98 protein-coding genes, 1 tRNA gene and 1 riboswitch (1 of these 100 running past the window's edge) are annotated in these 107,703 nt (G+C 37.2%); of the genes, 19 read left to right on the top strand and 80 right to left on the bottom strand.

The window, feature by feature from the left end; translation table 11 throughout:
* The 5 genes from ACX9YW_RS08765 to murG all read right to left on the bottom strand — a co-directional run.
* On the bottom strand, positions 1-649 hold the 5' end (the start) of the coding sequence (locus ACX9YW_RS08765; protein ID WP_460344945.1) for an MMPL family transporter. 1,460 nt of this gene lie to the left of the window's left edge; only the first 649 of its 2,109 coding nucleotides appear in the window; its start codon is at positions 647-649; its stop codon lies off the left edge, out of view.
* A 108-nt stretch (positions 650-757) separates the two neighbouring features.
* Entirely contained in the window at positions 758-1,333 is a 576-nt protein-coding gene (locus tag ACX9YW_RS08770) for a TetR/AcrR family transcriptional regulator (protein ID WP_460344948.1), read from the bottom strand.
* A 121-nt stretch (positions 1,334-1,454) separates the two neighbouring features.
* Positions 1,455-2,102: a DUF2306 domain-containing protein gene (locus ACX9YW_RS08775; RefSeq protein WP_460344951.1), complete on the bottom strand. Its 648-nt coding sequence runs from the start codon at positions 2,100-2,102 to the stop codon at positions 1,455-1,457.
* A gap of 161 nt (positions 2,103-2,263) precedes the next feature.
* On the bottom strand, positions 2,264-2,902 hold the full coding sequence (locus tag ACX9YW_RS08780; RefSeq protein ID WP_460344954.1) for a DUF3108 domain-containing protein: 639 nt from the start codon (positions 2,900-2,902) through the stop codon (positions 2,264-2,266).
* 13 nt (positions 2,903-2,915) lie between these two features.
* Entirely contained in the window at positions 2,916-3,986 is a 1,071-nt protein-coding gene (gene murG / locus ACX9YW_RS08785) for an undecaprenyldiphospho-muramoylpentapeptide beta-N-acetylglucosaminyltransferase (protein WP_460344957.1), read from the bottom strand.
* Between the two features lie 147 nt (positions 3,987-4,133).
* Here murG and ACX9YW_RS08790 point away from each other — a divergent pair, with 147 nt between their 5' ends.
* On the top strand, positions 4,134-4,745 hold the full coding sequence (locus ACX9YW_RS08790; RefSeq protein ID WP_460344960.1) for a DUF2238 domain-containing protein: 612 nt from the start codon (positions 4,134-4,136) through the stop codon (positions 4,743-4,745).
* Between the two features lie 30 nt (positions 4,746-4,775).
* On the opposite strand, the gene ACX9YW_RS08795 is transcribed toward ACX9YW_RS08790, so the two are convergent.
* The 17 genes from ACX9YW_RS08795 to deoR all read right to left on the bottom strand — a co-directional run bounded on the left by ACX9YW_RS08795 (position 4,776) and on the right by deoR (position 16,371).
* On the bottom strand, positions 4,776-6,146 hold the full coding sequence (locus tag ACX9YW_RS08795; RefSeq protein ID WP_460344963.1) for an MATE family efflux transporter: 1,371 nt from the start codon (positions 6,144-6,146) through the stop codon (positions 4,776-4,778).
* A 130-nt stretch (positions 6,147-6,276) separates the two neighbouring features.
* A complete protein-coding gene (locus ACX9YW_RS08800) occupies positions 6,277-7,098 on the bottom strand; it encodes a hypothetical protein (RefSeq protein ID WP_460344966.1) in 822 nt (273 codons plus the stop codon).
* Positions 7,098-7,598 carry an RNA polymerase sigma factor gene (locus ACX9YW_RS08805; RefSeq protein WP_460344969.1) on the bottom strand — a complete coding sequence of 167 codons (501 nt, stop codon included), beginning with the start codon at positions 7,596-7,598 and terminating at the stop codon, positions 7,098-7,100. Before ACX9YW_RS08805 ends, ACX9YW_RS08800 begins: the two co-directional genes overlap by 1 nt.
* Positions 7,599-7,715: 117 nt before the next feature.
* Entirely contained in the window at positions 7,716-8,414 is a 699-nt protein-coding gene (gene pssA / locus ACX9YW_RS08810) for a CDP-diacylglycerol--serine O-phosphatidyltransferase (RefSeq protein ID WP_460344972.1), read from the bottom strand.
* A gap of 146 nt (positions 8,415-8,560) precedes the next feature.
* Positions 8,561-8,758 (bottom strand): helix-turn-helix domain-containing protein, encoded by a 198-nt coding sequence (locus ACX9YW_RS08815; RefSeq protein WP_460344975.1) that lies wholly within the window; start codon positions 8,756-8,758, stop codon positions 8,561-8,563.
* 139 nt (positions 8,759-8,897) lie between these two features.
* On the bottom strand, positions 8,898-9,698 hold the full coding sequence (gene deoC, locus ACX9YW_RS08820; protein WP_460344978.1) for a deoxyribose-phosphate aldolase: 801 nt from the start codon (positions 9,696-9,698) through the stop codon (positions 8,898-8,900).
* A gap of 48 nt (positions 9,699-9,746) precedes the next feature.
* Positions 9,747-10,010 carry a EutN/CcmL family microcompartment protein gene (locus ACX9YW_RS08825; protein WP_460344981.1) on the bottom strand — a complete coding sequence of 88 codons (264 nt, stop codon included), beginning with the start codon at positions 10,008-10,010 and terminating at the stop codon, positions 9,747-9,749.
* A 2-nt stretch (positions 10,011-10,012) separates the two neighbouring features.
* Positions 10,013-10,288 carry a BMC domain-containing protein gene (locus tag ACX9YW_RS08830; protein ID WP_460344984.1) on the bottom strand — a complete coding sequence of 92 codons (276 nt, stop codon included), beginning with the start codon at positions 10,286-10,288 and terminating at the stop codon, positions 10,013-10,015.
* Positions 10,289-10,291: 3 nt separating this feature from the next.
* Entirely contained in the window at positions 10,292-10,573 is a 282-nt protein-coding gene (locus ACX9YW_RS08835) for a EutN/CcmL family microcompartment protein (protein ID WP_460344987.1), read from the bottom strand.
* Positions 10,574-10,577: 4 nt separating this feature from the next.
* Positions 10,578-11,042: a ribose 5-phosphate isomerase B gene (rpiB, locus tag ACX9YW_RS08840; RefSeq protein WP_460344990.1), complete on the bottom strand. Its 465-nt coding sequence runs from the start codon at positions 11,040-11,042 to the stop codon at positions 10,578-10,580.
* A gap of 12 nt (positions 11,043-11,054) precedes the next feature.
* The gene (tpiA, locus tag ACX9YW_RS08845; RefSeq protein ID WP_460344993.1) at positions 11,055-11,885 is read right to left on the bottom strand and encodes a triose-phosphate isomerase; all 831 of its coding nucleotides are present in this window, start codon (positions 11,883-11,885) and stop codon (positions 11,055-11,057) included.
* Between the two features lie 14 nt (positions 11,886-11,899).
* On the bottom strand, positions 11,900-12,172 hold the full coding sequence (locus tag ACX9YW_RS08850) for a BMC domain-containing protein (RefSeq protein ID WP_460345244.1): 273 nt from the start codon (positions 12,170-12,172) through the stop codon (positions 11,900-11,902).
* Positions 12,173-12,304: 132 nt separating this feature from the next.
* Positions 12,305-13,729: an aldehyde dehydrogenase family protein gene (locus tag ACX9YW_RS08855; RefSeq protein WP_460344996.1), complete on the bottom strand. Its 1,425-nt coding sequence runs from the start codon at positions 13,727-13,729 to the stop codon at positions 12,305-12,307.
* Positions 13,730-13,745: 16 nt separating this feature from the next.
* Positions 13,746-14,039, bottom strand: a complete 294-nt coding sequence (locus ACX9YW_RS08860) for a EutN/CcmL family microcompartment protein (protein WP_460344999.1) — start codon at positions 14,037-14,039, stop codon at positions 13,746-13,748.
* 4 nt (positions 14,040-14,043) lie between these two features.
* Entirely contained in the window at positions 14,044-14,766 is a 723-nt protein-coding gene (locus tag ACX9YW_RS08865) for a hypothetical protein (protein ID WP_460345002.1), read from the bottom strand.
* A complete protein-coding gene (gene pduL / locus ACX9YW_RS08870; protein WP_460345247.1) occupies positions 14,750-15,370 on the bottom strand; it encodes a phosphate propanoyltransferase in 621 nt (206 codons plus the stop codon). The genes ACX9YW_RS08865 and pduL overlap by 17 nt, the downstream gene beginning before the upstream one ends.
* Before the next feature lie 41 nt (positions 15,371-15,411).
* On the bottom strand, positions 15,412-16,371 hold the full coding sequence (deoR, locus tag ACX9YW_RS08875; protein ID WP_460345005.1) for a DNA-binding transcriptional repressor DeoR: 960 nt from the start codon (positions 16,369-16,371) through the stop codon (positions 15,412-15,414).
* A 243-nt stretch (positions 16,372-16,614) separates the two neighbouring features.
* On the opposite strand from deoR, the gene ACX9YW_RS08880 reads away from it, so the two are divergent.
* Positions 16,615-17,037 (top strand): hypothetical protein, encoded by a 423-nt coding sequence (locus ACX9YW_RS08880; protein ID WP_460345008.1) that lies wholly within the window; start codon positions 16,615-16,617, stop codon positions 17,035-17,037.
* Between the two features lie 121 nt (positions 17,038-17,158).
* On the opposite strand, the gene ACX9YW_RS08885 is transcribed toward ACX9YW_RS08880, so the two are convergent.
* On the bottom strand, positions 17,159-17,779 hold the full coding sequence (locus ACX9YW_RS08885; RefSeq protein ID WP_460345010.1) for an NUDIX hydrolase: 621 nt from the start codon (positions 17,777-17,779) through the stop codon (positions 17,159-17,161).
* Positions 17,780-18,333: 554 nt separating this feature from the next.
* Between ACX9YW_RS08885 and ACX9YW_RS08890 the strand changes: the two genes are divergently transcribed.
* On the top strand, positions 18,334-19,059 hold the full coding sequence (locus ACX9YW_RS08890; protein ID WP_460345013.1) for a DUF3784 domain-containing protein: 726 nt from the start codon (positions 18,334-18,336) through the stop codon (positions 19,057-19,059).
* Positions 19,060-19,092: 33 nt separating this feature from the next.
* Here the strand turns inward: ACX9YW_RS08890 and ACX9YW_RS08895 are convergent, their stop codons facing one another.
* The 4 genes from ACX9YW_RS08895 to ACX9YW_RS08910 form a co-directional block, all read right to left on the bottom strand.
* On the bottom strand, positions 19,093-19,467 hold the full coding sequence (locus ACX9YW_RS08895; RefSeq protein WP_460345015.1) for a nucleotide excision repair endonuclease: 375 nt from the start codon (positions 19,465-19,467) through the stop codon (positions 19,093-19,095).
* A 62-nt stretch (positions 19,468-19,529) separates the two neighbouring features.
* Entirely contained in the window at positions 19,530-20,060 is a 531-nt protein-coding gene (locus ACX9YW_RS08900; RefSeq protein ID WP_460345018.1) for a GNAT family N-acetyltransferase, read from the bottom strand.
* A gap of 11 nt (positions 20,061-20,071) precedes the next feature.
* Positions 20,072-20,866 (bottom strand): nucleotidyltransferase domain-containing protein, encoded by a 795-nt coding sequence (locus ACX9YW_RS08905; RefSeq protein WP_460345021.1) that lies wholly within the window; start codon positions 20,864-20,866, stop codon positions 20,072-20,074.
* A gap of 112 nt (positions 20,867-20,978) precedes the next feature.
* Entirely contained in the window at positions 20,979-21,410 is a 432-nt protein-coding gene (locus ACX9YW_RS08910; RefSeq protein ID WP_460345250.1) for a CBO0543 family protein, read from the bottom strand.
* Between the two features lie 282 nt (positions 21,411-21,692).
* Between ACX9YW_RS08910 and ACX9YW_RS08915 the strand changes: the two genes are divergently transcribed.
* Positions 21,693-23,804, top strand: coding sequence for a transglycosylase domain-containing protein (locus tag ACX9YW_RS08915; protein WP_460345024.1), 2,112 nt, complete (start codon positions 21,693-21,695; stop codon positions 23,802-23,804).
* Positions 23,805-23,930: 126 nt separating this feature from the next.
* Positions 23,931-25,187: an ATP-binding protein gene (locus ACX9YW_RS08920; RefSeq protein ID WP_460345027.1), complete on the top strand. Its 1,257-nt coding sequence runs from the start codon at positions 23,931-23,933 to the stop codon at positions 25,185-25,187.
* 33 nt (positions 25,188-25,220) lie between these two features.
* Here ACX9YW_RS08920 and ACX9YW_RS08925 read toward each other — a convergent pair whose 3' ends face one another.
* Complete coding sequence (locus ACX9YW_RS08925; protein WP_460345030.1) at positions 25,221-26,936, bottom strand: ABC transporter ATP-binding protein; 1,716 nt, start codon at positions 26,934-26,936, stop codon at positions 25,221-25,223.
* A 200-nt stretch (positions 26,937-27,136) separates the two neighbouring features.
* On the opposite strand from ACX9YW_RS08925, the gene ACX9YW_RS08930 reads away from it, so the two are divergent.
* Positions 27,137-27,289, top strand: a complete 153-nt coding sequence (locus ACX9YW_RS08930; RefSeq protein WP_460345033.1) for a YpzG family protein — start codon at positions 27,137-27,139, stop codon at positions 27,287-27,289.
* 48 nt (positions 27,290-27,337) lie between these two features.
* Here ACX9YW_RS08930 and ACX9YW_RS08935 read toward each other — a convergent pair whose 3' ends face one another.
* Together ACX9YW_RS08935 and helD are read right to left on the bottom strand one after the other, a co-directional pair.
* The gene (locus tag ACX9YW_RS08935) at positions 27,338-27,604 is read right to left on the bottom strand and encodes a phage holin (RefSeq protein ID WP_460345036.1); all 267 of its coding nucleotides are present in this window, start codon (positions 27,602-27,604) and stop codon (positions 27,338-27,340) included.
* Positions 27,605-27,698: 94 nt separating this feature from the next.
* On the bottom strand, positions 27,699-30,011 hold the full coding sequence (gene helD / locus ACX9YW_RS08940) for an RNA polymerase recycling motor HelD (protein ID WP_460345039.1): 2,313 nt from the start codon (positions 30,009-30,011) through the stop codon (positions 27,699-27,701).
* Positions 30,012-30,341: 330 nt separating this feature from the next.
* Between helD and ACX9YW_RS08945 the strand changes: the two genes are divergently transcribed.
* Complete coding sequence (locus tag ACX9YW_RS08945) at positions 30,342-31,412, top strand: putative glycoside hydrolase (protein WP_460345253.1); 1,071 nt, start codon at positions 30,342-30,344, stop codon at positions 31,410-31,412.
* Between the two features lie 214 nt (positions 31,413-31,626).
* On the opposite strand, the gene ACX9YW_RS08950 is transcribed toward ACX9YW_RS08945, so the two are convergent.
* Both ACX9YW_RS08950 and ACX9YW_RS08955 read right to left on the bottom strand, forming a co-directional pair.
* On the bottom strand, positions 31,627-33,414 hold the full coding sequence (locus ACX9YW_RS08950; RefSeq protein ID WP_460345042.1) for a S9 family peptidase: 1,788 nt from the start codon (positions 33,412-33,414) through the stop codon (positions 31,627-31,629).
* 121 nt (positions 33,415-33,535) lie between these two features.
* On the bottom strand, positions 33,536-34,687 hold the full coding sequence (locus ACX9YW_RS08955; protein ID WP_460345045.1) for a diguanylate cyclase domain-containing protein: 1,152 nt from the start codon (positions 34,685-34,687) through the stop codon (positions 33,536-33,538).
* A gap of 142 nt (positions 34,688-34,829) precedes the next feature.
* On the opposite strand from ACX9YW_RS08955, the gene ACX9YW_RS08960 reads away from it, so the two are divergent.
* Complete coding sequence (locus ACX9YW_RS08960; protein WP_460345048.1) at positions 34,830-35,585, top strand: CBS domain-containing protein; 756 nt, start codon at positions 34,830-34,832, stop codon at positions 35,583-35,585.
* A gap of 21 nt (positions 35,586-35,606) precedes the next feature.
* Here the strand turns inward: ACX9YW_RS08960 and ACX9YW_RS08965 are convergent, their stop codons facing one another.
* From ACX9YW_RS08965 to selB, 12 genes are all read right to left on the bottom strand, one after another.
* Positions 35,607-36,284 carry an ECF transporter S component gene (locus ACX9YW_RS08965; protein WP_460345256.1) on the bottom strand — a complete coding sequence of 226 codons (678 nt, stop codon included), beginning with the start codon at positions 36,282-36,284 and terminating at the stop codon, positions 35,607-35,609.
* Positions 36,281-37,918 carry an ABC transporter ATP-binding protein gene (locus ACX9YW_RS08970; RefSeq protein WP_460345051.1) on the bottom strand — a complete coding sequence of 546 codons (1,638 nt, stop codon included), beginning with the start codon at positions 37,916-37,918 and terminating at the stop codon, positions 36,281-36,283. Before ACX9YW_RS08970 ends, ACX9YW_RS08965 begins: the two co-directional genes overlap by 4 nt.
* Positions 37,900-38,778, bottom strand: coding sequence for an energy-coupling factor transporter transmembrane component T (locus tag ACX9YW_RS08975; RefSeq protein WP_460345054.1), 879 nt, complete (start codon positions 38,776-38,778; stop codon positions 37,900-37,902). Before ACX9YW_RS08975 ends, ACX9YW_RS08970 begins: the two co-directional genes overlap by 19 nt.
* Positions 38,775-39,551 carry a DUF4430 domain-containing protein gene (locus ACX9YW_RS08980; protein WP_460345057.1) on the bottom strand — a complete coding sequence of 259 codons (777 nt, stop codon included), beginning with the start codon at positions 39,549-39,551 and terminating at the stop codon, positions 38,775-38,777. Before ACX9YW_RS08980 ends, ACX9YW_RS08975 begins: the two co-directional genes overlap by 4 nt.
* Positions 39,552-39,566: 15 nt before the next feature.
* Entirely contained in the window at positions 39,567-40,133 is a 567-nt protein-coding gene (gene srtD, locus ACX9YW_RS08985) for a class D sortase, LPxTATN-specific (protein WP_460345060.1), read from the bottom strand.
* Positions 40,134-40,139: 6 nt separating this feature from the next.
* Positions 40,140-41,927 carry a DUF4430 domain-containing protein gene (locus tag ACX9YW_RS08990; RefSeq protein ID WP_460345063.1) on the bottom strand — a complete coding sequence of 596 codons (1,788 nt, stop codon included), beginning with the start codon at positions 41,925-41,927 and terminating at the stop codon, positions 40,140-40,142.
* A gap of 124 nt (positions 41,928-42,051) precedes the next feature.
* A riboswitch (cobalamin riboswitch) is annotated at positions 42,052-42,242 on the bottom strand.
* A gap of 127 nt (positions 42,243-42,369) precedes the next feature.
* Positions 42,370-43,770 (bottom strand): DEAD/DEAH box helicase, encoded by a 1,401-nt coding sequence (locus ACX9YW_RS08995; protein ID WP_460345066.1) that lies wholly within the window; start codon positions 43,768-43,770, stop codon positions 42,370-42,372.
* 111 nt (positions 43,771-43,881) lie between these two features.
* Complete coding sequence (locus ACX9YW_RS09000) at positions 43,882-44,319, bottom strand: peptidylprolyl isomerase (RefSeq protein WP_460345069.1); 438 nt, start codon at positions 44,317-44,319, stop codon at positions 43,882-43,884.
* 173 nt (positions 44,320-44,492) lie between these two features.
* Complete coding sequence (locus tag ACX9YW_RS09005) at positions 44,493-45,059, bottom strand: NAD(P)/FAD-dependent oxidoreductase (RefSeq protein ID WP_460345072.1); 567 nt, start codon at positions 45,057-45,059, stop codon at positions 44,493-44,495.
* Positions 45,060-45,152: 93 nt separating this feature from the next.
* Positions 45,153-45,296 carry a hypothetical protein gene (locus tag ACX9YW_RS09010; RefSeq protein ID WP_460345259.1) on the bottom strand — a complete coding sequence of 48 codons (144 nt, stop codon included), beginning with the start codon at positions 45,294-45,296 and terminating at the stop codon, positions 45,153-45,155.
* Between the two features lie 98 nt (positions 45,297-45,394).
* The gene (locus tag ACX9YW_RS09015) at positions 45,395-46,201 is read right to left on the bottom strand and encodes a DODA-type extradiol aromatic ring-opening family dioxygenase (RefSeq protein WP_460345075.1); all 807 of its coding nucleotides are present in this window, start codon (positions 46,199-46,201) and stop codon (positions 45,395-45,397) included.
* Between the two features lie 21 nt (positions 46,202-46,222).
* The gene (gene selB / locus ACX9YW_RS09020; protein WP_460345078.1) at positions 46,223-48,115 is read right to left on the bottom strand and encodes a selenocysteine-specific translation elongation factor; all 1,893 of its coding nucleotides are present in this window, start codon (positions 48,113-48,115) and stop codon (positions 46,223-46,225) included.
* A gap of 152 nt (positions 48,116-48,267) precedes the next feature.
* On the opposite strand from selB, the gene ACX9YW_RS09025 reads away from it, so the two are divergent.
* On the top strand, positions 48,268-48,465 hold the full coding sequence (locus ACX9YW_RS09025) for a hypothetical protein (RefSeq protein WP_460345080.1): 198 nt from the start codon (positions 48,268-48,270) through the stop codon (positions 48,463-48,465).
* Positions 48,466-48,506: 41 nt separating this feature from the next.
* Here ACX9YW_RS09025 and ACX9YW_RS09030 read toward each other — a convergent pair whose 3' ends face one another.
* From ACX9YW_RS09030 to ACX9YW_RS09040, 3 genes are all read right to left on the bottom strand, one after another.
* Positions 48,507-50,030: an MDR family MFS transporter gene (locus tag ACX9YW_RS09030; protein WP_460345083.1), complete on the bottom strand. Its 1,524-nt coding sequence runs from the start codon at positions 50,028-50,030 to the stop codon at positions 48,507-48,509.
* Positions 50,031-50,242: 212 nt separating this feature from the next.
* A complete protein-coding gene (locus ACX9YW_RS09035) occupies positions 50,243-50,851 on the bottom strand; it encodes a hypothetical protein (RefSeq protein ID WP_460345086.1) in 609 nt (202 codons plus the stop codon).
* 171 nt (positions 50,852-51,022) lie between these two features.
* Entirely contained in the window at positions 51,023-51,172 is a 150-nt protein-coding gene (locus ACX9YW_RS09040) for a hypothetical protein (RefSeq protein WP_460345089.1), read from the bottom strand.
* Between the two features lie 266 nt (positions 51,173-51,438).
* Between ACX9YW_RS09040 and ACX9YW_RS09045 the strand changes: the two genes are divergently transcribed.
* The 3 genes from ACX9YW_RS09045 (at position 51,439) to ACX9YW_RS09055 (ending at position 54,430) form a co-directional block, all read left to right on the top strand.
* Positions 51,439-52,527, top strand: coding sequence for a CotH kinase family protein (locus tag ACX9YW_RS09045; RefSeq protein ID WP_460345092.1), 1,089 nt, complete (start codon positions 51,439-51,441; stop codon positions 52,525-52,527).
* 133 nt (positions 52,528-52,660) lie between these two features.
* Positions 52,661-53,662 (top strand): spore coat protein, encoded by a 1,002-nt coding sequence (locus ACX9YW_RS09050; RefSeq protein WP_460345095.1) that lies wholly within the window; start codon positions 52,661-52,663, stop codon positions 53,660-53,662.
* A gap of 102 nt (positions 53,663-53,764) precedes the next feature.
* Positions 53,765-54,430: a YwrJ family protein gene (locus tag ACX9YW_RS09055; RefSeq protein ID WP_460345098.1), complete on the top strand. Its 666-nt coding sequence runs from the start codon at positions 53,765-53,767 to the stop codon at positions 54,428-54,430.
* Between the two features lie 42 nt (positions 54,431-54,472).
* Here ACX9YW_RS09055 and ACX9YW_RS09060 read toward each other — a convergent pair whose 3' ends face one another.
* From ACX9YW_RS09060 to ACX9YW_RS09075, 4 genes are all read right to left on the bottom strand, one after another.
* Complete coding sequence (locus ACX9YW_RS09060; RefSeq protein WP_460345101.1) at positions 54,473-55,852, bottom strand: arsenic transporter; 1,380 nt, start codon at positions 55,850-55,852, stop codon at positions 54,473-54,475.
* Between the two features lie 284 nt (positions 55,853-56,136).
* Complete coding sequence (gene cspD / locus ACX9YW_RS09065) at positions 56,137-56,337, bottom strand: cold-shock protein CspD (RefSeq protein ID WP_460345104.1); 201 nt, start codon at positions 56,335-56,337, stop codon at positions 56,137-56,139.
* 208 nt (positions 56,338-56,545) lie between these two features.
* Positions 56,546-57,412 carry a DUF1002 domain-containing protein gene (locus ACX9YW_RS09070; protein ID WP_460345107.1) on the bottom strand — a complete coding sequence of 289 codons (867 nt, stop codon included), beginning with the start codon at positions 57,410-57,412 and terminating at the stop codon, positions 56,546-56,548.
* A 202-nt stretch (positions 57,413-57,614) separates the two neighbouring features.
* Complete coding sequence (locus ACX9YW_RS09075) at positions 57,615-61,025, bottom strand: hypothetical protein (protein ID WP_460345110.1); 3,411 nt, start codon at positions 61,023-61,025, stop codon at positions 57,615-57,617.
* Between the two features lie 215 nt (positions 61,026-61,240).
* Here ACX9YW_RS09075 and ACX9YW_RS09080 point away from each other — a divergent pair.
* Positions 61,241-61,337, top strand: a tRNA-Sec gene (locus ACX9YW_RS09080).
* 740 nt (positions 61,338-62,077) lie between these two features.
* Here the strand turns inward: ACX9YW_RS09080 and ACX9YW_RS09085 are convergent.
* From ACX9YW_RS09085 to ACX9YW_RS09130, 10 genes are all read right to left on the bottom strand, one after another.
* Positions 62,078-63,124, bottom strand: coding sequence for an aldose epimerase family protein (locus ACX9YW_RS09085; RefSeq protein ID WP_460345113.1), 1,047 nt, complete (start codon positions 63,122-63,124; stop codon positions 62,078-62,080).
* On the bottom strand, positions 63,099-64,634 hold the full coding sequence (gene galT / locus ACX9YW_RS09090; protein WP_460345262.1) for a UDP-glucose--hexose-1-phosphate uridylyltransferase: 1,536 nt from the start codon (positions 64,632-64,634) through the stop codon (positions 63,099-63,101). The genes ACX9YW_RS09085 and galT overlap by 26 nt, the downstream gene beginning before the upstream one ends.
* A 518-nt stretch (positions 64,635-65,152) precedes the next feature.
* The gene (locus tag ACX9YW_RS09095; protein ID WP_460345116.1) at positions 65,153-65,305 is read right to left on the bottom strand and encodes a hypothetical protein; all 153 of its coding nucleotides are present in this window, start codon (positions 65,303-65,305) and stop codon (positions 65,153-65,155) included.
* A gap of 350 nt (positions 65,306-65,655) precedes the next feature.
* A complete protein-coding gene (locus ACX9YW_RS09100) occupies positions 65,656-66,837 on the bottom strand; it encodes a galactokinase (protein WP_460345119.1) in 1,182 nt (393 codons plus the stop codon).
* A 48-nt stretch (positions 66,838-66,885) separates the two neighbouring features.
* Positions 66,886-70,257, bottom strand: a complete 3,372-nt coding sequence (locus ACX9YW_RS09105; RefSeq protein WP_460345122.1) for a right-handed parallel beta-helix repeat-containing protein — start codon at positions 70,255-70,257, stop codon at positions 66,886-66,888.
* A 294-nt stretch (positions 70,258-70,551) separates the two neighbouring features.
* On the bottom strand, positions 70,552-71,646 hold the full coding sequence (locus ACX9YW_RS09110) for an ABC transporter ATP-binding protein (RefSeq protein WP_460345125.1): 1,095 nt from the start codon (positions 71,644-71,646) through the stop codon (positions 70,552-70,554).
* A 5-nt stretch (positions 71,647-71,651) separates the two neighbouring features.
* Positions 71,652-73,556: a glycoside hydrolase family 127 protein gene (locus ACX9YW_RS09115; protein WP_460345128.1), complete on the bottom strand. Its 1,905-nt coding sequence runs from the start codon at positions 73,554-73,556 to the stop codon at positions 71,652-71,654.
* A gap of 99 nt (positions 73,557-73,655) precedes the next feature.
* On the bottom strand, positions 73,656-74,600 hold the full coding sequence (locus ACX9YW_RS09120; protein WP_460345131.1) for a carbohydrate ABC transporter permease: 945 nt from the start codon (positions 74,598-74,600) through the stop codon (positions 73,656-73,658).
* A gap of 18 nt (positions 74,601-74,618) precedes the next feature.
* Positions 74,619-75,560, bottom strand: a complete 942-nt coding sequence (locus ACX9YW_RS09125) for a carbohydrate ABC transporter permease (protein ID WP_460345134.1) — start codon at positions 75,558-75,560, stop codon at positions 74,619-74,621.
* 101 nt (positions 75,561-75,661) lie between these two features.
* Positions 75,662-77,107: an ABC transporter substrate-binding protein gene (locus ACX9YW_RS09130; RefSeq protein WP_460345137.1), complete on the bottom strand. Its 1,446-nt coding sequence runs from the start codon at positions 77,105-77,107 to the stop codon at positions 75,662-75,664.
* A 726-nt stretch (positions 77,108-77,833) separates the two neighbouring features.
* Between ACX9YW_RS09130 and ACX9YW_RS09135 the strand changes: the two genes are divergently transcribed.
* The gene (locus ACX9YW_RS09135) at positions 77,834-78,403 is read left to right on the top strand and encodes an RDD family protein (protein WP_460345140.1); all 570 of its coding nucleotides are present in this window, start codon (positions 77,834-77,836) and stop codon (positions 78,401-78,403) included.
* A gap of 336 nt (positions 78,404-78,739) precedes the next feature.
* Here the strand turns inward: ACX9YW_RS09135 and ACX9YW_RS09140 are convergent, their stop codons facing one another.
* Both ACX9YW_RS09140 and ACX9YW_RS09145 read right to left on the bottom strand, forming a co-directional pair.
* On the bottom strand, positions 78,740-79,777 hold the full coding sequence (locus tag ACX9YW_RS09140; protein WP_460345143.1) for a LacI family DNA-binding transcriptional regulator: 1,038 nt from the start codon (positions 79,775-79,777) through the stop codon (positions 78,740-78,742).
* 339 nt (positions 79,778-80,116) lie between these two features.
* The gene (locus ACX9YW_RS09145) at positions 80,117-82,000 is read right to left on the bottom strand and encodes a beta-L-arabinofuranosidase domain-containing protein (protein WP_460345146.1); all 1,884 of its coding nucleotides are present in this window, start codon (positions 81,998-82,000) and stop codon (positions 80,117-80,119) included.
* A 208-nt stretch (positions 82,001-82,208) separates the two neighbouring features.
* On the opposite strand from ACX9YW_RS09145, the gene ACX9YW_RS09150 reads away from it, so the two are divergent.
* Positions 82,209-83,069 carry an AraC family transcriptional regulator gene (locus tag ACX9YW_RS09150; RefSeq protein ID WP_460345149.1) on the top strand — a complete coding sequence of 287 codons (861 nt, stop codon included), beginning with the start codon at positions 82,209-82,211 and terminating at the stop codon, positions 83,067-83,069.
* A 358-nt stretch (positions 83,070-83,427) separates the two neighbouring features.
* Here ACX9YW_RS09150 and ACX9YW_RS09155 read toward each other — a convergent pair whose 3' ends face one another.
* The 5 genes from ACX9YW_RS09155 to ACX9YW_RS09175 form a co-directional block, all read right to left on the bottom strand.
* Positions 83,428-85,770 (bottom strand): glycoside hydrolase family 65 protein, encoded by a 2,343-nt coding sequence (locus ACX9YW_RS09155; protein ID WP_460345152.1) that lies wholly within the window; start codon positions 85,768-85,770, stop codon positions 83,428-83,430.
* Between the two features lie 349 nt (positions 85,771-86,119).
* A complete protein-coding gene (locus ACX9YW_RS09160) occupies positions 86,120-87,247 on the bottom strand; it encodes a glycoside hydrolase family 172 protein (RefSeq protein ID WP_460345155.1) in 1,128 nt (375 codons plus the stop codon).
* The gene (locus ACX9YW_RS09165) at positions 87,231-89,987 is read right to left on the bottom strand and encodes a glycoside hydrolase family 2 protein (RefSeq protein WP_460345158.1); all 2,757 of its coding nucleotides are present in this window, start codon (positions 89,985-89,987) and stop codon (positions 87,231-87,233) included. The genes ACX9YW_RS09160 and ACX9YW_RS09165 overlap by 17 nt, the downstream gene beginning before the upstream one ends.
* A gap of 1,173 nt (positions 89,988-91,160) precedes the next feature.
* A complete protein-coding gene (locus ACX9YW_RS09170; protein WP_460345161.1) occupies positions 91,161-91,544 on the bottom strand; it encodes an SET domain-containing protein in 384 nt (127 codons plus the stop codon).
* A gap of 89 nt (positions 91,545-91,633) precedes the next feature.
* The gene (locus ACX9YW_RS09175) at positions 91,634-91,900 is read right to left on the bottom strand and encodes a hypothetical protein (protein ID WP_460345164.1); all 267 of its coding nucleotides are present in this window, start codon (positions 91,898-91,900) and stop codon (positions 91,634-91,636) included.
* A gap of 654 nt (positions 91,901-92,554) precedes the next feature.
* Here ACX9YW_RS09175 and ACX9YW_RS09180 point away from each other — a divergent pair.
* A complete protein-coding gene (locus ACX9YW_RS09180; RefSeq protein ID WP_460345167.1) occupies positions 92,555-92,989 on the top strand; it encodes a DUF2621 domain-containing protein in 435 nt (144 codons plus the stop codon).
* A 33-nt stretch (positions 92,990-93,022) separates the two neighbouring features.
* Here the strand turns inward: ACX9YW_RS09180 and ACX9YW_RS09185 are convergent, their stop codons facing one another.
* On the bottom strand, positions 93,023-93,493 hold the full coding sequence (locus ACX9YW_RS09185; RefSeq protein ID WP_460345170.1) for a CcdC family protein: 471 nt from the start codon (positions 93,491-93,493) through the stop codon (positions 93,023-93,025).
* A gap of 133 nt (positions 93,494-93,626) precedes the next feature.
* The gene (locus ACX9YW_RS09190; RefSeq protein WP_460345173.1) at positions 93,627-94,334 is read right to left on the bottom strand and encodes a cytochrome c biogenesis CcdA family protein; all 708 of its coding nucleotides are present in this window, start codon (positions 94,332-94,334) and stop codon (positions 93,627-93,629) included.
* Positions 94,335-94,627: 293 nt separating this feature from the next.
* On the opposite strand from ACX9YW_RS09190, the gene ACX9YW_RS09195 reads away from it, so the two are divergent.
* The gene (locus ACX9YW_RS09195; protein WP_460345176.1) at positions 94,628-94,798 is read left to right on the top strand and encodes a Spo0E family sporulation regulatory protein-aspartic acid phosphatase; all 171 of its coding nucleotides are present in this window, start codon (positions 94,628-94,630) and stop codon (positions 94,796-94,798) included.
* 51 nt (positions 94,799-94,849) lie between these two features.
* Here ACX9YW_RS09195 and ACX9YW_RS09200 read toward each other — a convergent pair whose 3' ends face one another.
* From ACX9YW_RS09200 to yneA, 8 genes are all read right to left on the bottom strand, one after another.
* Positions 94,850-96,634: an ABC transporter ATP-binding protein gene (locus ACX9YW_RS09200; protein ID WP_460345179.1), complete on the bottom strand. Its 1,785-nt coding sequence runs from the start codon at positions 96,632-96,634 to the stop codon at positions 94,850-94,852.
* A 5-nt stretch (positions 96,635-96,639) separates the two neighbouring features.
* Positions 96,640-98,388 carry an ABC transporter transmembrane domain-containing protein gene (locus ACX9YW_RS09205; protein ID WP_460345182.1) on the bottom strand — a complete coding sequence of 583 codons (1,749 nt, stop codon included), beginning with the start codon at positions 98,386-98,388 and terminating at the stop codon, positions 96,640-96,642.
* A gap of 136 nt (positions 98,389-98,524) precedes the next feature.
* Positions 98,525-98,740, bottom strand: a complete 216-nt coding sequence (locus ACX9YW_RS09210) for a YneF family protein (protein WP_460345185.1) — start codon at positions 98,738-98,740, stop codon at positions 98,525-98,527.
* Positions 98,741-98,815: 75 nt separating this feature from the next.
* Positions 98,816-99,256 (bottom strand): sporulation inhibitor of replication protein SirA, encoded by a 441-nt coding sequence (gene sirA / locus ACX9YW_RS09215; protein ID WP_460345188.1) that lies wholly within the window; start codon positions 99,254-99,256, stop codon positions 98,816-98,818.
* A 440-nt stretch (positions 99,257-99,696) separates the two neighbouring features.
* On the bottom strand, positions 99,697-101,697 hold the full coding sequence (tkt, locus tag ACX9YW_RS09220) for a transketolase (protein WP_460345191.1): 2,001 nt from the start codon (positions 101,695-101,697) through the stop codon (positions 99,697-99,699).
* A gap of 202 nt (positions 101,698-101,899) precedes the next feature.
* Positions 101,900-102,133 carry a DUF896 domain-containing protein gene (locus tag ACX9YW_RS09225; RefSeq protein WP_460345194.1) on the bottom strand — a complete coding sequence of 78 codons (234 nt, stop codon included), beginning with the start codon at positions 102,131-102,133 and terminating at the stop codon, positions 101,900-101,902.
* Between the two features lie 107 nt (positions 102,134-102,240).
* Positions 102,241-102,888, bottom strand: coding sequence for a YneB family resolvase-like protein (locus tag ACX9YW_RS09230; RefSeq protein ID WP_460345197.1), 648 nt, complete (start codon positions 102,886-102,888; stop codon positions 102,241-102,243).
* Positions 102,889-102,890: 2 nt separating this feature from the next.
* Positions 102,891-103,214 (bottom strand): cell division suppressor protein YneA, encoded by a 324-nt coding sequence (gene yneA, locus ACX9YW_RS09235; protein WP_460345200.1) that lies wholly within the window; start codon positions 103,212-103,214, stop codon positions 102,891-102,893.
* Positions 103,215-103,367: 153 nt separating this feature from the next.
* Here yneA and lexA point away from each other — a divergent pair, with 153 nt between their 5' ends.
* Complete coding sequence (lexA, locus tag ACX9YW_RS09240; protein ID WP_460345203.1) at positions 103,368-103,988, top strand: transcriptional repressor LexA; 621 nt, start codon at positions 103,368-103,370, stop codon at positions 103,986-103,988.
* A gap of 99 nt (positions 103,989-104,087) precedes the next feature.
* On the opposite strand, the gene glnA is transcribed toward lexA, so the two are convergent.
* Both glnA and ACX9YW_RS09250 read right to left on the bottom strand, forming a co-directional pair.
* A complete protein-coding gene (glnA, locus tag ACX9YW_RS09245) occupies positions 104,088-105,422 on the bottom strand; it encodes a type I glutamate--ammonia ligase (RefSeq protein WP_460345206.1) in 1,335 nt (444 codons plus the stop codon).
* A 20-nt stretch (positions 105,423-105,442) separates the two neighbouring features.
* Complete coding sequence (locus ACX9YW_RS09250) at positions 105,443-105,847, bottom strand: MerR family transcriptional regulator (protein ID WP_460345209.1); 405 nt, start codon at positions 105,845-105,847, stop codon at positions 105,443-105,445.
* Positions 105,848-106,114: 267 nt separating this feature from the next.
* Here ACX9YW_RS09250 and ACX9YW_RS09255 point away from each other — a divergent pair, with 267 nt between their 5' ends.
* On the top strand, positions 106,115-106,534 hold the full coding sequence (locus ACX9YW_RS09255; protein ID WP_460345212.1) for a nuclease-related domain-containing protein: 420 nt from the start codon (positions 106,115-106,117) through the stop codon (positions 106,532-106,534).
* Positions 106,535-107,703 lie beyond the last annotated feature (1,169 nt).

Below are 107,703 nucleotides of genomic sequence, written 5' to 3' on the forward strand. Positions count from 1 at the left end.
CCGCTAATAATGGAATAAGTGCTAATAATGGTGAACGATAGATAACAATTAGCAATATTAAAATTAAGCCAACAGTTGATAATATAAGCACGACATCCGCTCGAGAAAATAGATTTAAGGAATCCACACCAATTCCGGCCGGACCTGTCACATATAGGGAATAATCGGTTGAGACTTTCGCTAAATCATACATATTTTCTAGTTGAGTTCTAATTTCCTTGTTTTCTAGGTTCGTTTTGAACGTTAACGGAATAATGATGGTCGATTCGTCTTCGGACAAGAAATTTTTTACAACTTGAAGAGGCATTTGCAAGATTGGAACCATTTCCTTAATGCCTTCCATTTTTCCATCTTCCATGCCCTTAAAAAATTCAGTTAACTGGGATAGATTAATTTTACCCTCTTCAGCTTGAAAGACTAAAATGGCTGGAATGCCGTCGTTTTCCTTAAAATATTGATCGACTTTGCTTTGTGCTATAACAGACTGGGTATCCTTTGATAAGGAATCAATGCTAGTTACCTCATATTCCTTTGCACTAGGAGCTAATACAGCTAATAAAACAGTAACAATCAACCAAATTGATAAGGTTATCCACATACCCTTTTTGGTTGTGACCTTGTCTGTTATTCTCCTCATCCATTTTTCCATACTATCTATCCTTTCTCCACCCCAAAGTGACACAAACGTCACTTTGGGCAAAAAATAAATTGACACTACCGTCACATTGATTATCTACGAATGTGACACAAGTGTCAATTATCTTTTTATGAACATTCCGCACGTTATGATTTCCTTGATCGCTTGGATCCATTCTGACCGTGGAATACCAAAATGATTTGGGATTTTTATCGTTTGAAAAATCATCCCTAGCAAAAGACTATCTGGAAGATTCCCTTTTAGTAACTTTTCCTCTCTTCCTTGGTGGATGAAGTTTTGTAATTGTTGATACATTTTTAAATGAAGGGCATCCAATATCTCCTTATTGGCTAGTACCTTTTGATTTTCACCTACTTGAACTTGCATCCCCATTTCAATTAGTCTAGGGATATCTGGATCTTTAAACATCCAGTCAAAAAGAAAATCCATTTTAGAGGTAAAATCCGGAAATTCCTGTATTTTTGCTAAGTCGGCTAAATATCGATTCATTTCAAAGATCATAAAATCGGTCACAAGCTCTTCTTTATTTTCGTAATATTTATACAATGTCCCTCTAGCCACTTCTAACCGTTCGGCTAAATAAGCAAAGGTAAACCCTTCCAGGCCATACTCTAAAAGTAATACTTTTGTCGCTTGAAAAAGCCTTTCCTGCGAAAACTTTCGTTCACGAACCATGATTTTACAACTACCCTTTCATCCAATCTTTCTGCCTATGATTATAACATGTGAACCTAAAAAATGAACCCATTACTGTTTTTTCAATCAAAAAAGACCGTCTAATAGACGACCTTTTTCCTTAGGCTGTTAAAACCGACGAATTTTTCTTTACCCGTTTCGATTTCCTTAACCAATATTCCATTACCAACATATTCCCGATTAAACCTACCCATATCGCCATACTATAGCCTAACTTAAAATTATCGAATGAATAGCCGATTACCGCTGACCAAATGCGGAAGGTGATGGCGACAAACGTAACGGCGTAGCTTCGATACATCCAATTTTCATGAAGCTTGAATTGTTTTTTTCGAACATATTTATATGCCAAATAGGTTGTTACAAGCCAAGCGATTGAGAGTGCGAAAAATCCAACCTTTGAAAGGAACCCACCAAATGCGTAAAAAGATAGATAAATACCAGTTAGCCCGCTTATTAGTATGGTAGCCACATAGATTTTCCCTAAATTGCGGTGTAATGTTTTTCGTTGATTGCGTAGCTTTTTAAAAAATTGAAACGGACCAATGACAAGTGCTAGCGATGCTGTAACGATGTGTAGAATTAACACGATATTCCAAGGCTTGTAATGAAAATCATACAAGTCCATCCCTTGTTCAATTAGCGTTTTATTTGTCGAAACCGGATCTAACGCCAGATAACGAATGAGTGCGGAAACAGCTAACAAGAAGGCCATTAATATGACTAAGCCAACTCCAAATTTTTTCATGAAACCTCTCCCTTTGACTATATTTTCAAATATGTCCATATTATGACATATATAATAGCTTCTGCCTATACTGGTTGTGTTAATATTTCGCCAAAATTAGATGTACACATACAAAAAGCTGCCCATGTTGGCAGCTTTTTTTTACAAATAACAAGTTTATATTATCGAATAAAATCAAAAAATACCCCTTCGCTAAGCATAACAGATTGTTTCAGCAATTCTTTTGTATCTTTACTTATCCAATACGTTTGTACAAGTCCGCCGATATCAATGGGAATTCGAAAAGCATCCAATTCCTGTTCGCCATCAAACACTCGATCAAGGCTAGTTACCTCTAGATTAACTCCAACAGTACTCCCAATCATGTGGTTAAACATTTTTATTTCATTCTGATAACCAATTTCCAGCGGCAACATCCGTAACACCAACTCCACTGAAAATAAATCAAATACCCCATTTTCAAGGTCAAAACGGCGAACGACGTCATCATCCGCTACAACTTCTACTACATTCTCCAAATAGGTCACTGTTACATTTTTCTGTCCCCTATCCGTACACAGTAGCGGTTCGAATGTAGATAAGCGCAACGTTAAACAAACCGTTCGATCACCCCTTTTTGGATCAAGAAACTGAAGTTTCTGCTCTCGATACAGCAAGTCCTTATCGTAATCAATGACAACTTTCTCAGAGGTAGAGCCTATTACATTTGACACACCATTTTCTACTAAAACAACTTTTTTCTTGTCCTTACATTCGCTAAACAAATTCCAACCCAAAGAAGCGTTACCTGTTAAAAGCATCCGATTTTCCCCTTTAATGAACGATTTTGTTTATCTCCTCAATGATCGATTCGATGGCTTGCCCTTGGGCTGAAGACTCCATCGCCGATTTATAGCTCTCTCTATTTGTCTCTAATTTTTCTAACGCTTCTTTTAACGAATCCTTATCCAATTGCTCCTCTTCCAAGGTTAATGAATAGCCCTTTTCAGCAAAACTGCGGGCATTTAAAATTTGGTCTCCTCTGCTTTGTGCTTTGCTTAAGGGGATGATCAACATTGGAATTTTTAATGCCAAAAATTCAAAAATCGCATTAGAGCCGCCACGGGTAATCACCGTATTCGTGGCAGCTAAAATATCTGGAAGTTCATCATGGACATATTCAAACTGTTTATAACCTTCAATCCCTACTAAAGATTCGTCCACATTCCCTTTGCCACATAAGTGAACAATTTGGTATTTCTTTGTCAATTCACCAATCGACTCACGGACGGATTCATTAATTTTTTTCGCCCCTAAACTACCACCCATGATCGTTAATATAGGAAGCACGTTGTGGAATCCAAGAAAACGGCGACCCTTTTCTGCTGAACCGACCAATATTTCTTTACGAATCGGCGAACCGATAACTCGGGTATGGCTTTTTGGAAAATACTTGGCCGTCTCCTCGAACGAAGTAAAAATCTTCGTTGCGAAGCGCTGAGAAATTTTATTCGCCAACCCCGGAGTTAAATCACTTTCATGAATAAAAATCGGAATTCCCAGTGATTTTGCCGCTATAATGACAGGCACGGAAACAAACCCGCCTTTAGAAAATACTAAGCTAGGACGCTGCTTTTTTAAAATTTTCCTAGCATCCAAGCAGCCTTTTAATACCCGAAAAATATCCTTCACATTTTCAAAATCAATATATCTTCTTAATTTTCCACTGCTAATTTCAAAGTATGGAATATTTAATTTCTGAATTAATTCTTTTTCAATACCCTTTTTTGAACCAATATATTTAATATCCCATTTTTGTTTATCTAATTCATTTATGATAGCGATGTTTGGTGTAACATGACCTGCTGACCCGCCACCTGTAAAACAAATCGTTTTTTTTGACATAATGCCTCCTGTTAGTTCCTCTATCTGTATTCATCATAATGATTATATATTAAACACGCCAAAACATGCCAAGAAAAGAACAAATACTAAATTTTTTACTAAAAATTTAACCATACTATAGCTATCATGGTTTAGGAGTGTTAATAAATGGCTCAAAAGAAATGGTCTCATCTCTTTTTGTTATTCCTGTTTCTCGGCTTTCTCATTTGGTCATTAATCAAGCCGGAGAAAGGCTATATTGTTTGGCTATTGGAATCCTTACCTGCCATCACCGTTTTTTTCATTGTGATCTTCACCTATCATAAATTCCGCCTGACTACCCTTTCCTATGCGATTATTACCCTCTTATCGATATTAACTTTTATCGGTGGCCATTATTCTTATTCAAAAGTCCCGCTATTTAATTGGATTAGGGATCATTATGATCTTAGCCGCAATCATTACGATCGATTCGGGCACTTTCTAAAGGGGCTTATGGTTATTGTTATTAGAGAGCTTTTAATAAGAAAAACCACTTTAACGATAAGTAAAATCACCACGTTCATCGCCTTATGTATCACCCTCTCGATTGGGGCACTTTACGAAATCATTGAATGGGGAAGCACAAAAATAGCTGGCGGAACCAATGCCACCAAAGACTTCATGGGCATGCAAGGAGATAAATGGGACGCCCAATGGGACATGACATTCCTACTCATCGGATCCATACTCGCAGCCCTCCTCTTTACCAAACTGCACAATAAATTTGTAAAAAAATAGGCGATTGGTGACAGGCACCAATCACCTATTTTATACCACTTCTTTCAACATGAGTGGATTGAATTTCCGTTTTTGAATGTAGATGAGTCTTAACGATAAGCAGATTCCAGCGGCTAATAGTCCTGCGGTTAGGCCTATCCAATATCCCGCTGCCCCAAGTCCAGTAAAGTGAGCTAAAAGATAACCAACTGGTAGACAGATTAACCAATAGGCAATTAAAGTCATGACAAAGGCAATGTTCACATCTTTGTAGCCTCGTAATGCTGCTAGAGCTGTCGCTTGAATTGCATCTGAAATCATAAAAAATAACGCATAAATTAAAAATGTCCCTACTAAAGAGATGACGGCTGAATCATTCGAATAGAATCCAGCAATCCCATAGCGGAATAGGACAACAAACACCCCAGCCACAACGGCTATGATGATCGAGAGATAAATCCCGAGCCAACTATAAGCTTTCGCATCTTTATACCGTCCAGCTCCTACCTCATAACCCACTAAAACCGTTTGAGCCAACGATATACTTAATGGAATCATATATAAAAAAGCAACAATGTTTAACGCCGTTTGATAGGCCGCAATCGTGGTAATATCAAACTTACTGATAAGTATGGTTACTACAGCAAACATACTCGTTTCAAAAAAGATTGATAGACCCATTGGCACACCAATTTTTAAAATTTCCAATGCCTCTTTAAATGAAAAACGCTTAAAATAGGAAATCCCGACATAAGCAGAAAATGGTTCCTTCGTTTTGATGATAAATGCTGTCATCCCAGCAATTAGCCAGTAGGTAATCGAAGTAGCATACCCGGCACCGGAACCACCTAGCTCTGGAAAACCGAATTTACCAAAAATCAGCACATAGTTAAAAAAGAAATTGACAGGTAAGGAACTAAGTAAAATAAACATAACTACTCGCGTTTTCCCTAGTGCGTAAATAAACGATCTTAACACGTTAAAAACAAATAAAGGAATAATTCCAAAGCTTAATCCTACCAAATAATCGTGAGCAGTCTCCGCTACACTTGGTGCCAAATTCATAACCGATAGAATTGGGTTTAATAAAAATGCACCGACAAGGATCACAATGAGAGCAATTCCGAATGCTAAATATACCCCATGTGAGAGAACCTCAGAAACTTCTTTATGTTTCTTTTCGCCAAATCGCTGCGCTGCAATTGGAGAAACCGCAAGAAGAATCCCACTTAAACCAGTAAAAACCGGATTCCAAATGGCTGAGCCAACCCCGACTCCTGCCAAATCTGAAGCATCGTATTTACCGGACATAAGGATGTTAAAGAACACCATTGAAAACATTCCAAGCTGGGTGATTAAGATTGGAATTAACAAAATCAACAAAAGTTTTATTTTTTCCATTAACGTAAAGGTTTGTTTCATAGGAATACTCCTTCTTAAAATATCACAATAGCAAACTTCATTATATGCTACCGATAAGGAATAATACCAGAAAAAAATTTCGGAGCGCTAAAAAAGAACATCTCATGTCGGGATGTTCTTTTCCACTCAATCAGTCTTGTTTAATAACGCCAATTTCATGTCCTGTTTCAATCATCTCTGTTTCCATTATTTTAGCTGGGTCAACAGTATCATTCTTTATGGCTAGTTGTATATGCGCCTGTACTGAAACTAGTTCTACCGGAAATCGGTCAGTTCTGGACCATGCATATAGTTTTTCTAAATCAATTCGGTATGGTTGAGGCTCATAGCTAACTTTTTGATTAGTTATTTTTGTTATCATCCCATTTTCCTTATCCATTTCTACATATACGATCAAACGAATGGCCGTCTTCATGTTTGGCACCTGGATTTCGCGGAACACCATCTTTTCTGTGGAATCACCTGTTGTCTCACCAAAACGGTACTGAAGTTTATTCGTTTGTTTATCACGTATATCGACAATCGTGAATTTCCCCTCAACCCGTCGATCAATAAACACGTTCTCTCTTTTCTCTGGTATCGTAAAATAGAGATCATCCATAGCCACCTGGTGCTCCGGTAGATGATCGTCAATCGAATCGAAAACCTGCTCTATTCCAGGCATATCTTGATTACCCGGTGTTACTATAGGTTGATCAGATTGTTGATTTTGAATTGGAACATTTTTTATTAAAATACTAACAGAAATAATCGATATCACTAATACAGCCACCACAGTTGCCATTCCAACATGTATTTTCTTCATGAAAATTCCCCACTTTTTCTTCTTTTCATTTTTGGCAGAAAAGGCCTCAATCTTGAGAAGCATTTGCTCTTGAATCTCTTTATCCATGATTGGTTTCGGTAGCTCAGCAAGTTCATTCAATATGTTAGATTGTTTCCCGTTATCCATTACATGAACCTCTCTTTCTCTTTTTGCAAAGCTTTTAGGGCTCGGTGAAAGGTAAGTCTGACCTTATCCTCTTTCCAGTTTAAAATTTTGGCCGTCTCCTCAATGGATAATTCTTTTATCCCCCGTAATACGATGACATCGCGATAATTGGTTTTTAATGTGCGAATGGCTTCCAATAATTCCTTTTTCGATTCACTTAATTGAAGGAGATGTTCCGGTGTGTTGATCTCAATCTCTGCTTGCTTCTCCATCAAAATCAAGCTCTTTACTCTCATTCTTTGTTTTCGGCGTATTTCGTCTATAGCTACATGTCTAGCGATACTAAATAGCCAAGTCTTTGGGCTTGATTTTTCTTCAAAGGCATTCATTTTTTTAATCGCTCTAAAAAAAACCTCTTGGACTATATCTTCGACATCACTTGTTCCAAGGTAATAAATTAAGAATTGGTAAATATCGTTACTGTAATCCTGAAACCATTCACTGATTCTGGTGTTTGACATCGTTAAAGCTCCCCCGGGTTAGTTAACTATCTATTAGTCGAACGACTTTCCAGTTTGTTGCAGTTTTTTATGAATTTTTTCCAAAAAGAAAAGTGAGCTTTTTAGGGAGCTCACTTTTCAATCGATTTCTTTTTTATTTTTTCCTTTTACAAAACGGTATAGTAAATAAGCAATATACAATGGAATCGCAATATAAATTAAATAGGGAAATTGCTCCTTTGTTTCTTTATAAATGATCACAAAAATGAGTGAAGCTACAAATAGGGTCACAATTGTCCCGTATTTAGGCAGCGGAATTTCTTTAAAGCTTGGAATTCGAATCCGGCTAACCATTAAAAAGCATAGACCAGTAAACACTACTGTTGTAATAATATTAGGAATTTTATCTCCAAAAAGGGTAAGAATCGCTAGAATTCCCCCTGCCGCAGTAATTGGTACTCCGATAAAATAATTTAAAGATGTTTTGTCCGTACTTATGTTAAATCTGGCTAGTCGATAGGCACCAAACAATGGAAATACTCCAGCAACTGCTAATCCTAATATACCGAATTGATAAAAGTATGTATAATACACTAAAAAAGAAGGCGCTACTCCAAATGTCACAACATCCGCAAGTGAATCAAGCTCTTTGCCTAATGCCCCATTCACCTTTAACATTCTGGCTAAACGGCCATCCATACTATCTAACATCATCCCAATGATGATCAGTATCGCTGCATTCTTATATTGACCATTTGCGGCAAATCCAATAGATAAAAATCCGCAATAAAGGTTCCCAAGCGTAAACATATTTGGTATTGATTTTACTAACCGCACTATAGACAATCACTCCTTCAAAATTAAATTCCACACACCTATAAGGTCTCATTCATTATATCAAAAAATTCATCATCTTGCTTAAATGCGTTGGAAAAAATTAAAGGGAGCTAACAACTGTTAGCCTCCCCAAATTATGTATTCACTTAAATCGACACATCTCCGATTTTAAAGCTCCAGTTAAAAGTGCTTGTTATTTTTTCTAATGTAGAAATGGTAGGGTCGATTAATCCTTGTTCCAATTGACTGATTGTTTTACTATCTAGTCCTACTATTAAAGCAAACTCTTCTATCTCAAGGCCTTTTAATTTTCTCATATTTACGACTTGTTGTGCGATTGTCATTCTTTCACACCTTTCTATGATGTAAGCGGTTACTAAATCTATTATACGAAAAAATAACTAAAATTTCAATATCACCAATATTTAGATAGTAAAATATTTATGGCCCTAAAGAACACCTTAGGGCCGATTATATCCACTATTAATAACTACCTTTACCTTGCTCACCTTTAACAATCGCGATTCCAGCACTTGCGCCAATTCGAGTAGCCCCAGCTGCAACCAGCTTACGAGCGGTATCCAAATCACGAACACCAGCTGATGCTTTCACGCCCATATCCGGACCAACTGTTTCACGCATTAAAGCGATATCTTCAGGAGTGGCAACACCAGGTCCGAATCCAGTTGAAGTCTTAACAAAATCTGCTCCTGCCATTTTTGAGAGCATACAAGCTTTTTTCTTTTCCTCGTCCGTTAAGAAACCAGTTTCAATGATTACCTTCACAACTGCTTGACCTTTACAAGCTAGGACAACACCTTCGATATCCTTTTTAACCGTTTCGTAATCTCCTGATTTTAATGCTCCAATGTTAATAACCATATCGATTTCAGTCGCACCATCAGCAATTGCATCGCGTGCTTCAGATACTTTAGAAAACGTACTTGTTGAGCCTAATGGAAAGCCAACCACTGTCGTGATTCCGACCTTGCTTCCTTTTAAAACTTGCGCAGCCGTGCTGACCCAGAAAGGATTAACACAAACAGTTGCAAAATTATATTCGATAGCTTCCTTACAAATCTGAACGATTTGATCCTTTGTACTATCCGGTTTTAATAATGTATGATCAATCAGTCGGGCAACCTGTGGTCCTGTAATGACTTTGTTTTCAAAGTAGGACGGTGCTGAACTTGCCACTTGGGCCGGCTTATTCCCAGCACCCGCATTTGAAATTTGTGCCATTACTTGTTCTGTAATTTGTTTTACCAATAATTCCATGTCCAACTGAACTCACCTCCGTTGTTTTTTGCTCCATCCATTGGAGCTTTTCCATTATTCTAAGTAGTCTACTATGCCTACGATAATCGCATCGACAGCGGCGTCCGGCTTTTTTAATATTTCCCTTGCCGAACCGCCCTCTTCGATGATAATAACAATATCACCAATACCCGCTTGGGCTGCATCTACAGCCACAAACGAGTCTCCAATTGCTTTTCCCGTTGTATCAACCGGTTCTACCACCATCAACTTTTGGCCACTGTGGCTAGCTGTTTTAATGGTAGAAACAATATTTCCAATTACCCTAGCGAGCTTCATAATTAAGCTTGTTGAGGTAAAATTTTCTCGATATCGGAATGTGGTCTTGGAATGACATGAACAGAAAGTAATTCTCCAACGCGAGCCGCTGCATCCGCACCAGCTTCTGTTGCTGCTTTAACAGCACCAACATCCCCGCGAACCATTACACAAATTAACCCTCCACCTACATTCACCTTACCAACAAGCGTTACGTTTGCCGCCTTTGTCATGGCGTCTGCTGCTTCAACTGCACCTACTAAACCTTTTGTTTCGATCATTCCTAATGCGTTATTCATGAGTTATTCCTCCATTTTTTGAATGTTATAGTGTTCAATAATTCCTAAAATCCCTGCATCTGACGCTGTTAGTTCTTTACCTAGTGGCAGGGATGATTCCCTACTTTTTCCCATATAGACGATGTCCCCTTGGCCGGACTGGCGAATCGTATCAATGGCGATAATCGGTTTTCCTTTAGGTTTTAAGTCATCAGTTAATGGTTGAACCACAAGTAATTTCAAACCGACCAAACTCTCATCCTTTTGGGTGCATACAACATTTCCAATGACTTTTCCAATAAACATCCGATTACCTACTTTCGCGCTTAATGAAACGACTTTCAATTTCCATTATTTTTGTTACCCGCTTATCGTGGCGACCACCTTCAAATGGGGTTTCTAGCCACGTTTTTACCATTTGCAACGCCAAGGCTTGTCCTAAAAGTTGTCCGCCAATAGAAAGGACGTTAGCATTATTATGAAGACGGCTATTCATGACAGAGGAGAGATCCCAGCAGACTCCTGCACGGACACCTGGTATTTTATTCAACGTCATACCGCTGCCAATACCCGCCCCATCGATCATAATTCCGACATAGTCATCATGAGTGGCAACACACTCGCCTACAAGAAATGCAACATCAGGATAGTCAACTGCTTCTTTGTTATGACATCCAAAATCGATATATTGGTAGCCAAGACTAGTCAGCTGTTTTTTTACGGCTTCCTTTAACTCAAATCCACCGTGGTCACTACCAATCGCAACTTTTTTCATTGTTCTCCCCCCTTATCCAAATGCCTTTATGATTCTGGTAAAATCATCAGCCTTAAGGCTTGCCCCGCCAACTAACAAACCATTGATATCTGGCATGGCACTGAGATCATTTGCGTTATCCGGTTTTGCTGACCCTCCATATAGAAGTGGAATTCTGTCAGCTGTTGGCCCAAAATGTTTTTTTAAAACAGAACGTATAAATTGATGAACCTCCTGAGCCATCTCAGGTGTTGCAGATTTCCCTGTACCGATTGCCCAAACTGGTTCATACGCAATGATGACACGAGATATATCTGATAAGTTATTGAGAGCACTAAATACCTGTTCCTCAACAACTTCATTTGTTTTGCCTAAGTTTCGCTCTGTTTCTGTTTCTCCGACACAAAGAATCGGTTTCAGACCCGAAGTTAAGGCTTGTTTGACCTTTAGATGAATAAACTCATTGCTTTCGCCAATTGCTCTTCGCTCTGAATGTCCAATGATAACGTACTCACAACCTACATCCGTTAATTGTGTTGCGGAAACATCCCCCGTAAAGGCTCCCCCATTTTCCGAATGGACATTTTGTGCTCCTATGGAGAAAGAAGCCTGAAGTTGATTTTTCATTGTATCCAAAACATATAAGTAAGGTGCAGGCGGACAAACGACCACTTCAGCTGCAAATTCTTCATTCCCATAATCATTTACAAACTTAGCAATTGAATCCAGAGTCATATTCATTTTCCAGTTCGCTACAACTACAGGCTTGATTTTATCAAAGTTTGCCAGATTGTTTTGCAATGTGTTCGTTACAACTTGTCTAACGATCTGTTCTATATAATTCTCAAGTCTAGTTTGAGACATTTATTAACACCTACTTAAGCCTTCGGTAAGATTCCTTCCACTTCGCCATTTGGTCTTGGAATTACATGTACTGAGACTAATGTACCAACACGGCTAGCTGCTTCCGCTCCTGCTTCTGTAGCTGCCTTTACCGCACCAACGTCACCGCGAACCATTACGCTCACTAGGCCAGCCCCAATTTGCTCTTTCCCGACAAGCGTAACATTTGCTGCTTTAACCATTGCATCTGCTGCTTCAATTGCGCCAACTAATCCTTTTGTTTCGATCATTCCTAGTGCTTCTCTCATGGAAGTTCCTCCTTGTATCGGACTATCAGCCGACCTATTTTTATTAGAAGCAGAAGCTTTTCGCCTCGGCTTTTTCCCTTGTTTATCCTGGTTTGTGTTGCCCGCTTTCTCAGACATCTACAACAAACCTCCTTAAACGATCCTAAATCCGTCCACTAGGACACAGCGCCTTTGACGGCTAAACGTTCTAGCGGAAGTTAAACCTTCTCCTGTTGGTCCGGCGATGGTTAAGGTTGTAAATCCTTCGGCACCAAAGCCTAGTCCTGAATAAGAAGGACCATTTTTCACAAAAATAGTCGCTTGAATTTCTCGAGCCATCTTCGTTAAATTTGTGACATTTTGTGAATGCATAATGGCCGTATGACGATTACCTTTTTCTGCTTTAACCGCCATTTGAATGGCAGTGTCAACATCCGGAACCTTCACAATTGGTAAAATTGGCATTAGCATCTCCGTCCAAATTAACGGATGGTCAAAGGAAGTTTCGGCAATCACTAGTCGTACTGTTGAATCTACTTTTTTACCTATCGCGGCTAAAAGAACCTCAGCATTTTTGCCGATAAAATCACGGTTCGGATAATATTTTCCGTCTTTTTCAACTAGGATGACTTTTAATAGTTTCTCAAGTTCGAACCCTTTTAGTTCCACAGCACCATTTTTCAGCATTTCTTGCTTAAGCGCACTAGCCACCTTTTCAACAACAAATACTTCTTTTTCAGCTGTACAAAGAACATTGTTGTCAAAACTAGCGCCATTAACGATATCCTTACCGGCTTTTGCTAGATTTGCTGTTTCATCAACCACAACAGGAGGATTACCCGGTCCTGCAGCAATGACTTTTTTACCCGTCTTCATTGCCGCTTTAACCACAATCCCACCACCAGTTACCACTAACACGCGGATTTCAGGATGGTTCATGACTTGATTACTCGTTTCAAGGTTCGGAGTTGCCACAGCTGTTAGAACATTTTCTGGTCCACCTGCTGCAACAATTGCCCGATTTAATAGTTTCATCGCGTGTAATGAAACCTTTTTCGCACTTGGGTGGGGATTATACACAACCACATTCCCAGCCGCTACTAATGAGATACTATTATTGATGATGGTCGCGGCCGGATTGGTTGAAGGTGTGATAGACCCAACGATCCCAAATGGTGCGTATTCTACTAGCGTCATGCCATCGTCACCTGTATAAGTAGTACTCACTAAATCTTCTGTTCCGGGCGTTTTGTTTGCCGCTAATAAATTTTTGTTCACTTTGTCTTCTAGACGTCCTAAACCGGTTTCCGCAACAGCCATTCTTGCTAGCTCTTCCGCGTGCTGGATACTCACTTCGCGCATTGCTCTAATCATTTTTCTTCTAGCTTCAAGCGTTACTTTACGCATCTTTGTCTCAGCAACCTTAGCTGCCTTAACAGCATCCTCTACAGTGGTAAAAACGCCATCTCCCAATGCCATTTCTGAAGATGTCACAACGACTTGTCCACTATTCTGACTCGTCATAGTAGCAAGTACTCTCTCTACTAATTTCTCAATCTCTTTTTCACTTATTTGCACAGCCTAATCCCCCCTTTTACATCTTTTCAAAAGTGAGTTTACCTTCGATTTCCACTTGGTCCACTACGCCTATGATGGCAGCGTCAACAGGTGTCCCATTGGTGACAGCCGTTTGTCTGGCGGAGCTACCGCTAACCACCATCACCACTTCACCCTTCCCGGAACCAACTGTGTCAATTGCGATCACAGGTTTGCCATCAGGTTGGATGGAAATGAGGTCAAGTGGCTGAACTACTAATAATTTTTTGCCCAACAGTTTTTCCGCTTTGGCAGAGGAAACCACGCTTCCAATTACTTTTCCAATAATCATCTTTTTACTCCTTTTGCGAAATTTTAACCCCTAATTCTCTTGCAAAATCTTTACACATTGGAGTAATTAAACTATTTTTTGGTACGACTAATTCAGATTTCCCAAGACTAGCTGCCGCTTCAATATGCTTTACTAAAACAACATGGCGCTTATCTGTAAAACTATCAAAATAAGAATCTAGCCACTTAGAAACATTGGCTAATGGTAGTAATTGAACTTTATCGTCCCTAAGTTGGCTAATATAGGTATCAATTCTCTTTGAAACAGAAAAGGGAGTCGTAATTAACTTTGTACCGCTTTTTTGTAAAAAATCCTTTGCCAAGATAATTGGTTTTCCATCAAATTGCATTTGTATGGTAATCCACAATGATAAACTATCATCCATTGTCATTGCAAGTTTTGCTAAGGTAGAATGATTAGCAGTCGCATAAAGGAGTACATCTGCTCTCACCATTTCTGCCCCTATATCTACTAGATGATCCTCATTAAGCGGGATTTGTTTAACAAAATTTATATCATCTGGAACCTTTGTCCATTTTTCAGTAACTAGAATGGTAGTATTAAAGTGACTAGAAATGGATTTCAATTTCTTCCAAATCACATCGGCGTCCATTGCAGGTTGTTGATCAAGAATGACAAGAACTTGCTTATGTTTTGGTGAGTTTTTCTCTTTATTGAAATAATCCATCACTACTTTTCTGACTATCATTTCAATTTTTTCTTTCATGATCATCCCCCCCTAACAGCTCGCCAATCTGGCCATTTTTGATTTGCGCTGCATTTGCTTCGTCGACATCAATATGCATTTCAAGTTTGTATCTAGGAGAAACACGAACTAACACTTGGTCAAAAATAACTCCTCGTTGTCCGCCCACCTTCACTTGAACACGTTGACCGTTCGAGACATGAAAACGAGCTGCATCATCAGTATGCATATGAATATGTCTTGCAGCGCAAATCAAGCCCTGCTGTACAGTGAGTTGCCCCCTAGGGCCTTGAATAGTTACCGACGGTGTTCCAACAATATCCCCGGAATCTCTAATCGGTGGTGTGATACCTAACGTATATCCATCAAATAATGAAACCTCGATTTGTGTATCTCCACGCGCCGGACCAAGAATCCTTACCTTTTCTAATTTCCCTTTTGGACCAATTAAAGTGACCGTTTCTTTGGCAGCAAACTGGCCAGGCTGTGATAAATCTTTAAGCTTATGAAGTTGGTATCCATGTCCGAACAATCTTTCAAGATGTTCCCTAGAGAGGTGAATATGGCGATTCGAAACCGCAATCGGAATCTCACGATTATTGGGAATACTAGCTAAAACTTTCATCGTTACTTCTTTTATCAAATGGATTAATTCTTTTTCTTCCACTACTCTATTCCCTCCTCATTTAGGGTGAGCAATATTTGAGCAGTGTGTTGATCGGTAATCAGTACATTGGTAAATCCGCCTCTTAATGCACCATTAATTGCATCGACCTTCTCCATTCCGCCTGCAATACAAACACTGTAGGACTTATGACTTAAATCCAATAGGTTAATTCCAATCGTACGCTCGTCCAATTCCTTATTACAAATTTCCCCATTAATATTAAAGATTCTTGAACATATATCACCAACAGCATTTTGGGCTTTTAGTTCATCAAAATCTTCACTGGAAAAATAACCTGCCTTAAAGAGAGTGGATTCCTTCGTAAATTCTCCAACCGTGAATAAGGCAATATTTGCCTGTTTCCCAAGATTTAACACCCTTTTAATGTGACGATCAGACAGGATTGCATTTGCAACAACCGGATGATCTACTACTGCTGGCAATGGTAGAAAATGTGGTGAAGTTTGAAAAGCCGAGCTTAAATAATTTAGGATCTCAGCAGCATATGTATTCGTTTCTGAGTAGCTAACACCGCCATTCAATTGAACAACCGACACATCACGCACGTTCTTAGGTTTGACATGCTGTGCCATTTCAAAAAGGGTTGTCCCCCAAGTGGTCCCGATGATGTCACCATCTGCTACAATTTCTCCTAGAAAAACGGCTGCAGCCTTTCCGAGTTCTAGCTTCACTACTTCTTCTTTATTGTCCGGAACAGGTACTACGATGCAATGTTTTAAGTTAAAGGTTTCTTTTACCGTTTTTGCTAATCTTTCGGTGCCTTCGGACTGATCAAATATTTTAATTTGAACAATCCCTTGCTCCTTGGCCTGCTGAAGCATTCTTGAAACAGATGGTCGCGAAATTCCTAACTTTTCGGCAATTTTTTGCTGACTTAAGTCAAATTGATAGTACAATTTAGCGACTTCTATCAACTTGCTTAACTTTTCATCGTCCAAATACCATGTCTCCTCCTGATATTTTGTTAAACGTTATATGAACGTTTGTGCATCTTTAGTATAATATGAATCCGTTTACATCGCAATATTGTTTAATATCATTTTTGAATTTTAATTTATTTGAAAAAATTTTCATTTTACCAAACAATTGTTCACCATCAAAACAATCGTTGTTACTTTTTCCTCTAAATACATTAAACTCTTTTAGAAGGTATAAAATATACAAAAGGAGAAGATTCAAACATGGCAAACTTAAAATATATCCAGACCAATGCTGAAGATCCGCTTTATAGTTATTACGTAACACTTTGCCATGTCTATTATTTTCATGTTGAAGAAGACAATAGCGAAAAAGAAAAGCAACAGGCTGAGTCCACCATCGAAACCATATCAAGCCTCATTTTCCATGCCATTAACATAGAAGGTACAACCATTAGAGAGATGGATAATCAACAATATGTTCAAGAATATAAGAGATTTTACAACGACTTAATTGGAGCCATTCAGGATTGTTGTAAAAACGAGGTCGATTATGAAGTGTTTTTGGAGATTATTGATGAAATAATTGGAGCGGCAAGAAAAATTGCAAAAGCCTATCAAAAGTTAGAGAGTATAAAAGTAGAAACGGTTGAAGAGGATGTAGAAGATGAGGAAGAAGAAATATAATTCCCAAACTAGTTACTGTCTCATCTATTTTTAGAATGACTTTGATGTTGTTATTCCCAAACTCCTCTCGGCTCACTGAGTTCGGGAATAACTCGATCTTTATCGATGTTATCCCCAACTTCTACTCTTGATTGATTACTTCAATAAAATGTGCAAGAATCCTTGCGGTAAGTCCCCAAATTACCTTGTCCTCGTATATATAAAAATATTCCTCTATATGTCTTGTCCGCCAATTATAATTTTCACCGCCAATGATCAGGTCGTAAGGGAAGTTTTCTTCCGGCTCTGCCTTGAAATCCACCTTATAAATTTTTGGCTGACTATTTATGAAAAATGTGATTGGGACAGTAAAAACCTCCTCTACCTCGGCTGGATTGGGTTCGATTTCGTCAATATCGTGGATAAACCCAGCAAATGGATAAATAATCATTCCAAAAGGGGAAAATAAATAATTGAGCGGGAAAACATTCGTGATATCTTCTTCACCAATGCCTAACTCCTCAACTGTTTCACGAACAGCTGTGCTTCTTTCATCTTTATCATCACGATCCATTCTTCCACCCGGAAAACAAATTTCACCCGGCTGTCTTCTTAACTTTAGAGAACGTACCTCAAATAGGACATGCATCTCGTCGTCTTTATAAACAAGCGGGAGAAGTACAGCGAATTTTGCGAAGTTTTCGCTACCAAGAATCGTTGGTAGGTGATTTTTTAGCTTATTGACAACGAAGTCCTTTTCCATCTTCTGTACCTCCTCTAAATTATTACAACATACATTCCTTATCTCGTTATTTTTAACTATTTTAACAATAAAATCGAACTGTTGGCGAATTTATCTTACCCTTTCATAACCTTTATCAATCCTGTTTTTTCATCAGCGCATTCCCATTTAGAAGAAAAAAATGGCGGTCAACCCTTTGGCTGCCGCATTTATTTTAGTATGACTAGATTACTAAACTGTTTACGTTTCATATCTTTACGAAACAACGAAAATAACAATAAATTAATGAATGTTAGGAATATCATCAAAACTGTGAGCTGATATGTTTGTGCTTTAATCGACAAAAACACACTGGTAAGGCAATATAAGGCAATGAAAAAGTAGAAGTACATAAGGATCTTCCCCATCAGGCATTCCTCCATTTAAAACTAATTACTAAACATTATAATGCTATTTTGTCAGAATTAACAGACTATAGACACAAAAAGTTCACGAATTACCGTTTAATTGGCTGATTTACCAATTACATATTATAATAGGGGCAAATAATGCCATTAAAGGGGGCCAATGACTAAATGGTATTCTTAATGACTATCCAAGGTATCATTTCACTATTATTTCTCATTCTAGGTTGGGCGATTTTAAAAAAAGAAGCGTATGGGATCATTTCCGGTTTTGCCACAAGACCTACGGAGGAACAAAATCAACTTATTGCAAATGGATTTCCACAAAAGGTCGGTAAGCTGTTTCTTTTTACAGGAATCGGCATGATTATTCTCTTTCCTTTAACTTTCACGACTATTGCTTATGCAATCGAAGTCCAATTTGGTTTTATGCTACTATCTTTATTAGGCGGTCTTGTTTATCTCTCAAAATATGAAATACCCCATAAACGAAAAAGCACTTTTACCATGAACATTACCATATTTATTGTTGTCATTACGGGTATATCCATTCTTTACTCATTCGGATACCGTGACAATGAATTAATTGTAAAGGAAGACCGTTTCGAAATTACTGGCATGTACGGTGATGAGTGGAAAATTGCAGATATTAAAAAGCTAGAATTACTTGAAGAAATGCCTGCCATCAAAAATAAGCAAAATGGATTTGGTACCGGAACGATTGCCAAAGGTGTCTTCTCTGTTGAAGATTATGGCAGCAGTCTATTATTTATCAAAAAAGGAATTTCTCCCATTCTCTATATCCAGGTTGGTGACAAAGATATTTTCATTAATGGGAAAAATGGTGGATTTTCAGAGGAATGGTATGTTCAATTAAAAAGGAAAATAGAACAATAGGATTAAAAAAAACCATGTGTTGCCACATGGTTTTTATTTATAAAACACTTTATCAATATTGTATTTTGCTTCAAGGGTGTTAATAATATAAGTTTCATAAATTTCTCTTTCCATTGGATCATCGACAACACAAACAGCAATTTTATAAACTTCATCTCTGTATTTTTTGATTGGCGAGAGATTATCTTCAAAATTCTTTTTAATTCGTTGTCTTAATTTTCTAGCCTTTCCAACATATAAAAGCTGTTCATCTATATTATAAAACATAAAAATGCCGCCTTTATCTCTTGGAATATTACGATAATCGGTAAATCCATACACGCTACTTAATTCACCTTCCATATCTTCGCCAACCGTTTTACTTTTTGTAATGACTACATCAGGATTTGGTATTTCAATCTTAATCATTCATGTCACTTCCTATTTCTAATCGAATCATTCTATCTAAAATACACTATCATAAATACTACTTAGTAAGCAAATGTTTCCTTAATCTCCGTGATTGTTTTATTCTCCCAATCCGTCCGAGTTATCGCATAACCAACCGAATCATATAATTTCCCCTCTTGTGGCCAAGCGTTTCGATGATAGGCCTCTTTCACAAAGCCACTTTTAAAAAACGTTTTCCGCATGGCATAATTGTCTGATCTTGTATGCCCCTCAACGCGAATCATCTCTGGGAAATGAGTAAAGACAAAATCTGTTAACCATTTAACCACCTGAGCACCTTTACCACTACCGCGTGATTGTTCTTTTAATCGAATATCAAACAAACAAGTCGGATCTTCCAAATCAAATAAACGGACCATTCCTATTTTCTGTCCATTCTTTAACACCCAAAACGTTTGACTGCCATCTTCCGTATAAAAACCTTTTTCAAAGGAGGAACGGATAGATGATTCGGTAGGATTTGGTTGTCCGTGAAAGGGCCAGGTCTCAGCAGTTAAAAAAGCTACCAATTCATCTATATTTCCACGATCAAATTTCAGAAACTCCAACATCTGTTTCTCCCCTATCCCCAAACCTCATCTAATGCTTCTCTAAACAATTGATCGAGTTGATCAGTTGGGTCATTTATTTTAGTCATTAAGGTATTTGCGTATTTCTCTAAATGAATAATTTCCTCATCCAAATAGTTATTAATCGCCTCTATTCTTGACTCGAGATTTAGCTCATCACTAGCCATCTTCCGCTTCAGTAATTGATGTATCGCCTTTTTAACTTCCCCTTCCGCAACGATGTCCTCTACTAATACTTGGAATTGGACTGGCGGAATTGACTGGTATTTTTCAATCCATTTGGCAGCTAATATTGGCCGTAGCACATAGAAGTACTTTTTGATTTTGACATCCTGCCCTTGAAGATATTGCCGATAATTTCCCTTTGCCATATTAAGATAATGATAAATACTAGAGTTTGGTGCAAAAATTCTAGAAGCTATCGTTTTCATTTTTTCGGCAGTTGAAAAGGCTTGATAATAAATCATTCCTGAATTTAACCACTCTAACAAAGGTGGGTTTGATTTTCGAAATAGTCTTAATGCCTTTGTCAGCTCCCACCCGCTTACATCTAATAGCTCATGAATTGGGATGGAAACAGCATCATTTTTTGGAATCTCGAGAACATCTCGCTTTTGATCAATCGACAAATACCAGTCTTGTTTATGGACATAAATAAACCGAACATCATAATCACTGTCTTTTGAAGGGAATCCCCAGGCTCGGCTTCCTGATTCACAAGCAAAAAGAATTTTTACGTCATAGTCGATTTCAATTCTCTTAATAATTTCAATAATATGTTTTTCCACCTCACCACCTCCTCTAAAGTTACCTCTAATCGTTAGACTAATCATAGTACATATTGGGGGGATATACCATAAAATGAAAAGGATGATAGAATTTTTCGTCCACCTATCCTTTTTACCTAAAAACAGTTGAGGGCACTTCGAACACTTTCCACAAAAATACAACAAACAATATGGAAAGCGCCCATGCTAACGGAGGTCTTAAATGATGTATACGCAAAATGATAAACATGGCTATGTTAAAAAGGATAGACCACCAAAGACTCCAACCGTTATCATATTTTATCAAGTTACCTTTTACATCTATCATCTCATTTAGACCGTAAAACAGAATCCAAAAACTAATGTAGAGGATTTTCTTTATAGCACCTTGGGAAGGAAACTTACCTAAATAAACTAAAATAGTAGCCGGATACTTAATTAACATAATCGATAACGAAATATGAGAATTCGTTAGCCCTAATTCCCTATCGTAACCTTGCGGATTATAGGACCACATCGGATACCTATCGGATAGTAGGTATAAATAAATAAAGTCCCCTAACATAAAGAAAAGGATCGTAGAATAATACTTTCTCCAATTATGCCAATCCCCCCATTTAAATAATATTGCCAACCATGCCAATGCATATATCGCATTCAAGCTATACACCCTTTTATATCAGTTTTAATTGTAAGATATTTACATTTTATCCAAAAAGAATATGTTTATTATTCCTTTACAAAAAAAGGTAATAATGCCGGTTATAAGATACATATCTTTAGCTATTTGCTAAGAATATGTCTATAATAAATGGAATAAAAACGCAATGAATGTAGGCGATAATAGATGAACCGATTAAAAATATTAAAGGAAAAACTTATTCATTTTTGGAAAAAGAAACACCTTACACAATTTTTTTTACTAATGACCTTAACTACCTTTTTATCCATTTTGTTATTCTTCGTTTGGACTGCCAGCAGAGTGAATGTGGAATCCCTAAAGGAAGGCTTAAGTCAACCAACCATCGTCTATGACCGTGAAGAACAGGTTGCCTCAAATGTTCTGACCAACCGTACCAAGGGGGTCACTTTTGAAGTGCTACCGAAGCATGTTGGAGACGCTGTTGTCGCCATTGAGGATGAACGTTTCTACGAACATAATGGATTTGACCTCAAAGGAATCACCCGGGCTTTTTTCAGTAACCTGGTCTCGGGAAGAATCACTGGTGGTGGAAGTACAATAACTCAGCAGTTAACGAAAAATGCGCTTCTTTCACAAGAAAAAACATATAAACGAAAAATAGAAGAATTATTTTTAGCTGTAAAAATAGAAAAAGTCTATAAAAAAGAAGAGATTCTTCAAATGTATTTGAACCAAGTTTATTTCGGAAGTAGCTCATGGGGGATTGGCCAGGCTTCAAAAAAGTATTTTGCCAAGGACATTACTGACATTAGCATTAGCGAAGCGGCGACATTAGCTGCACTGTTACAGGCTCCAAATTCCCTTAACCCCTACCATCATTATGATCGAGCCCTTAAACGACGAAATGTTGTTTTAGCAAAAATGATGGAAAAAAAGATGATTTCGAAAAAAGAGTATCAAACCGCCTTGAACGAAAAAATAAACCTGAAGGATGGCGGCGGAAGTTTTATTGAGCGAAAATATCCTTATTATGTGGATGCAGTTATAGATGAGGCTGTTAGCAAATACGGATTGACCCAAGAAGAAATATTGACTCGTGGGTATAAAATATATACCGAAATGGACCAACATGTACAATCTGCCCTTGAAAAAGTGTATAAAAACGACTCCCGATTCCCTAGAGGGCGCGACGGGAGTATTGTTCAAAGTGGTGCCGTCTTTATGAACCCAGGAAACGGTGGAGTGATTGGGTTAATCGGGGGACGAGACGAAACGGTTTTTCGTGGTTTTAATCGAGCTACTCATTTAAAAGCACAACCGGGTTCAACTATTAAGCCACTTGTCGTTTACACACCTGCATTAGAGGAAGGTTATCATCCAACCTCTAAACTGATTGACGAGCCTATTTCATTCGATCATTATAAACCAGAAAACGCCAACAAAAAATTCCAAGGTGAAGTCCCGATGTATAAAGCCGTTGAAGCATCTCTCAATGTCCCAACGGTTTGGCTATTAGATCAAATCGGATTAAAAAAAGGAACGGAATCACTGAAAAGATTTGGGATTCCAGTTGAAAAAGAAGACGAACATCTTGCGCTTGCATTAGGGGGAATGCATCACGGTATCTCCCCACTTCAATTAGCAGAAGCTTATTCAACCTTTCCGAATGGCGGTAAACGTGCGAGTAGTCATCTTATTACTAAAATCGTTGGTCCTACTGGAGATCTTATTGCTGAACATAAAGGCAAAACGGTGAAGGTCACATCTAAAACGGTAGCAAACGAAATGACTTCGATGCTTCTAAATGTTGTCGAGTCAGGTACAGGAAAAGCAGCGCAAATCAAGGGTTTGCCTATCGCTGGAAAAACAGGAACCACCCAACTTCCTTACAATGATATTAACGGTGCGAAGGATCAATGGTTTGTTGGATATACCCCTACTATTGTTGGCGCAATTTGGCTTGGCTATGATAAAACCGATCGTACCCATTATCTTTCAAGCAGCAGCTCAGAAAATGTAGTGCCTATTTTCAGAGCAGTTATGCAGGAGATACAGCCTCATATGGCTAATAAAAATTTTCCAACAGCCTCGATTAATGAAAGATTGGCAAATAACGGGGAACTAGAGGAAACCAGACTTGTTTTGGAAAAAAGAGTAAAAAAGATAAAGGAAGAACTTAAAGAAAATACATCCCTATTGGAGGAAAAAATCAAGACTGAATCGCCAAAATGGAAGGAAAACTTCGACAAAGGGATGTACGAGGTAGGGAAAACAATCAGTCAGATTCTGAAAAAAGTTAGTGAAATAATCCAATAGCTCAATTAATATGGTTAAGTTTCTAGTATCACAGTTAACCCAAATATACCCTTTCCACAGTTTCCTGTACTATAATCTTTAGTATGATACATGATTAAAAATCTCCAAATAGTCAGGAGTCTATATATGAAGAAAAAAACGCTGTTAATCTTATATTTTTCCATAAGCTTTCTATGGATCTTCGCCTCTAATTATGTGATTGAGGAATTACTTTTTAGTCATCATATCTGGCTCATTTCAAGGGCTAAAGAAATCGTCTATATCCTCATCACTGGCAGTTTCTTTTATATTTTTATTAAAAAACAAGAAGAATTAACTTCTTCTCAAGAAGACAAAAAACGACTATCAACCTTAATTAATTCAATGGTTGATTTTGTCAACTTTAAGGACGGTGAAGGCCGCTGGATTGAGGCAAACCATTTCGGATTAAGGCTATTCCAAATTGATCATGTCGATTATCGAGGAAAAAAGGACTCCGAACTTGCCGAGTATAGTCCGTTTTATTCAGAAGCATTAAGGTCATGTGAAATTTCTGATGAAGAAACTTGGAAGAAAGGAAAAATTTGTCGTGTTGAAGAGGTTATTCCTTTACCCAATGGAAAAACAAAAACTTTCGATACTGTAAAAGTTCCACTTTTTTATCCGGATGGAACGAGGAAAGGTTTAGTCATTATCGGCAGAGATATTACCGCTTTAAGGGAAGCTGAAGAGCGCCTAAGGAATACAGAAAAGCTATCTGTTGTTGGGGAATTAGCAGCAAGTGTCGCTCATGAAATTCGCAACCCGTTAACCTCTCTTAAGGGTTTCGTACAGTTGTTGCAAAAGGAGGACCCGAAGCACCCATTTTATTATCAGATTATGTTAGATGAGTTGAATCGGATTAATCATATTGTTAGTGAACTATTGTTACTTGCAAAACCCCAGGATATTAAGTTTTCTAAGGAAGACCTCCGTAGAATATTGTTTGATGTCATTTCATTGTTAAATCCGGAAGCTAGCCTTTGTGACATTCAAATTAACTTTACAACTTCCGACCATGAAATTTGGATTGATTGCGAACCAAATCAATTAAAACAGATGTTCATAAATATTATTAAAAATGCGATAGAAGCATCTGAAAAAGGTAGTAGTGTTAATGTTTATTTAAAAGAGAACCAAAAAAATGCAACGATTATCATCGAGGATTTTGGTTCCGGTATTTCGGAGGAAAGGCTTGAAAAAATCGGGGAACCCTTTTATTCTTCAAAAGAAAAAGGAACTGGCTTAGGGTTAACCGTCAGCTTTAAAATTGTCCAAGCCCATGATGGTTCCATTCGATTCCAATCTGTACAAAACAAAGGAACGACAGTCTCAATTGAATTGCCTATACATCATAAAGGTTAAAAAACGCCAAGACACTACTGTCTTGGCGTTCGATTATCTTTGGTATTGTACTCGATGAAGATTGGCAAAAATTCCACCTCGAGCAATTAGCTCATCATGATTTCCTTCTTCTGCAATACCATCTTCTGTCACAACAAGAATTCGATTAGCGGTTCGAATCGTGGCTAATCGATGAGCAATGACCAATGTCGTTCTATTTTTGGATAGTTCCGTTAAGGCGGCTTGGATAATGGATTCAGTTTCAGTATCAAGGGCAGAAGTGGCCTCATCCAAAATTAAGATTGGCGGATTTTTCAAGAACATTCTGGCAATCGCTAATCTTTGCTTCTGTCCACCTGATAACTTTAGACCTCTTTCACCGATTTGAGTCTCATAACCATCAGGCAGTGAGGCGATGAAATCCTCTAAATGCGCCCTTCTTGCTGCCTCTCTTATTTGTTCATCTGTCGCATCCAACATTCCATATGCAATATTTTCACGTAATGTACCAGTAAACAAAAATACATCCTGCTGAACAATTCCTATTTGGGAACGAAGTGATTTGCGAGTCAAGTCACGTATGTCCATTCCGTCAATGGTAATGCTACCTGAGTTCACGTCATAAAATCGAGGGATTAATGAACATATTGTCGTTTTTCCAGCTCCGGATGGACCTACAAATGCAACCGTTTCTCCTGCTGGAATATGCAGGTCGATTTCCTTTAAAACCGGTTTATGATCATCATAACTAAAGCTAACATGATTAAAAACAATATCCCCTGTTAAAGAATTTACTTCAATAGCATCTTCCACATCTTTTACATCTGGGTCTGTATCAATTAGCTCTGTAAATCGCTTAAATCCTGCCATCCCTTTAGGGTAAAGTTCCATTAGGGCACTTATTTTATCAATCGGTTTAAATAAAACATTGACATATAGAATGAACCCAACTAATTCCCCATAAGTCATTTGACCAGAAAAACTTAACCAGGCCCCATATACTAATACAACCAATATCATTAGCCTCGTCATCATAAAGATTCCGGACAAGCTAAATGACATGACTTTATAGGCGGATAATTTTGCCAATCGAAATTTTTGATTATTGGTTTTAAAGCGAGAAATTTCAAATTCTTCATTGGTAAAAGATTGAACGACTCGAATGCCCGAAACACTATCCTCTACCCTTGCATTCACATCGGCAATGTTGCTATACATCCGAGCCCAAGCGGTATTCATTTTAAAATTACAAACTGTAATTAACCAAATTAAAAACGGAACGATGATAATCGTGACAAGTGCTAATTTTACATTAATTGTCATCATGATCCAAAAAGCACCAATGAAGGTCATCATTGAAATAAACAGATCCTCTGGACCATGATGGGCTAGTTCACCCAAGTCAAATAAATCATTGGTAATCCGGCTCATAATATGGCCGGTTTTTGTATTGTCAAAAAACCGAAAGCTTTGCTTTTGAATATGCTGAAATAACTGTTGCCTCATATCGGTTTCAATATTGATTCCTAGTTTATGTCCCCAATAATTGACAACAAATTGAAGTAGCATACTGACAATATAAACCAGTAATAAGCCAGCACTAACTGATACAATTGTAGACCAATTGCCTTCCGGAAGCAGTGTATCAATAAACCAGGATACGGCCAATGGAAAGGCCAGTTCTAGTATGGCAACAACCACTGCACTAGAAAAATCTAAAATAAATAATTTTTTATGTGGTTTATAATACGAAAAAAATCGCCGAATCATAGCTGTCTCCTTTTTTTCTAAGTATATTTGGATTATAGGCTGAGAAGGAGAATATTTCAAGGATTCTGAATTTTCCTAGTGGCTATTATTGGTCCGATATCTAGGAATGATTTTGTAGGAAATATCAAATACTTTAAGTGATATTCCTTGTAATATCGCAGGTTTCAGAATTCCAATCCAAACGATGAGGTGATTTTCGAATGAGTTATCAAGATCATTTAGATCCACAATCTCAGAGGTTTCACCATAATTGGACAAGACCTAAGCGTCAAAAATCACAAGTTAATGGACATACAGAAATGTCACAAAACAATATTATCTTGAGAAGTAACGCAAAGGCGCACAGATGGTAAGGAGTTCTGAAACAAAAAGAAGACCTCAGCGGGTCTTCTTTTTTTATATTATTTAGGCTCGGTATATCCTTTAGCGCGCTCACTGTCCCCTATACCTTTTGTAGTTGGATCTTGAACTACTCCAAGCATTGACATTAAGACAAACACCGTATTCACGATTGCAAGCACCTCTTGTTTAATCTCTTCTGCCAGGTTAAAGTTGATAATTCCAAAGGTATTGAGCAATGCAAGAGAAATTTCTGCCAAAATCAACACTTGGGAAACAAACGCCAACATCCATGTTCGATTTTTAAAACGGACTTTCCAGTTTATCATGTTCTTCCCTCCAAATAGTTAGTAAAAACCTTACTACTAACTTATGTTGGTCAGTGTTAATGGTTGTCCGCTAATATCTATACATCAAAATTATTTATAAAATATTGTATGTTTCACATGGAATGGCATCCAAAATCGGATTTTTCTTACTAATAGAGTATAGGTGTAATTCATGCATCGCTCTAGTACAGGTAGTATAAAACAATTTACTTTCTTCCATTCTTGTATATTGGGAAGAATCAAAAATGAGGACTGCATCAAATTCAATTCCTTTTGCCAAATAACTTGGAATAATAATGATTCCGGATTCAAAGGTAAGTGCCCCTTTTTCAATCAACCTTACAGGAATCTCATTCTTTAATAAGTCAAACGCCAATTTGCTTTCTTTTGCCGTTTTACAAATAATTGCAATTGTATGATAACCAGCATTTTTTAATTGACTAACCCTATCAAGAATGTCTTTTTCTATTTCCCAATAATCCGTTTTGATGGTAAGTGATGGCTTATTACCTGAGCGATTAAACGGTTCGATTAGCTCCCCGTTTTCAATTAATGCTCTTGAAAATTCAACAATTTCTTTCGTTGAACGGTAGGTTTTCGTTAATATTATTTTCTCCATTCCCGCTTCATCCTTTTGACTCTTTCCTAATACAGTGTCAGCCTTTGTAACACCAGAATAGATCGCCTGGTTAATATCCCCTAGTAAAGTCATTTTACTATAAGGGAAAAGCTGTTCAATATAAGAAAATTGGAGCGGTGAATAGTCTTGTGCCTCATCAATAAAAACATGTCGTATCGAAGTATCAGAATTCCGTCCTAAAATAAGGGCCTGTAAATAAACAAATGGACTGGCATCTTCATAATTCATTTGCATTTCATTTAACTTACGAATTGTGTATTCGCCCATTTTCCCCCAGTCTGGGATATCGACTCTCTTTCTAAATATGTTTTTATAAATAGCTGCGAGATTGACAAACCCCAGTTTTTTAACCAGAGCGAACAATGGTTTAAAGCGTTTTTTCACAACCATTTCGGCTAAAAAAGCTTCTTCTCGGTCAAAATCATCAAAAGAACTCTCAGAGAACTGCTCTTTTTCCTGCAGTTTCTTAAATGCTTCAAGATAATCTTCTTTATCTAGAAACTGGATTTCTTCCTCAACCCACTGCTCTGTTTTCTCCCTTTTCATCGCCATTTTTAATTCTTTCCTTAGCATATCCTTTACTAATTCAATCTTATTTGGGATAGATATACTTGGATCAAGTGAATAAAAATATTCCTCTATTTTCCCTTTCGGAACAATCATTTTCTTTTTAAACACGATATCGATAAATACCAAACCTGTTTTCTGTAGTTCTTTTTCATAATCATCGATCAATTGTTTGAATTCATAACTTGCCTTAAAACGAATCCCTGCCATTCTTATTGAATAATCTTGATCTTTTGTTTGGGTTAATAAATATTCCATTTGGTCGTATGCATCTTCGACGTAAAAATCACGGCTAATCCTTGAATTTAAGTATTCCTGAAAAGTGGTTTGTTTCATATTTTCTTCACCAAGTTCAGGTAAGACGGTCGCGACATAGCTATTAAATAGCATATTTGGAGAGAATAGCATAATATTTTCCGAATTCAACGTATCTCGATACCGGTAAAGCAAATACGCAACTCTTTGAAGGGCCGCTGATGTTTTACCACTTCCCGCCACTCCTTGGACAATTAGCCGTTTAGCTTTTTCATTTCGAATAATCCGATTCTGTTCCTTTTGAATAGTTGCAACAATACTTTTCATTTGCGTATCTGCTTGATTTGCTAACACTTCTTGGAGCATTTCATCGCCAATCGTTACGCCCGTATCAAACATTGCCTTTACCTTGGCATCTTTAATAATATATTGCCGTTTTAATTGAATTTCCCCATGAAAAGTTCCACCTGGAGTTTTATATTCGGCAATCCCTGGCGAATAATCGTAATACATACTTGATATCGGGGCACGCCAATCATAGATTAGAAAGTTCTCATCCGTCAGGTCCATCAACGATGCAATCCCAATATAAATTTTTTCAGCTTGTTTCTCTCCTTTTTCCCAAAAGTCAATTCTGCCAAAATAAGGTGATTTCTTTAACCTTTCCATTATTTTGAGCTGTTTATCAATCTGCCCCCTAGTTCTCTCCCGCTCGGAAAGTAATTGGGCTTGTTGTCTAATGCTGTAGTGGGTCTCAAGGATATCGTCAAACTCGTCAAAATTAACAGTTACATCGTTCCAAAATGTTTGTTTAATTTCCTGAACATCTACTGAGACCTTTTGACTGTTTTTCTGGAGTTTAGCTGATTTTTGTTTGACCACCTTAATCAAATGATCGACTTGATTTTGCTCTTCTACCCATTCTTGTTTCTTTATTTCGCTCATCCAACTGCACCCCCGAAAAATTTTGGTGAAACATTTGACTTCGACAGAACGATGTGATAGAATGTTAATATAGGGTTATTATAAACACCGCAAACACATAAAAATAGTACCGTTTTTAATTGTACATTGTTTAAATTTACATATCAATACTTTTAGAAAAAATCTTCACTGTTCAAAGTGAAGATTTTTATTTTTCATGTGTGCTTTTAAAAATACATGCATGAGGCACTTAAAGGTCATATGAATAACTTATTATTTGAACGAGAAGGATAAGATTAAAAATAGCGAGGAAGTGAGTACTTGAAAAAGACAACCCTTTTCATCTTGTTCTTGCTAGCACATTCCTTATTCTTCTCTGATGGTATCATCTACGCCCAAAGTGGAACCTTTCCGTTTCATGAACCAGTTAGAGGAATTTATGTAAATGCATCAAATACAAAAAATCCACAATTTTCTAAGTTACTAAAATTAGTCCATTCAACTGATTTAAACGCCATGGTGATTGATATTAAAGATGATCATGGTCATCTGACCTTTTTACCATCGAAAAACTCACCATACTATCAAATTGGCCACCCTTATATTCAAGACCCTAATAGCCTTATGAAAACTTTAAAAGAAAAGCAAATTTACACCATTGCCAGAATAGTTGTATTTAAAGATAATGTTGCCTCCAAAGCAAAACCGCATTGGTCGTTTCAAACCAAAAAGGGCATTTGGAAGAATTCCCGGGGAGATGCCTTTGTTAACCCATTTCTCAAAGAAGTTTGGGATTATAATATCGGCATTGCCATTGAAGCGGCAAAATTAGGTTTCCAAGAGATTCAATTCGACTACGTCCGGTTTCCAGAAAAATTCGAATCATTCGAGAAAGATTTAGTGTATAGTCGGGGAACTTTTCAAAAGGAAAGGGATGGTAGAGAAAGAGTTCAGGCAGTTGCTGCGTTTGTGAAATATGCAGCTAAAAAACTGAAGCCATACGGAGTAAAAGTTTCGGTGGATACATTTGGAAATGCAACCGTTATTCCGGAGGCAAAGGGTATTGGGCAAAATTTCTCCCTGATTGCCGAAAATGTTGATGTGATCTCAGCCATGATCTATCCAAGCCATTGGTCTTCGATTTTTGGTATTCCTAATCCTGACCTCGAGCCCTATCGGTTAGTGAGAGAATATGCAAAGGTTGAAAAAGGACGTTTAAATAAATTAGACAACCCACCTACCTCCAGACCTTGGATTCAAGATTTTACTGCTACTTGGTTAGGTAGTGGTAATTATAAGGTATATGGTAAAAAAGAAGTGGAAGACCAAATTCGTGCTCTACATTCCCAAGGAATATATGAATTTTTAATATGGAATGCCGCAAATAAATATACTCCTAACGTCGATTATACACCGTATTAATAAAAGAAGCGTTTTCAAGACCGTTCCTGTATTAATTAAAAATCGTTTCATAGTTTGGTCATAATTTGTTCATTTTTGTACGTTAGAATAAACATATGTTAAAGGAAAGCCATTTAACATACTCCCCCATATAATGGATACCCAGCCTAATGCTGGGTATCATTTTTTTTATTAAAAAAACTTGTAGAAGAGGATTCTACAAGCTTTTTAACTATTAAATAAATCGATCAAAGAATTCGAGTACGGCTCGATATACCTTCATTTCATTTTCTTTTTTGCTAAAACCGTGACCTTCATCATCTAAGACGATGTATTCTACATCAGCCCCTTTTTCTTTTAATGCAGCGACAATTTGGTCGGATTCTGCTTTTACAACACGAGGATCTTTTGCGCCTTGGATCACAAGCATTGGTTTCACCATTCCGTCTAAGTGCGTAATTGGTGAGTAATCGATTAGCTTTTCGCGATCTTTAACAGGATCTCCTACCCATTGGTTCATAATCGGTTTCCAGTGCTCAGGTACTGATTCGATAAAGGAGAATAAGTCACTTGGTCCAAAAATATCTACAACAGCTTTAAAATAATCTGCATGACGTCCGTGCAATAAGAGCGCCATATATCCACCGTAGCTACCACCCATTAAGAGAATCTTATCACGATCGGCATAACCGTTATTTATAATATATTCAAGTCCTTCAACATTATCTAAACGTGGTCCATATCCCCAGTCCCCTTCAACCTTTTTCATGAATTTCAATCCATAGCCTGAAGAACCACGGAAATTTGGCGCGAAGATACTATAGCCTCTATTAACAAGGAACTGAAATAAGGAACGGAACTGTTTCCGCTCAGCAGCTTGTGGTCCACCATGCGGCCATAAAATGACATGGCCATTAGTGGTTTCTTCTTTTGCTTTGAAAAATAGAGCTTCAATCTCTAAACCATCAAAAGAAGGATATGTAAGCACTTCCGGCTCAATCAATTCTTCTGTCGCAACCCCTGGTACACCATAATTTGTTATTGAATCCCAATTAGATAATTCGATATCTTTTTTATAAACATTGAAAGGAGTTGTCGCTGAACGGGCTAATAAATAAAGGTTTCCTTTTTCAGTGACGACTAGCTTTTCGACGATACTCGCTGGATATTCAATTTTTGATAGCTCACCACTTTGTAAATGATAACAATAGATATAGTCTTCTACTCCTCTAGAAGAGACAATATAAAGGGTTTTACGCTCTTTATCATACCTAACATCAGAGAAATCTTCGCCATCTTTACCGATAACTTTAGTAAATTCCTTTGTATTTAGATTAAATTTTGCCAAGTAAGACATATCTTCATTAAAATTGGTTGTCAAATAGACTTCATCCTCCGAGACAAAAACAGCATCCGATACGGTATGTTGGGAAACTGTTTCAGGTGTAAGCAGAATTTCTTCCTCTCCACGTTTTACATAAGCAAGAGAATAAGTATTAGCAAAATGTTTGCCATATAAAAAGCTCTTTTCTTCTGGGCTTGTCATGAATAGGTATGTAGCACCAGTCGAACCTTCGACAACAACTGTTTCTTCTTCTGTTTCAATATGATAGCAATATGACTTTAAGTAGGTAGGATCATCTTTTGTTGAAGTGTAATATAAGCGATTGCCGTCTTTTGAAAGAAACGGATTCATAAACCGATGATTCTCTTTTACTCGGAGTGGCTTTAATTCGCCTCCTTTAGGAGGAAGTGCATAGAGTTGTGCATTTTCATCACCATCATTGTCAAAAGCAGCGATGACGAATCGACCTTGTTTATCTAGGGCAAGACCATGGCAACTTTGATCAATAAAGGTAAGCGGATAAGGAAATGTACTCGGTAGATCCATCCCCCAGAGATTAAATTTCCCACTTAAATTGGTACTAAAAATAAGCTGGGTTTCATCATGGTTAACCGAAAAGTTTTGAATCGCATATGTACGGAAAAATTGTTCGACATCAGGCTTTTTAAACTGAATCATTCTCTTACCCCTTTTCTAATATAGATTCGCTTATGTATATTCGAGGAATAAAGTGGTAATTCCTGCAAAATAGGTTAGAAGACATAAATAAAAAAGAAGCTGTCTACGACAACTCCATTTCTTAGGTCACACTTAGTAACGATTTATCATACAAACAGACACAATTTCTTCCTTCGGATTTTGCTTTATAGAGCGCTTCATCAGCGTTGGCAACTAATTGAAACGGAGTGAAGGCCTTATTTGGAACAGTTGATGACACCCCAATGCTGAGGGTCACAATCGGCAAAACTTTAGAATTGATACTAGGAATTTCTAATTGTACGACAGAATTTCTGATTTTTTCAGCTAGTTTTGTTGCCGCCCTTTCACTTGTATTGGGGAGAATGACAGCGAATTCTTCTCCTCCATATCTAGCAACAACATCACTTGGGCGTTTTAAAATAGATTGGGCTGTTTTAGCAATTTCTTTTAAGCATTCATCCCCCATTTGGTGACCATACGTGTCGTTATAAGACTTAAAATGGTCGATATCAAACATGATTAATGACAATGTCGTCTTGTTTTCCATCGCTTCTTGCCATTCGCTTTGTAGAGAATTATCAAAATATCGTCGATTATAAATTTGTGTGACTCCATCCATATTTGACAGAAGTTCTAACATTAAGTTTTTTGCCCGTAAATCTCTTTCAATCTCTTTTAAATTTCGTGTATTTTCATTTGATTTATTGATATAATCTGCAACAAAATAAGTAAAGAACCCAGCAAATATCGAGATGGGCCAATAATACAGAAAAACAACGATTGAAATAGCCACATTATCAATTAAGAAGAAAATCGCAATTGATAATTCTGCTACACAAAAAACATTCATTACGATATATTTCTGCTTGGCAGATAGTCTAGTTTTGGAAACATATGCGGAAAATAACCCCATTAACAAAGCGACATTGGCTGCAATGAAAGATGTTAAGCTTATCCCCATCATAAAAAATCGAACAATTGCAACAATTGTTCCAGAAACAATAGCTGAGATTGGTCCACCATAAAGGGCTGCAACGATAATCGGCAAATGCCGTAAATCTACAATAACTGAATCAGTTGCCTTAATCGTATTGTACATCAGTAATATAGCTAATGAACTGGCACCTACCCCTGCCAATACTTTCATTATTATCGGTGAATTATGGTCGAGTGCTTTTTTCTCGAAAATTTTTCCAGCAACAAACAATAAAGCAGTTGTTATAGCCAGATTGTTTAACAAATCAATGATCATCAATATCCCTCGTTACAATAAACTTTAAATTAAAATTATATCAAGCTTATTGAAGAAATAAAAGACAAAATAATTACTAGGTTTACACTACATATAATGTGTTAATATATTATTAGATTAGTAAAGGGAGGCTTAAAAATAGATGAATTCGATTAATCAAAACGGAGAAAGAATTGCTAGATTTGAGGCTGCCTTTAATCGAATCCACGAAAAGTTACGCGAACTTGTCATGGACTCTCATGCTCATGCTCCATATGGGGATCTTTTATATTCCGCTAAGAGATTGCATAATGTTGTTCGCTATAATTATGAAAATTTAAAGCAATTTGGTTATTTGCGAAATGCGATTGTCCATAAGAAAATTCGTGAAGATTTTTATATAGCTGAGCCTCATGAAAAGGTTGTCGAGGAAATTGAGCGAATTAGTGAAATTCTTTTAAAACCACCTTTAGCACTTTCAGTTGCCTCCCAACCCGTTAAAACCTACAGTCCGAAAACATCAATAATGGAAATACTAGAAATGATGGATGAAAAAGGCTACTCTCAATTTCCGATTTATGAAGAGAATGTTTTTAAAGGCTTATTAACCGATGGCGGAATTGCGAAATGGTTGTCGCGCAATCTAGTCGATAAAAAAGCAAATTTAAACGGTGTAACGGCCGCAGACCTTATTCCACTGGAAAAAGAGCATAGTGTCAAATTTTTACCGAGAACTAGCACGATTTATGACTTAGAGTTTTTATTTGAAAAAAGCTTTGAGGAAAATAAGAAATTAAAAGCGATTCTCATTACCGAACTTGGCTTACAGCAACAAAAACCAATTGGAATCGTCACAACATGGGACCTCGTTCGAATTGATCGCAATACTTTTTCCCATTTAATGAAAAAAGATGATTGAGCTAACGAGCACAATCATCTTTTATTTTTCAAGTATGCCGTATTTCAACTTGAATCTATTTAAAATTTTCAACCATGCTTCGCCAAACAAAAGAAGGCAGATAACATTGGAAATAGAGTGCATTAAATCATAGAACAAACTGCTAGCAAAGTACGTGATAAGCGATTGGGTATTCCACAGTGATAAGGCTAGGTAAGACCATACATTCATAATCAAACCAAAGAGGAATCCCCATACAACACCGAAAACAATTTTACCCATCAGGCTTTTGATTAGTCCTGATTTATTTAGGAGTCCTGCCGATAAACCAACCAACCCCCACGCCAGCATTTGCCATGGTGTCCACGGTCCTTGCCCTAACACCATATTGGACGCAAGTGCTGCAACAACACCAATCATAAAACCACTTTCAGCCCCGAAGACAAATCCTGCCATCATGATCACAAAAGTAGTTGGTTGCACATTGGGGATACCTGCAAACACGACCCTTCCGACTGAGGCTATGGCTGCCAACACAGCAAGGAGAACTAACTCCCTAGCTTCAAGCTTTCTTTTCTCAAAACGCATGATAAAAAAAACAATTGCCAGTATAACAAATCCCATACTAACGATTAAATAGTTGTCACTTAATATCAATGCTAACAACGAAAGAGCAGCCATTAATACAAACATGATCATAGCTGCAAACCTCTTACTCATTTGCATAGATCCATTGCCTCCTCTAAGGTTATTACGTTTGAATCGGGCAGATGTCTAAATAATCGTTGGACCATTGTTGTATAAAAGAAATTTCCTTGAAAAAATTCCTTTGGTGAATTTTCTGAGGAGATATTACCTTGAAACATCATCCCGCATTTCGTCGCATAGCTTGCTGCAAATTCGATATCATGAGTTGACATTAAAATGGTTTTTCCTTCTTGTTTTAATTCTAATAAAATCTCAGCAAAATTTCTTTTAGAGATAGGGTCTAGCCCCTTTGTCGGTTCATCTAATAAAAGGATATCTGGTTTTCTTAATAGAATGCATGCGAGAGCAGCCTTTTGCAGCTCGCCACCACTTAAATCATAAGGGTGTTTATCCCAAAGATCGGAAATATTTAATCGGTTTAGTATACCTTTTACTTCCTTAGACTCTATACCCCAAACCCTACTTGTTTCATCCAGTTCTTGCTTTAACGAATCATGAATAAAAAATAACTTTGGGTTCTGTGGTAAATAACCTATCTTTTTGGTAAGTTCATTTAATTTCCAAGCCTTAAGTTGCTTACCATCGAGTAGGATTTTTCCTTTATTCCCTTTAAGGAGATGAGCGAGAATCTTCAAAAACGTTGACTTTCCAGACCCATTTCCGCCAAGCAAGGCATATACTTCACCTTCCATCAAGGTAAAGTGACAGTCCTTTAATATATCTACTTCCTCTTTTCGATAACGAAAAAATAAATCCTTTACTACAAGCATAGGTTTTTCAATTGGATTTAATCGGTATTCCGTTTTAACTGGATGTGTCTTGATCGTTTGATTTTGAATCCAGTTTCTCCCCTCCTTTACCGATAAGGGGATAGAACTAGAGTTCACATTCTGAGAAGACATTAGATAAAGAGATGGTATACTGGGGACAAAAGGTCGACTTTCTGACTCCCAAATTTTCTCTAATACTGCATGTGGCTCACCTTGAGCCTGAATCTGTCCATTATCCATCATGACAATTTTGTCAGCTATCGTAAATACCTCCTCTAAACGATGCTCAGCTAAAATAATCGTCATCCCAAATTCTTCATTCAGGCGAACCAATATGTCTAAAAATTCTCGTGCACTAACAGGATCAAGTTGGGCGGTTGGTTCGTCAAGTAGCAAAATCTCAGGTTGCATTAACAACACCGATGCAAGATTAATCTGTTGTTTCATTCCACCGGAAAGCTCGTGTGTTTTCCGTTCAAGTAACGACTCCGCGCCAAAATAATGAACCATTTCAGCAACTCGATTTCGCATTTCATTCGTTGAAAGACCAATACTTTCAAGTCCAAAGGCAATCTCATGGAGGACATCATCAGCGACAACTTGATTTTCGGGATCTTGAAAAACAAAGCCAACCTGATTATTCTGCTGTTCATTATTTAGAATATCTATTCCATCAATGTTGATGTTCCCTTCTAATCTTCCATGCGGCTGAATGTCCTTTTTCAACAAGCGTAGCAACGTACTTTTCCCCGACCCAGAGCTGCCAAAAAGGACAACAAATTGACCTTTTTCAACCTCTAAAGAAAGATTTTGTATCGCTAATTGCTCTGTTGTCGGATAGGTGAAAGTGATGTCTTTTAGTTCAATATACGCCATCGAATGGTCTCTCCTAGCTGTACAAAAAGTGGAAAACTAATAAATATCGCATATAAAATGAGAACGAATATCTCAGGCGATTGTAAGTAAATCGGCTCTAATAACGGATAGATGGTCAGAGTCCCGTATCCGAAAAATCGAGCAATCAAAATAACTAAAAAAAATATAAACAATATGAATAAGGCAAATTTATCCGCATTTTGCATCCGGTAATATTCATAGGATGTTCGTTTCCCTTGACCATACCCTCTCGCTTTCATCGAATCAGCTGTTTGGATTGCTTCCTCCAATGAAAAGGTAATCAGGACTTGAACGTAATGCATCCCTTTTTTAATCCGCTCCTTAAAGCTACCTTGTTTCACCGATATCCCTTTGCTTTGTTGAACCATGGAAATTTCCGTTAATCTTCGTCTCATCAATGGGATAAAACGCAACGTAAGCATCAAAAGGATAGCAAACTGTGGCAAGAATTTCGCAAATAAAAACAATAGCTTGTTTGGTGTCATTATTTCATTATAGGATACAAAAAGCATCATGACACCCAATATCGAAAAAGCCGAGATCCCCCCGTAAAGAGTTGCTTCTAATGTTACCCGATGCCCAAACACCTCAAATAAAAGGTGACGCCCCCGTTCATTAAATAACGGGTTTAGTAGGAAAATAAGCAACCAAGTAATCACCATAAAAGGTAACCAACGCTTTAGGCTTTGAAAGCGGTCATGAAAAAAGTGAATGATTAAAAGAAAAGCTACTCCTACAAGTAAAAATAGCGGATGCAAAAACAACATGATGATGAAAATAGAACCAAGGTAATAACTAAAATTAATCATCGGGTGAAACGTACTGAACCGACTTTTCATTCACCATTCTCCGTAAAATCTTCTAAGTACACCCATTCAATCACATCGTCCTTCTTAACCTTCACGATACCCGAACTCTTACTAAGGATTTCACCGTTTAGTTTAAAATTCCAACCGCTTTTTGGTCCGTAATCAAATTCATAAAGATTATCAATCCCTGCGATATAGGCCATTGCCCCTTTTCCAGTAGAATCGACATATATATTTTTCTTTTTAGCCGCTTTTAAAAGGATAGTGAAAACAGTATCTTCCTCCGTTACATTGATCTTCATTTCTTTAAGAATGACACCATAATCTTTTGATCCTGTAATGGAAATCGATACAGTTTCAGTTGGCTTAGCCGGTTTTGTAGATGCGGTTGTTCCTGTTGTAGTTGGCTTATCGGTATTTGTTTTTTCGTTTGATTTATTTTGGCTATCCACTTTTTTATTCGTAGGTTTGGAGACTGTATTTGCTGTTTGGCTTTTCGTGTTCTCCTGCCTTTCCTGGACAGTAGGTTCAGTTGCCACTGGCTGATTCTTATCTTCATTATTTACATCTAACTGTTCATCCGCTGTATTCTCCTCTGATGAGGCAATATCAACGTTTTCCTCAGGAATGGTTGATTCTATTTCGGTAGTTTTAGGTGGTTCCACCTCAGTTACAGTTTTTTCAGTGTTTTCTTCCATCTTATTCGTTTTTACCTTCGTAGACTCAGTTGAACTACAGCTTATTAAGCTAAAAACTAAAACGAAAGTAAGCAAGAGGCCAAGTGTTTTTTTAAAGTAATTCAATGCGTTCACCTCCGATTATTTTCTAATTGCATTGACGATATAACGCTTTGGAGCATTACCGACAAAGTTAAACGGATAGCAGGTTGTTAAAGTTAATTTTTCAATTGGCGCAGTCGACTTTATCACAGTTAGATCATCAGCTTCCACGATAAATGTTTCCTCAATAATATAACTATATTTTCCAGATGACATTTCCACGATTAGCTCATCACCAACTTGAAGTTCCCCTAATCTTTTGAACACGGTGTCCCGATGACCAGATAAAACCATTTGGTCGTTTTGATTTGGTAGGGCTGTTCCTTCATAATAGCCTACCCCCTTTTCCAAATCATCTTCGGAAACTCCACGTATAATAGGAAGTTCTTTTTTTATTTTGGGTAAATGAAGAATGCCCATCACTTCATCATTTTTAATGATTGTGGAGCTTTCTGCTAGAGATGCTAGTGGATTCTTTCTGACGACTTCTATTGCTACTTCCATGGCTTCGGCTTTATTTTTTTTCGATTGGTAATATTGGAACCCAGCAAGACTAATAAAAAAGAGCCCTCCTGCGATGAACAAGAGGGATATTTTGATTTTCATTGATCATTATGCCTTCTTTCTTTGTTTAATTGAAACTGTCAATCCTACTAATAAAAGTATGACACCGATGACCAAATAATTGTACATATTTGTTGCTGTATTAGGAAGTGGTAATCCTTCTTCTTTGTTAGTCTCTGTAGTTCCACTGTCCTGATTTTTTTCAGATTCTACAGGGGTTGCTCCATCAGGATTTAATGAAAGTTGATATAAAGAACCTTTCCCATCTAAAAATAATTGATAGGCAACAACTCCCAGAATCCCTTGGCTCGTTGACATGACATCGCTTGTTTCTCCACCTTGCCAATCAAAGCCACCATCAGCATTTTGATAGGTTAATAAATAGTTCATTATACTTAAATTATCTTTTGTAAAAGCAGCACTATTGGCATCAACATCAATGGCTGAAAGGGCAACAATTACCTGTGCTGCGGTAGAGCTGTTATTTATTTTTCCGGCCTGAAATTGATGGGATAAATATTGGACCGTTCCATCTATAACCGCTTTAACTTCAGTTTGCTCTTTGTAAGGTGCTAACGCTGTGATTACCATCGCGGTTGTATCGATATCACTAGTGGCACTTCCGTCCCATGACCAGCCATTATCACTATTTTGTTTTTCTAATAAATGTTTGACAAGCATTTCTCTCGTCCACTTAGCATCAGATGGAATTTCAAAAGCGGCGCTGTCTAAGGCAATCAACGCATAGAATACACCATTTAATCCTTGTTTCGTTACATTTCCATTATAGATGGGTTCAATTAAATTATACCCTTCGACATTGGTCGGGTTTCCACCGGCTGCTAAAATTCCAAGAGTAAAACGTTCGTAATCAGTAATTTTTGAAAATCTTCCTTGCTTTTCTTTAATGAATTGGACTGTATTTTGTAAATATTCGTTAGGAATCGCTTTACCCGCTTGCTTAAGAGCAACTGCTTCCCACTCACCAACTTGATTTTTTGTCACATATTGACTTGCTAAATCAACAGCTTTTTGAATGGTTTCCACTGCAATTGGCACATTATTATTTGAAACCGGCGTTTCAGGGTTCGTTCCTTCATTTGATTCTTCTTTGGGTTCCTCACCAGGTGATTCCCAAGATTCGTAATGGAAGCTAATTTTGTCGCCTGCTTTTAGCTTGTAACTATCTGCGCCAACTGTAGCCATTTCACCGTTTACATAAAAAGCCCAATAATACGTACCTTCTGAATTTAGACCATCAATGGAAGTAATCATTTTACCATATTGGGAATCACTAAACTTTAATTTGTCCCCGTAGATGGCCTGTAGCAAATGAAAGGCAGTCGGTTCTTCCACAAACGAAATACTAGCGATTTCATTTGTAACCGTTCCATCCTTTCCAACTACTTTCAATGCAACATTTTGGTCTGAAACCACTGTCCAGTCAAGATAACGAAAGCTTAACTGATCACCCTTTTGGACAATATACTGGTCAGCTCCTACTTGCGCAGAAATGCCATTTATGTAAAAAGCCCAAAAATAGTTCCCTTTTGCTTGCAGCCCATTTATTCCTGAAATCATCTTTCCATAAGCAGATTCAGAGAATTCTAGATTTGTTGCTCCTACGGTGTTTATAAGAGCATCAAAAGCCGTTAGTTTTTCACTATAAGAATAAATTTTCTTATCGAGTAAAATTCCTGTAGCCTCATCCCCTATTACCGAAACGGTTCCTTCAGGTTGTTCCGCAGCGTATGTTGGTACTGGAATCAAGTTTGCCAACATGGCAAACAGGAGTACAAACAGCATGAACAGATTTTTTGTTCGTGTTCTAATCATTGTTTCTTCTCTCCATTCCATGAAATAGACATAAAAAAATCCCCCTATGAAGGAGGAGTTTTGGTTAAGCTCTTAATACGTCAAAGAACGCTATAGCTTAACACCCTCCTATCCGCGTAGGCACTTGGTGCAATCAAAACAGGCAGGTTTCCTGGCTCATGATCATCGCTTCCTATGTCTTCCCATCCTTACAGACAGTGACTTTCTATAGGTTGCTCTCATTTACAGTGGCGGGACCGCGTTGGCTTATACCAAACTTCCCTATTAAGCTAATACCTTCTTAAAAGGCATAGCACCTGTTTTATGCTGATTTAATTTTTTTATGTTGATTTTATTATACCGAAAAAATTGTCGATTTGTATAGATTTTTGCTTTTAATAATTATTCCTGTTAATTCGTCAGGAAAAAAACATCTTTTCTAAGGAAGAAAAGATGCTCTTTTTTAGAATGAACGTTTTTTAGAACGATTAGGACTACTTTTTGTATTTTTCCCCTGATTAGAAAACTTCCGACCTGAGGTTAAATTTGCATTCCTAGATTCATTACGTTTTGCTGTTAGTTTATTGTCCCTTTGAGGTTTCCTACCCATTGATGATGATCCTCTAGCCTCTGTTTTAGCATCACTTCGGCGCTCGGCATTTCGTTCATTTTTACCTCTTCTTGCTTTTTTACGTGCCTGACCGTCTGTCGATGTTTCGCCTTGGTCAAACCCCTGTTGCTTTTTCTCATTGCCAAGGTTCTTTTTAGGAATTGTCATATTTAATTCTTTTTCAATCTTTAAAAGCTCTTCTTTATCCTTTGGTGCATATAGAGTTATCGCTAACCCTTCTCCACCGGCTCTTCCAGTCCTACCAATGCGATGGATATAACTCTCAACATCTTCGGGAATATCGTAGTTAAACACATGGGTTACACCCTCGACATCCAGCCCTCGGGAAGCAACATCGGTTGCAATTAAATATTGAATTTCGGCTTTACGGAATCGTTTCATTACTTGTTCCCGTTTTGCTTGTGATAAATCACCATGAAGTTCATCACAATTAAAACCATTAGCCTTTAAAGCTTCATAAAGCTTTGTTACCCTTCGTTTTGTCCGGCAAAATATGACCCCTAGATACGGGCGATACATTTGTAGTAATTCAATCAAATCGCCTTGTTTTGCCCGATCGACCGTGCTGATGGCAATCTGCTTTATATTTTCTAAAGGTGCCTGTGTTTTTTCAACTTGAATATTTTGCGGGTTTTTCATATGGCGACGGGCTAATTTTCGAATTTCATCAGGCATCGTCGCTGAAAACAACATCGTCTGTCTACTAGCAGGAGTTTCGTTAATAATTTGCTCAACTTCAGGTAAAAAGCCGATATGAAGCATTTGATCAGCTTCGTCCAAAACAAGAAATTTTGTATTTGAAAAGTCAACTGTCTCGCGACGAATATGGTCAAGTAATCGACCTGGTGTACCGATGACAATATGACGACCATTTTTCAGCTTCTTGAGCTGTGCTTCTACATCCTGTCCACCATAAATGGCCAGCACACGGATGTCATCCCGCTCTTCAATTAATTTTTTAATTTCATTCGTAATCTGTAGTGCTAGCTCCCTTGTAGGCGTAACGATAAGAGCCTGAATATGGGAGTCCTCCGTGTTGATTTTTTCTAATATAGGTAAAATAAACGCATAGGTTTTCCCTGTACCCGTTTGTGACTGAGCAATCACATCGCTGCCGCCTAATACTAGTGGGATAGCCTGCTCTTGTATAGGGGTTGGTATGGAAATTCCTAGCGATTTTAATATTTCGGACAATGATTCTGATACACCGAGTGATGAAAAAGTTTTATTCAAACAGTAACCCTACCTTCATATTCTAAACTCACCTTATCTTACCACAAAATATTCAATCATAAAAATAACAATAAAAAGAGAGCCAAATCTGCTCTCTTTTAATGTTTATGATTAGCCTTCAATAACACGAACTTCTTTCATTTTATCGCCTTGCTTAATGTCGTCAACGTATTCCATACCTTCAACCACTTTACCGAATACGGTATGAACTCCATTTAAATGTGGTTGTGGCTCATATACGATAAAGAATTGGCTACCGCCAGTGTCTTTTCCAGCGTGAGCCATTGAAAGAGCACCACGGTCGTGCTTATGTGGATTTCCTTGTGTTTCACATTTAATTGAGTACCCAGGACCACCAGTCCCACGACCTTCAGGACAGCCTCCTTGTGCCACGAATCCAGGGATTACTCGGTGGAACGTTAATCCGTTATAAAAACCTTTATTAATTAAAGATTCAAAGTTCTCTACTGTCCCAGGTGCTTCGTTTGGATATAATTCAATCTTTACTTGTCCGCCTTTTTCTAAATCGATAACAGCGTATTTGCTCATATGTAATGAACTCCTTTCAATCGTCAAGTTATGTAAAAACATACCTCTTAATTATACGACAAAAGAAAGCAAAAAGAAAACTATCGAGATGCCTAATCCTATCGATAGTTCTTCCCATTTTCTAGTTTATCAAGAATAAGAAATCCGGTAGCTAAATGCCACCAGAATATAAATTAGGATTTTAACACATCGTGATCGACGTATCTTTCACCATTTAGTTCGCTAATGATATTGATTGCTACCTTCGCTCCATCTCCAGCAGTAATGATGGTGTGCACGCTCACTCCAGCACATGTACCAGCAGCCCAGATACCTGCTACATTTGTCTTTCCTTGTGCGTCTACTTCAAATACTGTTTTAATTCTTGGTTCCGTGCCATCTTTTGTTATTAAACCAACACTTTCAGCTAATGTGGTAAGTGCACCTGTTGCGAGAATGACATGTTTGGCTTCATATGTATTCCCTTCTTCAGTTTGGATAGAGAAGCCATTGTCCGTTTTATCAATGCCAACTACTTTTCCATGGACATGCTCAGCACCGAATTTTGTTGCTTGGTTAATACCGATTCCAACTAAATCTGGTCCACTAATTTCTGCAACCCCATAATGGTTTTCAATCCAAGCACGTTTAGTCATGCTTTGATCACTATCAAGTAACAATGTATTTTTTCCAGCCTTTGCTGTAAAAATAGCGGCACTTGCACCTGCTGCCCCTGCGCCAATTATAGCTACATCAAACATCGATTCATCTTTCCCTTCTTTTAAATATAGAAGTATCACTTAATATTATATCTAAATAAATTTTTAAATCCATTTATTAGCTTACCTAAATTCTCAATAAAAAGATATACTCTCTACCTTAATTGGCGTTAATGCTCTTGTTTCGTCCACATAAAAATAGGCATTATAGCGTTCAGACATCACTGTTGGTACATAGTTTCCAAGATGCTCCTGTTCAGGGTTATAAACGACACCGATTGCCCTGTAGACATATTTTCGCCCCCTTTTCTCCTATCATTCCCTTTCAGATTTATTTTTCACAAAAAAAATACCCCAAATGGAGTATTTAGGTAGTATTATTTGATGGCTGCACAAATCAAGCCAAAGTAAGTCGGGGCTTCGTAAGAGAGAACTTCTATTTTTCGCTCATCTGTTAAAATGGCTCCTGCTAGAATTAATGTCTGCCAAATTCCATCTGGTTTCGCTGCTTCAACAAAATCATCTGCAAATAACGCCATTTTTTCTAATTGGTTATCCTTGATTAGAGATACTACCTCGTGGTCTAGTTCTTTAGCAGCAGGATGATATCCATATGGACCGTTTTCATCATGTGTATGTGACCAGTCACAGCTGGCAATGAGACCAATTCGTTTATCGGAAGCTTGAACCGCTTCTCTTAAGGATCGGCCGAATTGTATGTGTTTGTCGTAAGCTAATTCTCTAGATGGAGTAATCACGACAATTGGCACATTAGGCATAAATCGTAATGGAACAATCGCACCCCAATCAAGTGGTAAGCAGGACAGTGGACCAGCCGCTGTTGCATAGTTGATAGTTCCAACAGGTAAATCGTGATCTTGGGCCAACTTCGCGATTTGTCGAGCTAGCTCTCTATCTATATTTCTTTCCAATGCAAAAGTAGCTTCGTTCTCCTCTACAACCCCTAGTATTCTTTCAGAATCAGATATCGAAAATTGTCCATTTATGCGGGTTCCATGTGGAGTTAGAACAATAATTGTGTCTGGATTTGCCTCTTCCATTTCAATTCCTAAACGAATTAGACTATCTCGTGTTTTTGACATTCTTTCCGGAATTTCCCCTTTTAATTCAGGAATAATTTCCCCACCATGTGGGGCAATACAGGCATAAACAAAAGGATTCATTTTTTTCCCCTCACTCAGATATTATTCAGATATATTAAGCCACACCCGTTTATTTTCAACCCGTTTGGTTATTCCCTTTGCATCTAACCTCTCTAAGAAAGGGATCATATATTTCCTGGATAGGTCTAAAATATCTTTGGCATCTCCTACTTCAAACTCAGCACCGGTGCCACTTTTTAATTTTTGAACTGCCGATTCAAATATTTCGCGATGATAAAAATATTGCTCATCAAGAGGTACAACTAGCTCTTGTTCCTCTAGGAATTTTTTCAAATCGTGAACTATGGAGTCTGGTATGCCGGACTTTTTCAAATAATCAGCAAAATAGAGTGTTTTTAAACCGTCTTTACGAAGGTCATCTAACAAATTTTCAACCCGCTTTTGCCAGTTTTTTGAAACATGTGGTCGGAAGCTAGCTAAATAGACAAACTGTCCCTTTCGAGCAAAAGTACCTTTTTCAATACTAGTTTCGACAACAAAATCAATAAGTCCCTTTGGAAAGCGAGTCTGCATCGTTTGTAATAATTCAGCTTTATTTACCCCTTGTTTCATCGGGTATTCCTGATGAAAATTTTCTAACCTATCTACTATTTCAGTTTCTATTTGATTCACTAACATCAGAAGAGTGTATTCTTTACCATTATAAAAAATGTACTCTACCCCAGATAGTTGTTCTCTTACTGTATTTTCGTCTAATGATGTCCGTTTGATAATTTCAATTAGAGGCAAACTTTTTGCTTCATACAAAGCCGCGGTAATTCGTTCGCTTGGCGTTCCAACCTTCTTTTTTTCCAATTCTTCAATTGTTTTTTCGCCAAACCGATATTTATTTCCTCGAGGGTCGATAACCCAACCACCGCCAATCGTTTCTTGTGGGCTTGGTCTACGAATAATAAACCGATCGCCTCTCTTGGTTACAATATCTTCCTCAAGGCGTAATTGACAGAGAATTTCCCCGTTTTCTTCCTTTAACTCATTTCGGTCAAAAAAAACAATCCGCCCCATTACCTCAGTCGTACCGATATGTAATTTGATCGGCATTCGCTGTTTGACCATATAATCAAGGTCTTCAACCACTCGAATAGCAACATCAATGGTATTGGTTACGATAAAATGTTCTGATGAAACCAATACATCCCCACGTTCAAGTTCTTCTTTTGAGACCCCTGAAATGTTAACCGCAACCCGTTGCCCAGCAAAAGCCATCATTGCCGGCTGGTGATGAACTTGTAACTGCCGAGCGCGCACTTCAATTCCCTTAGGCATAATTTTTAAATACTGTCCTTCTTCAACGCTTCCTTCATAAACTGTTCCACGAACAACCGTTCCTTGCCCTTTAACGGTAAAGACTTGATCAATCGGAAGTCGGAATGCCCCCATTGCGTCTCGCATCGCTTGTTCCTTAAGAGTTTTAATAATTAATTGTTTTAGTTCTTCTATCCCTTTTTTCGATAGGCTATCCACCAATACAAATGGTGAATTTTCAAATACCGTTCCTTGTAATTCTCCTAAAATGTCATCCTTCACGAGATCGATAAACTCATCATCGACTCTGTCAATCTTTGAAATGGCAATGATTCCGTTTTTGATTCCTAAAAATCCCAATATATCCAGGTGTTCCCGAGTCTGTGGCATTACACCTTCATCGGCTGCCACTACGAGAACAACTAAATCGATTCCTGCTACTCCCGCAATCATTTGCCTAATAAATCGTTCATGTCCGGGGACGTCAATAACTGAAATCTGTAGTTCTTTGTCTTCATATAATGGAGCAAACCCTAATTCAATTGAGATTTGCCGCTCTTTTTCCTCTTTTAACCGATCTGTATCAACATTTGTTAACGCTTTTGTTAATGACGTTTTACCATGATCAATATGACCAGCCATTCCAATTGTAAAATATCGTTTATCCAAAACTGACACCTACTTTAATTGCAATCTTCTCCTTAACTGTATCTTATTTACCTGAGGATTTTCAAGGAACAATTTGGCAAAATAATAAAATGAAACCTTTCTTCTCATTTTTCGTATAAAAATTAGAATATTAATCATAAGGAGGTAGTCTCATGAATATGATTTATCTTGTTCTAATAGGCGGTATTGCGTTAATTTTCTTCGGCCTCGTTGTAGATTGGTATTACAAAAAACATGGGATTACAGTCGATCGTTCAGAAAATGAAAAACATATCAGCTCTACAGAAAGAACCAATGTTGAAAACATGATGAGGGAAATAAAAAATCAAAGCGATACGACCGGTTGGTGAAATAAAACCCTCCTTAATCAAGGAGGGTTTTAATAAAATGCCTAATCATTCGGTTGTTTAATAGGTTCTGACGATACTTCTACACGGGCATTTCCCATCATAAACACGGCTACGGCTGAAAGGGCAATTGGAATTAATGCCAGGAAAAAAGTATAGGTTATCGAATGTGACATTGCATGAATGATTTTATCCAAAACAAATCCGGGGATTTGCACACGTTGCTCCGCCTCAAAAATTTGTTGTGGATCATTAAATTTTATCATTCCTGATAGGTTGTTATCCATCCCTTTAAAAGATTCCTTAAGGTCATTCGTAAAAACTTTATTTTGTATTGTTCCAAAAATCGTAATTCCAAGGGTCATACCAAGTGACCGCAGGAACGAGTTCGTAGAATTTGCGGAGCCTCGAAAACGAGGATCTAGCTGGTGGATGGTAGCTGTCGGCAATAACGAGAATGAAAAGCCTACACCGAAGCCAACCAATACCATAAATAAAGTTAGTGTGACACGAGAAGTCTCAGGATCTATTCCAGATAAAAGAAACATCCCTACAAAATAAGCAAGAACTGATATTATCATTAAATTTCGGAAGGTCGTTTTGGTTTGAAAAATCCCCCCAACTGCACTCCCTACTACCGATCCAAGCATCATCGGTGTTAAGACAAATCCAGCACTTCTAGCTGTTCCCCCATAGACAGCTTGAACAAATATCGGGATAAAAATCGAGAGGATGATAAACGTTGCCCCATATAAAAAGGCCAAAATTTGCGATGCAGCAAATAAGCGATTTCTAAACATCCAAAATGAAATAATGGGATCCTTCGCTTTCGTTTCGGCAAAAAGAAAAATGATAAAAAACAACCCAAAGATGGTAAATAAACTAATAATTGGAATCGAGTCCCACGCATACTCTTTCCCGCCTAATTCCAAGGCAAACATCAGGCTTATTACCGATACAACAAGGGTGATGGCACCAGACCAATCAATTTTTTGTTCAAGGTGCTGCTTTGATTCATGATAATATTTGGCAACTAAGAAAACAGAGACAATTCCAATTGGAACATTAATATAAAACACCCAGTGCCAACTAATCATATCTGTTATGTAGGCACCTAGTAACGGCCCCGCCACACTTGAAACCCCAAAAACAGCGCCAAGCAATCCTGTCATTTTACCGCGTTTTTCAGGTGGAAAGATATCAAAAACAATGGTAAAGGCAATTGGCATTAATGCCCCACCACCAATCCCTTGAATGGCACGGTAAACACTTAACTGTTCAATCGATTGAGCGATTCCACAGAGCGCGGAGCCGATTAAAAATACCGCTAAACCAAATATAAAAAAACGCTTTCTACCGTACATATCAGATAATTTTCCGAAGATAGGCATCCCGGCCATGACTGCTACCATATAGGCAGAAGTAACCCAAACAAACTTATCAAATCCACCCAAATCAGCGACAATAGTTCCCATCGCAGTTGCAACAATGGTATTATCCATCGCTGACATGAATATTCCCAATAATAACCCTGTGACTACCAGATTAAGATTTTTTTGTTCACTCATCTGTTATTTCCTCGCTTTCATAAAATAAACAAATTAGGAAATATATTAAATATACAAAGAATAATCGAACTGTCGCCCAATTGCAATGAAATCTTTTCGAATCGATAAAATAAACAAAAAGATGGCAAAAAATTTCATTGTAAAATGAAATTTTGCCATCTTAAAAGGTTGAAAGTTTCATATTATTCTCGAGGATTACTCATTACCCATTCTTATTTGCCACATGTTCCCATTATTCCAGTATCTTCTTTGAGTGTTAAATCTCTGTTCCGTACGGCGTCTGCTACGGCCACGATTTCTACGACGGCGTCCACGACGGGTTGTTCGACTGCTTCTTCTTGTTCCCCTTGTTGTTCTACGTGAACTTCTTCTCGTGGATCTTCTTGTGGATCTTCTTGTGGATCTTCTCGTGGATCTTCTTGTGGATCTTCTCGTGGATCTTCTTGTGGATCTCCTTGTTGTTCTGCGTGTCGTACGGCATCGACGGTAAGTTCTTCTTGTCGAACGGCGAGTTGTTCGACATACACGAGTAGTTCGACTTGTCGTTCTCCGTGTCGTTCTTCTAGTTGTACGACTAGTTGTACGGCAGACCCGGGTTGTTCTGCTGGTTGTTCTTCTAGTCGTACGTCGTGTCGTACGGCAAACGCGAGTCGTCCTTCTCGTCGTTCTTCTTGTTGTTCGGGTAGTTGTTCGGCAAACGCGAGTGGTTCTGCTGGTTGTTCTTCTAGTCGTACGTCGTGTCGTACGACAAACGCGAGTGGTTCTTCTGGTTGTTCTTCTAGTCGTTCTACTTGTTGTTCGACGTGTTGTCCGGCAGACACGTGTCGTTCTACTTGTTGTACGGCGAGTGGTACGACAAGTTCTTCTTCTAGAACTGCGAGTAGTCCGTCCTCCCACTCTTCCTGTTCTACGAGTAGTCCATCCGCCCATTCTTCCTGTCATTATCGTCATTCGACCACGGCCGCGATTGGTTCTTCTAGTTGTAGCGCCACCTACATTACCTCTTCTAGTTGAACGACCACAGCCGCAGGTAGTCCTGCTTGTTGATCTACCGCCAACTTGACCATTCCCCATAGTCGTGCGGTTGCGATTGCGATGAGCCGTGCGCCCTTGCTCTCTTGGGTCATTGCGCATATATTCATCTAGTCCTGCATTTTCTGCTTCATTAGCAGCACGACGGATATCTTCCCTTCTAAACATAAACATTTAAAATCCTCCCTAATTTTAAATAGATATGAGATGTAGTTCATTTGTCGTTACATCACATTCTCTTTATATAAAATACGCCCTAGAATGATATTTGCCTTAGACAAACGTCCTATTTTTTAAAAAATAGACATCCATCCAATGTGACCAACATCTACTTCCCTTCATAGTATTTAATAGTGCATAAAGGAGGTAACCTACGATGGACCAATACCAGCTGCCTACTTACTCTTTATTTATCCATCCGAATGATTTAAAGGAATTACGAAGTGATATTTGGTGTGAAGATCCTGTTCAAGGTAGTTTAAAAATAGATAAAAAAAGATTAGATGTGGATGTCATTTATAGAGGAGCCCATACAAGAAAATTCCCAAAAAAGTCATATAATATCCAATTTTATCAGCCTAAATTTTATCAAGGGGCTAAGGAAATCCATTTAAATGCTGAATATAAGGATCGTTCTTTAATAAGAAACAAATTGTCTTTTGACTTTTTTACTAGTATTGGAGTTTTGGCTCCAAAATCCCAACATATTTTTTTAATGATTAACGGAAAACCTGAAGGGATATATCTTCAGCTCGAGTCGGTGGATGAGCTTTTTTTCAAACGGAGAAATTATCCTGTGGGGGCCATTTTTTATGCTGTTAATGGAGATGCTAATTTTTCGCTTATAAGCGACTTGGATAGCGATGTAAAGAAAGCTCTCGACTTGGGTTATGAGATGAAGGTAGGAACAGAAGCAGACTCTTTTCATCTTCAGGAGCTAATCTATAAGATTAATACAATTTCTAGGGAGGAATTTGAGAAATCCATTCAATCATATGTGAATGTTAATCAGTATCTCAGATGGCTTGCCGGGGTGATCTGCACCCAAAACTACGATGGCTTCGTGCATAATTATTCGTTAATTCGTAACAGTGATACTGGACTATTTGAAATATCTCCATGGGATTATGATGGAACTTGGGGAAGAGATGTTAATGGTAAAGTAATGGAATACGATTATGTAAGGATTGATGGGTTTAATACGTTAACAGCTAGAATTCTTGATATTCCTACTTTTAAAAAAGAATACCGAAACCTATTAGAAAGCATTTTATCAACAGAATTTACCACCCTTGCAATGGAACCCAAAATTAATCTCTTATATCAGACGCTTCGGCCATATGTTGAAAAGGATCCTTATATCCAAGATCAACTCAGCCAATTTGATCAGGAGCCTGAATTTATTCTCCAATTTATTAAAGACCGCAGTCGCTATATATCCAAAAAACTCACAAAATTTGACTAGCTATTATATAAACTAGGCAATTGCTGATATTTCCATAAAATAGGCCATTTTTTAGGGTCAATACCCCTACATGACACGTATATATAGAGTAGAAATTACCCATTATGATAATCGCCAAGGAGGAATATTGAAAATGACAAGTGAAAATTTAAGGGACCAGTACCATTCGTTCCTAGAGTCTCTAGTAGGTAAGGAGGTCAAAATTTACCGTGGAGGTCCAGAATCAAAGTCCGGTATACTCCTAGATGTTCAAGCCGACTTTGTTACTGTTTATGCCCAAAATAATAATAACAACAACAATAATAACAATGATCAAAATAATGCCCAAAATAATGGACAGAACAATAATAACAATCAAAATACAGTCGTTTACTACAATATTAGACATATTGCCAGCATCAGTGAAAACTCAGTCAATAATTCTACTTTAAATTTACAGCAACAATTGTACCAACAGGAGCCTGAATTCGTTCAAGCTGAATCATTTACGGGTGTGGTAGCGCAATTAGAAGGTAAATACGTGCAAATTAACCAAGGTGGTCCTGAATCGAAAAAAGGTCAGGTACTTGGTGTCGTTGATGATTATATCGTGCTATTTACCGAAGATGATGGAGTGGTGTACTTTAACGTCCAACATATTAAGAGTATAGCGGAATACAATCAAAACAACCAAAACCAAAATCAAAATGGCAATTACCAAATGACACAAACCATTATTCCAGAATATGAAACTGTCGATAGCTTCCATGGTATTTTTAGCAAAATGGCACATAAATGGATTGCTATCAACCGCGGTGGGCCTGAGGCGATGGAAGGAATTTTAGTAGAACATGCCGGCGGTCACTACACGTTAATCAATAATCAAGAGGTAATGCGCATCAATCCTTACCATATTAAGAGCATTAGCTCAGGTCCAAAAGGTGCCCTAAAGCAACAAAACCAAAACAACCAACAAAATCAACAGCAAAATCAAAATAACCAACAAAATACTGAGGCGACAGCACAACAATCCAATGAAAATAAAAACAAATCTGAGGATAAGAATAAAAGCGAATCCAGAAAAGGAAGTTCCAGAAGAAATAATTCTCGGGAAAAAGTGGTAAAAACAATTGATTATGTATGGAAATCAAATTAACCCTTTTCACTAGCTGTTTCTTTCAGTATGTGGTGCATTAGTCTAACAAAACTAGTGCACCCTATTTTTTCAGCACTATTCTCATAAAAAGGAGGGTTTGGATTGAAGGGCATCTCGAATTATATTGGTAAACAAGTTGATATCGAAATAACCGGAAAAACGACATTTGTCGGAATTCTTATTGATGTTGGACTAGATATCTTAGTTTTGTTTGATGGAAAACAATATTTATATATCCCACTTCTTCACTTACACAATGTGAAAGCAAGTAATAACGAACCGATTGAAATTATCCAACAGGAAAAACAACCATTTTCGGACGATACGGATACGATATCATATCGAAAAACCTTAAATAATGCCAAAGGTATATTCGTAGAAATTTATGTCACTGGAAATAAATCGATTCATGGCTATATTACTAACATCTTAAATGATTATTTTGTCTTCTACTCCCCTGTTTATAAAACATTATTTATTTCTTTGCATCATTTAAAATGGATCATTCCATATTCATCTAGTTTAACCCCCTATACCCTAAGCAATGAAGTACTACCCGTGCAACCTCTCGGAATTCCATTATCACGAACATTTGAAGAACAGTTAAAAAAATATGAGGGTAAACTTGTTGTATTTGATACCGGTGATCAACCAGATAAAATTGGACTTGTTAAGCAGATTCAGAATAATATTGTTGAATTAGTAACGGCCAACGGGGAAACGATGTATTGGAAATTAATACATTTAAAATCGGCACACTTGCCATAAATGAAACGAAAAGGACCTAATCCAGATAGGTCCTTTTTTCGCTTAATGCACATAGACAAGTAACAACCAATAATATAGACAAAGCAAGGTGAAAATTAATGTTGGTGGAATTACCATCAATGTTACCTTTAAATATTTATTCCAAGAAATCTTTACTTTGTTTTTTCGTAAAATGTGCATCCAGATCAGTGACGCCAAGGTACCGATGGGAAGAAGCAATGACCCAATATCACTGCCTATAATATTAGCCAGGTAAACCGTTTTTAACAATACAGGGTCCAGTCCCATTTCCGTTAATGCAATTGTACCGATCATTAATGCAGGGTGGTTATTAAAAAGATTGGATAACACCGAAATCAATATTCCCATCGTCATACTTGCATGAAATAAGCTTCCTGCAACTAGCGGAGTCGCGTACTTAATTAAGATGTTTGTTAACCCTATATTGTGTAAACCGTATATGATGACATACATATTAAAGGCGAATATAAGGATATGCCATGGTGTTTTGGTAAGCATGTCTTTAGGATTTACTTTTAAATAATACCAACGCCAGATTAACAGAACACTTGATCCTAACACTGCAACAACCGAGATGGAAATGTTCAAATAAGAGGCTAGAAAAAGACTGGTACGGATAAGGAAAACAAATATGAGGATTTTTAACATAAACTTGGTTTGATTAGCATGTTGGGTAATCTCATTTTTTAATGGGTGGGAACTAATATTTATATGAATGGGAATGGAATTTGAATAAAGTGGGATTTGTTTCGGAATATCTTTTTTAAATACTAAGAACAATGCTACTGATAAGAAAAGTAAACCAAGTGTACTTGGCACAAACATCAAAGCAGTGTGAAGATAAAGATCCATTTTAACAATTTTTAGTGCAATTAAATTTACGATATTACTTACACCAATCGGAGCACTTGAAGCTGTTGCGATTAATGCTCCACTTAATAAATATGGTATTTTCTGATGATTTTTCAATCCCAAATGCCTTAATATCATAATTAAAATCGGTGTTGTGATGAGGATACTGCCATCGTTATTGAAAAACAATGTCATTAAAAAACAGAGCAGCAGGGTTAGCCAAAACATTCTTATGCCTGAGCCCTTTGAAAATCTTAATAATTGGGTAGCGGTCCATTGAAAAAATCCAAAGCTTTCTAGGACTATAGCCATCACAATAGTGGCCATTATCGTTATGGCTGCACCACTAACCTTTGTCGTAATATCTAACAAATCATTTACAGAAACACTGCCACTAATGAAAACAAGCAATGCTCCAAACGAAGCGGGAATCGCTTCATTCATTTCTTTCGGACGGATAAAGATGATGATCATCGTAAAAATAAAAGCAAAAATCGTCATCATTACCGCAAATGGATGGTACATAAAATGTGCACTCACTCCCTTCATTCATTTCTATTTCAACCCTTGTCTATATCTATCAGTTGTACTGTATATATACGTGTCCAATAGGGAGTATGTACTAAGCAAAAATACCATTTTCCGATAAATCCGCTAATAACTAGTAGAAAATTTCGAAAAACTCGCACCTTTTAGGTATTTGTTCTACTAGATTACTGTCCCTACAAGAAATTTGCCCTATTAGACAAGTACCTAAGGGACAAATACACTCCGTTTCTATGAAAAAAAAACAACCCAACCTAAATGGTTGGGTTGTTAAGAAATCAATGTTATTACTTCTTTACAACGTTAGCAGCTTGTGGTCCACGAGCTCCTTCAACAACTTCGAAAGAAACTTCTTGACCTTCTTCTAAAGATTTGAAACCTTCAGATTGAATAGCAGAGAAATGAACAAATACGTCGTTTCCGTCCTCAGACTCGATGAAACCGAAACCTTTTTCTGCGTTGAACCATTTTACTTTACCGTTTTTCATAAAACCTAAATCCTCCTATTGGCAAAAAGTTTGCCATGTGTAAAATTAACCAAATACAACGTAAATGTGATAAGCATAAAGCTAAAACCATTTCCTGCTTAGATAACAAATTTCAAGCTTGTTATTAGGACGTACGGTGCATAGGCTTCTTTTAATTTATCACTATTATGTTAGATTGTCAAGGTAAGGTTAGGTACATTATCCAATATTAGCTAAACAAAGACTTAATTGCATTCAGTAATGAGACAAAGAAATCTTTCAGCTTTGCTAGAAAACTTTTTCCTTCTTCAGATTGTAAGAATTTTGTTATCTTTTCTTTCGCCTGGTTTAATTGCTCCCCAACGCTATTCCAATCGATATTTAGCTCTTTCATTTTATTAAATAGCTCAATTAGGCTTTGAATTTGTGCCTCGGTTAATTCAATTCCCAGCTCCTTTGCTGCTTGGAGGATTATGTCCCTTAATTCCGCATCGGTTTCCGGGGTATTTTTTGCCACTTGTTCCTTAATTTTGGCAATTAAAGCAGCAGCATTTTCAGGACCGATGGAATCTCCTAACTTAGCGGTTTCCACCATTTCTTGATTGGCAATTTGTTTAATTTCATCTGGTATCACTTCATTAGAAGATATTTCATATGCCTTAATTAGACCCGTTAAGGCTGCCGTCCCACTCACTTCAAATGGCGCAACCACTTTAATATTTGCATCTTTAACACCAGCGGTAATGAGTGAATTTAAATACATCTCATCTGTTACCCAATTTATGTTTTCCGTTTCAACATTAAGACCGGATCCCTTTTTCGTATAAGTAATAGATGATGAAGAAATCGCTCTCGTTCCTAACTGCGCTTTGGGAATTAGATTACCTAAATATTTTCTTTCCTCCTTATTAGAGACGCTAATGATTTCAGCATTTTCAGGTGGGCTTAGTTTGTTCAGAACCTGTTGTTTTTGCCCTTCTGTTAAGTTTTCACCAAGAGTTATGATCACATCTCCCTCTGCAGCATCAGCCATTGCTACCGTGGGAATTACAAAAAAAAGTGAACTTACGAATAAAGTTAGAATCTTCATTTTCATGGAAATCCTCCATTTTTACTTTTTACCTAATATTCCCCTTAATACCCATTGTAAAACCATTTTAATTGTATAGCATGGATTTTCCAAAACCTTTAAACCCAAATTGGGGAGTTTAGGAATTACCATACAATAGAAAAAATACAATCTAGTATCCTACCAATAAAAAAGAATCAACACCTCATCAAGATGTTGATTCAAAGGATTAGCTCCATTCCTTCCATTTTCGAATGAACTTTTCCATTAGCTTTGAGAAGTATGTGGCTTCTCCCTTAGCAACCTTTTGTTTATGCCACTCATTGGAACTTGCGACGATAATTAAAATCGAACCCCCAATTAGCAGGTAAGCCCACCATGGCATATTGCCCCAATACGGTCGAGTCTGTAGGATGACGTTTAGCAACAACACACCTGTCCCGACGAGGAAATAGGATTTTATCCGGAAAAACACCCCAACAAGAATAGAGACAAGCGAGAGCGTTCCTAAAATAATCGCATCATAAATAGTCGAACTAGCCAATCCATCCTGAATTAATAACAAGGCAGTCATGACTAATACGGCCCATTGCATTTGGCTTGTTATTTGATCATACTTATTCTTCCAAGCAGCACGGATAAAAATCATCATAAGTAACAATGGAAGTAATAAGATTTCTCTTTCCCATATACTCGGTAAATCAAGCTTTAACATTACCGAATAATACGGTTGTATTAGAAACACCACGGCAACTGTTGTCGTTACCAATGACCATTCTCTTGGTAGCTTGGTTTTAATTAAAAACAAAACTGCTGCAATCAGTAGGCCTGGAACAGCGTATAACCAAACAAAGTCGAATTCATATCGATACAAATAGAGGAAAAACAACAACGAAACTGGCGTATAACTATCGACATCGATATGCTTTTCGTCCTTTCTAACCAGGAGTTGTTTGAATAAAACGGATCCAAGTAAGAACAAGATGATCCCCATACCAGCCATCATAAATATTTGATACAACGAACTCCAATCCATATATTCCGTAAAATTTACGGCCGCAAGGAAAGTTAGTAGCAACGGTAAAAGTGGTACAAATGCCCATTTATAATAATGGACAAACAGCAAAATAACAACAAGATAAGCGATCGTCATTAGAAATTCAGTTAGGGCAAATGGCCAAGTGTTTAAACAAAACAGAACACCAAGTAACGAAAATGGTACCCAAAAATACATCGTAGATTTTTTATAAAATGGATTTAATCCGAACCATAGCAATGCAATAATGGCACTAGTTAGGATGAATGGGAAATAGTCCTGATAGCTTGCCAAGTACTTGTTTAATCCACTTATTATCGCTCCTATAAGTGATATATAGCCAGCGTATAAATACAAATAGTTTTGCCACCCAACTCTTGCCAACCTTAAACTCAACACATAAATAATAATCGCAATTAAAAAACTCCAAATGGACTCTTTTGGATAGTCAAAAAACGTAATCAATAAAGAAAGTGGCAAATAAATATGCCCCACCCACGCAAACCCATGAAACAGTGGCTGCGATTTTTTAAATAGTATTAAGGCTATTAATAGGTGTACAAATGCCCCTCCTGTTAATAAAAACGGTTCAACGGCTAACGGAATCTTCCATTGTTCCGTTACTGATTCAATCCATGTAAAGTAGAAAATCAAGCTGGTAGACGCCAATAAATATGGTACTCCAATAAACTTCGTGTGCTTAAATAATAATAGATACACAAATATTCCACCAAACAAGACGGCTGGTTTAACCCAAAGGGCATCCAGTGGTTGAACAAACGAAGTAAGCATGGCCATTGTATAATAAGCTTGTGAGATGAAAAATGAATGATTTCTTAATTTGTCTTCGCCCATTTTTCCCCAACCATAGCTGGATAACAGGACGAAAACAGAACCAGCCACCAAACCACCAACCTTTCCGAGAGTTTCGTTAAAAGAATCGGAGTATTGGCTAATTTCCTCCCCTAGTGCAACAAATACTAATCCTAATGTTACCGGTAAAATCCAGACACTAATTTCCGAGAAAATCGGTCGATCCTCGAGTTTAATAATAATATAGCTAATGAGGCTCATCGCAAGGAGCATCCCTGCTAACTCCCCCCAATGCTGTAAAACACTTGCCAGTAAGATTCCGAAGATCATTATAACCAGACCGACATCACGGGAACTTAATCGTATAATACCCAATTTCCTGTATAGCCTAGCTACTCCAAGGATTAAAAAGAGCAGAAAGCCGACTAGAAATATTTCGACTGAAATAACAATACTGAAAGTATATTGGTCTAGGAGTGCCAGACCCTCAAATAATGTAGCTGCATAAAAGACTGGACTCAAATAGGTAAAAAGGCGTTGTTTAAACTGATAGCCGAGAAACACGAAATGGCTTCCGATGATAAAATAAGCGATCAGTAATACAACAGATGGTTCACCCATTTTTAATAGTAGACCTTCTAAACTAATATACATGAAAGCTAGAATCGAAATGATAGCGCTGGTGATTCGAAATATTTTTTCTAGAGATTCCGGAACAAAACAGCGAATTAAACTAAAGCCTACACCGAGTAGAGCAAAAAGGACAGGACCTAATGTTTCTAAGCTAGAATATTCAATGAGCTGATAGGCACCGTAAACAATCATTGCCGTAAAGATAAAATGGTATTCTTTTTTCCCTGAAACGAAGATCATCGCCAGATAGATGACCGCAGTTAACAATATATTAAAGCCATTTGTAACGTGCTGTTCATACAAAAAGATCATCGTTAAAGTTGTTAAGATTAAACTAATTTGTACAAAAATGATCAACTCATTTGTAAAAAGCGGGAACCGGTTTTGTTTTTTAAAAGAAAGAAAACCGAAAACAAGTAACGCATTATAAAGCACCATTCCTAAATAAAAATAATCGATAGGAAAATCAAAACCGCTGAATAAAAAAGCTACCCCAATTGTTAAGGAAATGTAAGTAAACCAAACAAACAATCGAGAATTCAGCGATTTTGCAAAATATAAATAGACGATAAGTGGTAATATTGCACCAAGTACACCTAAAAAATATCTTCCTTCCCCATTTATCGCTAAATAATCACCTAACAATCCAAACCAACCGAGCGATAAAACGAAGATGGGTAAAAACAAACTTCCTAACACAATGAAGGCAAAGGCTGTCTTTTCAATTTTCAGAATACGTTTTGCTAAGAAAGCAAATCCATAAAATAAAAAGGAAACCCCGGCTATCGATCCACTTTTCATCATTGCACTCATTGATTCCCAATTGCTCGTTGCGACGAATAAACCACCAATTAAAAGCATGATGACACCAAGGTTTAATAGCCAAGTAATATTTCTTTCACGGGTTTCGTCTGGTGTTCTTTCTTTTTTGACTTTAACCGGTTTTGGCGGACTCATTTTAATTAACTGCGTTTCAATCCTTGTCGCCTTTTCTAATTCTTGTCTACTTCTAATTTCAGCTTCAATGTCAAGATAACATTCATGTTGAGCCTTTAATACGGTCTCAACAATGGCCTCACTTAAATAACCTCTTTCTTGAATTTTATAAAGTTCTTGTCGAAAAATCCTTCGCTTTACCTCATGATTGGAGGTCTCCATGGATTTCCACCACTTTCATTATCTGATTATTCCATCTTATCCGTTAATTATAGTGTAATTTTACACTATAATAATATGGAATTCAATCAAAATTTGGAAAGTTCCCTCTACATGAAAAAGATTCCATTTGTATGAACAAAAAAGGAATTTTAGCTGGAAATGTTGCATATACTAATAAAATCGGTCATAATGGAAATCTAATCAGATTAACCCATGGGGCTGATTGGGGTACTGGTGTCCTCCACGGTCTTCAAAACCGCTTGTGTCCTGCGTGCCAGGATAGCTGGGTTCGATTCCCAGGCAGTCCCGCCAAACTTCCAGTGTTTTTAAATGTTTTACCTCCGTCTATTACACCTTTTGCATGAGAACTTCCGTAAGGGATTCTGTTCCCCAACCGATATCTTTTAAGATTGAAGTTGAAATCATCATTCATGTCCCACCAAGTTGTGCGGATACACCTTCTTTTTGGCGAGATAATTAGTACAAACGATTAGTAGTTCATCTAATGGTCTACGTGTAAACTATATTGATAAAATGACGGTGTACCAAGTAGCTAAAGCAAAAGTAAATGGTATTAACAATTAAACGACAACAAAATTCGTTGTCGCTGTCTGTCGCGTTCTATTTAGTTCATTCTATGAATAACTCTTTAAAATGTTTGTGCATTAGTACCTGGGTTTCCTTGCATTTTGAATAACTACATACACAACCTACATCAACGTTTAGGTGAAAATGGAGTGTTCCAGTTGAATCTGAAACATAATTTGATATCCCTTCATGTTCTTAATCAAACCTTAATCTTTATTTAATCTTTTTCTACTTTAAGATCAGAATTAGTATGTTCATAGTCCCTAATAATTTCTTTTAGTTAATTAACTTTTGTAATTGTTCAATTACCGCTTCAAGAAATTCCGTTTTCACTTTGATTAATTCTTTCTTTGGGTATTTTTTCTTTAACCTCAGTGAAAACAGCATAACATAGAATTTTTACATTGGAAAAATACGGAATTCACGGATTGATTTGTAATAATTTTACAAATGGTTGTTATATTCTACTTAACCCTAAAAGCTATTTTAGTAACAGAAAGATATGATTCTCCCACATCTATAACAGTAGACGGAAAATGAGGATTGTTTATAGCATCCGGTAAACCTTGTGTTTCCAAGCATAGCCCTAAATATTTCTCAGATTGCACTCCGCGAATCAAATAATTCTCTGTCAATTGAGTTCCTGTGTAAAGAACAACGGCCGGCTGATTCGTTTCGATAACCAATAAACGGCCACTCTTCCTGTCATATAGGTTGATTTCCTCGTTGTAGTTGTCCCTTAACAAAAATGGATGGTCGTATCCGTTACCAGCAAGCACGTTTTGTACATGCTCTGAATGAATGCCATCCATAATCCTTCTGCCCTCTCTAAAATCAAAGACGGTTCCCTCGACCTCCAACATCTTACCAGTTGGAATCAATTCATCATTCAATTCAAGGAATCGATCGCTTTTTAAAGTCAATTGATGGTCCTCAACGGTTCTTTTTAGATTCCCACTTAAATTAAAGTAGGTATGGTTGGTCATATTTAAGATTGTTTTCTTGTCACAATAGCCTTCATACATTAGAGTCACTTCATTTTCTTCATTAAGCGTATAGATAACCCTAACAAATACATTCGCTGGATAGCCGCACTCTCCATTTTTACTAAAATAGTTATACTCAAGAGTAATAGAATCTTCATTTTCTTTAACAATAACATCCCATATAACTTTATCAAAACCCTTTATTCCACCATGTAGATGGTTGTATCCGTTATTTTGCTCAAGCTGATAAAAAACTCCATCAAGTTCAAACTTCCCTTCCTTGATCCTTCCAGCATGACGACCGACAATCGTTCCAAAATACGGAGAATGATTCTTGTATTCTTCAATCGTATCAAATCCTAAAACTACATTTTCTATTAGACCATTCCGGTCAGGGACATGTAGCTCTGTTATGATACACCCATAATTTATAACCGTCATTTTCATTCCGTTCTTGTTAGTTATCGTATGAGCAAAAATCTCCTGTTCCTCTTTCTTACTAAAATACTTTTGAATGACTTCCATCTTTGTTCCCCTTCTCTAAACGTAAGCTTTCAATAAAACGAAGAAATGCTTGCCTCCCAAATTCACTGCGTTTAAAGACCCCCGCATCCAACAATGCTTTTAGAAATTTTTGTCCTAATTCCTTTTCTAAAATTCCTTTTACTGATTCTTTGCATATTTGTAAATTGTATTTTTCCTTTATCTCTTCAGCCCACTTAAGATGATACTCCTGCACCAGATTCTCGCTTCCCAGCAAATAAGACTCAAGCTCATCAAGCTCTACCTTGAGGCGAGCAGGCAATACAGCAAGACCCATTACTTCAATCAAACCAATGTTCTCTTTTTTAATATGGTGAACATCATCATGAGGGTGGAAGATTCCCAATGGATAATCTTCAGACGTTCTATTATTACGAAGCACTAGATCAAGCTCGTACCTTCCGTTTTTCCAACGAGCGATTGGAGTTATCGTATTATGTCTAGTTTCATCAGAAAAAGCATGGATATCTGCTTCTTTATCTGAATATCCCTGCCACTTTCCTAAAATAACATCTGCAGCCCTAGCAATTTTTTCCCTATTACTCCCTCTTAAACGGATAACCGACAACGGCCAATTGATTGTGCTTGCATCGATTTCTGGAAAACTATCCATATCGAAAGTTATTTCATCAACAGCCTTTGCCATCGCAAATTCATGGCAACCACCCTGATAATGATCATGACTGAGGATTGACCCTCCAACAATAGGGAGATCAGCATTGGAACCGATAAAATAATGAGGGAATTTTTCTACGAATTCTAAAAGTCGATGAAACGTAAGATGATTAATAACCATATCTCGATGTTCCTTCGAGATGATTACACAATGCTCATTGTAATAAACATATGGTGAGTATTGGAAAAGCCACGGCTCACCACCTAGTTCTAATCGAATCATTCGATGATTGGAACGTGCAGGGTGGCCAATCCGCCCAACATACCCCTCATTTTCTACACATAGGAGGCATTTCGGATATTCTTTTTCCACATGCTTCTGTTCTCTATCCGAAGCGATTTGCAAAGGATTTTTTTCTGGCTTAGTTAAGTTAATGGTAATATCCAAATCTCCATATGGAGTCTCTGTGACATAACTAATATTTTTCGCAATACTCTTCGTCTGAATATAATTACTGTTTTGACTCAAGTCATAAAAATACGCTGTCGCGGCATGAGGATCATTTTCATATTTATGATAAAAAACTTCATTCACTCTTGAAGGAAGGGGAATAAATACATTCATAATTTTACAAGCAAAGATATCTTGATCGGATTGATGTTTTCCAATCAACTTTTCTTTTATAGCTTGGTCTGTTATCTGTTTTAACATATCAGGGATTGAGAGCGTCAGATTAGTTGTTACTTCTTCAGGGATCACTCTCAATCCCATCATATCCATCAACTGATTCTTTGTGTATACCTCATCCTCTGAATCTATCAACTGAATATCTATAGCTCGTTTCACTAATGATTGAATGATTGAATATATATCGATGTTCCTTCACCTCATTAATCCCTATAGTCATTTGGATATTATTGATGCCATTTCCATGCGTGAGCAATAATCTACCGGTAGGGATGTGCTTTTCCTAAGAGACAATTTAGCTAGTAGGATCTCCCGCTCGTCGCTCAGATGACAATTTAGGAATTAGCGACACGCAACCTCCATTGTCACTTAAATTTCCATAACGAAAAAAATCACGACTGCTTCCTAAATTGAAAAAGTCACTTTCTCCGACTTAAAAAAGATATTGAAGAGCAAAGATATCGACGGCAACAAGATCCACAACATGTATATAATCTCTTGAATACAAGTACCTTCTGGTGTATCATAATCATTTTCATATATTGAAATATGCTTTCTTAGACCTAGTACAACCCGGAGAAAAGCTGGAATTAGGTGGTGGTCTGGTTAATGATCCTAACTTATAGTAACCTTATAGATGTGCGCCTGTTACATTAAAAAAAGTAAAATGATATTTTTAAGTCCATTCGCAGCATTATTCCATTTCGTCATTTTTCCATCATTAATTTCCTATCGCCATAGTCATTCATTGTTTTTTCCATCGTTTCTGTAATCGGCATCGTTTGTAGTTCTACAAAAGTTACACCAGTTGAGAAAAAAATAATATGGTTTATTCGAAATTCTTCCATTTCTCCGGGCAAGGACTTGTGTCCCATAATCATTATTATAAAAATATATCATGGGCTTTCCATTGATTAAACAACAAGAGAAATAGCTGCAAAATGCACAACCCCATCAATTTTGACTAGTCTTAAGACATGATGCATGAATTCTTTTTCTTCAATATCTTTCTAAAGTAAACATTGCATCCCAATGGGTGGACTTTTTATAGCCAGTTTGCATATAGTCCAAAATGGACACATGATAGCCTTAATCAACTAAAGGATGAACCGCATGCGATTTAATATACCCATCTCCTCAAAGTACCAAGATGCTTATGTTCCCCCCCCCATTTAGTTTTTATAATAATGAACCTTTTCTAGTCTAATAGTTACGCCTTTACTTCTAAAGTAATTTCTTTTGCTGCACCCCCGATATTTGCCACATAAAGGGTAGCTGGATAGCCGATAGCCGCTTTATAGCGATTTCCGACTGCTAACATAATATTGTCGATTTCACCGTTTTCCACAATGGCAATCGCACAACCACCGAAACCAGCACCCGTCATCCTTGCCCCTATCAACCCTTTTTGCTCCCAAGATGCTTCAACTAACGTATCTAGTTCTTTTCCCGTTACTTCATAATCATCTCTTAATGAGATATGAGATTGATTCATAAGTTGACCAAACTTCTTAAGGTCTCCATTTTTCAAGGCTGTAAGAGCAGTTAAAGTTCTCCGATTTTCATATACCGCGTGCTTAGCTCTTTTCCTTATCGTTTCATCTTGAATCTGATGCTTGTTCTGTTCAAACTCTTCCACTGTTAGATCACCTAAAGACTGAATATTAAGGGTTTCTTGCAATTTTAGTAATGCTTCCTCGCATTCACTTCTACGTTCATTGTATTTAGACTCCGCCAATACACGGTGCTTATTAGTGTTCATAATCAATATACTATGCTGAGTTAAATCAAGGGGGGCATACTCATAGTTTAGAGTTTGACTATCTAACAGAATGCCGTGTCCTTCCTTCCCCATCCCAATTGCGAATTGATCCATGATTCCAGAGTTTACTCCAATAAAATCGTTCTCGACTTTTTGACCAGTCTTAATCATATCTAGCCTTTCTATTTTTAAGTCGAACATCCTTTCTAAGAGGACACCGGTAACGAGTTCAATTGAGGCGGATGACGATAATCCAGCTCGGTTCGGAATTGTACCATAATATAAAACATCCAAACCTAAATTTATAGGATAGCCTGCTTCTTTTATAAAATGAATCATCCCTTTAGGGTAATTAGCCCAGTCGTGATTCTTATCGTAGGAAAGGTCATTAATTTCAAATGCAATGATTTCTTTTTCAGGAAAATTCATTGAAAACATTCGAATTAAATGATCGTTACGCTTTCTGACAATCGCGTAGGTCCCAAAGGTAATCGCACAAGGAAATGAGTTCCCCCCATTGTAGTCCGTGTGTTCACCGATTAGATTGATTCGACCGGGAGCAAAGAAATATCGATTCGCTTCTTGTTGAAATTTATCTCTAAAGATTGATCGCAAAAGCTCAAAATCCAATTAACCTCCTCCTCTCTAAAATTTGATATTCTCAATAGACAATTTCGTTTACAAAAACTCAATCGCCTCTAACACGATATTTCCTATTATAGCAATCGTTAAATGACTTACGTTTTTACCAAGATGAACTTCAGTCATATTTTCGTTATTAATTCCAATAAATAACAAGCCCTCTGCATTAACCTCAACATTACGAGGGATGTCATCTGAAAAGCTCAATACCAATTTGTCTACAATACAATTTTTCTTCAGGGATATTTCAATTATTTCCTCATCTCGGATTTTTACTTTGCTCTGTTTAGCAATTGAACCCTCTAATACCTGATGGATTGGATGTTCTAACTTAATGGTTTGATAGATTTTTTCCATGTTAACGAGCCCAAATCGATTTCCTAAAGTATCATTGAAATGGGACTGATCCAGTAAATAGTGATCGGTATAGACCTTCAGCCAATTACTTCCCCAACCTACTTCGTCATTCACTAGACCATCTTGATTAATATATCCATAGGAACCATCCATCTTTGAGATACCACTTCCGGCCCATCTAAAGTAATGATCCAGAGTTAAATCCTGCGCTAAATCTTTTTGAGTCATGGCTAAATAATAGTTCTTATCACTGCCCAAACCAGAAACGGCCATATCGATAACCGTTTCTTTTTTAAACTGAATATCCTTCCAATTTAGCTCCTTACGATTCAACTCTTTGGAATCCGACAAATCTTCATCATATTGGTGGAGTGAAACTATTAAATCTGATATCCCCACGTTCCAGTCGTGTAGAGTATAGTTTAATTTCACCCCGACTTTATCTATACTTATGGGTCTATTTCCTTTTGTTTTGACTGCTTTTATATTGTTTAATTCCAGCTTGTTGTGAGTATGATTCAGTTCAATATTGTAGATTGAGAAGGGCTTGCTCCCTCCTTCTAAGGTAAGTCTCAGTTTACTTCCTATCACTGGTGCAAACGTTAAGACGTGGTGACTTTTCACAATCTCCCTATTTCCTTCTGGGATATCATGCCATTGCCCTTTACTAAAATACTCCAATGTCATTCCTTGTGGAAGCTTCTCATTATGGTGATTAAAAGTTATTTCACTACTCTGGTAAAAATCAATTACAACCTGATTAAAGCTTCGGTTGCTACCAAAGTTTATTTGATAAAACTCACTACCTAGTTCATTAGTTGAGATCCATCTCTTCGTAAAATCCCCTAAAAAAATAGATTTTGACAATGGAGCTAAAGCATTTGAACCTTCACCCTCACTAGAAACCTCTACAATTTTAGTTACGCTAGGATCATGTAAATACTTTGAAAGATTAGCAATATTAATAAAATCGTGTTCCTTCTTGGAGATAAACCTTTGGCCACTTAACATCAAGATCGACTGCTGCGATAACTGATTATCCACATCGATTTCAAGATAACGAACATTAGTAAAATCAAAATCTCCTACTCTTTTTCTAAAAAAAAGACCTTCACGTTGTAAATCTATCTCCAAATACACCCAATTATATTTTGACTCATTATATTTATTGGCAAGCTCCCCAAACAAATTAGGTTTTGGTGTAAATTCGACATAGTTTTCTTTATCTTTACAAAATCGAATGGTTGGCGTTTTATTTTCCTTATACCAATCAATCATTTCATTAAAATATCTTAAACAGAAACTGAAGTGAGTATAGTCTGAAGCATCCATACACATATTTCCTTGCCGTGGATACTTTAAGGTAATATCTTTAATCCCATTTGCCTGCAGCATGAAGGAGCCGTTACCACTGACATATTCTTTTTTATTGAAAGTAAGTGACACATCACCTTGTGATTCCACACTCCAATCCTCAATCATTTCTTCATTTAACATTTCAAGCCCATTTGCTAAAACGTAAGCATGTATCGTATCAAACCCAACATTTTCACCATCGTTTACCGAAACGCTGATTCGATAGAACCCTGGCTGATCAAAGGTTCTCCTGATGGTTTTACCATAGTATGACTCACCATCACCAAAGTCCCATTGAAAATTTAACTCTAAATTGGCATCCAGATTGATTTCAGCTGAAAAGTCATACTCCTTAGCCACAACAAACGTCTTGGAGCTGGATTTTATTCGTACTTTGAGATCCCTCGCTTCTTCATTTCGTTGAAGTTCCTTAACATCACCAACATATTCATCCAAAAACACAGGTTCTCCATCATTTCCGTAAATTTTATTATTGATGAGGATAATATTTTTGGCATATTTCAAGTAGATTCCGTGTCCGATAAAGCCACGGTTATCACTTTTATTTTCAAAAATTTCATTTTCCTCGATCACCCAATTCGTAGAAGGATAATCCACCTTATTTCGAATTGCAATTCCTGGGCCATTGTTATGATGAATTTTATTTCCTATTACTCTAAAATTTGTACCTGAGCCGTTGACAACGGCTATTCCTGCATTACCAAAGTTCTCAGGTGCATTTTTAAAATTTACGCCGTTATAGCTCACTTCATTCTCCATTAATACGGTGTTATCGGAGTTCCCTAGCCAAAAACCATAGCTAGAAAAGTTCGCCTTATTCCTTATATATGTATTTCCTTCATCCCATGCTTCAATCGCATTATTATTGGCAAAGGAAGTATCATTTTCTTCAAAGTAATTACCTGTAGACATCCAACCGTTTAAAGATCTAATAAATAGCCCATCTCCACCAAACCTCATATCGTTTTTGATGAATTTATTATTGTTAGATCCTGTCTCAATCAATACAGAAGACGAATCCCTCGCATGAACCTCATAGGGCTCCTTCCTAATTCCCCAGCTAAAATCATTTTCATAAAACTCATTTTCACTCGCATGCCATAGCCTTAACCCTACATTGGAGGTATGCGAAAAGTGATTACGTTTCACAATATTATGATTGCCGTTTCGGATGGTCAACGCACTCCATACATTCATAGCCTTGTTATACTCGATCATACAGTGATGAGATCTATCTAGAACAATCCCCCCTAAATCTTCATGTTCATCCCAGCCATGGTCTGGGTTGTGGTAATTATAGGAGAAATCATTGTTATAGATTTTGAATTGTTGACAGTTTTCTAGCTTTAAACCAATTTCAAAGTTCTTTGCACTTAAATTTTTGATTGTTACATTTTCGGCATCCCTTGAATATACCGCAATGCCATGAAATCCTAAGCTATCATCTTTTGCGAGCTTTGAATAACCATAACTAAATTCATTTTTATTATGCGACTCCTTATTTTTCTCCTTCTTCTTTCCACCAATGAATACCGCTCCATTGCCATCGAGTGTGATATGACTGGCACCGATTGTTATTCCCTCTTCTTCAAAAAAATAATAAACCCCAGGCAAAAAAGTAGTATCTTCTGTGATGACCATTCCTGACTTAGGAACGACGTACTGTTTCCCCATCCCTCTCCCCCCTATATATTAAAAAAAATGGTAGTTAATAATCTTTTAGTTAACTTTAAAGCTATGTTGTTTTTAATTTTGCTCCTACTCAATCTAAGTTCTGACAGAAAAACGGCACTTTTGTGACAGTTCAATTCTCTTTAAGCATCGTTTTATCACAAATAAGGTTCTTTCGTGACAGTTTGTTAAATTACAAGCTCAGTTTTTTCACAAAATCATGCTCTATCGGTTCAATTCGCACCACCATATTCCACTTTTTCACCTTGGCAAATTAGATTTTGTATCCAATTATTATTAGGTTATAGCTTCTTCAGTTTCCATATCAAAGAAATGCACAAAATCCATATCTAGTCCCATTTGGATTTTATCGTTTAAATGGATTGGTCGACTGTAACGGATTTTTGAGACTACTCTTTCATCATTTACCTCTCCATAAATGATTAATTCCGACCCTAATCTCTCAATAAAGCTCGCATTTAAATTGATTCTTGATTGCAATGTTTTATCAAACTTTGGATCATCATCGGCTAAAATATGCTCAGGGCGAATTCCCATTATGAGATTTCCATTTTCATATTTATCTAATTTCTGAACTTGTTCATCCGTTAGTTTAAAGTTACCAATTTTTGTATAAACAATACCTTTTTTTACAAACCCATCGACAAAATTGATTGCTGGTGATCCGATAAATCCTGCTACGAATTTATTTGTAGGTTTTTCATAGATTTCTTCAGGCGTTCCTATCTGTTGAATAACACCATTGCTCATAACAACAATTTTGGTTCCCATAGTCATCGCTTCGATTTGATCATGAGTTACATAAATAGTTGTAGCATTGGCATTCTTGTGAATCTTCACTATCGTTTCACGTGTTTGGTGTCTAAGTTTCGCATCGAGGTTGGAAAGAGGCTCATCCATTAAAAACACTTTAGGCTTCTTAACTAGAGCTCTACCAAGAGATACACGCTGCTGCTGTCCCCCTGATAATGCTCGAGGTTTTCGTTCAAGAAGCTCCTCTAACCCTAGATAATTTGCAGCATCTATAATCCGATTATGGATTTCCTTTTTATCTATCTTTCTCATTTTTAAACCAAAGGCCATATTTTTATATACAGACATATGTGGATATAATGCATAGGATTGGAAAACCATCGCAATATCACGATCCTTAGGTAAAACCTCATTCAAATGCATGTCATTCAGATATAAATCACCATCTGTAATCGATTCAAGTCCTGCAATCATTCGTAGTAATGTTGTTTTTCCACAACCAGACGGTCCTAGCAATACGCAAAACTCATTATCATTTATTTCAAGATTGACATTATTTACGGCTGAATAATCGCCATCATAGCTTTTCGATAAATCCTTCATTATTATTTTTGCCATTGTTTTCACCTCTTTACATTTCGTGAATTATCAATTAATTCATTAACAAATACCTTCATTTTTCCAAGGTTACGATTATCCCATGCATAATATGGAATCGCGTTCCAAGTTTGATTCTTCGTTTTTACCTTTAACTTCATAACTCCCCTTAATAAATCTGAAGCCCATTCACTATCAATCTGGGTATCTCGCTCGATGACAATATCATCCATTCCCTGTGGATTATCCGTTTCTTCAAAGGCATACACGACCGGCCCTCTTTGGAGGGCAATTTTTCCAAAAGATGCTTTCACTCTTGGGTCCATATGCACCTTCTTCACCTTCATATTAAATACAATTCCGAGCGTTTCTTCTCCATGAATGCTTGTATCAATACAAACATAGCCATTTTTCACTGCGACACCATTATTTGCTTGACCGCTATATTGATAGGAATATTCTTCACACCAGTTTGGAAGTCTAAAGCAAAGGGTTGAATCAATTTTTTGATCGGCATTTAGCTTAATCTCGATTTTTCCATCCCATGGATAGTTTGTTTTTTGAACGATATGAAGATTATTTCCGTTTATCTTGATTTTTCCATAAGAGCCGATATATTGATTGATAAAGAGTCTTTCTTTTTTTTGAGCATAAATATACTCCGAAGCACAAGGTAGGAACCTTGATAGATTAGTCGGACAGCAAGAGGTCTTAAACCATTCCTGTCTTCTACGATGTCCACCCTCTTCAAACGATTTGCCGTTTGCTTCTAATGGATTAATATAGAAGAATTTTTCGCCGCATAGCGAAACTCCCGATAACACCCCGTTATATAGTTCCCTCTCAATCACATCTGCGTATTTTGCATCCTCGTGTAATAAATTCATTCGTTGGTTAAAAAACACCATTCCGATGGCGGCACAGGTTTCTGCATAGGCTGAAAGATTAGGTAAATCAAAGTCTTCGGTAAATCCTTCATTCTCTTTACTGGAGCCAATCCCACCCGTAACATACATATTTTTATATACAATGTTCTCCCAAATTTTCGTGAGAGCGTTCATATAATCCTCTTTGTGAAAATATTTAGCGACATCAGCCATCCCTGTATACATGTACATTGCTCTTACAGCGTGACCACAAACAAAGGATTGATCCTCAACTGGTAGATGATCCTGATGATATTCTCGCTTGAAAAATAATTGCTTTTTATCTAAATATGGTCTGCCTTCACTTTGGTAGTTGTCCTTTCCTCTTTCAGATAACAGCCAATGCGCAAAATCTAAATATTTGCGATCCTTTTTAAGCTCATACAGTTTGACTAGTGCTAATTCAGGTTCTTGGTGCCCTTCTACCCAATTTCTTTTATGAGGTCCAAAGGTATCCAACCAATGCTCGACCATTTTTATCGATACTTTTAAAAGCTTTTCTTTCCCTGTTGCATAGAAATACGCGATTGCAGCTTCAATTAAATGTCCCCCACAATACATTTCGTGACGATCCATATCTGTCCATCTTAAACCACTATTCTCAGGATCAATGGTATAGAATGTCATAAGGTAGCCATCCTCCCATTGGGAAAAGGCAATAGCATCGATTATGGAATCAATTTTCGCCTCTAGATTCCCGTCCTTATATTGCATTAAAGAATATGCGGCGCCTTCAATTGCCTTATATACATCAGAATCATCGTAAAATCGACCTTCAAACTCTAATTCCTTCGGCAAAGGTTTATCCATTCCTATTTCGAGGTATTTTCCTGATTTAATAAAATTTTCTACCCTTTTTGTTTCTATACAACGATCTACAACTGTATGAACCGTAACTCTATGGTGAGTTTCAAGTATAGGATTCCAGAATGGTGAATCAATCTTTACATCTGTAAAAGGGATTGCTCGACAGACGTGATCAATATTCTGAACCGTAAGCGCCATCCTCTATTCCCCCTCCTTATCTATTGACAACCTCAATATTCTCAGTAATTCGTGACCCTTTTTAAAAAAACTAGTAAAATAGCAAGCTACGTAAGATTTCTACGCACCCTTCGTTCCTGTTCTTGCAATCGATCCCATAAAGTGCTTTTGGAAGATAACAAATAATAGGATTAACGGTAGTGTTGAAACGATGGCAGTAGCCATTTGTACGGATGGTGTTGATGTATATCTTCCTCCCATCATAACCGTCATACCTTGTGAGATTAAAAACATTGGCATTTTACTAATCAAAATTTTCGGCCATAGGTAGGATCCCCAAGTTCCCATAAAAATTAAGATTCCCGCTGCTAATAATGGGGCTTTAGAAAGAGGTAGTACCATCTTAAAGAAAACCCCTATCCGACTCATCCCATCCAAAATCGCCGCTTCCTCAACTTCCTTCGGGAAGGATAAAAAGAACTGACGCATCATAAAGGTAAAATATGCAGAAAAGATAAATGGTACAATTAACCCCATATAGTCATTCGTCCAGCCAAAGAGATTAGCAATCATGATGTATTTTGGTACTAGTGTAATTTGACCTGGAATCATCATGACTCCCAAAATAATGGCAAACCACGCACCTTTAAATGGAAATTCAATTCTTGCCAAAGCATAACCACCTAAAGCAGATACGAGCAGAGTTAATAAAGTTGTGGTAATCGAAACATATGCTGTATTTAATAGCCAGCGAACGAGCTGAACCGATTCTTCATCACTAAATCCAAATAAGATTTTTTTATACGAATATAAAGATAAATCGGATACAGTCCAGCCTGTTGAATAAACATCTAAGCCCTTACGTAGAGATGCGATTACCGAGAAGATGAACGGATATAGTGTAATAATCGCAAATAAGATTGCAGCTAATGTAAAAATAACGGTTACAACTTGATAAATGATTTTTGATCTTTTATGTGGATTTTTTAATGGGTGAGTTGACTTTTTAGGTAAACTTCCTGTTTTCAACTCACTATTTTCGGTATTTACATGATTTAAATCCATTTATTTCACCTGCCTTTATTAATAAGTTTGATCCTTGAATAGTTTTCTTTGAACTAAAGTGAATCCTATGATAATGATTAAAAGCAAGAAGGAAATGGCCGCAGCACGACCCATTTTACTTTGGGTCCAACCCACATAATACACATAATAAACAACTGTCCATAGTGATCCTTCCGCACCACCAGTTGCTGGGGCATCCCCATATTCAGATAACATCTGGACAATATCATAAACCTGAAGGGCCCCGATAAAACCAGTAGCCATAAGGAAAAAAGTTTTATTATTTAATAGAGGGAAAGTGATATGAAAAAATTGTTTGATTCGAGAAGCACCATCTAATGAGGCCGCTTCGTAAACATCATTTGGGATTTCCTGCAGTCCCGCTAGATAAATTAACATGGCATAACCAGCACCTGACCAAACAGACATAATAATCGCTAGCGGCATGGTAAAACTTGGGTCTTCACGCCATTGAACTGGTGGGATTCCAAAAAACGATAAAAAGTCTACTAAAGGTGTAGCGGGTCTAAACATTCCATCGAAGATGATAACGAGAGCTGCGATAGCTGTTACAGTGGGTATGTAATAAGCGACCCTGAAAAAGTTCTTTCCCTTTGCATTGTGTGCGATTAAGGCTAAGATAAGTCCTCCAAAAGTAGTAAAGACAACCGCACCTAGTGCATAATACATTGTTTGCCATACCGCTTTTTGAAAAATAGGATTCTTAAGGGCCATAATGTAGTTATCAAGACCAACAAACTTAATTTTTCCGTTAAACGGATCCAAAATATCATGGCGAAGCATATCATAATTAGTAAATGAAATAATAAAGGCTATTAAGATCGGAAAGATCGTCCAAAAAAGCAAATAGAAAATAGATGGTGCCATAAATAAATACCCGATTGCATAGTCAGAACGTTCTAATTTCGTTAGTTTTCTTTTTTTAGGATTAAATTTCATACGTTCTTCACCTTCCTTTCTGCCTAAAGCGAACTTGATTCTACAACAAAGGAGACTAAAAATTAGCCTCCTTTAAATTGTAAACATAAATGACTTATAGATTAATTAACCTTAGCTTCTGGATTATCTGGCTCAATATCATTTTCTAGAAGCTGAATATTTATGGACTTTTGGCCTTCCTCAAGCTTCCTGATAACTTGCTTTCGAACGGAATTCTTGTCTAAGGCTCCTTCTTTCATCGCTTCATTATAGGCAAGAGTCACTGCATCTTGAACTGGAGTGTACATATCAACTCCGCTTACATTGTAATCAGATGTTGTAACTACCCCATTGTTAGCAATCCAAACAAACGCATCACGTTCTTCAGGCTTATCGAACCATGAATTTGCATATTGATCAGCCCAATCCTTTCGAGCTGGGATTCCTAGTCCTCCAACCTCTGGACCCCGAGCACCCATCCATGCATCAGTTGTTGTCATATATTTGATGAATTCTGCAGCTGCTTCCGCTTTCCAGCCTTCTAAGTTTTTGTTCATAACAACACCTTGATTGTACATTTCAGCATGTGGCTTTCCATCATTACCTAGAGGTACAACCAATGAACCATAATCAACATTTGTAGGAACTCTAGCCTCACCAATCCCTTTGTCCTTACGATAGAAGCCAGTTGGTGTCCAGTCCCCAGTGGGATAAATCGCAACGTTCGCTGCAGAACTGAAGGCGATCGCTGTTTTACCGGGAAGTACATCAGCAGCTGCTGTAACCCAGCCATTATCCGCATATTCAGCAATCTTCATAATTGCATCAACATATTCTTTTTGAGCAATGTTGTTCGTTTTATTTAAGGATTCTCCACCATAACTCCAGAATAGCCACCACCAATACATTAGTGAGCTTGTTCCAACTGTGTAATACGGGTACGTTTTTCCATCCTCATACTCTATTGTCTTCCCTTTATATGTATCATGAAGGGCAGACATAGCCTTTTCGAAATCCTCTAATTCCCATCTTGTATCACTGTTAACATCTAATCCAGCATTCTTAAACATTTCCTTATTGTATAAGAAGGTTACAACCGAGAATGAGTTTGGAACCGCATAATATTCATCTTCAAAATTCCATACATCAATCGTTGCCGGGATAAATTGTTCCCAGAAATTCTTTTCATAATATGGACTTAACGGTTGAATAACAGCGTCTCTCCATGAAGAGGCCATACCTAGATCCAAGTGGAATACATCTGGGCCCCCACCTGCAGCTACTTGAGTTTTAAGAGTATCCTCCCAGCCTGCATCGGAAATGTACTGACCGTCAATTGAGACTTCAATACCTGTTTTCGCTTTATATTCTTCTTTAAACTTAGCAAAAATATCTTCTTGGTTCGGAATGAGATCCCAATATTGATACGTTAATTTAATTTCCTTTGGCTTATCGCCCTTCGGTTCTTTCTTTTCATCGGTATTCGATTTGTCGGAACATCCAATCATACTAATCACCAGAAGAACACTCATCATGATGATCGCAACTCGTTTTAGTACCATACTCATCCATTTACCCCCTAGATCTTCGTCATCTTTTTTATGAATAAAAATGAATTCCAGAGCTGTCTGACATGGTGGTGAAACTATTTATGTTCATGTTTTGGTAGCAAATTCTATTTGAATGCGCTTTCAATAATTATCAAAAGAAAAATAAATATTATGGAAGCTATTCAAATTTTCATCTCCATGGATTACTTTCTATAATGTCTGTGGTGGATTCATAATAATATTGGTGGTGCGGACTGAATACGCTATTTGGTACATTCAGTTATTTTTATTGAATAAAATCTTTGAAGTAAGTTCACTTGTTGGAGTGTGGTTAATTAATAATAGGAAGCTTCTAAATCTGATCGTTCACCACCCTTCTTAGTAAATTGTAAGATTACTTGACCGTTACTATAAGAATATTAAAAGAAAATAAGCTAAAGTTATTTATATTTCCCTTTAAACATTATAGCAAACGTTTTCCCTCTAATTACACATTAAACCTTATTAACTATACTGTCAACATCTAAAATCTGAAAAATTAAATTTTTCGGAAAACTATATTATGGAACAAACAACTACATTGTGGTATCTCAGATAAACCGTTTTTCTATTTTCCGAATAGTATATAAATTTACATAAAGCTATGATATAGTCTTTGTAAGACATCGATAATTTTTTCAGCAGCAAAATCTTACATTAGGGAAGATTTTCTTACTAAAATGACCTAACAAAGGAGTGGTGCTCATGAAAAGAACCAGCTCTCCACCTGCCCCTACTAATGCAAAACTATCAAAGAGAATCCTAGCTTTCCTGATTGATACTCTATTAATCTATTTCATACTCTACCTTTTCAGAAAAGCCTTTCTATCTCCTTCTGAACTAGATTTAGAAATACAAATTAAAAATAGCATCATGAGTGGTATATTACTCTCTTTCTACTCCATCTTGATGAATGGCCGAACAATCGGAAAAAGAATCTTGAAAATAGAGATCATTAGCAAAAATGACCAAAAACTAGATCTTATGACTCTTCTAAACCGTGAAATAATGGGAAAGGTATTTATTGAAAGAGCAAACCTTTGGATTATACTCATCCTGTTTTATACAGGTGTATTGGATAACATCCTAGATAATGGTATCAAAAACCCTATAATTCTAATCTTATGGTATTTGATCAGTCTTCCGTGGTTGATGTTCCTTTCTTTTGCGATACTCGTTAATAGTAATGGACGAACTAGTCTCCATGATCTTGTATCGGGAACAAAGGTGATTGAAAAAGAGTATAGAAGAATGAACCTTCAAAAGTACAAGTAAACTGATGGTGCGACCTAAAATAATGAAGTAAAAATAATTCGAATAATAAAAGCGAGAAACCTCACGATGGACTTCGTGTGGTTTCTCGCTTTTATTACCAACTTCACTTTCAAAAAAACAGCCACATTAAAAGCAAATAACAGCAGAAACAATGTTCTTTACTAATTTGAAGTGGTGAAAATCATAAAAAGAAAGGCTTTTTCGTGTTGTTTGTTGTTTTTAGACAAGGTTAGAGTTGATAGGGTAACCGCTGTTGATTTCCACGAAAGGCTTCGCTTTTTAGAGGGATGATTGTGGAGCATCCACGGATGTAACTGCGGGGGTCTCCACAAAACCTTACTTTTTCGCCTTACCGCAGCTTTCCCTAATGACTAAACTTGTGTCTAAAACGATCTTAATTTTATAAGAATCTTCGTCATTGATCATGTTTAGCATTTTCTCAGCTGCCTTTTTACCAACTGATTCCATCTTTAAATCAACGGTTGTAATTTTTGGATAAGAAATTTGTGATAATAAAGTATTATCAAAACCAATAACGGAAATATCCTCTGGAACCTTAAGTCCAGCTGTTCCACATGCGCCAATTACTCCAATTGCCATTAGGTCATTACACGCAAAAATGGCTGTTGGTCTTCTCTCAGATAAAAGCAGCTTCAAAATTTTCTCTTCAGTTTCCGCTATACCTTCTTTCACGTTACCATGACGAACTCTAACGAGTTCTTTATATTTAAATTTGTTTTTTTCCAACATATTTAGGTAGATTTTTTCTTTCAAATCATAGGAAAAGCTGCTTTCCCCTCTTAGAAATGTAATCTTTTCATGGCCAAGCCCAATCAGGTATTCAAAAGCTTCTAAAGTTCCAAGTTCCTCATTATAGCTAACAAAATTCAAGTCAGAACGAGAGGAATTCGCATTGACAATGATGATTGGCAACTCAGTGGAAGCCTCCACATAAAATCCAGTATCCAAATTTTCGGCTGCAGGATCAATAACGATGATCCCATCAACCTGCAGTGATATCATCTTATTCGTTAATTCTCTTTCTAGCTTTGCATCTCCAGAAGTATTATTTAAGAAAATCGTGTACCCCTGGCTTCTGGTTACTTTTTCAACGGCTTCAACAATCGTCGGGAAGAAAAGGTTTGTTAAGCCCGGCACAATAACTCCAATAACTGACGTTTTCTTCATAATTAAGCCACGTGCAATGATATTTGGCTTATAGTTTAGTTTTTCTATAGCTTTTTCAACTCGTTCTCTTGTATCATGTTTAACTGGATAATTGTTATTCATTACCCTTGATACAGTTGTAATCGAGACACCTGCTTCCAAAGCTACATCGTTGATTGTAGCACTTCCTGTTTCGTTTTTAAACATCCATGTCACCCCCATTATTATTCTTCAGAATCCGTTCGATATGATTGCTCAATATTTTCTGTATTTTAGAAAAGGATTTCTATTATTTAGTATAATAAATTTTTTAGAGAATAACAGTAATATTAATTAAATAATTTAATTAATAGAGAAATATTTCTACTTATTTTCTAAAAATTAGATGTAGTAATAGCTCATTATTAGGAAAATGAAATAGAAAATGGCTATTCAAATGTAGAGCGGGGAATTTATCCATTTAACAAGAAACAATAAACAATAAACAATAAACAAGCGAAACAAAGATTCCCTTGTTCCGCCTGCTTAATAACGTATTTGAATTGATTAGTCTTCCTTTAAAACTGGAAACTCCGCAATTCTTAATCTTGCACTTCCATAAGGAATCAATTCGATTTCTTCTTCTATTTCCTTTGAAACGACTGGACTGATTGGTAAAGTACCAGCTGAATTCATTTCTAGTTTCCATTCAGGAACCTTTTTTCCTTTAGCAATCAGCTTAATCATAGCCCCCTCTGGTGAAAAAGGTTGTTTGGAAGTAGTCGATCCTTTTTTCACGACAAAAGATTGTTCGGCATTTTCTCGATTAAGTTTTAATGCGTAATTCCATTCGGATTCCGGTACCACTTCTAAATTCGGAAACGGATTGTTCCCACTTCGCTTTCTCCATTTCTCTTTCACTTTTAAAGCATAGACGAGCGGTCCTCTAAGAATCCCTACTGCATTATCCGCTCTTCTTTCAAATTCCATTTCCATCGGAAGCTCTAAAGCAATAAGGTCTCCATTTTCCCATTCTCTTTCTAAAGTAAAGTAGCCTTTTTCAATTTGATTAATTCGGACTTCCTTATCATTAATAGACAGATTCGGATCCTTGCACCATTTAGGAATTCGTAGCTTCAAAGGAAAACTTACTGGTCTATTTGTCTGCACCTGGATAGAAATGTTTTCATTAAAAGGATAGGTTGAATCAACATGAAGCATAACATTTTCTCCATTGCCAACAACACCACTCACCTTACATGGTACATACGAAACAGCAGCAAGTCCTTGATCTGGTGTCGCCATCCATAATCGTGCTGCTAATTTCGGCCACCCCTGGTGCATATTTGCCGTACAGCAGCCAAAATTCGGTTCAAGACCGAACATATTTGACTCATCTCCATTTAATGTCCAATTTCTACTCGCTTGCGTACAAAGCACCTGATTAACCTGTTGGTCATATTGATGCCCATGCCAATCAGCAGTAATCGTGGCTGGAAAAGCGTTAAAAGCAACTTTTTCTAAAATATCGGCAAACTCGCCATCTCCAAATATTCCCGTCAAGTTTTCTAACGTGTACATATATTCTACAACCGCACATAGCTCGACCCCTTGGCTCGGATGCGTGCCCGCTAACCACTCGTCACCAGAAAACATGCCATGCACTTGTCCATGGTAATTCATTAAACTTTTGATTCCTTTTAAGGAAGCCGTTTTATCCCTGTCGCTATTTGTTTGCAAATAAGATAAGGCTGGGTATTTTAGCCCCATTGCTACATTCACAACATGGACCCTATGATCAAACCTTGTCTGATAACGCCAAAATGGAAAATTCGAGTAAATTTCCGTCCAGTCAATCGATTGCTTACGAATAACTTCAGACAGTTCAAGTAACCATGCTTCCCCTGTTCTTTTATAGAGCCATTGAAGACTAAGCATATTTTCGCTTCCCCTGGCTTGTGCCCACTGGGCTAGAGGTCGCTCTTCAATATGCTCTTTTTGATAACGAAAATATTTCAGCATAAACGGGATAACTCGATTATCCTTCATTACTTCTTCATACTGCATCAATACCTTTAACATGACCATTCGGCTCCACCAATCATCATTGGTTGATGGACCGAATTGTCCCTCTGAATTTTGGCTCCCTAGCGTCCATTCAATCCAAGGCTGCACTTTATTGATTAAGTTTTCATCCATCAATAAATACGCTAAAGGTAATAAGCCATCTAAGTAATATGGTCCCCTCTCCCAGCTTTCGCCTGTGCCACCTAGCCAGCCACTGTTAGGACCGACATCATCCCAGTGGTCGCCAAGTTTCCCAGTGAATCCATTTGCCTGTATCAATAATTGATCCTTTAACCAACCTTCAGGCTCAATAGAACCTAGTGGTAACTCCATAAATTCCGTTTTTAAGAGGTCGTTTTGCTGTAATTTATCAACTTGTTCCACTTCAACCAACTCCATTTTTCATAAAATTCAGTCATTTGTAATCAATTATAAATGCAATTGTTTTCGTATTGTAGAAACAAACTGAACCTATTTTTGTAAAATCTGAACCAAGAATATACAAGATTTCTTCTGATTATGTGTACTTTCTGTTAAACTATATGTGTATGATTTTAGAATTATTTGAAATGATATGGTTGGAGGCACAAACATGACGATTCTACAATTCAAGGTTCCTTCTATCCCACATTTCATCATGTGTGGAGATGACACCTATCAGGTAAACAACTCCCATCCTAACCGAAGAAATATCGAAGTATTTGATTTATTGATTGTTACAAGTGGTGCGCTCTATTTGGGGGAAGAGGATAGGCAATGGAAAGTACAAGCAGGAGAAGCACTGATTCTGAGTCCGGATTGTTATCATTATTCCACTCAAGGCTGTTTAGAAGAGACCCATTTTTATTGGCTTCATTTTCAAACGGCGGGAAAATGGTACGAAATAAAGGATTCAATCAGTAAAGAAGTACATAAGACTACTATTACTCCGTTTCATAAAAACGATTTATTCACGATTGATTTACCAAAGTATTGTAGACTATCAAATCCAACCCTCATCTATGAAATACTACGAAAACTGCTCTTACTTGTTGGTCATGTATCAAGCAAATCTCGCATGCAGGAACAAGCTTTTTTCCAAGAGATTCTGATGCAAATACATGGTGACTATCAACCAAAAGTTAACACAAACGCAGTACAAATTGCAGAAAAAGCAGCCAGCTATCTTCAGCAGCATTTTCATCAGGCATTATCTTATATACAACTCAGCGAGAGCCTAAATTTCCATTCTGCCTATATCACAAGATGTATGAAGCAAGTGTACGGCTGTACACCCCAAGTATATTTAACGAGATATCGGATTGAGCAATCAAAGCTTTTCCTTCTCAATACCGATAAATCTGTTGGAGAAATTGCTGAAAAAGTAGGATTTTCAACCACATCGTATTTTACAAAAACCTTTACGAAACAGTTGAAAATTTCACCCTTGAAATATCGGAATCAGTTCAGATGATTTTTTATAATTTGACACCTATAAATAAACAAAAGGATCAGAAATTCTGCTCCTTTTGTTTATTTATTTGCAAATTGATACGCTCTTTTTTTATAAATCTCTACTTCATATAAATCCTAAACACCTTACAGTTCACTTCTCCAGATGGAAATGATAATATAGTTTGCTCTCGAATCTTTATTCCAAATAACTTCTTTGCAATCGCTATTTTCATACCCTCAACATGATATGCATTTTTATCAATTCTCAATTGCTTTACTTTTTGTTCCATTTGGCTATTTGTTGAAAAATCAATTGGTTTCCCTTAGGTGTGTTTTTATATGACATATGACTCTCCTTTAATTTTTTTGTGTTCATTCTACTCTACCAAAGATTCATTTTTATTCAAAAAAGGTATTTCTAATTTACTGTTAGATTTCACTGTAAAATCTTGAGTTTCAAGCTTAATATCCACCATATTAACTCCGAAATTCTCTATTGTTAACCTCTCATCGGTAAATCTAATCATTAATCTATTGCCTTTCCACATAAACGGAAAAGAGATTTCTTTTGCAAAACTCGGTAATTTTGGGTGTAGCTCTAATTTTTCAGACTGATTGCTATTACGAATTCCAGAAAATCCGTGTACGATTGCTTGCCAAACACCACCAGCATTGGCGATGTGAATTCCTTCTGCTGCACCAAGCTTTGGAAGGTCTAAATCAATTCCTATCGTCTTCAAAAAGAATTGCTCAGCTTCTTCCTTTTTTCCAATCCATGAAGCGATAATCGAATGTGTCGATGGAGATAGTGAAGAATCATGAGTGGTAATCGGCTCATAATATTCGTAGGCTGCCTTCATTTCTTCCCCACAAAAGTGCTGTGGGAATAACATCATCAGCGTGAGAACATCAGCTTGTTTCAAACACTTCGAGCGATACATTTTTTCTTGTGATACATAATGTCCGAATGGTTTAGATTGGTCCTTCCACACCTCTTGAAAGTTAATATCTTCAAAGCTCTCGAAGTCCTCAGATTGAAGAATTAAACTCCTGATTTCATCCTTCGGGATTGGTAGGCCGTCCCGAACACTTTTGAATTGGTCAAATTCTTCCGGTATGATGTTTAATCTATTTTTTAACAATGGATACACTTCAGGTTCGCGTTTTTCTATGATTCTAGCCGCTACAATCACTATTTCGAGGTTAAACTTCACCATATAGTTTGTAAAGGCATTATTTTTCGTAAAAGGTGAATACTCATCTGGGCCCATGACAGCTGATAATTCATACTGGCCAGAAGGGCTTCGATAGACCCGACTAACCCAATAACGAGCTGTTTCCACTAATATTTCAAAACCATTTTCTATTAAAAATCGGATATCGTCTGTTGCCTTAAAGTAATGCCATAATGCATAAGCTACATCCGCTGTGATGTGAACTTCATGGTCAGCATATTGCCAGTTCGGGCATTGCTCTTCACCGGTCAGACCAGATTCCCAGGCAAAACGTGCACCTTGATAGCCATAGCGTTCGGCATTTAGCTTAGCACCTTTCAGTGTTTGATATCGATAGAGCACCAGGTTTTTAGCTGCGTCAGGATTGGTATAGATGAAAAATGGTAATATAAAAATTTCAGTGTCCCAAAAATATCGTCCAAAATACGCCTCGCCCGAATGCCCCTTGGCATCTATGGACACACGCGAATCTTTACGAACATTACTTCTCAATAGATGGTAGAGGCTAAAACGAATGGATTGTTGGAACTGGTCAATACCTGTTAACTTAATATCGGAATTATTCCATAACTGCTCCCACACCTTAGCATGTTGATTTTTCAACAGGTCGTACTCCATTGGGGCATGCTTCAATAAAGTATTCCTTACTGTTACTAATGGATCTTGCCCATGTAAATCTCTATCTGTTGCAATCGCACATAGTTTCCTAAACTCATAGGAAGTAAGTTCTTCAGCAGCGATTTCGGTTTCGTAATAGATATGGTTTTTATCTTCCTCTACTGTCCACTCAACCAAATGCCCAGTAGCGATTAAAGCCCCTTGGACAACCTGTTGCCCTTTATCAGTTATTAGTTCGGTTTGGATGAACTCGCCGTCGGAAGATGTTTGGAAAGTTTGAAAGTGATTGTATCCATTTGTACGAACATTTCCGTTTATGCCCGCAACGATTCTCAATTTCCCATTACCTTTAAGAAGCTCAACTTTTACCTGTTGGACACTGAGATGATCACAATCCATGCTGACAAAACGCTCATAGCTTAGTTTCAATTCATGGCCTTGATTGGTCTGCCAAATAAAATTGCGCTTCAATGTCCCGTCATTCATGCTAAGAGATCTGCTATAATTGCGAATATTACTAGCATCCAAATGTAACGGTTCATCATTTAACCAGATCCTCCATTCCAGCATCCAAGGAAGATTCACCATGACTTCTTTTAGCAGCGGATGAATGCCAACGATACCTGGAATAAAGGTCCCCCACTTAGACAACATGTGGCTTGATTTTTCCAAGGTCACGTTTGTTGGCAGTCGAAGATATTCCTCAGCTTGGTTTTCTTCCTTTAATCCTTCTTCATGTGAGCCCCTAATGGAAAGGTATCCATTTCCTGTTGTAAAAACGCCTTCATAATGTTTCGTTTGGTAGACATTAAAAGCTTCTTCTTGAATCAGCCAATTGTGTTCTTCTTTGCTCGAAACTTTTGACATGGCGATGAGCTCCTTTACCATTCATCTTTATGCTATTATTAATTTATGAGGAGAGACTCTTGGTGGAATGGACATATCTATTTGTTAAATTTGATTATTTTAATAGAATAGCCAAAAGTAAGATATTATATTAAAAGTGTGTATCGGTTTTTGTATTAGTGGGTTAATAAGGCTAAATTTTAGTGTAATAGTTGGATTTGTCAATTTGATGTTTGAAGATCGGATGACAATATAGAGCCATATTAACGCCTGGGTAGAAGTAAGACTAATTTATGGGCGGAAATCTATTAAGGTCCAAACAATTCAATACTTAGAAATAACAACAAACTTTACGATAGTGGATTATATACTAATCCTTTTCTTCTACCAAACTCATTTTCTTCTTATACTTGCGTGGTAGTCTTTCTTTTACCGGCAACATGTCAGGGAATTTTTTATGTGGCTCGAGCTGATACCAATAGGCAGTGCTCGAATAATCTCCCATAAGTTTATTCGCATGCCCGTGCTCGATAGTCACTTTAATTGATTGAGAAAAATGTATTGGGTCTTCTATATGGAAGTGGTACATCGAATTTTTCCCTCGCCATGGATTTTCTTCATCTCCAGAATTCAAGTGGATGCCGAAATAAGGCGTGCTAAATTCATCTTTTGGACAGAAGGCGGTATTAAAATAATCTTCAGTTCCCGTTCCGTAAATCGAAGGTGTTTCCTCACCATCGATAAAAATCATATCGTCTCCTTCCCCGTACCAATTATTTTTCTCTTGGGCAAAGCAGTCGATATTTAAATTACAGCCTACATAATGCCCCGTTCCTTCCGCATCCAGAATGAGATAGTTATCTTCACCCCTTAAGTTCGGCTTTTTCCAAAGCACATCTAGTATATATTGCTGTCCCTCTTTTGTTTCCCAGAGTGGTGCTTCGATTGGCATCTCAGCTCCCCATGACCCCGTCGCATTTTCTCTTCGCCACTGAGCATGAAAACGACCGATGTCTTCGTCAAGCTTGTCGTATTCCTCGTAATCAATGTAAAAATAAAAATTTAGTTGTGAATCACATTCATTGACGATTTCAATTTTGGCAGCCTTCGCATAGGGCATCGCAAAGTAGCAATTAAAGCCTCTGCCATTATCAGGAGCCATAACTAGAGGAAGAGACCAAAAATCTTTACTGATGCCATGACCAATTCCGAAAAAATCACCAATCGGCACTTCGACACTCGGATGTTCCTCTCCGTCCCAAATCATCCGAATCAACACCTTCCTTAGAAAAAACTCTTCCCCTAAAGAATTATGCATCGTACACCAAATATGTCTGATGCTTCCCGCACCTTGAATATCTCCGATTACACGTGTTTCTCCTGGCCCAATCTCATACCAATCATAATTTCCACCCGTACGATCAAAGCTAGAAATCCTTTTTCGTTTACACCTTCTGATTCTTGCCAAATCAGCGAGTGTACTATAACCCATTCCCATGTGATCCCGAACCCCCTTTTTCATCGATTAAATATTGAATTATCGTTTCAAACAAATACAATCCAGCTGGATTATGATGAATGCCAGAAGGTTGTGCTCCTAATCCTCCCTCAAATCTTAATGTTGTGGCGATTAACTTGCCTTTACCGATCTGCTTTTCAAACAAATAATTCGTGAGTTCAAAGGTCCGTGCATCAAGACGATCCATGATTGTACCGTGTTCCGGAAGTCTAGAAGAATCAAAGGCTGTGTCTGTCGCAAGTCCGTAAAACACTAAACCGGTGTGATTCTCATGTGGAAATCGATTCATAATCGAATGAGAGTGAAATAATTGAATCGACTCTCGCCAAAATGGCAGCTTCTTAATCCGAAATTCTCCATCTCCCCGTTGGATATAGAAAACCTTCCCTCCCTTTTCCATAAATTCATAATGCTGCGGTTGAAGCAAGGATGTTACGACGACCTTTGCATCTACATTTTTATCATCAAAAACGAACACATTTCTCAGTTTGGGATATTTTATTTCTAGACCAGATAGCAATTGCAATAAATCATTCACAATTATTTGTGACAGATATGGATTAAGCTTCTCGTTTGGGAATACCCAAAATGGCCATTCATTGGTGACTTCCTCCTGGCCACCTTGAAGTTTTACAGTGAATAATAGTTTAGTAGGTGTATCCACTTCTGGTAAAAAAACTTCAGCAATCCCAACCTCTTTCGACTCACCAACTTCTAACTCAATGTTGGAGATTTCACCTTTGGCGAGCTTAATATTGTTGCTGTCCTGTAATTTCCAAGTTAAAACCGCATTTTTTAGTTTGTGTTGATCGTAATGTGAGATATATAAGTGGGGTCTGAAGTTGTCGTTGGAAGAATAATTATGTGCGTCCCAGTGGATTAAGCGATCTCCACCATTTATCCAGCTTCGGCGGTTATCCCATGTTAACGAAATGACCGTGCTGTGATTGAATTGTTTAAATGCTGCTGGCCTATGATTCGGATGGCCAAAATCATCAAAGATAGAGCTAGTAGCAATTGGATTTCCTTTTATAGACGTTAATACATAGCCAGTAATCTTTTGATAAGAACGAACTAGCTCTAATACGGCTTTCCGATAAACATAAGCACTGCAGTTTGCATTTTCGACTAAGTATTCGGTAGAAAATGGAAGGTTTAAACAATTCATTTTTTCTTCCTGCCGATACCAATGCCAACGCTCATCTTTCGAACCGGGATTTTCGATTAAGTCATCTTTCAACCACCAAGGCAGATTCCTATCATAGTGTTCCTTAATTTTTTCGATATCCCTATAAATATCATAATCACAAAACTCACCGAAAACCCATGGCTTATTTTCACGCCAGGAACCGGCAAATTGATTCATTAAATCTCGGTAGAAATGAACATCATTATAAAAATGATAGTCATAAAAATCGGCGTACTCCTTTAATAAACCGCCATAGCATTCCCCAGAACCACTATTGTCCCTAATGATAGCATTATTCGTTAAACGCTTCGCCATTCCATACAGTTCGGATAAAAAGTCAGCATTTACAGAATGGTCGAGTTCACAGCCGAGAGTCCATAAGATAATAGACGGATGATTACGAATTTCTCTAATAATACGGTCATACTGATAAAAAACACGGTTATTCATTTCAGAAGAAACCTCTGGTAGCCACAAAGGTAATTCCTGCCATATGAAAATCCCCATCTCATCAGCGATTTCAAAATATTCCTTTATTGGTACATACAAGCAATGCTTGACTAAATTGAACCCGCTCTCTTTTACTTTCGTAAGCTCTTCGCGGATTTCCTCTCTCGTTGGAATTGGTGCAATACTCTCTGAATACCATCCCCAATGTAACACACCACGAAAATAGATTGGTTTGCCGTTTAAATAAATCCGGTCCCCTTGAATATGTAAATCTTTAAAACCAAATTGGGTTTGCTTAGAATCGATTTCCTTTCCATCGAGCAATATCTTTATTTCTAACGTATATATCACAGGACTATCAGGATTCCATAATTGAATGGCATTATTCAGATTTATATTCATCGATAGATTGGTTAAAAGTGAACCATAAGGAATTGATATTTCTTTAGTAGAAGTGTTTTCTAGGAGTCTGTTTGGTTGGTAAAGAACTGATTGAATAGTAATAGATTGGGATTTTAAAAGATGACTACGAATATCAAACTCGATTTCTATACTCTTTTCTTGAATATTTGGTTTTACAAAAATATCTTCAACCGTTATAGGAGATAGTACATGTAGGGTAACAGGCTTCCAAATACCACCGAAAATCACTCCTACATCTGAGAAAAACCCCGCTAGACATTCTCGAACTGGATATTTTTCCCCTTGCTTATACACCATTACAAGCAATTCGTTTTGATCCGTGAAAGAAATCGACTTATTAATTTCGAGCTGAAAGCCATTCCAGCCACCCTCATGGGAGCCCACTTTTTGTCCATTCAGCCACACCTCACAATAATAATTGACTCCTTCAAAGTGAATGGCTACTTGGTTACCCGCCCATTGCTTAGGTACATTGAAGGTTTTTCGAAACCATACTGGTCCATCTGATTTCTTATCTTTCTCTGTTTGCTCCCAGCATCCTGGAACCGTTGTTTTAGACCAATTTTCAATTGAAGTAACTAACTCAACCTGTTCAATGGGTTCAGAAAAGTTCGTGTAGATCCCCCATTCACCAGATAAATCGATTTTGCGAGCCATCTCTTACCTCCTTGACTTCTTAAAAAGTTCTAAACTTTCGTTCACTTGTTAGTGTGAACATCCGAATCAAAGAAATCGTTTTCTTTACTTCTGTTACTTATACTAGTTTTATTGTTTTAAATTACATAAAGAACCGAAATTTTAAAACGAAAGCCCAAGCAAATTAGCATTAAAATCCCAAACCCGTGATGTATACGTTTACAAAACAAAATATAAGTATATAGAAATCCTTTTCATAATTATAATGAAAAGAAAATGGGTTTACAACAATTAAAATAAATTTTCGAAAATGATAGTGTTACCAAAAATACATCAAAAGCAGTTATGATTAGCTGATTATCGATCCTTTCCAGCCTACTAACTTTCCCCACCATTAGTTAAATTGGATGTCGGAGATAAGCATAGTAAACAACCTTCCGTAATTAGGAATACAGGAATCTTTACTAAAATGAAGGACAGATTAATAATAGTCAGCAAAGCTAACGGCTCTTTCTCTTCGAATAATCCGAAAATATAAATAGAAATAGAAAATTTTGAAGTAAATTTATCCTTTAAGGAGGAATAATAATAATTGCGACTAAACTGGTAACAACTATTTAGGAAATATGGATTTTGTAAACAATTTAGCTTTTTTATTTTTATGATACTGCACCAAAGTATTTTATCCCGCTCTGAAATCTTTTAAACCCTTGGTTTTTTCTTTTATACAATTAAAAAGAACCAGAATTTCCAATCCTTTCTTATATCAATTAGCCCCTCAACGTCATAAAACTGCATCTGTAGAATCAGAATAGAAAACTTAAGCTGACGCATAATAGCTTTGTTGGCTGAGCCAGAACAACGAAACATGTGTATCTAAGTCATGGCAATATTCAAAAAAAAATGTTTAAAATCATGGAATCGATGAGCATATTTTCACTACTTCGTTTATAATAAAAGTATAACGATTATAAAAGAGTAGTTCTCAGTAACTATTGTGAACCATGCATATAACTCATTATATATGTTACGATTGGCAAAATGAGTTAAGAATACAAAAAGTAATAACCACAATCCTTTCAAGAAGCTTGGTGGTTTTTACTTTTTTTCATGTCTTTTGATTTGATTAATATTATGCAAATCACCTAACGGATTTATATTCTTCAAAACGCTGTAATGACCTGCAAATCCTCATCATTTGATTACTTCAAACCATAAAGGTGATTGATCTTCTGGATCGCCATTATAATTTATCGTAATTTCTTCCCCTGCTTTAATATCCTGTAATGCATAAAAATCAATTGAGTACTCAATCATATTATTGAAAAATATGGCATTTGGGGTGTAAGAGTGATTAAAGAGTGATCCATACCCTAAAGCAATTGCCATATAATCGGATGCTTCTCTCCAATAATAAACATAATTATAAAGCTTGGTTTCTTTAAGGTGTTTCTCCCATTCTTCTTTGCTAAATATAATGACAGGAGAAATCTCAAAGCGTTCCCCTTTTTTGATAGGACGAGCTGCAAATATCCCTTGGCCGTATTTTTCGGTATCTTTCACAAAAATTGATGACATTTTGTACTCCCTTTCTGAATTCTCTAAAAAAACCCCCTAGAGTATTCTAAGGGGTCCCCTGCAATACCTAATGTTAATAGTTTTACAGGTTATACAGAGAAAGCAACTATATCATTAGGATTAATAAAGTTTGTTCCAACTGTAATTAAACCATTGACAATCCCAAAGAATCTTCCTCTAATGGTTTGGCCACTTATTAATCGCACTGTAACATTGGTTCCAATTGAAACAGTGTTTACAAATAATTGTCCAGGTCTTACTCCTCCTTGACGACCGCTAGTACGACGGCTTGATGTTCGTCTACCTGTTGTGCGGCGACCTGTTGAGCGGCTACCACCTGATCTACCTTTTGGCATATTCAACACCACCTTCCATTGAGTAGATAACTACAAATTATATATATTAATGGCTTGTCCAAGTTGATTGGGAATCTACCTAATGTCTATATTAAAAAATATAAAATGATAATATAACCTATCAAATTTTGTGTAACTAGTTTAGTAGGACCCACTCCTTATTACAAAAAAGACCTTTGAAATAGTTGACAAAGGTCTTTTTAATGTATGTTTATATTTTTCCAAAAAAAGGAACTCGGTTTGAGGACTGCTTTATTTTAAAGCGATCTTCACGCAAGGAAGACCATAAGTTAAAAACATCTATAAACTTCCTTCACTAAGTAGCATGCAAATTTCATTATTGAATAAAATACAGATAAGAGTTCCCAGATTCGTTTCTCTGGCATACTATTTTCTTGGACAATATGAAAAATAACAAGGCGATAAAATTTATCTATTGCTTTACCGGATTCCCGGCCAATCCTAATAACAGGAGGCAAAGGATACATGATATCCAGTCAAACGTTCAAGAATATTTAAAACAACATGGCATGAAATGAATCAGGAACGAAGACCTGTATTCTGCTTTTTTATTTTCCATTGAACACTTTCTTGTCATCTCATAAAAAATCAGTCTATAATACGAGTAATGACTATTTTTTGTAGGTGAAGTTTATGGATTATTATTTATCTGGTTGGTTTTTATGGTTTATTTTATTTTGGGTCGTTATTCTTCTAGGTTCTTTTGCCATCGGTGGGTATTTTATGTTTCGAAAATTTCTTAAAAAGTTGCCTAAGGAAGACGGAAGGTCGATTATGGATTGGGAGGAGCATTACGTCAACTCCACAAGACATTTATGGACAAATGAGCAAAAGGCATTATTGGAGGATTTGGTTAGCCCTGTCCCAGAACTATTTCGCGATGTAGCCAGACATAAAATTGCTGGAAAAATCGGTGAGCTAGCTCTAAATGAAAAGGCGACGCAAATTACGGAGGACCTTGTGATTCGCGGTTACATTCTAGCAACACCGAAAAGAGACCATAAATTCCTTGTGAAAAAATTACGGGAAAAACAAATTGAACTAACTCCATATGAAAGTTTATTTTAAAAAGAAAACGCACTTGAAAAAGTGCGTTTTTCTTTATTCCTTATTTAATCGAAGCTCCAGCTTTCGGAAATTGCGATACATCGCAATTCGCCACGGAACAATCATACCAAAAGCTAAGATAAAAAACATACCACTCAACTGACCGTAATCAATGGAGGTACTTAACACAGACTTCATGACAATTCGTACCAATAATAACCCAATCAAAATATACATAAATGCTTTTGAACGCTTTAAATAAATTTGATTCTCTCTTATTTCAAATTTTGAGGTTTTAATGAGTAAAATTGAAAAGAGCATCCCCACAGAAACTGCTTCTAGAATCTCTAATGGTGTCACTCGAAAATAAGGATGTACAAACATTAAAAAGCCTGTACTCATAAAAAATGGTGGTAAAATAATCTTTTTTATCGTAGCAGGTTTTTTAGCAGCCTTCATCCGGATGAACATGGCGAAAATAGCCATGCCTATCGCACCAATCGAAGATGCAATGATTAAATCCATATCCTTCATCCTTTTTACTTAAGATATTTCCATTATAGCCGAAATTGTTCTAAGTATCAGCGAAAATGATGTACAAAAAAAAGAAAACGCGAAGACTAATTTTAGATAATCAGCCTCACGCGTTTTTTCTAAATTAAAATCCGGTAAAACCACCGAATAGTGGCGATAAAACTTCAATGATTTTTGTCATCCAGTCAAAGAATAAAACAATCCCCATTATAATCATAATATAGCCGCCGAACTTTACAATCTTAACATTATGCTTACGAATCCATTGCATTCTACCAATAAAGAACGATAAAAGGAAGAACGGTACGGCAAAACCTAAAATATAAGCAATCATATAAGGTAAGCTTGAGCTTGGATTTGAGGCAGCCATGGATAATACAGCCCCGAGTATTGGACCAGTACACGGTGTCCAACCTGTGGCAAACGCCAAACCAATTAATACAGATCCAAAGTAGCCTGATGGCCGATTTTTAAATTCAAAGCGTCGATCCTTCATTAAAAATTCCGGGTTAAATACCCCGACAACCATTAAACCAAAAACCACCATGAAAATTCCGCCTAATTGGCGAATCAAATCTTTATAGTTTAAGAAAAATTGCCCAATAAAGGATGTAGTAAATCCTAATGCAATAAAAATAAGTGAAAATCCGAGTAAAAAGCAAAGCGTATGAAGAAGACTCCGCTTTTGCAGCATCGCATTTTCACTCTTCAGTTCCCCGACAGACATACCCGTAATATACGATAAAAAAGCCGGATAGAGCGGTAAACAGCAAGGTGAAATAAAACTTAAGAATCCCGCGGCCAGTGCAAGAAAAAAGTTAACATCCGTCATATTGACAACTCCTAAAACACTATCGTTATTATCTCATATTTTATTTTAACAAATTTAATCATTGATTGATATGTAAACAGATGTGAATGTTTTGTGACAAAAGTCACTCTGAAAATAGGAACATTATATTAAAATAAACGAAGTCAACCAATTATTGCAATTTTATTGGATATTTTTTGACAAATATCTTTTGAAGTTATTCCCAATATCCGTTATAATGGTAATCTAGTATCCGACTAGGGATACTCTTTTAATTTATTTTTATTATTACTTGCCAGAAAGGAACATCAGCTGTGCTAAAAAATGAATTGATCCAGCTAATCGAGATCAAAAGAGCCGAATTAATTAAGATCGTTAACCAAAACGGTTTTTCATCCTCACTTGCCATCAGATGCAGCCAAGAACTGGATATTCTATTAAATGAATATAATCGAATCTATATTAATAAAGCATCGTCCTATTAAAAAATCAGCTCAACCAATTTTGGCCGAGCTGATTTTTTATATCCCACTTTATCACGATACTGCCTTTTCCACCGTTCCATTTTGTAACAGGAACATTTTGTGGTATAAGCCTTTTATCGCTAGCAACTCTTGATGGGTTCCTCTTTCGACGATTTCTCCCTGGTGTAATACAAGTATCAAATCTGCATCTTGAATCGTTGAGAGGCGATGGGCAATGGCAATCGTCGTACGCCCCTTTCTCATCCGCTCTAAAGCTGTTTGAATGGCTTCTTCCGTTTCTGTATCGATATTTGCGGTTGCTTCATCGAGTACCAATATTTTTGGATCTGCGGCAATCGTTCTGGCAAAGGCAATGAGCTGACGCTGACCGCTTGAGAAGGTTGCCCCTCTTTCAACCACCTTGTGTTGGTAGCCGTCCTCCAATTTATCAATAAACGTATGTGCCTGCACAAATTGCGCTGCCTCTTCGACACGTTGATCGGAAATCGCCTGATTGTATAACCTGATATTATCTGTAACCGTTCCGAAAAATAAGAACGGATCCTGCAGAACTAATCCCATTTTTTCTCGTAACTCATCCTTATTAAAAGCCTTAATAGACTTACCATCTATTAAAATATCGCCGCGCTCAAACTCGTAAAAGCGCATAAGCAAATTGATAATTGAACTTTTTCCACTTCCCGTATGACCAACTAAAGCAACCGTTTGACCTGGCTCAGCTATGAAGGAGATGTTTTTTAACACATCCCGTTTACCATCATAAGAAAATGAAACATTCTTTAATTCAATTTTACCCGATTGAATCAATGCAGCAGTTTCGTTTTCTTGATGAGGGGCCACTTCCTGTTCATCTAAAAGTTTAAATACCCTTGAACCAGCTACAATCGCCTGCTGATAAAGTGATAAACGCATCATCATATTATTAACCGGCTCAAAGAAGCGATCTAAATAATTGATAAACGCATATAATACCCCAATCTCAATTGGATATTCGAAAGATGAGATTCCAAAGAAACTAAGCACTATCATTAACGCAGCGATATAAACCAAATCGACTGCTGGACGAAGCAATAATCCGTCGACTTTAATATTACGCATCCCCGCTTGGTAATGTTTCTCGTTAATATCGCCGAATTCCTTATTTAATCGCTTTTCTTGGCGAAACACTTGAATAATCGCCATCCCTTGGAGGGACTCACTAAGCTTTGCATTTAATTGACTTAATCTTTCCCGCATATCCTGATAAAACTTTGAGCTATACTTTCGGTATAAACTCATGATGAGGAAAATGACAGGTAAGATAAATATGCAGAAAAAAGCCAATTTAACATTTAAAATAAACATCGCAACAAAAATCCCGGAAAGTAAAAAGGTACTTTGAATAAAGGTCGCGATGACCGTGACAAACATATCCTTAATCGCTTCTGTATCGTTTGTTACGCGGGAAACGATACTTCCTGCCGGAGTCTTATCAAAGTATTTTAGGCCTAATGAATGGACCTTAGAAAATACGTCAATTCTCAGTTGTTGAATGATTTTTAAGGCAATTTCCTGAAACTTTACTAATTGCAAATACGAAGCGATGACATTTGTTATTTGTAAACCCATATAAGCTGCACCAAGAATAAATAATGGTTGAAAGACCAGGTTCCTTGGGGTCAAATAATCATCAATAAAAATTTTCACTATAATCGGGCCCGAAATATCAACCACCGTCGTAATGATTAATAGCGCAAACGCAAAAATGATTTTTTTAATGTGAGGTTTCGTATAGGAAAGAAGGCGAAAAAGAACCTTTCGCTGTTCCTTGCCATCTAATACTTGATTCTTATCCATTTTCATTATCCTCCATGCTCGACAAGCTCTTCAAGCTGCTGTCTTAAGAACATTTCTTTATACCAGCCTTCTTGCTCCATTAATTCTGTATGTGTCCCCCGCTGAATAATGCGACCTTCATCTAAAACAAGGATTAAATTGGCATGAGCAATCGCACTTAGGCGATGAGCAGTAATAATAGTCGTTTTGCCCACACGATTTTCCTTTAATGAGTTCAAAATTCTTTCTTCTGTCTGAGCATCAACCGCAGAAAGAGAATCATCTAATACCAATACTTCGGCATCCATTAAGATGGCCCTTGCAATCGAAATTCTTTGTTTTTGTCCACCTGATAGGGAAACTCCTCTTTCCCCAACAACTGTTGAATATCCATCGGTTAACTGTAAAATGTCTTGATGAATATGAGCTGTTTTAGCAGCATGTTCAATTTCGTCTTGTGAAACAAATGGATTCGTAAAAGCAATATTTTCTGCAATCGTTGCAGAAAACAAGAAATGATCTTGAGGAACGTATCCAATCGCTTCACGAAGTGACTCCATTTTGTATTGATCCAGAGATTCCCCACCAAAATAAATCTGACCCTTATATCCTTCAAATTCTCGAATTAATAATTTTAATAAAGTGGTTTTACCTGCTCCAGTTTTCCCGACGATACCTAATGTCTGCCCCTGCCCTATCGCAAAAAAGATGTCTTGTAGGACTGGTTTTGTTTCATTAGGATATGCGAAAGATTCAATGGCATATTGGATATCACCAGAAGGAACAGTTTCAATCGCATTAGGTATATCAGGCATTTCAATTTTCTCAGCTAATAACCCCTGGATTCGGTCATATGAAGCGCGACCGCGTTCAACGATGTTAAATAACCAACCAAACGCTAACATTGGCCAAATCAATAACCCTAAATAGGAAGTAAAGGACACCAATTGGCCAATTGTTAATCTACCCTCAATGACAAATTTCGCACCAAAAGATAATGATAGGAAAAAGGATATTCCGACAATAATCGAAATCGTTGGATCAAATAAAGAATCAACTTTAGCGACACTTACATTTTTTTGGACGACATCCTCGGATAAACTTTCAAAATCTTCGATATCCTCTTTTTCTTGACCAAAGGTTTTGATGACCTTAATGCCACTAATACTTTCTTGTGTCTTATCATTTAAAGATGAAAATGCCTCCTGCGCGCTGTGGAATCGTTTATGCAGCAAAGTTCCATACCAATTGGTTAGCAGCGCCATAAACGGCAATGGAATCAAGGCGATAAGCGTTAGTTTCCAGCTAATTGTAAAGGCCATCGCAAGAATGACAAATCCTCCCGTTGCAAGTGAATCGACAAATGTTAAAACACCGGAACCTGCCGTTTGCTGGACAGCCGAAATATCATTGGTTGCATGTGCCATTAAATCACCAACCCTTTTTCTTTGATAAAAGGATTGCGACATACTCGTAAAGTGTTGATAAAGTTTGTTTCGTAATAATTTCGAAAGCTTGACAGACGATCCAAAAATCATAATTCGCCAGAAATAACGAAGCACATACATGGAAAGTCCTGCTAATAGTAAAAAGAATATGTTTTGAACTAACCCACTTTTGGTAATACTGCCATCTTTGATTTGGTCTACTGTTAAACCGATAATTTTGGGCGGAACTAGTTGCAACAGCGCGACAAACATTAAAATAGCAATACCTGTGATATAAGCCTTCTTTTCCTGTTTAAAATACCACATTAAATCAAGAAATACTTTCATAACTTAACTTCCTCCAAATCTTAACTCCATGCATTCAATTAGTTTAACAAATATTCTTAAAATAAGGAAGATTTTTTGTTCGAGTTTCTAAATAAAAAAGCACCCATTTTGAAATGAGTGCTTTTGGAAATATTAATTATTTTGATGATTGCTTGTTCATTGCCTGCATCATTTGATTGATTTTTTTCTGGGATGGTTTTTGACCCATTTGCATCATCATTACTTTTAACATTTGCTCATTAATCGGTGGATTTTTCTTTAAATAGTTCATCATGTAACGACGAGCTATGAAAAATCCTAGTGCTACACCAGCTAGTAAGCATAGTATACCAACTAGAATGTAATAAAACATAAAACTTCCTCCTTCATGTTGTCTACCAAATACAGTCTAGCAAATCACACGTTATTATACAATATTTCATTTCAATTAGACAAATTTTCTTTCCTTAATCGGCTTTAGCCATCCGTAGCGCACATGATCGATATCAATCGCTAAGAAGGAAGCTTCACATTTTCTTAAAACCTCAAAAAAAACGGCCTCCGCCTCATAGTTTCCCTCTGCCTGGACAAGCAAGTACCCATCTCGAATCGATAGCGTCGCAACACTAGTCCTACCAACTAATTCGACTCTGTAAACTCCATTTTCAGCAATATACCCCTTGAGTTTGGCTAGCTGTTGGTTTAATACCTGATGAATTCGTAAGGATGGAATCGGTTTTGTAATATATCGGATTTGCTTTTGAATTATCTTTTTTAATTCTCCGTAAGAATGCTTCTCCTCTGAAAATAAATCAAAAAATATTCGCTCCCTACCAAAATAATGATTCGCGAATTCATCTTCTATCAAGTAAAGCTGATACACTCTCACTTGTGATCACTCCTCTTGGACAAGCCCCTTTTTCCTATTATAAATAATGAAGATAAAAAGGTTTGTCTGAAGATGTAAAAAAAAATGACTAGTTTTGTCGATTCATTCCTTTTATTAAATTTTATTATCTTAATTGACAAACATTCATCCAGTTGATATAATATGTTTCTCTTCGCATATTGAAGTAACTTGTTGAAGATGAAGTAAATAAATTGGCATTCTACGATTGTTTTTTGTAAGGACTTATTCACACTGGATCGGCTTCGGAGCCGTAAGGATGTTAGAGAGGTAGGGCTAACGTCGTTTAAGATTTAAAACGTTCAGGTGGAAATAGACCGCGGCAGCTTTATTTTAATAATATTGACAATTTACTTGTTTAAAGAACAGGTTACTTTTATACAAAAAGCGAACTAGAGAATCTAGTTCGCTTTTTTCCATTATCATAATAATGATTTTACTCGTGAAACAACGTTTTCTACTGAGAAACCATATTCCTTCATGATAATTTCACCTGGGGCGGATGCACCGAATGTGTCTATGGCTAAAACATCACCTTCATCACCTGTGTATTTATGCCATCCAAGTGATGCTCCCATTTCAATACCTAGTCGTTTCTTAACAGACTTAGGTAGAATGCTTTCTTTGTATTCTTTTGATTGAGTTTCAAAGCGGTCCCAAGATGGCATACTGACCACTGAAACATCAATTCCTTCGTTCAGCAGAGCTTTTTGCGCTTCAACTGCTAAACTTACCTCTGAACCAGTAGCCAAAATTAACGCATCTGGTGCTTCTTTAGATGCAGGGGAAATCACATAAGCACCTTTTGAAACTCCCTCATATGCTTTTTCTGATGTACCCGGTAATGTAGGAAGATTTTGTCTTGTTAATACTAATGCTGTTGGCTTATTCGTCGATTCCACCGCTAGTTTCCAGGCAGCTGCTGTTTCATTTCCATCGGCAGGGCGAATAATCGAAAGGTTAGGCATCGCTCTTAAAGCGGCTAATTGTTCGACTGGTTCGTGTGTTGGTCCATCTTCACCTACAGCAATACTATCATGGGTGAAAACATAAGTTACCGGAAGACCCATTAATGCAGCAAGGCGAATCGCTGGACGTAAATAATCGGAGAATACAAAGAACGTACCGCCGAATACTTTTAGGCCACCATGTAAAGCCATTCCATTTAATGCTGCCCCCATGGCAAATTCACGGACTCCAAACCAAATGTTTCTACCTTCAAAAGAACTTGGCAAAAAGTCAGCGGAACCTTTAATTGTTGTTTTATTAGAACCAGCTAAGTCAGCCGATCCCCCAAAGAAAGTTGGTAGATTTTTCGCAATTCCGTTTATTACTTCGGCTGATGAAGCTCTACTTGCTAAACTTTTACCTTCATTATAAACAGGAATATCCTTATCCCAACCTTCCGGAAGTTGATTGGTTACCGCTCTCTCCAACTGCGATGCTAAATCAGGGTACTCGTTTTTATATTGTCTAAAGAGATCGTTCCACTTACTTTCTTTCTCTTCACCATTTTCAATGACCATTTTGGTAAAGTGATGATAGACTTCTTGCGGAACATGGAAATCTTGATCAAAAGTCCATTTATACGCCTCTTTTGTTAATTTTAATTCGTCTGCACCAAGTGGAGCCCCATGGACATCAGATTTACCAGCCATATTCGGTGAACCATAACCGATAACAGTTTTTACTTCAATTAACGTAGGGCGATTTAAGTCTTGCTTGGCTTCCTCAATTGCGTTAGCAATCTCTTCTAGATTATTTCCATTATCTACCCTTAAGTACTGCCAGCCGTAAGCCTTGAAACGGTCAGCCACACTTTCTGAAAATGATTGAGACAAATCACCGTCTAGTGAAATGTCATTTGAATCATAAAGGACGATAAGTCTACCTAATTGCAGATGACCTGCTAAGGAAGCTGATTCAGCCGATACGCCTTCCATTAAATCTCCATCACCGCATATACTGTATGTATAATGATTGATTAATTCAAAGTTTTCCTTATTATATACGGCTGCTACGTGACGCTCAGCCATCGCCATTCCTACAGCCATTGCAATACCTTGACCTAAAGGACCAGTTGTGGCTTCTACACCAGCTGTATGTCCAAATTCCGGATGTCCTGGCGTTTTACTCCCCCATTGACGGAAAGATTTGATATCATCCATGGATAAATCATAACCAGATAAATGCAATAAACTATAAAGCAACATGGATCCATGGCCTGCTGAAAGGACAAAGCGGTCACGGTTGAACCAAGTTGGATTTTTTGGATTATGATTCATAAAACGTGTCCAAAGTGTGTACGCCATAGGCGCAGCCCCCATCGGCATACCTGGATGTCCCGAGTTTGCTTTTTCAATCGCATCAATCGATAAGGTTCTTATTGAGGCAATGGATAAGTCATCAATTTTTTCAATCATGATTTACATCCCTTTCAAGGTAAAGTATCCCTAAGTGTTGCTAGGGATTTCCATTTTAATATTAATTTGTCTATTAATTTAATACAACCTTTAGATAAGGCAGCATCCTAAAAAATTTCACTTTGTTAATAATTTGACACAATCTCTTTCAATTTATGTATCTTAGAAGAAGTTAGCCCCCTTCTAAGGTAGAAATTTTTTCTTAATGTAATGGCTTTTTAGTCTTCAGGTTTTTAATTTTTTCTGGAGTAACATCTTCTCCTTTTGGATCAATAATTTTAACATTTGTTATGGTATTAAGCATCGAAGAGCGAAACACTTCAAGATATTCTCGACGCAATCTAGACTGTTCTTTTGCTTCTTGTTCTGAAAGCCCAGTTGTTTTTGCCTTTTTTGCCAATTCATTAATTCGATTTAGTTTTTCCTTAGGCAGCATGAGCAAACCCTACTTTCTTTATAATAAAAATTCCATTTTAATGCCCTTGAACTTGGAATTACTAGTTGATACTACTAAAAAATAGACCTTTTGACAAGGCAAAAGGTCTACTGTTTCAATGAATCTATGTACTCTAAATACCGGCGATGGACTGTTGCTTTAGATACATCATAGCCAAACCCTCGTAAAGTGGCGGCGATTTCTGAAAAGGTCAATTTGTTATTGCGTAAATGAACGATTTTTTCAATCGGAACATCTTTCTTTTCGCGACCAGGGGAAGCATCAATATTTTTTAAGTTTTTTTGGGGTTGATATCCATTAAGAACAGCTCGTTTCATCCCCCGTTTAATTTTAGTATTATGGACTTTTCTTTGAAACTCTTCCACGATACTGACGATTTGCAGGATCATTGAATCAGCTTCTGATAATTGTAATTCTCCATGCTGTGAAATAGTACATATTTTTATACCAGCTTTTTGAAGGTGATAAAGCAGGGCAATTTTGGTATTTCCCCTTCCTAGTCTTGTTTCGTCTTGAATCAATAAAAATTGAATATTTTCTTCCGAGATTAATTGCAAAACTTCCAGTATTCCATCTCTATCAATTTCATAACCACTTGCTTGCTCCTTAATAATATTTACAACTTGTAAATTTTGACTTTCAGCAAGTCTAACTAATTCTTCTTCTTGCCTTTTTAAAGAACTTTCTTGACTTTCTTTTTTCGTGCTGACTCGACAATAGATAATTGCTTTCACGTTTATTCTCCTGTTGCACTAGCTAATTCAGTTTTGTAATCAGATAAATGATTCTTGACAGGTAAAATAATATCTTCCCCTGGAATTAATTCCGTTTCACTAATTTCATTTTGTGTTAAAACCCAATTGATAAATCTCTTTTTGGAAAGTCCACTCTTGTCTGAATATTGTTCTGCGAGCTCCCAAACAGTATCCCCCGGAACAATTGTAACACTTAAAAAATCCTCTTGTTTGATTTCAGTATCAGTTCCCAAAAAGAATCCAGTAATACAAAACGCAAGCAATAACAAAATAGTATATGAATTAGTTACCAATAGTTTTTTCATCTTCAAACACCTCTATCGAATATATGTTCTTATTTATTGATTTTATTATAAAACGAACATTTGTTTGTTGTCAACACTTTAACGAACTTATGTTTGTATCAGATGGAAAAACATGCTATACTAGATCTAACAAATTAATAGAGGTGCGTAAACATGACAAAAATATCAAAACGCCAGCAGGATATATTGGAATTTATTAAAGAAGAAGTTCGCGCCAAAGGTTACCCACCTTCCGTTAGAGAAATTGGTGAAGCTGTTGGACTTGCTTCCAGTTCAACTGTTCACGGGCATTTAAACAGATTGGAATCAAAAGGATTAATTAGACGCGATCCAACGAAGCCTAGAGCAATAGAAATTTTAGATGAATCTAGTTCTCCGTTACCAACACATAATGTCATTAACGTTCCGATTATCGGAAAAGTTACTGCCGGATTACCGATTACAGCAATTGAAAATGTCGAAGAATATTTTCCTCTGCCAGCTAGTTTTGGTTCTTCAGATGACCATATTTTTATGCTTGAAATTATGGGTGATAGTATGATTGAGGCTGGAATTTTGGACGGAGACTATGTAGTCGTAAAGCAACAAAGAACAGCAAATAATGGTGAGATTGTTGTTGCTATGACTGATGAAGACGAAGCTACAGTAAAAAGATTCTTTAAAGAGAAGGATCATTTTCGATTACAACCAGAAAACTCTTCATTAGAACCAATCATATTGCAAAACGTTTCCATTTTAGGGAAAGTTATTGGAGTTTACCGAAACATCCATTAATGATAAAGGCCTCTTAACCATATTGGTTAGAGGCCTTTTTTTATTCCTATTTAGCTACAAACGCTACCAGCTCGAGGTCATCAAGCCTCGATCGCTTTTTTAATACATTGTCATATACTGATCGCGTTCCCATTGATGAACAGTGGTACGGAAAATATCCCATTCGATTTCTTTCGCTTCGATAAAGTGTTCGAGTATATGATGACCAAGCGCTGAAGTGATGATTTCGTCGTTTTTCAGCTGAATGAGCGCTTCTAAAAGTGATGATGGAAGATCTCCAATACCTTCTTCCATGCGTTCTTCTTTTGTCATCACATAAATATTACGATCAACTGCTTGTGGTGGAGTCATTTTATTTTTAATACCATCTAACCCTGCTTTTAAAAGAACTGCCATTGCTAGATAAGGATTTGCTGCTGGGTCTACACTTCTAACTTCAATACGAGTACTCATTCCACGGGATGCCGGAATACGAACAAGCGGCGAACGGTTTTGAGATGACCATGCCACATAACATGGAGCTTCGTAACCAGGAACAAGACGTTTAAAGGAATTGACAGTTGGATTTGTTACAGCCGTAAATCCTTGTGCATGGGCAAGCACCCCTGCAATAAACTGACGGGCTGTATCACTCATTTGAATTTCACCATTTGGATCATAGAATGCATTTTCACCATTTCTAAATAAGGATAAGTTACAATGCATACCCGAACCAGCAACCCCAAATAATGGCTTTGGCATAAATGTCGCATGCAGACCATGTTTACGCGCAATGGTTTTAACCACTAATTTAAAGGTCTGGATATCATCACATGCTTTTAATGCATCGGCATATTTAAAGTCAATTTCATGTTGACCAGGCGCAACCTCGTGATGGGAAGCCTCCACTTCAAAGCCCATTTCTTCCAATTCTAACACGATATCACGACGGCAATTTTCTCCTAAATCAGTTGGGGCTAAATCAAAATAACCACCATGGTCATTCAACTCAAGGGATGGCTCACCTTTTTCGTCCAATTTAAACAGAAAGAATTCTGGTTCTGGCCCTAGATTAAAATCTGTAAAACCCATTTCATTCATTTCTTTAAGGATTCGTTTTAGATTATTTCTTGGGTCCCCTGCAAAAGGCGTTCCATCTGCATTATAAATATCACAGATTAATCGAGCCACTTTACCCTTCTCAGCAGTCCAAGGGAAAATAACCCAAGTATCTAAATCAGGGTATAAATACATATCTGATTCTTCAATACGAACAAATCCTTCAATGGATGAACCATCGAACATCATTTTGTTATCTAACGCCTTATCAAGCTGACTTACTGGAATTTCCACGTTTTTAATAGTTCCAAGGATGTCGGTAAATTGTAAGCGAATAAATTTCACGTTACTTTCTACGGCTAAGCGTTTAATATCTTCACGGGTGAACTTTGCCATTTGTGTTTCCTCCTAATTTTTTAATGAAAGAATCTTCTGATGTCTCCTTGCCTAGAAGACTGATTAAATCGTCCAGCTTGCATAATTTCTTTACGCAATATTTTTCGTAATTCCTCGTTGGACAATTGCTTTCTGATTTTTTCTGCTTCCTTTTTTAAATCGACTGATACTTCTTGTTGTTCTTGTACGGCAAATATTTTTTTAATCCCTGCCATATTTACTCCTTGATCAATTAGATCTTTGATTTCAAGGAGCCTATCAATGTCATTCAAACAAAAAAGTCGTCTATTACCATCTGTTCTTGCCGGAGAAATCAAATTATGTTCTTCATAGTATCGGATTTGCCTTGCACTTAAATCAGTAAGTTGCATAACCGTTCCAATCGGAAACAATGGCATCGAACGGCGTATCTCTTTTCCGCTCATGATTTCTTCTCCTCTTTTGTTTTTTCATGTTGTTATTGTATGTCGTGTAAGAAAAATTGTCAATATCATGTAAGGTTTTCTAACATGAAATTTTAAAATTTTTTCACCTTAAAAAATCCACATAAAAATTCCCTCAACGTCTTAATATTAATTTACATTTCGCCCTTTAGTGTGATTTTTATTTGTCTATTTTTTGACACAAATTCATTGGGAATTATTTAGTACACTGGAATGGAAGGGAAATATTTTGATAGGAGGCTTGCCTGAATGATCATAAAACCACGATCTGAGTCCCTTGAATTAATTATTTATCGATTATTAAACCAACGTATGGAATTAACTCCTGACCAAAAGGGTTATTTCGAACACCTCGAAAAAGGGTTTGAAGGTGAAAAAAATTTCGATTTATTCCTGGAGCAAAACTTAACGATGGATTGCCACATCTTAAATGATTTGCTTCTAGAAAGCCAGAAATCCCTTTTCCAATCTGATTCCGTCCTACACTCAGGGGATACCATACATGTGTTTGATGTAAAGAATAATGAAGGCGATTACTATGTAGAGGATGATAGATGGTATCTTTTGCCTTCCAAAATTGAAGTAAAAAATCCATTCCTACAATTAAATCGTTGTATATCACTGTTTCGCCGATTATTACAAGACCTCGGTCTAAACTATAAAATTTAGCCTCATATTGTTTTTATTAATCCTCAATTCGCTTTATTGCAAGCCCCATTGAACTTACCTTTCATACTTCCATCGCAATTGTGGCGTTTTGTAAACAAATTGAATAACAAGGGCACTGTTATAAGACCACATAATGTGAACTTATCCGAAAAGCTAATGTCTTTACATATCAAAGAATCGCCCTATTCTATTTTTAATTTGCCAAAATATGATTACATGGAATTAAGAAAATTTATATCATGTCTATTATGTCATGGGGACATGGAGGAAAGAAAACTTAAATTATTTTGTAATTGTGGTTTTTGTGAGGACGTGGAGTCAGGTGTTTTACGCAGTATTAATGAGTTAATCCTTCTGTTTCCGGATATGAAAATTACAACACTACTGGTATGGGAATGGTGTGGGGTAATAAAATCGAGAAAAACCATTCGGAGGATTTTGGTGAAGAACTTTACAAAGATGAGTAGTAACAATCACACTTATTTTATTAAGAAATGAAGCTGAATTTGCATTTTTGGCTTTCCGGCGGGAACTGTGAGGCTTTTTTTGTTACCGATTTGGCGGTTCCCCCTGGCAAACGGGCACTGAGATGAGACCTCTGTTACCGTTTGGACGGTTTTCCTCGGCAAGCGGGCACTGAGACGATACCTCTGTTACCGTTTGAACCCTCCTCCTCGCCAAACGGGCACTGAGACGATACCTCTGTTACCGTTTGGACCCTCTTCCTCGCCAAACGGGTACTGAGACGAAACCTCTGTTACCGTTTGAACCCTCTTCTTCGCCAATCGGGCACTGAGATGAGACCTCTGTTACCGTTTGGACTGTTTTCCTCGGCAAACGGGCACTGAGACGATACCTCTGTTACCGTTTGAACCCTCCTCCTCGCCAAACGGGCACTGAGACGAGACCTCTGTTACCGTTTGAACCCTCCTCCTCGCCAAACGGGCACTGAGACGAGACCTCTGTTACCGTTTGGACCCTCTTCCTCGCCAAACGGGTACTGAGACGAAACCTCTGTTACCGTTTGAACCCTCTTCTTCGCCAATCGGGCACTGAGATGAGACCTCTGTTACCGTTTGGACGGTTTTCCTCGGCAAACGGGCACTGAGACGATACCTCTGTTACCTTTTGAACCCTCCTCCTCGCCAAACGGGCACTGAGACGATACC

The sequence above is a fragment of the Pseudoneobacillus rhizolycopersici genome, assembly GCF_054786815.1.

Coding starts and splice junctions, on each gene's coding strand:
- ACX9YW_RS08770 (WP_460344948.1), bottom strand. CDS start 1,333: ATGGTTCGTGAACGAAAGTTTTCGCAGGAAAGGCTTTTTCAAGCGACA.
- ACX9YW_RS08775 (WP_460344951.1), bottom strand. CDS start 2,102: ATGAAAAAATTTGGAGTTGGCTTAGTCATATTAATGGCCTTCTTGTTA.
- ACX9YW_RS08780 (WP_460344954.1), bottom strand. CDS start 2,902: ATGCTTTTAACAGGTAACGCTTCTTTGGGTTGGAATTTGTTTAGCGAA.
- murG (WP_460344957.1), bottom strand. CDS start 3,986: ATGTCAAAAAAAACGATTTGTTTTACAGGTGGCGGGTCAGCAGGTCAT.
- ACX9YW_RS08790 (WP_460344960.1), top strand. CDS start 4,134: ATGGCTCAAAAGAAATGGTCTCATCTCTTTTTGTTATTCCTGTTTCTC.
- ACX9YW_RS08795 (WP_460344963.1), bottom strand. CDS start 6,146: ATGAAACAAACCTTTACGTTAATGGAAAAAATAAAACTTTTGTTGATT.
- ACX9YW_RS08800 (WP_460344966.1), bottom strand. CDS start 7,098: ATGGATAACGGGAAACAATCTAACATATTGAATGAACTTGCTGAGCTA.
- ACX9YW_RS08805 (WP_460344969.1), bottom strand. CDS start 7,598: ATGTCAAACACCAGAATCAGTGAATGGTTTCAGGATTACAGTAACGAT.
- ACX9YW_RS08815 (WP_460344975.1), bottom strand. CDS start 8,758: ATGACAATCGCACAACAAGTCGTAAATATGAGAAAATTAAAAGGCCTT.
- ACX9YW_RS08825 (WP_460344981.1), bottom strand. CDS start 10,010: ATGAAGCTCGCTAGGGTAATTGGAAATATTGTTTCTACCATTAAAACA.
- ACX9YW_RS08830 (WP_460344984.1), bottom strand. CDS start 10,288: ATGAATAACGCATTAGGAATGATCGAAACAAAAGGTTTAGTAGGTGCA.
- ACX9YW_RS08835 (WP_460344987.1), bottom strand. CDS start 10,573: ATGTTTATTGGAAAAGTCATTGGAAATGTTGTATGCACCCAAAAGGAT.
- rpiB (WP_460344990.1), bottom strand. CDS start 11,042: ATGAAAAAAGTTGCGATTGGTAGTGACCACGGTGGATTTGAGTTAAAG.
- tpiA (WP_460344993.1), bottom strand. CDS start 11,885: ATGTCTCAAACTAGACTTGAGAATTATATAGAACAGATCGTTAGACAA.
- ACX9YW_RS08850 (WP_460345244.1), bottom strand. CDS start 12,172: ATGAGAGAAGCACTAGGAATGATCGAAACAAAAGGATTAGTTGGCGCA.
- ACX9YW_RS08860 (WP_460344999.1), bottom strand. CDS start 14,039: ATGATTATTGGAAAAGTAATTGGAAGCGTGGTTTCCTCTGCCAAAGCG.
- ACX9YW_RS08865 (WP_460345002.1), bottom strand. CDS start 14,766: ATGAAAGAAAAAATTGAAATGATAGTCAGAAAAGTAGTGATGGATTAT.
- pduL (WP_460345247.1), bottom strand. CDS start 15,370: ATGAAAGTTTTAGCTAGTATTCCCAATAATCGTGAGATTCCGATTGCG.
- ACX9YW_RS08880 (WP_460345008.1), top strand. CDS start 16,615: ATGGCAAACTTAAAATATATCCAGACCAATGCTGAAGATCCGCTTTAT.
- ACX9YW_RS08885 (WP_460345010.1), bottom strand. CDS start 17,779: ATGGAAAAGGACTTCGTTGTCAATAAGCTAAAAAATCACCTACCAACG.
- ACX9YW_RS08890 (WP_460345013.1), top strand. CDS start 18,334: ATGGTATTCTTAATGACTATCCAAGGTATCATTTCACTATTATTTCTC.
- ACX9YW_RS08895 (WP_460345015.1), bottom strand. CDS start 19,467: ATGATTAAGATTGAAATACCAAATCCTGATGTAGTCATTACAAAAAGT.
- ACX9YW_RS08900 (WP_460345018.1), bottom strand. CDS start 20,060: ATGTTGGAGTTTCTGAAATTTGATCGTGGAAATATAGATGAATTGGTA.
- ACX9YW_RS08910 (WP_460345250.1), bottom strand. CDS start 21,410: ATGTTAGGGGACTTTATTTATTTATACCTACTATCCGATAGGTATCCG.
- ACX9YW_RS08915 (WP_460345024.1), top strand. CDS start 21,693: ATGAACCGATTAAAAATATTAAAGGAAAAACTTATTCATTTTTGGAAA.
- ACX9YW_RS08920 (WP_460345027.1), top strand. CDS start 23,931: ATGAAGAAAAAAACGCTGTTAATCTTATATTTTTCCATAAGCTTTCTA.
- ACX9YW_RS08925 (WP_460345030.1), bottom strand. CDS start 26,936: ATGATTCGGCGATTTTTTTCGTATTATAAACCACATAAAAAATTATTT.
- ACX9YW_RS08930 (WP_460345033.1), top strand. CDS start 27,137: ATGAGTTATCAAGATCATTTAGATCCACAATCTCAGAGGTTTCACCAT.
- ACX9YW_RS08935 (WP_460345036.1), bottom strand. CDS start 27,604: ATGATAAACTGGAAAGTCCGTTTTAAAAATCGAACATGGATGTTGGCG.
- helD (WP_460345039.1), bottom strand. CDS start 30,011: ATGAGCGAAATAAAGAAACAAGAATGGGTAGAAGAGCAAAATCAAGTC.
- ACX9YW_RS08950 (WP_460345042.1), bottom strand. CDS start 33,414: ATGATTCAGTTTAAAAAGCCTGATGTCGAACAATTTTTCCGTACATAT.
- ACX9YW_RS08955 (WP_460345045.1), bottom strand. CDS start 34,687: ATGATCATTGATTTGTTAAACAATCTGGCTATAACAACTGCTTTATTG.
- ACX9YW_RS08960 (WP_460345048.1), top strand. CDS start 34,830: ATGAATTCGATTAATCAAAACGGAGAAAGAATTGCTAGATTTGAGGCT.
- ACX9YW_RS08965 (WP_460345256.1), bottom strand. CDS start 36,284: ATGAGTAAGAGGTTTGCAGCTATGATCATGTTTGTATTAATGGCTGCT.
- ACX9YW_RS08970 (WP_460345051.1), bottom strand. CDS start 37,918: ATGGCGTATATTGAACTAAAAGACATCACTTTCACCTATCCGACAACA.
- ACX9YW_RS08975 (WP_460345054.1), bottom strand. CDS start 38,778: ATGAAAAGTCGGTTCAGTACGTTTCACCCGATGATTAATTTTAGTTAT.
- srtD (WP_460345060.1), bottom strand. CDS start 40,133: ATGAAAATCAAAATATCCCTCTTGTTCATCGCAGGAGGGCTCTTTTTT.
- ACX9YW_RS08990 (WP_460345063.1), bottom strand. CDS start 41,927: ATGATTAGAACACGAACAAAAAATCTGTTCATGCTGTTTGTACTCCTG.
- ACX9YW_RS09000 (WP_460345069.1), bottom strand. CDS start 44,319: ATGAGCAAATACGCTGTTATCGATTTAGAAAAAGGCGGACAAGTAAAG.
- ACX9YW_RS09005 (WP_460345072.1), bottom strand. CDS start 45,059: ATGTTTGATGTAGCTATAATTGGCGCAGGGGCAGCAGGTGCAAGTGCC.
- ACX9YW_RS09015 (WP_460345075.1), bottom strand. CDS start 46,201: ATGAATCCTTTTGTTTATGCCTGTATTGCCCCACATGGTGGGGAAATT.
- ACX9YW_RS09025 (WP_460345080.1), top strand. CDS start 48,268: ATGAATATGATTTATCTTGTTCTAATAGGCGGTATTGCGTTAATTTTC.
- ACX9YW_RS09030 (WP_460345083.1), bottom strand. CDS start 50,030: ATGAGTGAACAAAAAAATCTTAATCTGGTAGTCACAGGGTTATTATTG.
- ACX9YW_RS09040 (WP_460345089.1), bottom strand. CDS start 51,172: ATGAATATATGCGCAATGACCCAAGAGAGCAAGGGCGCACGGCTCATC.
- ACX9YW_RS09045 (WP_460345092.1), top strand. CDS start 51,439: ATGGACCAATACCAGCTGCCTACTTACTCTTTATTTATCCATCCGAAT.
- ACX9YW_RS09050 (WP_460345095.1), top strand. CDS start 52,661: ATGACAAGTGAAAATTTAAGGGACCAGTACCATTCGTTCCTAGAGTCT.
- ACX9YW_RS09060 (WP_460345101.1), bottom strand. CDS start 55,852: ATGAAGGGAGTGAGTGCACATTTTATGTACCATCCATTTGCGGTAATG.
- cspD (WP_460345104.1), bottom strand. CDS start 56,337: ATGAAAAACGGTAAAGTAAAATGGTTCAACGCAGAAAAAGGTTTCGGT.
- ACX9YW_RS09070 (WP_460345107.1), bottom strand. CDS start 57,412: ATGAAAATGAAGATTCTAACTTTATTCGTAAGTTCACTTTTTTTTGTA.
- ACX9YW_RS09075 (WP_460345110.1), bottom strand. CDS start 61,025: ATGGAGACCTCCAATCATGAGGTAAAGCGAAGGATTTTTCGACAAGAA.
- ACX9YW_RS09085 (WP_460345113.1), bottom strand. CDS start 63,124: ATGGAAGTCATTCAAAAGTATTTTAGTAAGAAAGAGGAACAGGAGATT.
- ACX9YW_RS09105 (WP_460345122.1), bottom strand. CDS start 70,257: ATGGGGAAACAGTACGTCGTTCCTAAGTCAGGAATGGTCATCACAGAA.
- ACX9YW_RS09110 (WP_460345125.1), bottom strand. CDS start 71,646: ATGGCAAAAATAATAATGAAGGATTTATCGAAAAGCTATGATGGCGAT.
- ACX9YW_RS09115 (WP_460345128.1), bottom strand. CDS start 73,556: ATGGCGCTTACGGTTCAGAATATTGATCACGTCTGTCGAGCAATCCCT.
- ACX9YW_RS09120 (WP_460345131.1), bottom strand. CDS start 74,600: ATGGATTTAAATCATGTAAATACCGAAAATAGTGAGTTGAAAACAGGA.
- ACX9YW_RS09125 (WP_460345134.1), bottom strand. CDS start 75,560: ATGAAATTTAATCCTAAAAAAAGAAAACTAACGAAATTAGAACGTTCT.
- ACX9YW_RS09130 (WP_460345137.1), bottom strand. CDS start 77,107: ATGAGTATGGTACTAAAACGAGTTGCGATCATCATGATGAGTGTTCTT.
- ACX9YW_RS09135 (WP_460345140.1), top strand. CDS start 77,834: ATGAAAAGAACCAGCTCTCCACCTGCCCCTACTAATGCAAAACTATCA.
- ACX9YW_RS09140 (WP_460345143.1), bottom strand. CDS start 79,777: ATGTTTAAAAACGAAACAGGAAGTGCTACAATCAACGATGTAGCTTTG.
- ACX9YW_RS09150 (WP_460345149.1), top strand. CDS start 82,209: ATGACGATTCTACAATTCAAGGTTCCTTCTATCCCACATTTCATCATG.
- ACX9YW_RS09155 (WP_460345152.1), bottom strand. CDS start 85,770: ATGTCAAAAGTTTCGAGCAAAGAAGAACACAATTGGCTGATTCAAGAA.
- ACX9YW_RS09160 (WP_460345155.1), bottom strand. CDS start 87,247: ATGGGAATGGGTTATAGTACACTCGCTGATTTGGCAAGAATCAGAAGG.
- ACX9YW_RS09165 (WP_460345158.1), bottom strand. CDS start 89,987: ATGGCTCGCAAAATCGATTTATCTGGTGAATGGGGGATCTACACGAAC.
- ACX9YW_RS09170 (WP_460345161.1), bottom strand. CDS start 91,544: ATGTCATCAATTTTTGTGAAAGATACCGAAAAATACGGCCAAGGGATA.
- ACX9YW_RS09175 (WP_460345164.1), bottom strand. CDS start 91,900: ATGCCAAAAGGTAGATCAGGTGGTAGCCGCTCAACAGGTCGCCGCACA.
- ACX9YW_RS09180 (WP_460345167.1), top strand. CDS start 92,555: ATGGATTATTATTTATCTGGTTGGTTTTTATGGTTTATTTTATTTTGG.
- ACX9YW_RS09185 (WP_460345170.1), bottom strand. CDS start 93,493: ATGGATTTAATCATTGCATCTTCGATTGGTGCGATAGGCATGGCTATT.
- ACX9YW_RS09190 (WP_460345173.1), bottom strand. CDS start 94,334: ATGACGGATGTTAACTTTTTTCTTGCACTGGCCGCGGGATTCTTAAGT.
- ACX9YW_RS09200 (WP_460345179.1), bottom strand. CDS start 96,634: ATGGATAAGAATCAAGTATTAGATGGCAAGGAACAGCGAAAGGTTCTT.
- ACX9YW_RS09205 (WP_460345182.1), bottom strand. CDS start 98,388: ATGAAAGTATTTCTTGATTTAATGTGGTATTTTAAACAGGAAAAGAAG.
- ACX9YW_RS09210 (WP_460345185.1), bottom strand. CDS start 98,740: ATGTTTTATTACATTCTAGTTGGTATACTATGCTTACTAGCTGGTGTA.
- tkt (WP_460345191.1), bottom strand. CDS start 101,697: ATGATTGAAAAAATTGATGACTTATCCATTGCCTCAATAAGAACCTTA.
- ACX9YW_RS09225 (WP_460345194.1), bottom strand. CDS start 102,133: ATGCTGCCTAAGGAAAAACTAAATCGAATTAATGAATTGGCAAAAAAG.
- yneA (WP_460345200.1), bottom strand. CDS start 103,214: ATGAAAAAACTATTGGTAACTAATTCATATACTATTTTGTTATTGCTT.
- lexA (WP_460345203.1), top strand. CDS start 103,368: ATGACAAAAATATCAAAACGCCAGCAGGATATATTGGAATTTATTAAA.
- glnA (WP_460345206.1), bottom strand. CDS start 105,422: ATGGCAAAGTTCACCCGTGAAGATATTAAACGCTTAGCCGTAGAAAGT.
- ACX9YW_RS09250 (WP_460345209.1), bottom strand. CDS start 105,847: ATGAGCGGAAAAGAGATACGCCGTTCGATGCCATTGTTTCCGATTGGA.
- ACX9YW_RS09255 (WP_460345212.1), top strand. CDS start 106,115: ATGATCATAAAACCACGATCTGAGTCCCTTGAATTAATTATTTATCGA.